At 28.6% G+C, this 115,343-nt stretch carries 101 protein-coding genes (1 of these 101 running past the window's edge); 48 read left to right on the forward strand and 53 right to left on the reverse strand.

The window, feature by feature from the left end; translation table 11 throughout:
* Positions 1–163: 163 nt before the first annotated feature.
* Together I0K12_RS14410 and I0K12_RS14415 are read left to right on the forward strand one after the other, a co-directional pair.
* Positions 164–3,088 carry an AAA family ATPase gene (locus I0K12_RS14410; RefSeq protein WP_196888835.1) on the forward strand — a complete coding sequence of 975 codons (2,925 nt, stop codon included), beginning with the start codon at positions 164–166 and terminating at the stop codon, positions 3,086–3,088.
* Positions 3,089–3,092: 4 nt separating this feature from the next.
* Positions 3,093–3,878: a hypothetical protein gene (locus tag I0K12_RS14415; protein ID WP_231372774.1), complete on the forward strand. Its 786-nt coding sequence runs from the start codon at positions 3,093–3,095 to the stop codon at positions 3,876–3,878.
* Positions 3,879–3,940: 62 nt separating this feature from the next.
* Here the strand turns inward: I0K12_RS14415 and I0K12_RS14420 are convergent, their stop codons facing one another.
* Genes I0K12_RS14420 through I0K12_RS14435 form a run of 4 tightly spaced genes read right to left on the reverse strand, consistent with a single transcriptional unit; the run spans position 3,941 to position 10,001 of the window.
* Positions 3,941–5,266, reverse strand: coding sequence for a TolC family protein (locus I0K12_RS14420; RefSeq protein ID WP_196888837.1), 1,326 nt, complete (start codon positions 5,264–5,266; stop codon positions 3,941–3,943).
* On the reverse strand, positions 5,250–8,435 hold the full coding sequence (locus tag I0K12_RS14425) for an efflux RND transporter permease subunit (protein ID WP_196888838.1): 3,186 nt from the start codon (positions 8,433–8,435) through the stop codon (positions 5,250–5,252). Before I0K12_RS14425 ends, I0K12_RS14420 begins: the two co-directional genes overlap by 17 nt.
* Before the next feature lie 13 nt (positions 8,436–8,448).
* The gene (locus tag I0K12_RS14430) at positions 8,449–9,558 is read right to left on the reverse strand and encodes an efflux RND transporter periplasmic adaptor subunit (RefSeq protein WP_196888839.1); all 1,110 of its coding nucleotides are present in this window, start codon (positions 9,556–9,558) and stop codon (positions 8,449–8,451) included.
* A complete protein-coding gene (locus I0K12_RS14435; RefSeq protein ID WP_196888840.1) occupies positions 9,555–10,001 on the reverse strand; it encodes a MarR family winged helix-turn-helix transcriptional regulator in 447 nt (148 codons plus the stop codon). Before I0K12_RS14435 ends, I0K12_RS14430 begins: the two co-directional genes overlap by 4 nt.
* A gap of 194 nt (positions 10,002–10,195) precedes the next feature.
* Here I0K12_RS14435 and I0K12_RS14440 point away from each other — a divergent pair, with 194 nt between their 5' ends.
* Both I0K12_RS14440 and I0K12_RS14445 read left to right on the forward strand, forming a co-directional pair.
* Positions 10,196–10,636: a hypothetical protein gene (locus I0K12_RS14440; protein WP_196888841.1), complete on the forward strand. Its 441-nt coding sequence runs from the start codon at positions 10,196–10,198 to the stop codon at positions 10,634–10,636.
* 298 nt (positions 10,637–10,934) lie between these two features.
* Positions 10,935–11,426: a hypothetical protein gene (locus I0K12_RS14445; RefSeq protein ID WP_196888842.1), complete on the forward strand. Its 492-nt coding sequence runs from the start codon at positions 10,935–10,937 to the stop codon at positions 11,424–11,426.
* Between the two features lie 249 nt (positions 11,427–11,675).
* On the opposite strand, the gene I0K12_RS14450 is transcribed toward I0K12_RS14445, so the two are convergent.
* The gene (locus tag I0K12_RS14450; RefSeq protein ID WP_196888843.1) at positions 11,676–12,065 is read right to left on the reverse strand and encodes a hypothetical protein; all 390 of its coding nucleotides are present in this window, start codon (positions 12,063–12,065) and stop codon (positions 11,676–11,678) included.
* 149 nt (positions 12,066–12,214) lie between these two features.
* Here I0K12_RS14450 and I0K12_RS14455 point away from each other — a divergent pair, with 149 nt between their 5' ends.
* Together I0K12_RS14455 and I0K12_RS14460 are read left to right on the forward strand one after the other, a co-directional pair.
* On the forward strand, positions 12,215–12,667 hold the full coding sequence (locus I0K12_RS14455; RefSeq protein WP_196888844.1) for a hypothetical protein: 453 nt from the start codon (positions 12,215–12,217) through the stop codon (positions 12,665–12,667).
* Between the two features lie 3 nt (positions 12,668–12,670).
* Positions 12,671–13,561 carry a sterol desaturase family protein gene (locus I0K12_RS14460; protein ID WP_196888845.1) on the forward strand — a complete coding sequence of 297 codons (891 nt, stop codon included), beginning with the start codon at positions 12,671–12,673 and terminating at the stop codon, positions 13,559–13,561.
* A gap of 289 nt (positions 13,562–13,850) precedes the next feature.
* Here the strand turns inward: I0K12_RS14460 and I0K12_RS14465 are convergent, their stop codons facing one another.
* From I0K12_RS14465 to I0K12_RS14490, 6 genes are all read right to left on the reverse strand, one after another.
* Complete coding sequence (locus I0K12_RS14465; protein ID WP_196888846.1) at positions 13,851–15,500, reverse strand: acetolactate synthase large subunit; 1,650 nt, start codon at positions 15,498–15,500, stop codon at positions 13,851–13,853.
* A gap of 81 nt (positions 15,501–15,581) precedes the next feature.
* Positions 15,582–17,135, reverse strand: coding sequence for a DHA2 family efflux MFS transporter permease subunit (locus I0K12_RS14470; protein ID WP_196888847.1), 1,554 nt, complete (start codon positions 17,133–17,135; stop codon positions 15,582–15,584).
* A gap of 7 nt (positions 17,136–17,142) precedes the next feature.
* The gene (locus I0K12_RS14475) at positions 17,143–18,165 is read right to left on the reverse strand and encodes an HlyD family secretion protein (protein WP_196888848.1); all 1,023 of its coding nucleotides are present in this window, start codon (positions 18,163–18,165) and stop codon (positions 17,143–17,145) included.
* The gene (locus I0K12_RS14480; RefSeq protein WP_196888849.1) at positions 18,158–19,459 is read right to left on the reverse strand and encodes a TolC family protein; all 1,302 of its coding nucleotides are present in this window, start codon (positions 19,457–19,459) and stop codon (positions 18,158–18,160) included. The genes I0K12_RS14475 and I0K12_RS14480 overlap by 8 nt, the downstream gene beginning before the upstream one ends.
* A gap of 152 nt (positions 19,460–19,611) precedes the next feature.
* Positions 19,612–23,409 carry a fibronectin type III domain-containing protein gene (locus I0K12_RS14485; protein WP_196888850.1) on the reverse strand — a complete coding sequence of 1,266 codons (3,798 nt, stop codon included), beginning with the start codon at positions 23,407–23,409 and terminating at the stop codon, positions 19,612–19,614.
* 300 nt (positions 23,410–23,709) lie between these two features.
* Complete coding sequence (locus I0K12_RS14490) at positions 23,710–24,363, reverse strand: DUF2461 domain-containing protein (RefSeq protein WP_196888851.1); 654 nt, start codon at positions 24,361–24,363, stop codon at positions 23,710–23,712.
* A 92-nt stretch (positions 24,364–24,455) separates the two neighbouring features.
* On the opposite strand from I0K12_RS14490, the gene I0K12_RS14495 reads away from it, so the two are divergent.
* The 4 genes from I0K12_RS14495 to I0K12_RS14510 all read left to right on the forward strand — a co-directional run bounded on the left by I0K12_RS14495 (position 24,456) and on the right by I0K12_RS14510 (position 31,380).
* Entirely contained in the window at positions 24,456–25,166 is a 711-nt protein-coding gene (locus I0K12_RS14495) for a YqjF family protein (protein ID WP_196888852.1), read from the forward strand.
* The gene (locus I0K12_RS14500; protein WP_196888853.1) at positions 25,163–27,301 is read left to right on the forward strand and encodes a leucine-rich repeat domain-containing protein; all 2,139 of its coding nucleotides are present in this window, start codon (positions 25,163–25,165) and stop codon (positions 27,299–27,301) included. Before I0K12_RS14495 ends, I0K12_RS14500 begins: the two co-directional genes overlap by 4 nt.
* Positions 27,302–27,308: 7 nt before the next feature.
* Positions 27,309–28,763 carry a leucine-rich repeat domain-containing protein gene (locus I0K12_RS14505; protein WP_196888854.1) on the forward strand — a complete coding sequence of 485 codons (1,455 nt, stop codon included), beginning with the start codon at positions 27,309–27,311 and terminating at the stop codon, positions 28,761–28,763.
* 196 nt (positions 28,764–28,959) lie between these two features.
* Positions 28,960–31,380, forward strand: coding sequence for a leucine-rich repeat domain-containing protein (locus tag I0K12_RS14510; protein ID WP_196888855.1), 2,421 nt, complete (start codon positions 28,960–28,962; stop codon positions 31,378–31,380).
* A 38-nt stretch (positions 31,381–31,418) separates the two neighbouring features.
* On the opposite strand, the gene I0K12_RS14515 is transcribed toward I0K12_RS14510, so the two are convergent.
* The 3 genes from I0K12_RS14515 to I0K12_RS14525 form a co-directional block, all read right to left on the reverse strand.
* The gene (locus tag I0K12_RS14515; protein ID WP_196888856.1) at positions 31,419–31,805 is read right to left on the reverse strand and encodes a hypothetical protein; all 387 of its coding nucleotides are present in this window, start codon (positions 31,803–31,805) and stop codon (positions 31,419–31,421) included.
* 130 nt (positions 31,806–31,935) lie between these two features.
* Positions 31,936–32,676: a DUF4184 family protein gene (locus tag I0K12_RS14520; protein ID WP_196888857.1), complete on the reverse strand. Its 741-nt coding sequence runs from the start codon at positions 32,674–32,676 to the stop codon at positions 31,936–31,938.
* 8 nt (positions 32,677–32,684) lie between these two features.
* The gene (locus I0K12_RS14525) at positions 32,685–33,458 is read right to left on the reverse strand and encodes a hypothetical protein (protein WP_196888858.1); all 774 of its coding nucleotides are present in this window, start codon (positions 33,456–33,458) and stop codon (positions 32,685–32,687) included.
* Between the two features lie 449 nt (positions 33,459–33,907).
* On the opposite strand from I0K12_RS14525, the gene nrdG reads away from it, so the two are divergent.
* The 9 genes from nrdG to I0K12_RS14570 all read left to right on the forward strand — a co-directional run bounded on the left by nrdG (position 33,908) and on the right by I0K12_RS14570 (position 44,258).
* Positions 33,908–34,357, forward strand: coding sequence for an anaerobic ribonucleoside-triphosphate reductase activating protein (gene nrdG / locus I0K12_RS14530; RefSeq protein WP_196888859.1), 450 nt, complete (start codon positions 33,908–33,910; stop codon positions 34,355–34,357).
* A 22-nt stretch (positions 34,358–34,379) separates the two neighbouring features.
* Positions 34,380–36,203: an anaerobic ribonucleoside-triphosphate reductase gene (nrdD, locus tag I0K12_RS14535; RefSeq protein ID WP_317194439.1), complete on the forward strand. Its 1,824-nt coding sequence runs from the start codon at positions 34,380–34,382 to the stop codon at positions 36,201–36,203.
* Between the two features lie 157 nt (positions 36,204–36,360).
* The gene (gene nirK, locus I0K12_RS14540; protein WP_196888861.1) at positions 36,361–37,863 is read left to right on the forward strand and encodes a copper-containing nitrite reductase; all 1,503 of its coding nucleotides are present in this window, start codon (positions 36,361–36,363) and stop codon (positions 37,861–37,863) included.
* Positions 37,864–38,003: 140 nt separating this feature from the next.
* On the forward strand, positions 38,004–38,762 hold the full coding sequence (locus I0K12_RS14545; protein WP_196888862.1) for a formylglycine-generating enzyme family protein: 759 nt from the start codon (positions 38,004–38,006) through the stop codon (positions 38,760–38,762).
* A gap of 28 nt (positions 38,763–38,790) precedes the next feature.
* Positions 38,791–39,408, forward strand: coding sequence for an SCO family protein (locus I0K12_RS14550; protein WP_196888863.1), 618 nt, complete (start codon positions 38,791–38,793; stop codon positions 39,406–39,408).
* Between the two features lie 116 nt (positions 39,409–39,524).
* Positions 39,525–39,962 (forward strand): c-type cytochrome, encoded by a 438-nt coding sequence (locus tag I0K12_RS14555; RefSeq protein WP_196888864.1) that lies wholly within the window; start codon positions 39,525–39,527, stop codon positions 39,960–39,962.
* Positions 39,963–39,969: 7 nt separating this feature from the next.
* Positions 39,970–41,379, forward strand: coding sequence for a cbb3-type cytochrome c oxidase subunit I (locus tag I0K12_RS14560; protein ID WP_196888865.1), 1,410 nt, complete (start codon positions 39,970–39,972; stop codon positions 41,377–41,379).
* Between the two features lie 296 nt (positions 41,380–41,675).
* Positions 41,676–42,476, forward strand: a complete 801-nt coding sequence (locus I0K12_RS14565) for a CbbQ/NirQ/NorQ/GpvN family protein (protein WP_196888866.1) — start codon at positions 41,676–41,678, stop codon at positions 42,474–42,476.
* A gap of 9 nt (positions 42,477–42,485) precedes the next feature.
* Positions 42,486–44,258 carry a nitric oxide reductase activation protein NorD gene (locus tag I0K12_RS14570; protein WP_196888867.1) on the forward strand — a complete coding sequence of 591 codons (1,773 nt, stop codon included), beginning with the start codon at positions 42,486–42,488 and terminating at the stop codon, positions 44,256–44,258.
* Positions 44,259–44,308: 50 nt separating this feature from the next.
* On the opposite strand, the gene I0K12_RS14575 is transcribed toward I0K12_RS14570, so the two are convergent.
* The 8 genes from I0K12_RS14575 to hsdR all read right to left on the reverse strand — a co-directional run bounded on the left by I0K12_RS14575 (position 44,309) and on the right by hsdR (position 55,258).
* Positions 44,309–44,695, reverse strand: coding sequence for a group I truncated hemoglobin (locus I0K12_RS14575; protein WP_196888868.1), 387 nt, complete (start codon positions 44,693–44,695; stop codon positions 44,309–44,311).
* Positions 44,696–44,935: 240 nt separating this feature from the next.
* On the reverse strand, positions 44,936–46,156 hold the full coding sequence (locus tag I0K12_RS14580; protein WP_196888869.1) for a PD-(D/E)XK nuclease family protein: 1,221 nt from the start codon (positions 46,154–46,156) through the stop codon (positions 44,936–44,938).
* A gap of 14 nt (positions 46,157–46,170) precedes the next feature.
* The gene (locus I0K12_RS14585) at positions 46,171–47,013 is read right to left on the reverse strand and encodes a GIY-YIG nuclease family protein (RefSeq protein WP_196888870.1); all 843 of its coding nucleotides are present in this window, start codon (positions 47,011–47,013) and stop codon (positions 46,171–46,173) included.
* Positions 47,014–47,023: 10 nt separating this feature from the next.
* Entirely contained in the window at positions 47,024–47,953 is a 930-nt protein-coding gene (locus I0K12_RS14590) for an HNH endonuclease (RefSeq protein ID WP_196888871.1), read from the reverse strand.
* A complete protein-coding gene (locus I0K12_RS14595; protein WP_196888872.1) occupies positions 47,946–49,973 on the reverse strand; it encodes an AAA family ATPase in 2,028 nt (675 codons plus the stop codon). Before I0K12_RS14595 ends, I0K12_RS14590 begins: the two co-directional genes overlap by 8 nt.
* Before the next feature lie 75 nt (positions 49,974–50,048).
* Entirely contained in the window at positions 50,049–51,380 is a 1,332-nt protein-coding gene (locus I0K12_RS14600; protein WP_196888873.1) for a restriction endonuclease subunit S, read from the reverse strand.
* A complete protein-coding gene (locus I0K12_RS14605; protein ID WP_196888874.1) occupies positions 51,370–52,812 on the reverse strand; it encodes a class I SAM-dependent DNA methyltransferase in 1,443 nt (480 codons plus the stop codon). The genes I0K12_RS14600 and I0K12_RS14605 overlap by 11 nt, the downstream gene beginning before the upstream one ends.
* 1 nt (position 52,813) lies before the next feature.
* On the reverse strand, positions 52,814–55,258 hold the full coding sequence (gene hsdR / locus I0K12_RS14610; protein ID WP_196888875.1) for an EcoAI/FtnUII family type I restriction enzme subunit R: 2,445 nt from the start codon (positions 55,256–55,258) through the stop codon (positions 52,814–52,816).
* Positions 55,259–55,931: 673 nt separating this feature from the next.
* Between hsdR and I0K12_RS14615 the strand changes: the two genes are divergently transcribed.
* The 3 genes from I0K12_RS14615 to I0K12_RS14625 all read left to right on the forward strand — a co-directional run bounded on the left by I0K12_RS14615 (position 55,932) and on the right by I0K12_RS14625 (position 60,619).
* Positions 55,932–56,591, forward strand: coding sequence for a hypothetical protein (locus I0K12_RS14615; RefSeq protein ID WP_196888876.1), 660 nt, complete (start codon positions 55,932–55,934; stop codon positions 56,589–56,591).
* Between the two features lie 198 nt (positions 56,592–56,789).
* Complete coding sequence (locus tag I0K12_RS14620; protein ID WP_196888877.1) at positions 56,790–57,185, forward strand: endonuclease domain-containing protein; 396 nt, start codon at positions 56,790–56,792, stop codon at positions 57,183–57,185.
* A 212-nt stretch (positions 57,186–57,397) separates the two neighbouring features.
* Complete coding sequence (locus tag I0K12_RS14625) at positions 57,398–60,619, forward strand: tetratricopeptide repeat protein (protein ID WP_196888878.1); 3,222 nt, start codon at positions 57,398–57,400, stop codon at positions 60,617–60,619.
* Between the two features lie 64 nt (positions 60,620–60,683).
* Here I0K12_RS14625 and I0K12_RS14630 read toward each other — a convergent pair whose 3' ends face one another.
* A complete protein-coding gene (locus I0K12_RS14630) occupies positions 60,684–60,866 on the reverse strand; it encodes a hypothetical protein (protein ID WP_196888879.1) in 183 nt (60 codons plus the stop codon).
* A gap of 247 nt (positions 60,867–61,113) precedes the next feature.
* Between I0K12_RS14630 and I0K12_RS14635 the strand changes: the two genes are divergently transcribed.
* The gene (locus I0K12_RS14635; protein ID WP_196888880.1) at positions 61,114–62,178 is read left to right on the forward strand and encodes a CBASS cGAMP-activated phospholipase; all 1,065 of its coding nucleotides are present in this window, start codon (positions 61,114–61,116) and stop codon (positions 62,176–62,178) included.
* A gap of 58 nt (positions 62,179–62,236) precedes the next feature.
* On the opposite strand, the gene rocD is transcribed toward I0K12_RS14635, so the two are convergent.
* Positions 62,237–63,481 carry an ornithine--oxo-acid transaminase gene (rocD, locus tag I0K12_RS14640; RefSeq protein WP_196888881.1) on the reverse strand — a complete coding sequence of 415 codons (1,245 nt, stop codon included), beginning with the start codon at positions 63,479–63,481 and terminating at the stop codon, positions 62,237–62,239.
* Between the two features lie 289 nt (positions 63,482–63,770).
* Between rocD and I0K12_RS14645 the strand changes: the two genes are divergently transcribed.
* Complete coding sequence (locus I0K12_RS14645) at positions 63,771–64,361, forward strand: outer membrane beta-barrel protein (protein WP_196888882.1); 591 nt, start codon at positions 63,771–63,773, stop codon at positions 64,359–64,361.
* Between the two features lie 38 nt (positions 64,362–64,399).
* On the opposite strand, the gene I0K12_RS14650 is transcribed toward I0K12_RS14645, so the two are convergent.
* The 6 genes from I0K12_RS14650 to I0K12_RS14675 all read right to left on the reverse strand — a co-directional run bounded on the left by I0K12_RS14650 (position 64,400) and on the right by I0K12_RS14675 (position 69,511).
* On the reverse strand, positions 64,400–65,068 hold the full coding sequence (locus tag I0K12_RS14650) for a hypothetical protein (RefSeq protein ID WP_196888883.1): 669 nt from the start codon (positions 65,066–65,068) through the stop codon (positions 64,400–64,402).
* A gap of 168 nt (positions 65,069–65,236) precedes the next feature.
* Entirely contained in the window at positions 65,237–65,557 is a 321-nt protein-coding gene (locus I0K12_RS14655; protein ID WP_196888884.1) for a hypothetical protein, read from the reverse strand.
* 776 nt (positions 65,558–66,333) lie between these two features.
* Positions 66,334–67,362: an alpha/beta hydrolase gene (locus I0K12_RS14660; RefSeq protein WP_196888885.1), complete on the reverse strand. Its 1,029-nt coding sequence runs from the start codon at positions 67,360–67,362 to the stop codon at positions 66,334–66,336.
* Between the two features lie 93 nt (positions 67,363–67,455).
* Positions 67,456–67,986 carry a nuclear transport factor 2 family protein gene (locus tag I0K12_RS14665; protein WP_196888886.1) on the reverse strand — a complete coding sequence of 177 codons (531 nt, stop codon included), beginning with the start codon at positions 67,984–67,986 and terminating at the stop codon, positions 67,456–67,458.
* A 6-nt stretch (positions 67,987–67,992) separates the two neighbouring features.
* Entirely contained in the window at positions 67,993–68,451 is a 459-nt protein-coding gene (locus I0K12_RS14670; RefSeq protein ID WP_196888887.1) for a nuclear transport factor 2 family protein, read from the reverse strand.
* Between the two features lie 139 nt (positions 68,452–68,590).
* The gene (locus I0K12_RS14675; protein WP_196888888.1) at positions 68,591–69,511 is read right to left on the reverse strand and encodes a helix-turn-helix domain-containing protein; all 921 of its coding nucleotides are present in this window, start codon (positions 69,509–69,511) and stop codon (positions 68,591–68,593) included.
* Positions 69,512–69,753: 242 nt separating this feature from the next.
* Here I0K12_RS14675 and I0K12_RS14680 point away from each other — a divergent pair, with 242 nt between their 5' ends.
* From I0K12_RS14680 to I0K12_RS14695, 4 genes are read left to right on the forward strand one after another with little or no spacing between them, the layout of a single operon-like run.
* Positions 69,754–71,205, forward strand: coding sequence for a lipopolysaccharide biosynthesis protein (locus tag I0K12_RS14680; RefSeq protein WP_196888889.1), 1,452 nt, complete (start codon positions 69,754–69,756; stop codon positions 71,203–71,205).
* Positions 71,202–72,284 carry a DegT/DnrJ/EryC1/StrS family aminotransferase gene (locus tag I0K12_RS14685; RefSeq protein ID WP_196888890.1) on the forward strand — a complete coding sequence of 361 codons (1,083 nt, stop codon included), beginning with the start codon at positions 71,202–71,204 and terminating at the stop codon, positions 72,282–72,284. The genes I0K12_RS14680 and I0K12_RS14685 overlap by 4 nt, the downstream gene beginning before the upstream one ends.
* 3 nt (positions 72,285–72,287) lie before the next feature.
* Complete coding sequence (locus tag I0K12_RS14690) at positions 72,288–72,908, forward strand: NeuD/PglB/VioB family sugar acetyltransferase (protein ID WP_196888891.1); 621 nt, start codon at positions 72,288–72,290, stop codon at positions 72,906–72,908.
* Positions 72,908–73,837, forward strand: a complete 930-nt coding sequence (locus I0K12_RS14695) for a glycosyltransferase family 2 protein (RefSeq protein ID WP_196888892.1) — start codon at positions 72,908–72,910, stop codon at positions 73,835–73,837. Before I0K12_RS14690 ends, I0K12_RS14695 begins: the two co-directional genes overlap by 1 nt.
* 126 nt (positions 73,838–73,963) lie before the next feature.
* On the opposite strand, the gene I0K12_RS14700 is transcribed toward I0K12_RS14695, so the two are convergent.
* The 6 genes from I0K12_RS14700 to I0K12_RS14725 form a co-directional block, all read right to left on the reverse strand.
* Entirely contained in the window at positions 73,964–74,620 is a 657-nt protein-coding gene (locus I0K12_RS14700) for a hypothetical protein (RefSeq protein WP_196888893.1), read from the reverse strand.
* Positions 74,607–75,113 carry a hypothetical protein gene (locus I0K12_RS14705; protein WP_196888894.1) on the reverse strand — a complete coding sequence of 169 codons (507 nt, stop codon included), beginning with the start codon at positions 75,111–75,113 and terminating at the stop codon, positions 74,607–74,609. The genes I0K12_RS14700 and I0K12_RS14705 overlap by 14 nt, the downstream gene beginning before the upstream one ends.
* A 99-nt stretch (positions 75,114–75,212) precedes the next feature.
* Positions 75,213–78,566 (reverse strand): preprotein translocase subunit SecA, encoded by a 3,354-nt coding sequence (gene secA, locus I0K12_RS14710; protein WP_196888895.1) that lies wholly within the window; start codon positions 78,564–78,566, stop codon positions 75,213–75,215.
* A 103-nt stretch (positions 78,567–78,669) separates the two neighbouring features.
* Positions 78,670–78,891 carry a DUF2795 domain-containing protein gene (locus I0K12_RS14715; RefSeq protein ID WP_196888896.1) on the reverse strand — a complete coding sequence of 74 codons (222 nt, stop codon included), beginning with the start codon at positions 78,889–78,891 and terminating at the stop codon, positions 78,670–78,672.
* Between the two features lie 93 nt (positions 78,892–78,984).
* A complete protein-coding gene (locus I0K12_RS14720; protein ID WP_196888897.1) occupies positions 78,985–79,557 on the reverse strand; it encodes a cob(I)yrinic acid a,c-diamide adenosyltransferase in 573 nt (190 codons plus the stop codon).
* 11 nt (positions 79,558–79,568) lie between these two features.
* Complete coding sequence (locus I0K12_RS14725) at positions 79,569–80,336, reverse strand: O-methyltransferase (RefSeq protein ID WP_196888898.1); 768 nt, start codon at positions 80,334–80,336, stop codon at positions 79,569–79,571.
* Positions 80,337–80,422: 86 nt separating this feature from the next.
* Between I0K12_RS14725 and I0K12_RS14730 the strand changes: the two genes are divergently transcribed.
* The 12 genes from I0K12_RS14730 (at position 80,423) to I0K12_RS14785 (ending at position 94,089) form a co-directional block, all read left to right on the forward strand.
* Positions 80,423–81,211, forward strand: a complete 789-nt coding sequence (locus tag I0K12_RS14730; protein ID WP_196888899.1) for a polysaccharide biosynthesis/export family protein — start codon at positions 80,423–80,425, stop codon at positions 81,209–81,211.
* 7 nt (positions 81,212–81,218) lie between these two features.
* Entirely contained in the window at positions 81,219–83,660 is a 2,442-nt protein-coding gene (locus I0K12_RS14735) for a polysaccharide biosynthesis tyrosine autokinase (RefSeq protein WP_196888900.1), read from the forward strand.
* 3 nt (positions 83,661–83,663) lie between these two features.
* Positions 83,664–84,686 (forward strand): Gfo/Idh/MocA family protein, encoded by a 1,023-nt coding sequence (locus I0K12_RS14740; RefSeq protein ID WP_196888901.1) that lies wholly within the window; start codon positions 83,664–83,666, stop codon positions 84,684–84,686.
* Between the two features lie 118 nt (positions 84,687–84,804).
* Positions 84,805–85,401, forward strand: a complete 597-nt coding sequence (locus I0K12_RS14745) for a sugar transferase (protein ID WP_231372775.1) — start codon at positions 84,805–84,807, stop codon at positions 85,399–85,401.
* Between the two features lie 88 nt (positions 85,402–85,489).
* On the forward strand, positions 85,490–85,963 hold the full coding sequence (locus I0K12_RS14750; RefSeq protein WP_196888902.1) for a hypothetical protein: 474 nt from the start codon (positions 85,490–85,492) through the stop codon (positions 85,961–85,963).
* 15 nt (positions 85,964–85,978) lie between these two features.
* The gene (locus I0K12_RS14755) at positions 85,979–86,557 is read left to right on the forward strand and encodes a Crp/Fnr family transcriptional regulator (protein ID WP_196888903.1); all 579 of its coding nucleotides are present in this window, start codon (positions 85,979–85,981) and stop codon (positions 86,555–86,557) included.
* 75 nt (positions 86,558–86,632) lie between these two features.
* Positions 86,633–87,352 carry a hypothetical protein gene (locus I0K12_RS14760; RefSeq protein ID WP_196888904.1) on the forward strand — a complete coding sequence of 240 codons (720 nt, stop codon included), beginning with the start codon at positions 86,633–86,635 and terminating at the stop codon, positions 87,350–87,352.
* 97 nt (positions 87,353–87,449) lie between these two features.
* Positions 87,450–88,394: a tetratricopeptide repeat protein gene (locus tag I0K12_RS14765; protein WP_196888905.1), complete on the forward strand. Its 945-nt coding sequence runs from the start codon at positions 87,450–87,452 to the stop codon at positions 88,392–88,394.
* A gap of 54 nt (positions 88,395–88,448) precedes the next feature.
* Positions 88,449–89,213, forward strand: coding sequence for a hypothetical protein (locus I0K12_RS14770; protein ID WP_196888906.1), 765 nt, complete (start codon positions 88,449–88,451; stop codon positions 89,211–89,213).
* A 383-nt stretch (positions 89,214–89,596) separates the two neighbouring features.
* Positions 89,597–91,663 (forward strand): S9 family peptidase, encoded by a 2,067-nt coding sequence (locus I0K12_RS14775; protein WP_196888907.1) that lies wholly within the window; start codon positions 89,597–89,599, stop codon positions 91,661–91,663.
* Between the two features lie 51 nt (positions 91,664–91,714).
* The gene (locus I0K12_RS14780; protein WP_196888908.1) at positions 91,715–92,752 is read left to right on the forward strand and encodes a PLP-dependent cysteine synthase family protein; all 1,038 of its coding nucleotides are present in this window, start codon (positions 91,715–91,717) and stop codon (positions 92,750–92,752) included.
* Positions 92,753–92,820: 68 nt separating this feature from the next.
* Positions 92,821–94,089 (forward strand): aminotransferase class I/II-fold pyridoxal phosphate-dependent enzyme, encoded by a 1,269-nt coding sequence (locus I0K12_RS14785; protein WP_196888909.1) that lies wholly within the window; start codon positions 92,821–92,823, stop codon positions 94,087–94,089.
* Between the two features lie 142 nt (positions 94,090–94,231).
* Here I0K12_RS14785 and I0K12_RS14790 read toward each other — a convergent pair whose 3' ends face one another.
* The 5 genes from I0K12_RS14790 to I0K12_RS14810 all read right to left on the reverse strand — a co-directional run bounded on the left by I0K12_RS14790 (position 94,232) and on the right by I0K12_RS14810 (position 99,615).
* Entirely contained in the window at positions 94,232–95,707 is a 1,476-nt protein-coding gene (locus tag I0K12_RS14790; protein WP_196888910.1) for a hypothetical protein, read from the reverse strand.
* A 402-nt stretch (positions 95,708–96,109) separates the two neighbouring features.
* A complete protein-coding gene (gene rluF / locus I0K12_RS14795) occupies positions 96,110–96,832 on the reverse strand; it encodes a 23S rRNA pseudouridine(2604) synthase RluF (RefSeq protein ID WP_196888911.1) in 723 nt (240 codons plus the stop codon).
* A 52-nt stretch (positions 96,833–96,884) separates the two neighbouring features.
* The gene (locus I0K12_RS14800; RefSeq protein WP_196888912.1) at positions 96,885–97,481 is read right to left on the reverse strand and encodes a DUF1684 domain-containing protein; all 597 of its coding nucleotides are present in this window, start codon (positions 97,479–97,481) and stop codon (positions 96,885–96,887) included.
* Positions 97,481–98,005: an isopentenyl-diphosphate Delta-isomerase gene (gene idi / locus I0K12_RS14805; protein ID WP_196888913.1), complete on the reverse strand. Its 525-nt coding sequence runs from the start codon at positions 98,003–98,005 to the stop codon at positions 97,481–97,483. Before idi ends, I0K12_RS14800 begins: the two co-directional genes overlap by 1 nt.
* Before the next feature lie 71 nt (positions 98,006–98,076).
* Complete coding sequence (locus I0K12_RS14810; RefSeq protein ID WP_196888914.1) at positions 98,077–99,615, reverse strand: tetratricopeptide repeat protein; 1,539 nt, start codon at positions 99,613–99,615, stop codon at positions 98,077–98,079.
* Positions 99,616–99,881: 266 nt separating this feature from the next.
* Here I0K12_RS14810 and I0K12_RS14815 point away from each other — a divergent pair, with 266 nt between their 5' ends.
* On the forward strand, positions 99,882–100,646 hold the full coding sequence (locus I0K12_RS14815) for a hypothetical protein (RefSeq protein ID WP_196888915.1): 765 nt from the start codon (positions 99,882–99,884) through the stop codon (positions 100,644–100,646).
* 34 nt (positions 100,647–100,680) lie between these two features.
* Here I0K12_RS14815 and I0K12_RS14820 read toward each other — a convergent pair whose 3' ends face one another.
* The 9 genes from I0K12_RS14820 to mtaB form a co-directional block, all read right to left on the reverse strand.
* The gene (locus I0K12_RS14820) at positions 100,681–101,031 is read right to left on the reverse strand and encodes a DUF5713 family protein (protein ID WP_196888916.1); all 351 of its coding nucleotides are present in this window, start codon (positions 101,029–101,031) and stop codon (positions 100,681–100,683) included.
* 113 nt (positions 101,032–101,144) lie between these two features.
* A complete protein-coding gene (locus I0K12_RS14825) occupies positions 101,145–101,540 on the reverse strand; it encodes a hypothetical protein (protein WP_196888917.1) in 396 nt (131 codons plus the stop codon).
* A 161-nt stretch (positions 101,541–101,701) separates the two neighbouring features.
* A complete protein-coding gene (locus I0K12_RS14830) occupies positions 101,702–102,955 on the reverse strand; it encodes a dihydroorotase (protein ID WP_196888918.1) in 1,254 nt (417 codons plus the stop codon).
* The gene (locus I0K12_RS14835) at positions 102,952–104,886 is read right to left on the reverse strand and encodes a vWA domain-containing protein (protein ID WP_196888919.1); all 1,935 of its coding nucleotides are present in this window, start codon (positions 104,884–104,886) and stop codon (positions 102,952–102,954) included. Before I0K12_RS14835 ends, I0K12_RS14830 begins: the two co-directional genes overlap by 4 nt.
* Positions 104,887–104,918: 32 nt before the next feature.
* A complete protein-coding gene (locus tag I0K12_RS14840) occupies positions 104,919–105,668 on the reverse strand; it encodes a 5'-methylthioadenosine/adenosylhomocysteine nucleosidase (RefSeq protein ID WP_196888920.1) in 750 nt (249 codons plus the stop codon).
* Positions 105,669–105,680: 12 nt separating this feature from the next.
* Positions 105,681–106,346 carry an ABC transporter ATP-binding protein gene (locus tag I0K12_RS14845; protein ID WP_196888921.1) on the reverse strand — a complete coding sequence of 222 codons (666 nt, stop codon included), beginning with the start codon at positions 106,344–106,346 and terminating at the stop codon, positions 105,681–105,683.
* Between the two features lie 378 nt (positions 106,347–106,724).
* The gene (locus I0K12_RS14850) at positions 106,725–107,072 is read right to left on the reverse strand and encodes a hypothetical protein (protein ID WP_196888922.1); all 348 of its coding nucleotides are present in this window, start codon (positions 107,070–107,072) and stop codon (positions 106,725–106,727) included.
* Positions 107,073–107,084: 12 nt separating this feature from the next.
* Positions 107,085–107,210: a hypothetical protein gene (locus I0K12_RS22125; RefSeq protein ID WP_255552904.1), complete on the reverse strand. Its 126-nt coding sequence runs from the start codon at positions 107,208–107,210 to the stop codon at positions 107,085–107,087.
* 414 nt (positions 107,211–107,624) lie between these two features.
* Entirely contained in the window at positions 107,625–108,989 is a 1,365-nt protein-coding gene (gene mtaB, locus I0K12_RS14855; RefSeq protein ID WP_196888923.1) for a tRNA (N(6)-L-threonylcarbamoyladenosine(37)-C(2))-methylthiotransferase MtaB, read from the reverse strand.
* A 50-nt stretch (positions 108,990–109,039) separates the two neighbouring features.
* Here mtaB and I0K12_RS14860 point away from each other — a divergent pair, with 50 nt between their 5' ends.
* Genes I0K12_RS14860 through I0K12_RS14870 form a run of 3 tightly spaced genes read left to right on the forward strand, consistent with a single transcriptional unit; the run spans position 109,040 to position 112,231 of the window.
* Entirely contained in the window at positions 109,040–109,546 is a 507-nt protein-coding gene (locus I0K12_RS14860) for a GNAT family N-acetyltransferase (protein ID WP_196888924.1), read from the forward strand.
* 4 nt (positions 109,547–109,550) lie between these two features.
* Positions 109,551–109,997, forward strand: a complete 447-nt coding sequence (locus I0K12_RS14865) for an HAD family hydrolase (RefSeq protein WP_196888925.1) — start codon at positions 109,551–109,553, stop codon at positions 109,995–109,997.
* Positions 109,998–110,023: 26 nt separating this feature from the next.
* On the forward strand, positions 110,024–112,231 hold the full coding sequence (locus I0K12_RS14870) for a tetratricopeptide repeat protein (protein ID WP_196888926.1): 2,208 nt from the start codon (positions 110,024–110,026) through the stop codon (positions 112,229–112,231).
* 61 nt (positions 112,232–112,292) lie between these two features.
* On the opposite strand, the gene I0K12_RS14875 is transcribed toward I0K12_RS14870, so the two are convergent.
* From I0K12_RS14875 to I0K12_RS14885, 3 genes are read right to left on the reverse strand one after another with little or no spacing between them, the layout of a single operon-like run.
* On the reverse strand, positions 112,293–112,931 hold the full coding sequence (locus I0K12_RS14875; RefSeq protein ID WP_196888927.1) for a hypothetical protein: 639 nt from the start codon (positions 112,929–112,931) through the stop codon (positions 112,293–112,295).
* Positions 112,912–113,286, reverse strand: a complete 375-nt coding sequence (locus tag I0K12_RS14880; protein WP_196888928.1) for a DoxX family protein — start codon at positions 113,284–113,286, stop codon at positions 112,912–112,914. Before I0K12_RS14880 ends, I0K12_RS14875 begins: the two co-directional genes overlap by 20 nt.
* Positions 113,286–113,810 carry a YceI family protein gene (locus I0K12_RS14885; protein ID WP_196888929.1) on the reverse strand — a complete coding sequence of 175 codons (525 nt, stop codon included), beginning with the start codon at positions 113,808–113,810 and terminating at the stop codon, positions 113,286–113,288. Before I0K12_RS14885 ends, I0K12_RS14880 begins: the two co-directional genes overlap by 1 nt.
* A 107-nt stretch (positions 113,811–113,917) precedes the next feature.
* Between I0K12_RS14885 and I0K12_RS14890 the strand changes: the two genes are divergently transcribed.
* The 4 genes in view from I0K12_RS14890 to I0K12_RS14905 are tightly spaced (at most 11 nt apart) and all read left to right on the forward strand, a layout consistent with a single transcriptional unit that may run on beyond the window.
* Positions 113,918–114,310 carry a MerR family transcriptional regulator gene (locus tag I0K12_RS14890; protein ID WP_196888930.1) on the forward strand — a complete coding sequence of 131 codons (393 nt, stop codon included), beginning with the start codon at positions 113,918–113,920 and terminating at the stop codon, positions 114,308–114,310.
* Positions 114,279–114,923 carry a hypothetical protein gene (locus I0K12_RS14895; RefSeq protein WP_196888931.1) on the forward strand — a complete coding sequence of 215 codons (645 nt, stop codon included), beginning with the start codon at positions 114,279–114,281 and terminating at the stop codon, positions 114,921–114,923. Before I0K12_RS14890 ends, I0K12_RS14895 begins: the two co-directional genes overlap by 32 nt.
* An 11-nt stretch (positions 114,924–114,934) precedes the next feature.
* Positions 114,935–115,342 carry a hypothetical protein gene (locus I0K12_RS14900; RefSeq protein ID WP_196888932.1) on the forward strand — a complete coding sequence of 136 codons (408 nt, stop codon included), beginning with the start codon at positions 114,935–114,937 and terminating at the stop codon, positions 115,340–115,342.
* Positions 115,342–115,343, forward strand: partial view of a sterol desaturase family protein gene (locus I0K12_RS14905; RefSeq protein ID WP_196888933.1) — a 2-nt sliver only. Its footprint extends 838 nt past the window's final position; only 2 of the gene's 840 nt are visible here; only part of the start codon is in view: it crosses the right edge, with 2 bases visible at positions 115,342–115,343; its stop codon lies off the right edge, out of view. Before I0K12_RS14900 ends, I0K12_RS14905 begins: the two co-directional genes overlap by 1 nt.

Here is a 115,343-nt window from a genome sequence, read left to right on the forward strand (position 1 = left end):
AGAGAAAATTCGAATAAAATACTTTGAAAAAAGAGAGAAAATTATGAAAATTGCTGTCGGAATACATAATTTCAGAGTTACACTCAGAAGTCCCTTACAAAATCAATCGTGATAATGTTTATTTACGTTTAATTAAAAATTGAATACTTCTTTAAAATAAATAATGAGAGATTTTAATACTATCCAAAAAAAACTAGGAAATTTAAATATTGATAATAAAATTTATTTACTTGGTACAACAGGTGCAGGAAAAACTTCTTTAGTACAACATATATTAGGGACTTCAAAAGATTCTTTTCCTTCTACAGGTCAAAATAGAACAACAACAGTTATTACAGAGTATGTAATATGTAAAAAAAGTTCTTCATTCAAAGCAACCATAATTTTTAAAAATACACTTGACATATCAGAATCAATTGAAGATATAGTTAAAGAAGCTCTCATAAATGCATTAAAAAATAAAAATGAAGAAGAAAATGAAGAAGAAATAATACAAGAATTAGAATATGATTTAGAACAATCTTCTGATCAAAAGTTTAATTTAAAATTTCTTCTAGAAAAAGAACTTATCAATAAAATTGCAAAAAAATTATATGATATTGTTATAGACAATCATAATGAAAATATAGAAGAAATTTTTGATGATAAAGGAAATATTACTCACATTATTAATAATATTATAGAGTTTATTTTCAATGAAATAAAAAATACATTCAATAAAAACCATAATTTCAATTTTAATTTATTTGATGATGAAATCTTAAAAATAAATAGTATTGAAGACAAAAGGTCTTTCATTTTAAAAATGAAAAACCTTTTAGGAAATAAATATGGTTCTATTTCACCATTAGTAGAATACTGTCGTATAGAAGGAAATTTATTATCTGATAAAATTAAAGAAGATTTAGGAGATTTTATACTTATAGATGGAGAAGGAATAGGACATTCAATTAAGGAAATAACAAATGAATTATCTACAAGACATTATGATTTTTTTAAATATTGTAACAATATAGTATTAGTAGAAAATTCTACTAACCCATTTAATTCAGGTGGAAAAACTGCAATTGAAAGTATATATCTAAATGGTTATCAAGATAAATTAAAACTTGTATTTTCAAAAACAGATGAATTAAATGTTTCTGATTTGAACTCATATTTTAGAAGTTCAATTAAAAATTTAAAAAATGCCTTAGATGAATCTAATATTAAATTCAAAATTCAAAATCGAGATAGTTTTAAACTTGCTGATCTAAATAAAAAAACAATAAGTGATGATGATTTAAAAAATATTAAAAATCTAATTAAAAAAAGTAGCTTAGAATTAAAAGATGATAAAGAATTAAATTTAAATTATGATTTTAACGATTTTTTAATTGGAATAAATAATGAAGAATTTAATGAGTTATTTCAAAAATTACTTTTAAAAGAGCATTGGGCTGTTATTAAGGCATTCACTAAAAGAATGTATAACAACGAATTAGAATACAGGCATATAAAACCTGTAAGTATAATTCTTAAATATGTAATGATAGATGTCAATAAATTTTTAGAAAAACAAGAATTAAATAATAATATTAATGTTGTTAAACAGAATTTTTCTAATGATTTAATCAAGTATATAAAGAAAACATTTATTTCTGATAATAAAAATTTATGGGAAAAAGCTTACAATTTTAATGGCTATGGGTCTGATTTTGAAAGAAAGAATTTTATTTTAAATAAAATCACACTTGATTTTATTCCTAATAATTCTAAACTTTTAATAAATAAAAATAATTTTAAAGAAGATTTAAAAAAAATGTTATTGAAATATGGAATAAAAGAAAGAAAAAAAGCACAAAAAATACTTATTAATGATATTAACATCTCCCAAATTTACAAAAAAATAGATTTTTCTTGGAAACTTGACGAAAATATCAATATATTAATTGGAAAAAACGGAAGTGGGAAATCAACAATTTTAAAATTAATTGATGGATACATTAATCAAAATGAAAAAATTCTAAATAAATATGATTTTCCAAAAGTAAATTTAAAAATTAAAAAAAATTATGAAAACTTCGATTATGATATTCAAAATATTGGTGAAGATAATTTAGTTAGTTCAGATATTAAATCTATTTTAATAAGTACTTTTGATAATTTTAAAGATGAACCAAGCTTAAATGAAAAATTAAAAAAATTAATTTTAGAATTTGGTAGTTACCAGCGTAATATTAATCTAAAAATTTCTAAAGAAACTGAAGAATTAATATCTATTTCAGACAGCATTAGAGAGAATATAGATAAAGCTAGTACTGAAGATTTGATAAAATATAAAAACACACTTATAAATATTGATAAAATTAAACAACAAATAAAAAAACCTATATTCTTATTAAATGAATTATTAAATAAATACTTTAAAGAGTCTAATAAAAGTGTTGATTTTAATGATAGTAATTCTCCATTAATAATAAACTTAAATTCAAAAGAAATACCAATTGAAAATCTTTCTTCTGGTGAAAAACAACTATTAATTATTTTCCTATCCATTATCATTTTAGACAATGATCCTTGTATTTTATTATTAGATGAACCTGAAATTTCTTTACATGTAGAGTGGCAAACTACATTTTTAAATGATATTTTAAAGATAAACTCCAATCTTCAAATTATATTAGCAACACACAATCCACTTATCGCTCTAAATAGAGATAAAAATCAAATCAGCAAAATTGAATTAAAAGAAAGTAAAATCGAGCCTTATAAAATGCCCTCTAAATATTATGATGTATCAGGTATTCTAATAGACTTTTTTAATTTATCTTCTGTAATTGGAGATGAAATGAAAAGTATGATTAGAAAATATACTGAATATAAATTAATTGAAGAAGATCTAGAGCCTACTCAAATAAAAGAAATGAATGAATTAAAGAAAATTATTGAAAGTAGTAACTCTGGTGAAATAATATATAACAAAAAATATTTTGAATTTTTAAAGTTTATAAAAGCAGAAAAAGATAATATAAAAGAAAATTTCAACAACCTTGATGATATTGATGATGATGAGTTTTTAATTTTTTTAGAAAAATATAAAAAATAATGCTATGATAAACATGAATCAATTACATTCTAAACAAAACTATAAAAATGCCTTAATTAGTTTTAATAATTCAACACATGAAAAGCGTTGGAAAATATTTAAAGATTCTCACATGGAAGTTTCTAAAGGAAGATGTCCAATATGTGAATGTCTTTTAGATGGTCAAAATATTAGACCTACTAATTCTAGTCAACCACATACTTTAATTGCTACTATCGATCATTACAGACCACAAAGTACAAGTATGTATCCAAAATTAAAATATGATCATTTAAATTACCTTCTAATGTGTTCGGATTGTAATAATGTATACAAAGAAAATTTTTTTCCTTTATATTCTAATGGGAATAGAAGAGAACAGAATGTAAGTTCAACTGCTTGTATTAAGCAAGAAAAACCATTAATTGTAAATCCAATTTATGACATACCATTTAATTTATTTAAAATTCAATTTAAAATTGATGAAAATACTAGTAAAAAGGTTTTAGAATTATCTCCTAAGCACCAAAATGGATATCTATATGAAAAAGCAAAAACAACTATAACATTTTTCTCATTAGGCTCTCCAAAAAACACAAAAAACCCTAATGTTGAGAATTTCAGAGTACTACTATTAAATAAACATTATAATGCTTTTAAGAACATTTTATTCAAACTAAATGGTCGTAAATTAGATGATTTAGTCTTGAATGATCAAAAAAGCATTTATTCCATTATCATGGAAAATAATTTGAACAATTTTGGTTTTTTAAAAAGTATACTCCTTGGAGAATATGAAGATTTTACATAAATAAAAAACCCTCCAAAAGAGGGTTTTTCACGTTTTGAAATAAATAATAAATATACGTTACATCATTCAGAAAACACCGAAAGTAGTTTCCCTTCCAATTGTCTTAAAGCAAGTTCTGCATTTTTTGCATCAAAAATCGCTTTGTTTAAATCTACCTCAGCGTTTAAAAGGTTGATTTGCGCTTGACGAAAATCGATATTCGTTATTTGCCCTAAATTATATTGCTCTTTTGATCGCTCAAAATTATGTTGATTCGTTACTACATTCTTGCGTTGCGCTTCCAAAACAAAAAGTGCATTTTGGTAAGTATTCCAAGAATTTTCAATTGTAATATCTAAGTTTTGCTCCAATTGTTGCTTTTGAATCTGTACAATATCTTCGTTTACTTTCGCATTTTGCTTTTGTACTTTCGTACGTCCACCATCAAAAATATTCCAAGTCAATGTAGCACCAAGATTAAAACCATTTGTTTGTTGATCATTAATACCAGAAATCACAAAATTCTCCGATTGATTATATTGATATCTTCCCGAAACATTTAAAGTAGGATAAAATCCAGATGCGCTAATCTTCGTATCATACTCTCGCAATTGAATATTTTTATTCGCTTGCAAAACCGAAACATTTTCTTTCCACGCATTCGATTTAATATTCTCTTTTGACAAGTCAATTGCATGCACCACTTCTGGCTCCACCTCATAAGCTATCGAAGTATTTACTCCCATAATATTATTCAGATTTCGTTTTGCATTTTGCAATTCTGTCTGCGTGTTCAAAAGATTGATTTTATCATTATTAACATCCACTTCCGCATTCAACACATCCAACTTTGTGTTTTGTCCATAATCAAAATTATACTGCGTTCGTTTCAGTCTTTCTTTCGAAATTTCTAAAGATTCTTCCAAGCTTTTCAAATTCTTCGTCAGCCTAGCAACTTTGTAATATTCTGTTGCCAAATTCAAAATCGTTTCCTCGATTAATGAACGAGCTTGTAACTCCGAAAGATTCTTTGTTTCCTTCAGTTTTTTATAATTATATTTTCTACCAAAACCATCAAACAAAGTATATTCCAGCCCGATAGAAGTGTTATATCCCTTCGTAGTCGCACCGTCTACCGTAATTTCTGGCTCTCCTTCTCTTTTGTTAGAAATATTGTTTTTACTATAATTATAACTTGCATTTGCTGTTACTCTTGGTAAATATTCTGAATTTAAAATTCCAGCATTATTTTCTGCAATTTCCACATTGTTTTTCTCAATCTGGATGTCATAATTATTTTCCAAAGCTTTTGCTACAGCATCTTCCAAAGAGATTGTTTCTTGTGCAAAAATGCTTGAAAAAGAAAGCAATCCAAAACCTAATATGATATTCTTAATGTTCGTCTTCATCTTCCTCATTTTTTAGCTCAATAATAGCTTGTTCTACTTCTTCTTTTGTTACTTTTTTTCCTGTTAAAACCATTTTCCAACCAACTTTAATACTGTTTGAAACGGATAATAATAATGGTAATAATAAAAGTGTCAATAAGGTTGCAACTGTGATTCCGTAAGAAATCGAAATTGCCATTGGTTTTAAGAATTGTGCTTGTCTACTTTTCTCTAATAATAAAGGAGCTAAACCTGCAACTGTTGTAAGCGATGTCAAGAAAATTGCTCTAAAACGAGAAACTCCAGCTTTGTAAAGTGCATCGTTGAATTTTACTCCTTCTTTCAGATATCCATTAAATTTTCCTATCAGCACCAGACCATCATTTACCATAATTCCGACTAGGGCGATAATTCCTAACCAAGAAAGAATATTGATAGAGAATCCGTGGAAATAATGTCCAACTACAATTCCAATCATTGAGAAAGGAACCATAAAAATCAATAATAACGGTTGTACATACGAACGGAATGTAAAAGCAATCACGATATAAATCAATGCTAACACCACGATTCCAGCAGATTTTGCCGTAGAAATTGTTTTGTTTGCTTCTCTACTTTGCCCTTCATAAAGCACCGTCACATTTGGATTTTCTGCTAAAAGTTGCGGCATGATTTGCGTACGAATTTCTTGTAGAATTTCCGTTGCCGAATCATCTGGAGATTGTAAATCTGCCGTCACCTGAATTTCACGTTTTCCGTTTAAGTGATTGATCGAAACTTCTCCTCTTTCGATTTCGTAAGTTGCAATTTCACGAAAAGGAACTTTTGTGTTTAGTGGCGTATTAATCCACATATTATCTAAGTTTTGAATCGAAGAACGATTTTCTTTATCATATCGAACCCAAACCTTGATTTCATCTTGTCCTCTCTGGAAACGTTGCGCTTGAAAACCGAAGAATCCATTACGAACTTGACTCATTACATTTTGTAAATCCAATCCAAGAGCGTAAGCATTGTCTTTTAAATCAATCTTAATTTCCTTGATTCCTTCAGGATCATTATCCGAAATATCTTTCAATGAACTATTTTTAAGCAATTCTGCTTTTAGTCCATTTTTTACATTTTCTAATTCTTTATTATTATTACTTAAAAGAGAAATCGCAACTGGGCTTCCTCCAAAGTTTCCTCCAGAACCAAAAGTTAGAGATTCCACTCCAGGAACTCTTCCCGTTGCCTCACGAATTGCATTTGTAATTACAGGCGAAGAAAAATCACGCTCTTCTCCTGGTAAAAGATTCACTTTGATAGAAGCATTCGAAGCTCCAGGCCCAATTCTTTTAATTGTATTTTGAACAACTTGTAAATTTCCAGTTTGCTTTTCTGTAAATTCATCATTTACTTTCCAAACTGCTGCTTCAATCACAGAAATAATAGAATCTGTTGTTTTTTCATTCGTTCCTTGTGGCATTTTTAAGTTAATCGAAACACGATCACTCGCAATCGATGGGAAGAAAGAAGTTCTTACAATTCCTCCTCCAATAGCTCCGATACTTAAAACTAAAAGTGTAATCGGAATAGCGAAACCTAAAAATTTATTGTGTAAGAAAAATTTTAAAACTGGTCCGTAAATAACATCACGAACAAAATCAATGAATTTTTCTCCATAGAAATTTAATTTCTCAAAAAGTAATACTAAAGGATTTTTTCCTTTGTCTTTTTTCTTAGATAAAGCCTTCGAGTGTGCAATGTGCGCAGGAAGAATAATCAGTGCTTCAATCAATGAAACTGCCAAAGTCAAGATTACTACAGAAGAAACTTCACTAAAGAAATCTGCAATTCGACCATCTAAGAAAAAGAAAGTTGAGAATGCTAAAATCGTTGTAAGAATCGCTGAAATAATTGGAGGGATTACTTCAATTGTTCCATCAATTGCCGCACGAACTGGCGATTTTCCTTTTTCGTAATGTTGGTAAATATTTTCTCCAATTACAATCGCATCATCTACCAAAATACCCAGAACGATAATCATTCCGAAAAGCGATAATACATTGATTGTAATTCCTAATTGCGCTGCAAAAATGAACATTCCAAGAAAAGCAACAGGAATTCCGGCTGCAACCCAAAATGCTAAATGCGGATTTAAGAAAATCGATAAAAAGAAAAGAACTAAAATTACTCCTACAATCGCATTTTCTGTCAACAACATCGTTCTTTGTTGTAAAGTAATCGATGCATCATTTGCAATGTCTAAACGAATATTATCATGTGTAGCATTAAACTCTTCAATATATTCTTTGATTTTTGCGGCACTCGACAATAAATCTTCATTATTTGTATTACTTACACCAACTTCAATTGAAGCATTTCCATTGAAATACACACGATCTGGATTCTCTGACCAAGTATCCGAAACCGAAGCAATATCTTTTAAACGAATTGTATTTCCATTTGGCTCTGAACGAACAATTAAATTCAATAAATCTGAACCATAATATTCACGATTACTCGCACGAATTAGATAATCTTCCGAACTAGTTTTAATCTGACCTCCTGTTACTAAAATATTCGTATTTCGAACAGCATTTGCAACATCGTTGAATGTAAGATTATAGGCTCTAAGTTTTGTTTCATCTAAAGCGATTTCAATTTCTTCATCTGGGAAACCTCTCAAATCTACTTGAGAAATTCCTTCCATTCCACGAATATCATTTTCTATTTGTCTTGCGTAATTTTTCAATTGTGCAAGCGAAACATTATTTCCACTAACATTAAAAGTAATGGTCTCTCGAACATTTTCTACTTTTGAAATAATCGGAGGTTCCATTCCTGTAGGAAACGATGGAACTCTATCTACTGCATTCTTTACATCTGAAAGAACGACATCAATATTTTTTCCTCGTTCTGTTTCAATCGTAATTTGCGCACTGTTTTCATTCGAAACAGAAGTCACACGATCAATTCCGATAATTCCTTTCAGATTATCTTCAATTTTCAACACTACTCCCTCTTCCATTTCTTCAGGGGAAGCACCAGGATACGCTACGCTAATGCTGATATTTCGAGACTCTGTCAGTGGGAAGAAAGAAGATTTCATAGAGAAAACTCCCATCAAACCAAAAACAATAAATGCCCACATCAACACATTTACAGCTACTGGATATTTTATAAAATATGCTATAACTTTCTTCATGTTTTTCTAAATATTATTTTGACTTAGGCATCACTTTCATACCTTCAATAGCGTTTGGAATTGGCTTCGATATTACTTTCGAATTATTATCTAAACCTTTTACCACAACAGTTTCTTTGTTATAAAATATTGGTTGAATTTGTTTTAGTTTTAAAACATCACCGTCTAAAATGAATACTTTGTTTTTATCTACAATTAAACTTCTGTCTACCACATAAGCATCCAATTCTTCTTTCCCTTTAAGAGCAGCTTCTAGATACATTCCTTCTCTTAAATCTTTCCCTGAAACTTCGATAAATGCAGTAACTGTCTGCGAGTTTTGATCAATTTTCCCGTTGATTCTTGCTACTTCTCCTGTCCAAGTTTCCGTTTGTTCTAAGTTTTGAAGTTTTACTTTATTTCCAACTTTTAAGAAAGAAGCAAAAGAAGCATTTACAGCAACTTCCATCTCATAAGTTTTTGGATTGATAAATTCACCTAATTTCTGACCAGTACGTACCAAAACTCCTGGATTTACAAGAGATTCTGTTACAATTCCATCAAATGGCGCACGAATTACATATTTAGAAAAACGCTCTTCTAAGTTTTTCACATTATAATAAAGTGCAAAAACGTTTCTTCCAGAAATAAAGAATTTCTCCTTATCTGAAGTTGTTTCTGGTAATTTTGGAATTGTATAATTGATATTTATCGCTTTTAGGTAGTTTTCCCATTTTTGGAAATCATCTGGGAAATCTAAACGGATATCTGGCATAATCGCTGTAAGTGCATTAAAGAATTTACTTCTTTCCGAACGTAAATTTGCTTCATGTTCATCACTATTGATCCTAAGAATCACCTCTCCTTTTTTGAAAGTTGTTCCTGCTTTAAACTCTTTTCCAGAACCTTCAAAAATTCCTTGAACTTCTGAAAATAATTCAATTTTTTGTTTTGCAACAATACTTCCGTTTACTTCTAAAATAATTGGTACTGTGGTATTTTCCACAACTTCAGTAAAAGCAATCGGTAACTGAATTTTTGCTTTAGGTTTCTCTCTTTTATTGGAAGCAATAAGCGATTTTGCAGTAAATACTGCGATTGCTATCAATATTACACCTAAAATTATGGTAACGTACTTTCTCATCTTTTGATCTGATTAAATTCTCTAATGTTGGTTTGTAATTTTTGTAAAGTTTTAATAGTTGTGACAATTTCTTCTTCAGAGATGTTTTTCTGAAGCAAATCAATAACAGTTTCCATAACGGGAAGCGATTTTTGATATACTTCATTTCCTTTTTCTGTCATAAAAACTAAATTTACTCTACGATCTTTGGGGTCTGGTTTTCTTTTTACAAAACCTTTTTTTTCCATCGTTTGAATCAATCTCGTAAGAGAAGTTTTATCTCTCTCCGTGATAAAAGCCAAATCGTGTTGTGGAACTCCTTCAAAATCTGAAAGTTTGATCAACAAAACCCACTGCTCTCTTGTCAATGGAATTTCCTGCGCTTGAAATCTTTCATTGATAAAACAACCAAGTAATTTTCCGGTCTTCCCAACCCATGGAATAATCGTATGTTCAAATATCATTTTCATGAGGTTTTGACGCAAATTTATCGTAATGGTTTAATTAGTTGCATATGCAACCATGTTAAAATTATCTTAAGATTTTTCACTTAAAATTTCATCGGAAAAACCTTGTCGTTCATAGGGAAAAATTAACTATTTATCGAAAAAAAAGAATCTGTATATTTGGTAAAATTTTTATAAAATTGTAAAACTACATGAATGAAGAAATTATAAATTCAAATGAAGAAGAAAAAGAATTAAAAATATATTATTTAAAAAATAATTTCTTGCCACAAATGTTATCAGGAGGCTTTTTACTTTTTTTAAGCCTCATTGCTTTATCCATTCATATTATCGCTGGAATTTTATTTTTGATTATCGGAATGTTTGTTCTTTTTGCATCAGTTTCCTATTATAACAATAATTCTCCTCAGATAATTTTGAATAAAAAGGGGATTCAGATGGCAGATTCTATTTTGATGGAATGGAAAGATGTTTCTGCTGTTTCAATTCAAGAATCTTATGATAGACAAAGAAGTGTTTATTTGGTTTATTTTTATAAAAATGAAAAAGTACAAATAAAAATAAGCAATCTAGAATACTCTCCTGAATTTATCAAATCTAAAGTCGATTGGTTTCGAAATGAAAATTTTTAGTTTTGTTTAAAAATGCGAAAGGGATTGTAGTAAAAAGCTTTTGTTTTCTGGAAAATTAGATTTCTTAAGAAACGGAGGCGACCTTAGAAGCCCACGGATTCTTTAGAAAATCTTTTTTCAGAAAATCAAAACTTGTAACGAAAAGCCCGGTTTTCTGAGTTTTTCAAACGAAGGAAATTCGCCCAAAAGAAATATTTAAGATTCTAAATTAAAGTTATTGACAACAGATACTTAACTTTTTAAAGAAGAAATTCAAATATCAGTTTAAATTGTAATGAAAAATTAAAATAATAAATATATGAACAAAGAAGGATTAAACATGCGAGATACGGTCGCAAATTATGAAAGAAGTCAAAATGGTAGAGGAAATCAGCGGAGAAATAACATGAGTACTCGAAATTTTTATTATGCAAAAGGAGCTTCGATATTTCAAGCTATTTTTGGATTAATTTTCACAGGGTTTTCTTTTATATTTCTAAATTCTCACGGTGCGTTTGCTCTTATTTTTACAGCTGCGGGACTGTTTTTTGTAATTTCAGGAATTAGGAAATCTATTGATAGTAGTCCACAAATATCGATTAGTTCCTCGGGGATCAAATTGAAAAACACCAATTGGATTCCTTGGAATAATATTGTCGAAGTTGATTTTTATACTAGAAGAAATAAGAAAACTCGAACTCATTATATGCAGATCTATACGAATAGTGATAATCATAAAATCAATATTAGTGAACTAGATACTAGTATTCCTGAACTTAAGAAAACAATTCATCTTTTGAGAAGGAAATAAAAAAAATGATTTAAATAGAATTAGAGGGTTTTGTTTGATTTAAAACACACCCCTAGCCCCTCTCGAGAGGCAGGCTGTCAGGTTCTCCATTTTTTAATTGAAAACCTGGCGCACTTTTGTAAAGTGTGCCCATTGTTTCTGGCGTTTGTGTTGACACGAGTTACAAACTCGCGCCAGCGATTATCAAAAATCGATAAATCAAACTAGAACTTGACAGCCTTTCTATTTTAAAATCAAAAGTAATGATATCTAATCTTCGCTTATAAATTCTAGTAATTCGATTGGAGCTCCGTTGTGCTCTATCATTACAACTTTTATTCCTCCAGAAGGCGAACTTTCTGGACTTAGAATTTTAAAATTTCTTTTCTTCAATTCATCTTCAATATTTTCTACTAAAAAAGCCAAATGTGGTATTTTTTGAATCAGAGGATGAATTGGGGAATCTTTTTCAAAACGCATCCACTCTACTCCAAATGGACTCGTAGGAAATCCCGTTATATACATTTTTAGATGCGGAATGTAAGTCTCATTTTCTTTTTGTTCTGTTGTTGGAATTCCGAGATGATGAAATTTCCATCCCCAGATTTCTACTGCAAGTGTGAGTTCTTTTTCATTTCTAAAATAGTCTTTTTTGATCATCCTTTTTTCGTTTTACTTAAAAGTTACAATAGGATTTTTATTTTTTGAGTTAAAAAAAGAGAAAAATTACACTTTTTGACATAGGTCAAAAGAACGAGGTGAAAGCCAGCCTACATTTGCAACATATTAATTTCCTATTAATACAAAACATGATGGCTTTAAAAAATTTAATTCTAAGTATATTAATCGTTGGTTCTATCACTGGAACGGCACATTATTTTTCGAATCAGTCGAAAGTAACAGAAACTGTTGCGAAAATTGTTTCTACTGATAAATTAAAAGGAAGTTGGTCTGCAACTTATGATAATGAAGTGTTTAAAGGAATTATTCATTATCGTTTGAAACAAAAAAATGGAAAACCAGCTTTTTATACTTCTAAAATAATTCAACAAAACGGAGAATCTTTTCCTGATAATTCTTTAACTCTTGAAATATTGAGTTTTGATGGTAAAAAAGGAAATGGAATTTACCAGTTTAAAACAAATGATAAGTTAGAAAAGTTTGAATGTAACTTCACGCTAAAAACCCCTGAAAAGCTTGAACTAAGTTATGAAGTTGATGGTTATAATGTTAATGAAAATTGGACAAAACTAAAAAAGTAATTTATGGAGACTTTGACTCAAATTTTAAATTGGAAAAGCGTTGAAGACTGGTTTTATGTCTTGAATGATCTGAGTATGACTTATATAATTCTTCCGTTTTTTGTGTTAGAATTAATTCGATATACTTTTTTGAAACAAATGAGCTGGGATATTGTGAAAGATTCGATTGCTAATTTTATCACATTTGGTGCATTTGTTTTAATTGAATATGCTCTAGGATTTTTATTTATTACGAAACTCTATTTTTGGGTTTATGAAAATATCAGTTTAACGCATTTACCTACTACATGGATTACAATCATTGCTTGTGTATTATTAGCTGATTTCGCTTATTATTGGGATCATAGAATGATGCATAGAATTGGAATTGGTTGGGTGACACACACCGTTCATCATAGTTCGCCACATTTCAATATGTCTGTAGCATATCGTTTTGGACCATTGGATGCAGTTTTCCCATTATTATTTTCTTTACCAATTGTAATGTTAGGTTTTAATCCAATATTGGTTTTATTCTGTGAAGCATTTGTACAAGTATTTCAAACACTTTTACATACAGAGGCTATCGGAAAATTATTCAAACCTATTGAAGCAGTATTCAACACACCATCGCACCACAGAGTTCACCATGGTTCGAACAGACAATATTGGGATAAAAATTATGCTGGTATTTTAATTATCTGGGATAAAATATTTGGAACTTTTGAACCAGAAGTAGAAAAAGTAGTTTATGGTGTAAGCGAGCCTATAAACTCAAACAATCCGATAACTGTTTTCTTTCACGGATTTACGAGATTTGCAGAAAAACTTAAAAATATAAAAGGAACTACTAACAAGTTAAAAGCTTTTGTTAAACCTCCCGATTGGGAACCTTCCAATAAGTACGAGAAGTGATTTAGAGTATCTATATTGATAGAAATATAGTGTGTAATTGTAATTGTTAAGGTTAGTTTTCTAATCACTTTTCACAAAAAAGCTTTTTCTTAATTGAAAAAGCTTTTTGTTTTATATTATTTTCTTGGTGATATTTTTTAAACATTATAAGGATTAAAATTTTATTAAGGAATTTTGTTTAATTCTAAATACACCTCTCGCCTCTCTCAAAAGGGAAACTTAACAATCTGTAAATATTTACCCTTAATCAAATGTGATAATACCTATTTTAAAACTAAATCATAAACCATTATAAAATACATGTTTTATTTTTTAATAAAATATCTAAATATTCATGGTTTTTAGAATAATCGACTACTAAATCTATTAAATGAACTCCTTTTGATTTTAATGTTTTTTTCAATAAACGTTCAAAACCTTGTACCGTTTCTGGTCGGTGCCCTGTAATATTATCATAACTATTTGCATATTCTACCAAATCTGGATTTGTATAATCCAAATCGTGTGTTTGAAAACCTCTTGCTTCTTGTTTCCATTTAATCATCCCGAAAGCATTATCTCTTAAAACAATAATAACAAGATTAATTTTCAATCTACTTGCTGTTTCCAACTCTTGAGAATTCATCATAAATCCACCATCTCCACAAACACAAATAACACTTCTTTGTGGATACAACATTTTTGTAGCAATTGCAGAAGAAAGCCCTGCTCCCATTGTTGCAAGAGCATTATCTAAAAGTAAAGTATTAGGATAATGACATTTATAATTTCTAGCAAACCAAATCTTGTACATTCCGTTATCTAAACAGACAATTCCATCGCTTGGTAAAACATTTCTTACAATTTGAACAATATGCTGTGGATACATCGGGAATTTTCGATCTTCCATCAAACAAGTTGTATTGTTATCAATCTCAACTTTAATTCTTTGATAATAAGAAAAATCCCAATGTCTTTGGACTTCAATTATTTCTGAAAGTTCTTGAATACTATGAGCTATATCACCTATTACTTCTAATTGTGGAAAATAAACCTCATCTAATTCTGCTGGAAAAAAGTTTATATGAATCACCTTTTGATCTCCTTCTTTTGACATCATAAACGGTGGTTTTTCTATAGTATCATGTCCGATATTTATAATCAAGTCTGCTCTAGACAAAGCACAATGCAAGAAATCATTATCTGAAAGAGCAGCACAGCCTAAATAATATTCACTTCTTTCATCAATAACTCCTTTTCCCATTTGTGTTGTAGCAAAAGGAATTTTTGTACTTAAAATAAAATCTGTTAATGCTTTGGAAGTTCTTTTTCTATTTGCTCCACTACCAATAACGATCATTGGTGATTTCGCTTCTTCAATCATTTGCTTTGCCATTTCAATAACAACAGGAGAAGCATAAGGTCTACGAAGATAATTTTCAGTTAAAACAAAATTACCTTCAATTTCTTCTTGAGCAATATCCTCTGGTAATTCTAAATGCACACAACCTGGACGTTCATCTCTTGCAATTCTAAAAACATTTTTTACTGTCACTGGCAAATTATTTCCGTCTATAATTTGTTTTGTAAACTTCGTCACAGGACGCATAATATCTACAATATCCAATAACTGAAATAATCCTTGATATCGATCTTTGATTGGCTTTTGCCCAGTAATCATCAACATTGGCATTCCTCCTAGTTGTGCATAAGCTGCTGCTGTAATTAAATTTGTAGCTCCAGGACCAAGTGTTGCCAGACAGACTCCTGGCTTTCCAGTTAATCGACCAAAAGTTGCAGCCATAAAACCTGCTGCTTGTTCATGTCTTGTTAAAATTAATTTTATGGAAGAGTCTTTTAAAGCTTCTATAAAATCAATATTTTCCTCTCCTGGAATTCCAAAAATATATTCAATACCTTCATTTTCTAAAAGTTTCACAAAATAAGCTGCTACTGTCATAACTTCAATTTAAAGATCTCTTTAAGTTACGAAATTTCAAACATTTACACCTAAAAAGAATTAAAAATCAAACACTTACAACTATGACTCTTTCTGATATTCGTTTTTGATAGAATATTTTTTCAACATAAAAACAAAAGGAATAATTATCAAAGCTCCGATTCCGATAAAAAGAAAAGCATCCATAAAACTTTGTAATTCTGCATGTAAATACATTTCTTGATGTAAAAGTGCTGTTGCTTTTTGTTTTGCATCCAATTTTGTAAACCCTTGTTGAAAAAAATGATTTGTTTGATTTTCTAGCCAATTTTGTAGTTTATAAGAACTTCTGTCTAAATGCGTAATCAGTTCTCCTTGATGTTTAACACTTCTAGACATTAGATAATTTGTAATCACAGCAATTCCGAAAGAACCTCCAATTTGTCTTGCCATATTACTCAGTCCTGCTGCTTGTACAACATCTTTTCCTTTAAAACCTTGTAATGGAATCAGGGTAAGCGGAACGAAAACTAATCCTAAACCAATTCCTCTTAAAACTAATGGCCATAAAAAACCCGGTGGATTTACATCTCTTCCAATATTATTAAAAATCGAAAATGTAAAAAGAAAGAAAACAAACAAACCAGCTGTCATTAGCATTTTCACGGAAACTTTATTGGTCAAATGTCCTGTTATTGGCATCATTAAACCTGCAATAAAAGCTCCTGGTATTAATAATACTCCTGTTTCAGTGGCCGTATAACCTAAAGCCTTTTCAGCCAAAACTGGATAAACTAAAACAGAACTAAATAGACAAAAACCTAGAAGAAAAGTCATGAAAGTACTGATTCCAACATTTCGAAAACGTAAAATCTTGAGATCTACTACAGGATCTGTGGATTTCAATTGTCTATAAACAAACACTACTAGAGCTAGAAAGGAAATTATGGCTGAATTTCTTATAAATGCAGAATTAAACCAATCATCTTGTTGTCCTTTTTCTAAAACTGTTTGTAAACATCCTAAACCTACTATGAGAAGTAAAAAACTAAACCAATCAATTTTTTTAATTTTCTTTTTACGTTGAAATCCTTTTTGATTTGGTATAAATAAATAAGATAAAATCACAGCTAGAATTCCAATTGGAACATTGATAAAAAATATCCAATTCCAAGATAAATTATCTACTAAATATCCTCCTAGAGTTGGCCCTAAAGTTGGCCCCATTACAATTCCTAAACCGAAAATCCCATTTGCTAAACCAATTTGTTCCTTTGGAAACGTATCTACCAAAGTCGATTGAGAAGTCGTTAATAAAGCTCCACCCGCTAATCCTTGAAAAAAACGAAAGAAAACAAGCTCCCACAAAGAAGTAGAAAAACCACAAAAAAGACTACAAATAGTAAAAATAAAAATCGATGTGAGAAAATAAGGCCTTCGACCAAATTGCTCGGTAAACCAACCTGTAAGAGGAATCATAATTACATTTCCAATCGCATAAGAAGCAATCACCCAAGTAACTTCGGATAAAGTTGCTCCGATTCCTCCCATGATTTCATACAATGCAACATTTACAATCGAAATATCAATCAATTCAATGATTGAGCACATTACAACTGTAACGGTAATAATCCATTTGTTTGCATTTTGCTTCAAATTCTTCTTATTTATCTTCTACGGTAACAGTTACACTCATTCCTGAAGCTGAAAAAACCTTATAAATTTCATCATCTACAAACTCAAATTTCACAGGAATTCTTTGTACAATCTTTACGAAATTCCCCGTTGCATTATCTGTTGGAAGTAAAGCAAATTTTGCCCCAGTAGCATTGGTAAAAGAAACTAGCTTTGCTTTAAATTCTTTATCTGGAAAAGCATCCATTTCTATAATTGCATCCATATTTAACTCTAGATGTTTCACTTGTGTTTCTTTATAATTAGCAACTACCCAAAGATGATTTCCAACCAATTCTGTCAAAATCTGCCCAGGTGCAATCACTTGTCCTTCAACAATTTTTAACTCAGGAGTTTTTCCATTTTCTGGTGCAATAATAAATGTATTCTGATATTGAAAACTTGCATCTTGAAAAACGGCTTCAGCTCTCTCAAAATTTACAACTGAGATTTCGTGGGAAACCACTGCTTCTTCATGATTAATTTCTGCAATTTTCGTCACAGCCTTTTGTTCCATAATTTGTGCTTTTGCAGCTTTATTTTTGGCGTAAATTGCATCATAAGCAGCTTTCGGAATGGCTTTACTTTTATATAAATTTTTCTTTCGTTTAAATTCTTTAAAAACAGCATCATTAAATGCTTTTACTTCCTCTAATTTAGCCAAAGTAGCTTCCAGATGTTTTACAGATTTATCCAGATTATTTTGAGTTAAATTAATCTGTAATTCAGCATTTTTCAAATTTGCTTCAGCCTCCGATAAAACATTTGCATAATGTGTTTGTTCAATAATCATCAGCGTATCGCCTTTTTCTACAAACTCATTATCACCAATATTTAATTCTACTATTTTACCAGAAACTTCTGAAATTATAGGATAAATATGACTTTGGATTTGTGCATTATCTGTAGAAGTTGTGGTCAATGCATGATAAATATATCGTACTGAAAAAAGTATTACTAAAATAACAAATAGTAATATTATGATTTTATATTTTCCGTTTATCTTACTCATAATCTACTAATTGTTGAATTTGTTCTCCAATGATTTTTTTATAAGCGTAAATATTCAGGGTATAATGTAGAAGAAATTGAATCTTTTGAAGTTTTGCATTAGCTAATTGCACTTCAATTCTAAGCAAATCTAAATTTGTAATTTCTCCATTTTCATATTGTAAAAAAGCTTGCTCTACAGCTTTCTCAGATTGTAAAATTTTAATTTCACTCAATTCCATCTTTTTGAAAAACTGTGTAATATTTTCTTTTGTTTTAAAAAGCGCTGTTTGAACCTGTAAATCAACTTCTGCTTGATTAGAAAAAGAAGCATCTATATTATTTTGCGCAATTTTCTTATTTATTTCAATTCTATTTCCAAGAAAAATAGGAATCTGAACCCCAACTCCGACAGTATAATTTAATCGTAATTCTTTATTATCTGGAAGTAAACCGTTTTTATAACCACCTTTTGCTTGTGCTAAAATTGTCGGGTAAGCTTGACGTTTGGCTTTATCCAATTGTTGTTTTGAAATATCAGAATTTATTGTAGATAGTTTTGCTTCTAAATTATTTGCAATTTCAGAATCATTAAAAATAAAAGGTTTTGATAAAAAAGGAGTTTTAAAAAAAGAAACGTTGATATTTTCTTTTTGCGTAAATAATTCTAATTGTTTTTTTAAAACTTGTAATGAATTTTCTAGAGTTTCTGCTTGAATCATTACTTGCGAAAGTTGCGCATCTGTATTTAAAAGATCTAAATTCGTAATCTCCCCTTGCTCATAAAAAAGAGCGTTTATTTTCTTTGTCTTATGTAATAATTCTTGTTGTTCTTGATTTACTTTTCTAGCTTCTTGAACAAAATATAAATTATAATAAAGATTTACTATTTCAAGAGAAATTTGTTGTTTAATCAAACTTTCGTTGTTCGAAGCAAAAGCTTGCTCTAAGTTTGCAATAGCAACATCTGCTTTTGTTCTACCAAAATTATAAAGATCATAATTTACTTCTAGATTAAAATCAAAATTGTTTAAAGGATAGAGTTCTGCACTCAAAGGAACTGTTGGTAATGGAATCGTAATTTCACTTCTTGGTTCAATAAGTCGGTATCCTAGATTTGTTTGAATATTTGGAAGATATTGACTTTTAGCCAAATCAATTTTATTTTCATTTAGGGCAAGAATATTTTTTGCTTTTTCAATGCTTGGATGAGTTTCTAAAGCATTATCTATAAATATCTGAAGCTCGTATTCTTCTTGAGAAAAAACTCCAGAATAAGTCAATAATAATACAACTATGCATAAAAATTTCTTCATCACCTATCTTCATTTATCAAATGCACTCTTACTATAAATTTAACCAAATTCAATTACAATTCATATTTAATTTTATAATAAAGTTAGATAAGTGTAAAATAAAAAAGGCTACCTCCAATGAGATAGCCTTTTATAGATCAAGAATTTATTTCTTATTTCTTCACAATTCTTCTTGTAGTAACTGTAGATTTTGTTGCAATCTTCACTGCATAAGAACCTTGAGAAAGGTTAGATAAATCTAATTTTTGAACATTTGAGTTTAATGCTTTAGTGTAAACTTTTTGTCCTAAAGAGTTGTAAACCTCCACAGAAGTTAAGTTGTCTTTAGCAGAAATAGTTAACATATCTTGAATTGGGTTTGGATACATTTTTAATCCTTCGATGATGTTATCCTCAATTCCTAATTCAGCAGTTGTAAATGAATAAACTTCTGTCCACTCACTCATATTTAATTCACTACAAATGTCTCTTACATAAACATTGTATGTAGATTCTGGAGTTAATTCCATTGCATTGTAAGCAGCTTCAGTAACTACTACTCCTGTTTCTGGCATTTCTTCAGTAGCTAAAACAACGATAATTTCGAAAGAATCAGCTCCTCCAGTAGTCCAAGTAATATCTGCTGTTGTAGCAGTAATATTAGCAGCCATCACATTAGTAGAAACTTCACAAACATCTAAAGTTGTGAAAGTGTAAGCTTCTGTCCAATCACTCTTATTATCAGCACTACATAAATCTCTTACATAAACTTTATACTCTGTATTTAAAGTTAAATCCGTAGCAGCATAAGTAGTTTCAGAAACTACAGTACCTTCAGCTGGCATATCTTCTGAAGAAGGAACTACGATGATTTCCCAAGAATCAGCTTCTCCTGCAGTCCAAGAAATATTTGCAGATGTCATTGTAATATCAGCAGCCATAACGTTTGTTGGTGCAGCACATTCTAAAATAACTTGATCTGTAACAGAAATAGCAATATCTTCTAAATATAGATAAAATTTATTTGCATCTGAATAACAGTTAAATGCTACATAATAAGTTCCTGTCTCTTGTACAGTATAAGAAGCAGTACCTTCTTCGTAAGAAGTATTTGATAAGTCAGTTCCTCCATTATTATCCCAAAGAATTGTAGATTGAGAAGCCATTGTTTTTTCAGTACCAATAGTTACTTTCATTTTTTCTTTAAAGAATGAAGATTCTGTTTTGTAATCAAATTTAACTTGAATTACATCTCCTGCAGTCATATGAATTTCTTGAGTATACGCCCAAGCATTTGCAGCATTATCTCCATGATATCTGTATCTTAAATAATTTGAATCATCAGCAGTATTAGTCTGGATTTCCCAGTCATTTCCTTCACCTTCATTGATGTAATCCCAACAAGAAGCTTCCATATCTTCAAAACTATAAGCATAAGCATTTTCTGTAGTTAAAGTAAACACATCACACTCAGTACTGAAGTAAGTTGGTGTAGACCATAAGCTTTCTCCTAATTCTCCATCACAAACTTCTTTGATATAAACAGCATAAACTGTTGAAGCTTCTAAGTTTGTAGCGTCAAATTCTGCAGTAGTATCTACTGATTCAAATTCTGTAGAATCTTCAGCTGGTGCATCTAAAGATGCTTCTTGAACAATTACTTTCCAAGAAGTAGCTCCCATTGTTACCCAGTTAACTTTTGCAGAAGTTAAAGTAATCTCAGAAATAGTAATTTCTTCTGTTGCTGGACAATTGTATAATGTTGTTTCAGAACTTGAAGCAGTCCATAAACTTAAATATTCACCACAGTTATCTCTTACATAAATGATATACTCTGTGTTTTCTTCTAAATCATTGAAAGTATAAGTAGCTTCTGTTACTTCTGTAAACTCAGCTACATCATCAGCTGGTGCATCTAAACTAGCTTCTTGAATAATAATATGCCAAGCGTCAGCTCCTCCTGTTGTCCAATCAATTTTTAAAGAATTATTTGTAATCTCTGAAATTGTTAATTCTGTTGGTGCAGGACAGTTTAATAAAGTTGTGAAAGACTCAGATGCTTCCCAAGCTCCTTGTTCTTCTCCACAATTATCTCTTACATAAACGATGTATTCAGTATCTTCTTCTAAATCTGTTAAAGTAGTAGTTGCAGCATCAGCAACATCCATAAATCCAGTAGCGTCTGCTGCTGGAGCTTCTAAACTAGCTTCTTGCACTAAAACTTGCCAAGCCTCAGCTCCTCCTGTTGTCCATGCAACATCAGCACTATTATTAGTAACATTTGAAACTACAACATCTGTAGTATATAAACAAGCTGGTGCAATAGCAACATTGATATTATCAACATATAAATTAAATTTATTAGCATCAGAATAACAGTTAAATGCTAAATAATAAGTTCCAGCTTCTGTAGCAGTATAAATAACTCTAGCGTTAGAATACGTTGTATTTGTTAAAGATTCACCACCATTATTATCCCAAATTACAGTAGATTGTGCTTCTACAGTCTTAGCAGAACCAACAGTTACTTTTAGTTTTTCTTCTGAAAAACTACTATACGTTCTATAATCAAAATTTAATTCAATAACATCTCCAGCTTCTAATACTAATCCTTGTGTATAAGCCCATGCATTTGCAGGATAAGATGAATTATAACGGTATCTTAAAGAATTTGCTCCTTCAGAACTGTATGTTGCTGAAGTAAAAACTTCCCAGTTGTTTCCTGTTCCTTCATTTACATATTCCCAACATTTTAATTCATCAGCTTCAAATCCATATTCGTAAGAAGTTGATTCATTAATTGTAAATAATCCACAGTTAGTGATAAAGTTAGTTGAAACCCAAACACTTTCTCCTAAGTCTGCTCCACAATTATCTTTTACATAAACGTTGTATTCAGTTCCTTCAATTAAGTTTTCTGCATTAAATTCTGCAACATCATTTACTTCTGTAAAGTCAGTAGCATCCTCAGTTGGTGCATCTAAAGAAGCTTCTTGAACGATAACTTTCCAAGTCGAAGCTCCTCCAGTTGTCCAAGAAATTTTAGCGGTAGTTTCTGCAATATTAGAAACCTCCAAAGCTGTTGGTGCAGGACAATCTAATAAAGTTGTAAAAGTACTAGATGGGAACCAAATACTTGTTTCAGAACCACAGTTATCTCTCACATATACTCTATAGTCAGTATCTTCTTCTAAATCTGAAAATGTAACTTCTGGAGTTCCAGAAATAACTTCAAATCCTGTAGCATCTGCAGTTGGCATTGCAGCTGAAGATTCTAAAATAAGTGCATGCCATTCTGTAGCTCCTCCTGTTGTCCAGTTTACTTTAGCAGAATCATTATCGATATCTGAAACTAAAAGATCTGTTGGATAAGGACAAGATGGTGTAATTCCTACAAATGTGATGTTTGCGATTAACTCAACTACAGTAGAACCAGTTGCTGGAGGAGTTAATGGGTCTGGGTTTGTAGAATCATTAATATAATAAATTGTTCTATTTGAACCTACTTCTGTAGCATAGAAATCATCTAATGAACCATTATATGAATCTGTATTTTCATCTGTTGCAATGAATAAGTTATCTGTACCATTATAAGTAAATGGTGTGTCTAATGTTACAGTTACAATATTTGTATCTGTATCATGTACAATCTCTCCAGAAAATTTTTGTAAATCGGCAGAAACTGTAATCCAATCTTGATTATCATCAAAAACTTCTTTTGAAGTGTGCCCCATGTAAACAACCCAATCTTTAGAGTTTGTTAAAGTTGTTCCTGGTTTTGTGTAATATTGTAAAGCTGTGATTTCTCCTGAAGTGTTAATTTCTGAAGATAAATAAATACTTTGCACATATGAATATCCAAAGAATGGATTGATAGGCGCTGAAGTTGATGACTCTCCAAATCCGATAGAGACTTGTGCCATCAACACTGTATTTAACAGCAGTGCAATCAAAAATGTAATTTTTTTCATAAATTTAGGATTGATTAAATAATATTTTAGCAAAAATACTTATAATATTACACTTTAACCATTACATAAATTTACTTTTAATAGTACAACACTATTTTAACATATAATTTAAAACTATATTATCAAAAAGACTATTTTATTACAATTATATCTACAAAGTATATTATTTAACTTAAACTATTTTCCATAATATTTATCACTACTTAACATAATATGTTAAAAATTTCACATTTAATTTATTTTTTACGCTAAAAATAGACTCTAAATATAAATTCTTAATAAATACCAAGAAAATCAACCTTACAAGCAATTATTCAAAAACAGATTGTATTTATATTGTATCTTAAAAATCGAAATTATTTGCTCTAAAACATCTTCTTGTTTCCAAAATGTATCCTCTACTTTATGAATCACAGCATAACTTTTATGTCTTAATAATTCAATATCTTTAAAATCTTTTGGAAAACCTCTTGGCGCAGTTTTTAACTTATCTCCATATATCTCCGGAAAAACTTTCAAGAATTCTTCATCATGAATTATAGCTTTAAACTCATCTGGATATTCAAATATTTCTGTTCGAATTGCTTTTAACGCTTTCGGTTGTGGCATGTAAATTCCTCCTCCTATAAATGAATTTCCAGGCTCGATATGTACATAATATCCTGCTTGCTCACTTTTTCTTCCATTTCCTGAAATAAAAGCACCAAAATTTCTTTTATATGGTTCTTTATTATTTGAAAAACGAACATCTCGATTCAAACGAAACATACAATCTTTAGAAGAAATGGCCATAATTGAACCATCGAATTTTCTAATTTTTGAAATCAAAGCATCGAGCAACATTGCATATTCATCTCTCGCTTCCGTATATTGTTTTTTATTTTCTTGAAACCAATCTCGGTTATTATTATCTCTTAAACCTTCTAAAAAATTAAGTATTAATTCTATTTTCATTTTTCTGAATTTATAATTTATTTTCTGTTAAAATAATTAATATTTTTGAGAAAATTACGCATAAATATTATATCACCCTAAAGAATTATATTATGAGCTTTTTAGTTGCAGAATGGAGAAAACTAGCAATATTCAATTATGAAATTGACCCAAAATTATTAGAAAAATATGTGCCTTACGGAACAGAACTCGATTTATGGGAAGGAAAATGTTATGTTAGTCTTATTGGTTTTATGTTTTTAAACACAAAACTTCTTGGTTTAAAAATCCCGTACCACACCGATTTTGAAGAAGTAAATCTTCGTTTTTATGTAAAACGCAAAGAAAATGGCGCTTGGAAACGTGGTGTTGTTTTTATCAAAGAAATTGTTCCGAAACCTGCTTTGACTTTTGTTGCAAACACCGTTTATAAAGAAAATTATGAAACTATGGAAATGCGACACAATTGGCAAGAATCAGAAGAGAATAGAAAAGTTGCTTACCAATGGCGTAAACAAAATGGTTGGAATAGCATTGCCATAATCGCTGAAAAAGAGGCGAAAGAAATTATAGAAGATAGCAAAACGGAATTTATAACCGAACATTATTGGGGCTATGCACACATAAATGAAAAATCTAGTAATGAATATGAAGTAACGCACCCAAAATGGAAAACTTATGATGTTTTGAATTATAAAGTAGATGTTGATTTTGAAGAAATTTATGGAGAAGAATTTTCTTTTTTAAGTCAACAAGAGCCTGCTTCTGTAATGTTGGCAGAAGGTTCTGAAATTACTGTGGAAAATAAAACAAAAATTAAATGAGATTTGCACTAGAAAAAAAAATAACTATTGAAGAATTACGAAAATTAGATGATTTTAATAAAATTAAGTATTTAAATTTTTATAATATTGAATTAACAGAATCTGATATTCTTTTAATTTCAAAATGTAAAAATATTAGAAGACTCTATTTAAATAATGTTGGTTTAACAGAATTTCCAAAATTATTTTTAAACTTAAAATATATAAATATTTTAAGTTTAAATAATAATGAAATTAAAACTTTACCCAATGAATTTGAAAATTTCAAGCATTTAACAGGATTTGATATAAATAATAATAATCTTGAAAATTTTCCTGCTTGTATTCTAAATTTACCGGAATTACAAGGATTTTCATGTTCTTATAATTCTATTAAAAAGATTCCTGAAGAAGTTTTAGATATAAAAAAACTGATTAGTATCACTTGCTTGGGAGAATCTTTAATTTCTGTTCCTGAAATATTATTTAGTTCTGGTAAGTTTAAAGATTTAAAATTTTCTTCCAAATTTATAAATGGCAAAAAGCCAAAGGTTCATAAGATTATTTATTATAAAGAAGAGATACATTCTCATTCCAATCCTGAAGAGATTTTAAAAATAGACTTGTCTTTTACAAGTCTTAATCTTCAAGATTTAGAATATATAGCAAAGTGTACAAATTTGGAATTTTTGAAAATTACAAATACAAGATTTGAAGCAAAATATAATTTCTTAGAAAATTTAAAGAAGCTAAAATATTTAAATGTTATTGGATATTCAGATTCAAATTATTGGAATTCTATTGGTGAATTAAAGGAATTAGAAAATATCACAATAAGGACAAATGCAATTCCTTTTCTAGGTTTTTCGAAATCTACAAATAGGTATAGAAAATCAAAAGAAATAAACGTAATAGATGAAATAAAGGATTTCCCCTATCAAATTCTAAAATTAATAAAACTTAAAAAACTTGTATTAAATGGTCGTGAACTGACTTCTATTCCTAAAGAAATAAACAAATTAGAAAATCTTGAAGTTTTAGTAATTGCAGAAACAAACATTGAAACACTTCCTACTTTAAGTTTACCCAATTTGAAAGAGTTGAAAATGAGTAATAATTTAAAAATAAAGGATTTAGGAGATTCTTTTTCAAATTTGAGAAACTTAGAAAAACTTTCCATTTTTTCTTATAAAAATTCAATTACTCTTGGAGATGTTTCTAAGTTAGTGAACTTAAAACATTTGCGAATAATAGGAACAGACTTAGAAGAATTTCCTAATATTTCTAGAGCAACCAAATTGGAAGTATTAGATTTATCTTCAAATAAATTCAAAGAAGTACCTGAATATTTTGATCAGCTAAATTGTCTAAAAAAAATAACTTTAAATTCTAATCCTATTACAAAAATTCCAAAAGAGATTTTTTCTTCCGAACAATTAGAAGAAGTAGATCTTTATGATAATAAACTAGAAAAGCTTCCTGAATTCACTCCAAATTCTAAAAAACTTAAAGAGCTCGATTTTAGTCGAAATCAACTTCAGGAACTTCCAGATGGTGTTTTTTTATTTGAAAATCTAGAAGAAATTTATCTTGATAATAATAAAATTAAAAAACTTCCAGAGACTATAAGTCAAGCAAAAAAACTAATTGGTTTTCAAGCAGAGCATAATGAAATTAAAATACTTCCTGATTCATTTTTTGAATTAAAAAATCTTGAAGACATAAATATTTCTTACAATAAAATTAAAAAACTTCCAGAGACTATAAGTCAAGCAAAAAAGCTAATTGATTTTCAAGCAGAACATAATGAAATTAAAACACTACCTGATTCATTTTTTGAATTAAAAAGTCTTGAAGAGATAAATGTTTCTTACAATAAAATTGAAAAACTACCCGATATAATTCTTCCAAATAATAATCTTAAAAAATTAGAGCTTTTCAACAACAAATTAAAATCTTTACCTAAATCATTTGTAAACTTATTCGAGTTAGAAGAATTAGATTTAGAAGATAATTTATTAGAAGCTTTTCCTGAAGAAATATTAAAACTAGAAAATTTAAATTCATTAGAAATAAATAATAACAAAATAGAAAATCTACCTGAAAAAATAGGTCCATTTAAAAAAAACACAGAGCATACTTACATTAGAAAATAAATTTAAAATGTCAAAAAAAATTACATCATTTGAAGAATTAAATAAAGTTGAAGATTTTTCTTTGGTAAAAGAAATTGTCTTTAAAGATGAAAAATCGAAAGAGTTTTTGAATATAATTTCAAGATGTGAGAATTTAGAAGTTTTACAAATTTATAATACAAAATTAGAAGTATTTCCTATCGAAATTTTAGAACTTAAAAATCTTAAAGAAATCACATTAGAATCTTGTAAAATAAGTCATTTTCCAAATAAAGTTCCTGTAAATAAGAAACTAGAGGTTTTAAATTTGAGTAAAAATAGATTAAAGAAAATTCCTTTTTCAAATTTTCCGAACTTAAGAAAACTAAATTTTCAAAATAATTTAAGAATCTCTGACATTCCTGACTCTATTTCGGCTTTGTCAAATTTGGAAGTTTTAATTGCGAATGATTGTAAAATTTCTAATGTTTCTACGCAAATAATAAAACTGGAAAACTTGCGACATTTGAATTTGGAAAATAATGAAATTATAGATTTTCCAAATATTCAAAATGCAAAAAAAATTGAAGAAATAAATCTTATTTCAACTGGTTTGAAAGAGCTTCCAGGCTTTATTGGACGTTTAGAAAATTTAAAAATTCTAAAAATTCATAGAAATCATATTTCTACACTTCCAAAAGAATTCTGTTCGTTTAAAAATCTGGAAGAACTTTATCTACAAGACAATAAACTAACTGAACTTCCTGAAGATTTTCAATATTTAGAAAGATTAAAGAAACTTTATCTTTTTGATAATTCACTTGCAGAATTTCCGATTTCAGTGTGTGAGTTAGAGAATTTAGAAGAGCTTTTATTAAATAAAAATTCTTTAAAAAATATACCCGAAGAAATAGGAAATCTAATTAATTTGAAGAAACTTTTTCTTGGGAGAAATGATTTTTTAAAATTACCGAATACTATTGGAGATTTGAAAAGTTTAGAAGTTTTAAAAATTGATAATTCTCGTATTCGAGAAGTTCCTAATTCATTCAGGAATTTAATAAATTTAGAACATTTAGATTTGGGTTATTCAAGATTAGAAACGATTCAAGAAGAAATTTGTCGTTTAAAAAACTTGGAATTTTTAGATTGTAGTCATACTCTTTTACATGAAGTTCCTAGAGAAATTTCAAACTTGAGTAAGTTAAAAAAAATGGATTTATCTAGAACTTATTTCACAGAATTACCTGATGAAATTACAGAAATGAAAAATCTAGAGTCGTTAATTATTCAATATGGGAAAATTGAAAAATTACCTGAAAACATTGATGAAATGACCAATCTGAAAAAGATATATTTTAGTTTCTCTTGTTTAGAATCTTTACCAGAAAGTATTTTGAACATACATGAATTAGAAGCGCTTTCGGTTTCTAAAAACAATATCACAAGTTTTCCTGAAGGAATAAAAGACATGAAAAATTATAAAAATTTTTATTTGTATTAAATACTAAAAAATTGAATCAACTGAAAAAATAAATATCATTAGAAAAATGTCAAAATTTAGAAGTTTTGAACGTATATGGAGATAGTGTTGACCATTTACCGTATCCAATTGAGGAGTTTTTTCCTAAAATAAAAAGTGTTGCGATAGAACCTTGTGAAGAATAATAAAAACTTACATAACTAAATTTTAAAATAATATGTCACTAAAAATTACATCATTTGAAGAATTAAAAGAAAGTTCATTTCTTGAAAATATTAAAGAAATTGATATTTCTAAAGCGAATACTGTTACGGAAGAAGATCTTAATCTTCTTTCTAAATGTAAAAATCTAATAAAACTTAGAATTGAACGTTCCAACTTAAAAATATTTCCAAAAGAAATTTTAGAACTAAAAAAATTGGAAAAAATTGTTATCGGATATTCTAAAATTAAGGAAATTCCGAAAGAAATAACAAATTTAAAAAACCTTCGAGATTTATGGCTTTATAATAATAAAATTGAAGAAGTTCCTGAAAAAATATATGAATTAGAAAACCTTACAAACTTAAGTGTAAGTAATAATTGTTTAAGTGAATTTCCAGAAAGTGTACTAAAACTTCCAAAATTAAATTTTTTGATTTTATGTAATAATAATATTGAAAAAATTCCTGATGAAGTCTTAAATATTGATAGTTTAAAATCCTTTCACTGTAATGGAGAAAGCCTGAAATTTGTTCCTAAAAATATTTATGATCATAAAGAATTAATGCTTGAATTTTCCTATTATTTCAAAAATGGTGTTCGAAATGAAGCACATATTGAAATCTACAAACCTGAAAAATTAAGAGAGTTAAGAGAGTTTGATAAAGTTGGTAAGATTAGTATTTCTTATAAAGATCTAGATAAAGAAGACACTAAAATTATTGCAAAATGTAAAAATCTAGAATATTTAGATGTTCGTTATTCGGGGTTTGAATTAATTCCTGATTTTTTCAAAAACTTACCAAAACTAGAAATCTTAAAATTAAGACGTGCTAATTTTCATAAATATTTAGATGATATTAGATATTTGAAGAATTTAAGAAAATTAGATCTTAGCGAAACGGATATTAAAAAGTTCCCAAAAGCTGTATTTGAATTAAAAAATCTAAAAGAATTAATGTTGATTGGATGTGATTTAAAATCAATTCCAAACAAAATATCCAAATTAGATAATTTAGAAACATTGTATCTTCAAAGTAATGCTTTTGTTGATTTTCCTTTTTTAAATTTTCCGAATCTGAAAAAATTAGATTTGTCATATTGTAGAAGTTTAAGTGAAATTTCTTACACCATTTCAAATTTAAAAAGCCTAGAAATCTTACTTGCCCCAGATTGTGCAATTGAAAACGTTTCTTCTAAAATTTTAGAATTAAAACATCTAAAAGAAATTGATCTTTCTCAAAATAAGCTAAAAACTTTCCCGAATCTTTCTTATGCAAAAAATTTGGAAGATTTAAATCTACAAAATAATGAGATAGACAAAATCCCTGATGAAATTGGTGATTTAACCAAACTAACCCGATTGAACATCAAAGAGAATAAAATTGAAACTATTTCTGGGTTTATAGGAAAACTGGTAAACATGAAACAATTAGAGATTGCTAGAAATGAAATAGAAGTGATTCCTGAAGAAATAGGAAACTTATCACAACTAATATATTTTTATGCGTATGAAAATAACATTAAGCAGCTTCCTGATTCTTTTTGCAAGCTTGTAAATCTAGAATATGTATTATGCAGTAAAAATAACATAGAGGAACTTCCAGAAAATATTGGAAATCTTAAAAAAGCCAAAAGAATAACTTTTTCAAAAAATAAATTGAAAAGTTTACCTGAATCTATTGGTGGTTGGGAAAGTTTAAATCTTTTATACCTTTCAGATAACATATTCACAGAAGTTCCAGAGTCTATAGGAAAATTAGAAAATCTAAATCATGTGGATTTAAATTTCTTTGCTGGTAAAAAACTTCCAGAATCTATTTGTAATATCAAAAGTTTAGTCAAACTGGAACTTGCCAAATCTAAGATTGAAGAATTACCAAAATCCATTTCAAATCTGCAGAATTTAGAAAATCTTTTATTATATGGTACATTTATAGAAAAATTGCCTGATAATATGGGAGGATTAAACAATCTTACAAAGCTTGATATACAACAAAGTAAAATTCAAGAATTACCAGATTCATTAGCAGATTTAGAAAGCTTAGAAGTATTAATTATCAGAGATACACCAATTGAAAAGCTTCCAGAAAATTTCGGAAAAATGAAAAATTTACAGAAACTGTATATGGAAAATTCTAAGATAAAAGCGTTCCCAAATTCTTTTCCAGAATTAGAAAACTTACAACGTCTTTCTTTCCAGAATTCTCAAGTCGAAACACTTCCTGAAAACTTTGGTGATTTAAAAAATCTAGAACTACTTGAAGCTCAAAATTCAGCTTTGAAAGAACTTCCTGATTCTTTTGTAAAACTACCAAAACTAGAAACTTTTTATTTTGAAGATACAAAAATAGAAACCGTTCCAGATGGTTTTGTCAGGATGAAAAGTTTGAGGGAATTTAGTTTCCCAGATGCTGTAGAAGATCAGGTTTGGTAATAAAAATATAAATAAAAAAAAGCCCAAATTTTGGGCTTTTATTCCATTACTTCTCTAATTGGTTTTACGTATGTTCCTTTCGCGTGTAAAGTAGAAAAGTTATCATTCCATTCGATGATTAACTCGGAGTTTGTAATAATAATTCGGTAGTCTGAACCTTTTTCTCTCATGTTGCATTTTAAAGCTTTTGTCATTTTGTTATCTCCGTCTGGAGTATCAAACTGCACAAACCAAAGATCTTCTTTTCCATTTACAGCTTCAAAGTTTGTCATGATCGATTCGTTCTTTTCAAATATTGGTTTCGTAACAACTTTATTAGTAGATTCTACACATTCTTCACTCAAAAAATGTGTCAACCTGAAATTGGCAATATTTGTAGTGCTTTGATTGACAATTTCAAATTTTTTAGTTCCTGAATAATTCATAAATAACTATTTTTTTTCCTACTCTATTTATTATTTGGCTTTTCAGAATTCGCCAATCGAATTAAAAAATCCGACATTTAAAATATAAGAAAAAAACAGCTTAAAGTCAATTCAAAACATTAAATATCAGTTAATTAAATTTTATTTTAAAGTTTTCTTGAAATATAAAAGAGCTTATTAATATTGAAAGAAAAAACATAGAAATAGAAGAAACAATAAAGTTTCCGATATGAAAATTGGGATAGGTAAAGAAGTTTTTAATCAAAACTAGAAGAAAAGAAATCGAAATTACATATTTCCAATAGTGGTAAAAATTTGCCGAACTTTTCACTTCTTTTTTTGGTAAAGATTTTATCCAAAGAAAAATAAAAAATGCTCCAAGAAGCGTACTAGAATGTTGTAAAAACTTAAAAACAGGAATCTCAAAATTCATAACAGTAAAAGTAGATTGGAGTACAGATAATTTCTCTACAAAAAATCCTGTATTATGCGTAAAAGTATCCCAAAATACATGAGAAAAAACTCCTAGAATCAAAGAAAATACAACTACTAAGTAATGTTTTTTGAAATAAGAATTCCAATGAAAATCTTTAAAACCATACAATCTATTTTTAAGAAAAAGAGGCAAATTTTCAAACAGTGAATTTTTAACCAAATTATGAAACAAAAAAGCAATCAGAATACCCAAAGGCAAATCAAAATAAAAAACACCTTCAAGAGTATGACTATGCACAGATTTTGGCTCTAACCTTAAAAAATACTCAAAATCTGGAATCATACTTCCAATAATTAAAGCGGTTAGTGAAAAATATTTCTTCGAGATAAACTGAAATGGTAAAACAATCGCTGGATGTGAAAAAGTAAAAGGCATTTTTTATTTTATTTCACCACAAATATAGCATCAAATCCAAAACCATGATGTAAAAGATCTTCTGTATAAATAGAATTTTCAATCGAATCAAAATCCAAATCTCTTTTTTCTTCTTTTACATAAATCACAACATCACCTTCTTTTTCCGATTTTTTATTCGGATCATTTGTCAGCCAGCCCAATCCTAATTCATGTCCCTTTCCTAAATGTCCTAATACAATTTGTACATCACCAGCTTCAAATACACGAATCGAACTTAATTCATAATGCCCTTCATACGTATTGATTACTTTATCAAAATTTAAAAAATTATCTAAATGGACGCTATATTTTTTCTTTTTATACTTTAGATAAAAATTCTCTTTTTCAAAAGTCTTTTTTAGCAATTCACAATTTCCAGAATAATTACAAAATGAAATATATTTTGGCTGTAATTTTTCCAATCCTTTATAAGTTTTCTTTGTCGAATCTAAAGTATTTTGAAATAATTCTTTCAACTCATCTTCATAGTCATCTTTTAAAAACTCAATACAATCCATTTCTTTAACCAAAATCAACTCCCCTTCTCTATTATATTCTGAAATATAAGTTGTAAGAAACCATTTATATTTTTCTTTATTTATGCGAACTCTAGGGTCTGATCTTTTAATAATAACATCCATTGCAATAATCTTGTCATCTAAAATTCCGATAGGAAAAGTTTTGAGTTGAAGCGCTTCTCTACATGCAAATGAAGAAAAAGTCGTCAAAGTGAATACTAGAAAAAGAATTGTTTTTTTCATATTATTTTATTTTAAATCAGCAAAGTACAGAAATAAAAAAAGCCATCAAAACGATGGCTTTTAAAATTCAAAATATTCTTGTTTATTTAAGTTTTACCGAACTTTAAACTAAAATTTTATTCCATTTTTTCTGAGTAATTTAATAAACTAAGTTCTAGCTAATGATAAAAATCATTCTTATTATTAATTATTTTTAAAAAAATCTCTAATTAGTTTTCACCATTTCTTCTTAACACATTGATTTTATTAAAAAACACTAAAATATTTACTTGATTTATTCTGATTCTATTTAATTAAAATATTTTAAACAAGTCTAATTCGCTTTTTTTATCCTCAATTTCCTGTTGATTACTTTCTTAATTCTTTATAAGGAAATCATCTTTTTTAAATTATTTTTATAAAACAACAAACTCAATAATCAACTTATATTCAAATACTTAAATATTAAAATGAATTACAAAGACATTCAAATTGTATTTCAAGAAGTTCCAGGACAAATCAGTATATGTTTTACTATCACGGGTTGTTCTTTACATTGTAAAGGGTGTCATTCTAAGGATTTATGGAAAAAATCAAATGGATCATACTTATCTAAAGAAAAATATTTAAATGTCTTAAAAAAATACCAAGGATTTGCTACTTGTGTATTATTTATGGGTGGTGAATGGCATAACGATGAATTAATTGATTTTTTAAAAATAGCTAAAAAAATCAATTATAAAACTTGTTTATATACAGGAGAAGAAGAAATTAAAAATTCTTTATTAACTGAATTAACATGGTTAAAAACAGGAGCATGGAATGAAAATTTAGGTGGATTAGATTCTATCAGAACAAACCAAAAATTTATTGAAGTCAAAACACAAAAAAAACTTAATCATCTTTTCTTAAAACTTTGAGCTAAAAAACTTTAAAGAAACAATAAATCTAAACGTAAAAAAGAAAGAAAAAATATACAATTTTAAACTTAATTATATGATACGATTAACACAACAACAGATTGACGATAAAATACAATTTATCGAGAATTACATTACAGCAAATAATGCTGCAGATGGCTCAAAATTGGATGCAAATGCTAATGTATCTTCAAAAAATATAGCTACGATGGAAGCTGAATTAAATAAGGATATAAATATTCAAGTAAATCGGCAATTGCTAAAAAACAAAATTGCTTCCATTTTTAATACAGAATTAGCTGAAGAATATATTCGACAAATTGAAAATCATGAAATTTATGTTCATGATGAAACATCTTTAAAACCTTATTGTGTTTCCATCAGTATGTACCCATTTTTATTGGATGGCCTAACAAAACTTGGAGGTGAAAGTAAAGCTCCAAAACATTTGGAAAGTTATTGTGGTGAGTTTGTTAATCTTGTTTTTGCAATAAGTTCTCAATTTGCTGGAGCCCTTGCTACGGTAGAATTTTTGTTATACTTTGATTATTTTGCTCAAAAAGATTATGGGAAAGATTATTTATCTACTCATAAAAAATTAATTGAAAACCATTTACAACATGTAGTTTATGCTATCAATCAACCAGCAGCAGCCAGAGGTTATCAATCTGTTTTTTGGAATATTTCAATTTATGATGAAAAATATTTTGAAAGTTTATTTGGTCTTTTTGTATTTCCTGATAATTCTAAACCTAATTGGAAAAACTTAAAAGAATTACAAACTTTTTTTATGCATTGGTTCAATGAAGAAAGAGAAAAAGCTGTTTTGACTTTTCCAGTAGTAACAGCTGCAATGCTTGTAAAAGATGGTAAACCAAAAGATCTTGAATTTGCTGATATGTGCGCTAAAGAACTTAGTGAAGGAAATTCCTTTTTTATCTACCAATCTGAAAATGCGGATAGTCTTGCTTCTTGTTGCCGTTTAAGAAATGAATTTAATGATAATACATTTAGTTATTCTCTTGGAGCTGGAGGAGTTTCTACAGGTTCTATTAATGTGATCACACTAAACATAAATAGACTTATTCAACAAGGAAAAAATTTAGAAAAAGAAATCCAAAAAATACAGAAATACCAAGTTGCCTATCGAAAATTAATGGAAGATTATATCAGTGCCGGAATGTTACCTGTTTATGATGCAGGATTTATAAACTTAGATAAACAATTTCTAACAATTGGTATTAATGGTATGGTAGAGGCTGCAGAGTTTTTAGGTATAGAACCTACGAATAATAATATGTATAAAGAATTTGTAAAAAACCAATTGAAAATTATTTTTGATGCCAATAAAGTTGCTAAATCAAATTATGGATATTTATTTAATACCGAATTTGTACCTGCTGAAAATCTTGGGGTAAAAAATGCTTCATGGGATCTTAAAGATGGTTTAGAAGTAAATAGAAATTGCTACAATTCTTATTTTTATGCTGTAGAAGATAACCAAGTGAATACTTTGGATAAAATAATTCTCCATGGAAAAGAAATCATTCAATATCTTGATGGTGGTTCTGCTTTACATCTTAATTTAGAAGAAACTCCAAATAAAGAAAGCTTTTTAAAATTAATTCAAGCAACAGCTAAAGCTGGTTGTAATTATTTTTGTTTTAATATAAAAATTACCATTTGCAATGAATGTAGTCATATTGATAAAAGGACATTACACTATTGTACTTTATGTAATTCAAAAAATATTGATCATGGAACAAGAGTCATTGGTTATCTAAAAAGAGTATCTAATTTCAGTGCTTCTAGACAAAAAGAACATAGTTTAAGGTTTTATCATTAAAAACAATTATTTTGTTACACAATGACAAATATCATAAAATCTAATGAAAAAACTATCTATGTTTACATAATTAAAGATAAAAAGGTCTTTTATTCAATATTAAACTGTTTATTTTTTATTATTTTTAAATTAGACATATAACAACAATCTAACCATCATGATTTTAAACCAAATAACAACAAACTTACTAAAATCAACTTTAATTCTAGGAATCCTTGTCAGTGGACTTTTAGTAAGTTGTGGAGATAATAGTTCTCAAAAAAATAATGTTCTAGCTGAAAATTCAAAAGCAACTGTAGACCCAGCTCTAATTAAAGTTACCTCAGAAATGGAAGCTGAATTGACTGCTCCACCAAAAGTACCTACTCCTATAGGAAACAGAGAAGCAAAAAAATTAATTGTAAACATGGAAATTCTTGAAGAAGTTGGTGAAATGACTGATGGAGTAAAATATGTTTATTGGACTTTTGGAGGAACGGTTCCTGGAAGTTTTATTCGTACAAGAGTTGGTGATGAAGTAGAATTTCATTTAAAAAATCATCCAAACAATAAATTACCACACAATATTGACTTACATGCTGTAACTGGTCCTGGAGGAGGTGCTACTTCTTCATTTGTTGCACCTGGTCATGAAGCACAATTTTCATTCAAAGTTTTAAACCCTGGATTATATGTATACCATTGCGCAACTGCACCTGTAGGAATGCATATTGCAAATGGAATGTATGGTTTAATCTTAGTAGAACCTGAAGGGGGATTACCTAAAGTTGATAAGGAATATTATATCATGCAAGGTGATTTCTATACGAAAGGTAAAAACGGAGAAAGAGGTCAACAACCTTTTGATATGCAAAAAGCAGTAGATGAAAATGCAGATTATGTAGTGTTTAACGGAAAAGTTGGTTCTCTTACTGGAGATAATGCCATTACAGCAAAAGTAGGTGAAACAGTTCGTTTGTTTGTTGGAAATGGTGGGCCTAATTTAGTTTCTTCTTTCCATGTTATTGGAGAAATATTTGACAATGTTCGTGTTGAAGGTGGAGATTTAATTAATAAGAATGTACAAACCACACTAGTACCTGCAGGAGGAGCTGCTATTGTAGAATTTAAAGTTGATGTTCCTGGTACATTTATTTTAGTAGACCATTCTATTTTTAGAGCTTTTAATAAAGGAGCTTTAGGTATGTTAAAAGTTGAAGGAGAAGAAAATAAAACAATTTATTCTGGTAAGGAAGAAGAAGGTATTTACCAACCAGAAGGTGGTGGATTACAAGAGATTCCAACACAAGATGTGCCAAAAGAAACTCTGAAAGCAATTAGCTTAGAAGATCAATTAGAATTTGGTAAAGATACTTATATGCAAACATGTTTTGCTTGTCACCAAGCAGAAGGACAGGGAGTTCCAAATGCCTTCCCTCCTCTTGCAAAATCAGATTATTTAAATGCTGATGTTAACAGAGCAATTGATATTGTTTTAAATGGTAAATCAGGAGAAATTGAGGTAAACGGTAAAAAATATAATAGTGTCATGACAAAGCAAGTGTTATCTGATGAAGAGATCGCAAATGTATTGACATATATTTATAATAATTGGGGGAATGACAAGAAAGTTATTACTCCTGCTATGGTAAAGAAAAGAAGAAATAGTGGTGGACATTAATTGACTTTGACAACGTTCAATTAATATTTTATTTTTAGAAGACATTATCACGACACTGATTTTACACATGACTATCAGTTCTTAATACCTAGGGGGTACTTTTAATCGTGATAATGTTCTTTTATAAAAACTAACTAATTATGAAATCATTTTTTTTAATTTTATTATTAATTTTTCCATTATACCTTTCAAGCCAAACAGAAATGAAAGAAATTAAAGGAGGAACTTTCACTCCATTATATGGGGTTGATTCATTAAAAGTCTCAATTAAACCTTTTAAAATGGATATCTACCCTGTAACAAATGCTGAATATGTAGAATTTGTAAAAAAATATCCTGAATGGAAAAAAAGTAAAATCAAAAGAATTTTTGCAGATAAAAACTATTTGAGACTTTGGAACAATGATACTATTTTCGATCCTAATTCAAAAGCAAATAGCCCTGTAACAAATGTTTCCTGGTTTGCTGCTAAAAAATATTGTGAATGCCAAGGTAAAAGATTACCAACTGTAGATGAATGGGAATTTGCCGCAATGGCGGATAAAACTTCCCCAGATGCAAGAATTAAAAAAACTTACAATCAATTTATTTTAGGATGGTATGAATCTCCTTTTAGTCGTAAAGATACTGTTGGATCAACCTTCAAAAATTATTGGGGAATTTACGATTTACACGGTTTAGTTTGGGAATGGACAATTGATTTTAACTCTGTTCTAATCTCAGGAGAATCAAGAAAAGATGTTGATAAAGATAGTAATCTATTTTGTGGTAGTGCAGCTGTAGGTGCTTCAGATCTAATGAATTATGCTGCTTTTATGAGATATGCATTTAGAGGAAGTATTAAAGCTCGATACGGAATACAAAATCAAGGATTTAGATGTGTGAAGGACATCCAATAAATTGAAGACTACTTAAAACTAAAGAAAAATGAAATTAATCAAATATATATTACTTATATGCTTTACATTAAATCTTATTTCATGTAAAGAAAAAGTAAAAAACAACCACCTTAAAACAGAAGTAGATTCTAAAAAAGATAATTTTACAGATCTTTCAATTTATAATTTACCCTCAAATTGGACAAATCAAGATAATAAAGTAATTCAATTAAAAGAACTTAAAGGTGATGTTTTAGTTATGGTGATGGTTTATACCACATGTAAAGTAGCTTGCCCAAGACTAGTCGCTGATATGCGAACAATCGAATCTAAAATAACCAAAAAAGAAAACCAAAATGTAAAATACATTTTGGTAAGTATTGATCCAAAAACGGATACTCCTGAAAAACTAAAAGAATTTGCTATCGAAAATAAATTAACGGATAATCATTGGATGTTATTAAGAGGAACTGAAAATGATACAAGAGAATTTGCAGGTGTTTTAGCTGTAAATTATAAGAAGATTTCACCAATGGATTTCTCTCACTCAAATATCATCAGTGTTTTCAATCAAGAAGGAGAACTTACTTTCCAAAAAGAAGGTTTAGGAATCAATATTGATGGTACAGTAGATAAAATAAAAGAATTAGTAAATCCCAAAAAATAAACTTTTATTCTTTTTATGATTCACCTCATAAAAATATGTCTTAACAAAATTTTATTTTCGCATCATTATAAAAGATTAAAAGGTCTTTTTTGACTTTATAACCAAAAACAGATATTATGCTCTCAAAAAAACAAGCTCGTACATTTTTTTTAGGAGGAACCTTAGTTACATTTTTAGCATTTATTGCCTTAACTATTTTTTCTTTTAGCAAAAGTCAAGATCAATCAAACTATGAAAAAATAACCGAACAAGTTGTTCGAGGTAAAGATTTATGGGAAAAAAATAATTGCATGGGATGCCACACAATTTTAGGAGAAGGTGGTTATTATGCTCCAGAGTTAACAAAAGTAATTGACCGAAGAGGTGAAGGATATATTAGAGCTGTTCTAACAACTCCGATGCCCTGGAATCCGAATGGAAGAAAAATGGTTGCATACGGATTTTCACAAGAAGAAGCAGATGATATGATTGCATTCTTTGACTGGATTGACGATATCGACTTAAATGGATTCGATACAGTAGTTTCACCATTAGCTAAAAACAAACAACAATAAGAACATTATGAAGTATAAATCACAGAAAGTAGCCTATTGGTTTTTTGCATTTTCAATGCTACTGTTAGTATTACAGATAGTTTATGGATTTATAATGGGATTTGCCAGAATTGGTTTTGATAATTTACACGATTTTATCCCATTTAATACTGCAAGAGCAGTACATACAAACTTATTAGTTGTTTGGTTATTGTCCGGTTTTATGGGAGCTGCATACTATATCATTCCTGAAGAATCTCAAAGAGAACTTGTAAGTGTCAAATTAGCTTATGCACAATTAATCTCATTAGCCGTTGTAGGTGTATCCGCAGTTGTAGGGTATCACTTTAACTGGTGGGAAGGAAGAAAATTTTTAGAAATTCCGAGACAATTAGATTTCTTAGTTGTTATTAATGTTCTATTATTCTTAGGAATTATTTTGATGACCTTATACAAAGGTAAAAGAAGAACAACAACATCTCTAGTTCTATCCATGGGACTATTATTTGCTGCACTTTTATACTTACCTGGAATGCTTCCTTTCGATAGTCAAGTAACAGATTCATTTTTCAGATGGTGGGTAGTTCACTTATGGGTAGAAGGTGTTTGGGAATTAATTATGGGAGGTATTTTATCTTTCTTATTAATAAAACTGACAGGTGTTGATAGAGAAGTTATTGAAAAATGGTTATATGTTATTGTTGGGCTAACTTTCTTATCTGGAGTTTTAGGTACAGGACATCATTATTATTATATTGGTGTAAATAAAATCTGGTTAGTTGTCGGAGGTATCTTCTCTGCTTTAGAACCATTAGCATTTTTAGCAATGGCAATTTTCGCAGTAAATATGTATAGAAAAGGGGAGAAAAAACACCCAAATACAGTTGCTCTTTTTTGGACTATTGGATCTGCAATTGTTTCATTTATTGGAGCTGGTGTATTAGGTTTTGCACATACTTTACCACAAACAAATTTATACACACACGGTACATTGGTAACTGCTAGTCATGGTCACCTTGCCTTTTGGGGAGCTTATGCTATGATTGTTTTTGCAATTATAAGTTATGCGCTTCCAAACTTAACAGGAAGAAAATTATATACAAATAATAGAGGAAAATTAGCGTTTTGGCTTTCAAATATTGGAATGTTAGGTATGACTGCATCTTTTGGTGTAGCAGGTATCGCACAAGTTTATATGGAGCGTAAAATGCATATGGACTTCATGACAGTTCAAAAAGAAATAAGTATTCACTTTGTTATGTTAATTCTTTGTGCAGCATTATTCTTCACAGGGATTGTATTATATATCGTAGATTTCTATAAATACGGAAAACCTACAGATGAAGCTCTAGAAATAGACACTACTTCTATAGCCGAAGAACCCACTGAAAATGTAACATCAAAAGTTACACATAAAGAATTAGAAGAAACGTTTTAGTTAGTAGATAGTTGAAAAACCTGATTATAAAACCCCTATTTAACTGTAATCAGGTTTTTTTTAAAAAACAAATATGTAGCTATTTTGAAAAGCTTATAAAAATTTTAGTTAGTAGATAGTTAGAAAACCTGATTATAAAATCCCAAATTAGCTGTAATCAGGTTTTTTAAAAAACAAGTAAGCTTCCTTAAAGGTTACATAAAAGAATTTTAGTTAGTTTATAGTTGAAAAACCTGATTACAAAATCCCAAATTAGCTGTAATCAGGTTTTTTTAAAAAAAAGTGAATAAAGAATTATGGAAACAATTATAGATACTTCAATAGAAAAAAAAATATTCTATAGTCCATCTGGAAAAGAAATAGAAGTATTTCATCATGCTTTTAATTGTAAAATACCTATCCTACTTAAAGGACCAACTGGTACTGGAAAAACTCGCTTTATTGAGTTTATGGCACAAGAGTTAAATAAAGAATTAATCACTATTTCTTGTCACGAAGAAACTTCTTCTACAGATTTGATTGGTAGATATATTATCAAAGGTGCAGAAACTATTTGGATTGATGGACCACTTACAACAGCAGTTAAAAATGGTTCTATCGTTTACTTAGACGAAATTGCAGAAGCAAGACCTGATGTTTTAGTTGCAATACACGCCTTAACGGATCATCGAAAAGAATTACATATTGATAAATTAGGAAAAACTATCAAAGCTAAAGAAGGATTCATGTTGGTTGCTTCTTTCAACCCTGGTTACCAAAAAGGATTTAAAGAATTAAAACCATCTACTAGACAGCGTTTTATTTCAGTTCCTTTTCAATATCCATCAGCAGAGAAAGAACTAGAAATTTTAATGAATGAAACAAATGTTGCTAAGAAAGATGCGCAAAACTTAGTAAAAATAGCAACTAAAATAAGAAACCTAACAGAATTAGGTCTAACAGAAACCGTTTCTACTAGACTTATTGTTGATGCGGCTTTATTAATTGTTTCAGGTCTTCCGAAAAGATTAGCTGTTCAAGTAGCAGTGATAGAACCTCTTTCTGATGATTTAGAAATTACAGCTGCATTAAAGGATTTATGTGATTTATTAATTTAAGATAATGCTATGTTTGAACCAGATGAGTTTATATTTACTAAAATTGCAATGTTCTTTAAAAATAGAAAGAAAAAATCTATTCAAGAAGATTTATCTTTAGTAAAACTAGAAGAAGTAAAACCGCAATTAACACTTATTTCTAGAGCATTAACAGGAGATGCAATAGAAATTTTTCCTGCAGAAAATGAAGGTGGATATAAAGGAGTAAATTTATTCTTACCAACATATATAGCATTATTTAAGAATGCGGAATTAAACTATTCTTTTTATTTATTTCGCATATTCTACCTCATCACGCAACGTTCTCTAAACCTAAATCTTACAACAGAAAAAGAAACCGAACTTTCTGTTGCAAGACAAAATGCAAGACAAAGTGCCTCTGAAATATTAAAAGAATTATTTCTACAATATCCTACATTAGAAGACTTATACACAAAATTAAATAATGCTTTTCCCAAAGAAAAAATAGAAAAAGAAGAGTTCTTTAAAGAAACTATGTTTTTCGGAAAATGGATGCAAAATGTTTCGGAAGATCCAAATGCAAAAAAGCTTGAAAATATTTCTTTAACTACCAAAAAAGCAATTGAAGAGGAAATAAAAACCATTCTTAAAGCTAAAGCTGTTGAAGAAGTAAAAACAGTTACTATTGATAAAAAATCGCAAGAGGATTTTGTACTTACACATAATTTTGAAAAAGTAGAAACTGCCGAATCTTATGAAAATGGTGCAAGAGATTTTGACGGGGATGATGAATTAGAATCTCACGAAAATGCAGTGGAAGAATTAACTATGAAACATGTCGTTCGAGTAGATGATCCAACTCACTCTATTTATCAAACGGATTTTATTGAAAATACAAGCATTGCAGAAAGTACAACTATAAGTTCTGACTCCAATTTCATATTATATGATGAATGGGATTATAAAAATAGAAAATATAAAAAGGATTTTTGTAAAGTATTCCCAAAAAACAACTTGACAAGAGATATTGGTTTTTATTCAAAAACAATTAAAGAGCATACAGTAATTTTAAATTCTTTACGTAAACAACTTACATCAATACATAATAAATATCAAATACAAAAAAGACAAACGCAAGGAGATGATTTTGATCTAGATGCTATTACAGATGTCTATGCAGATATTCACTCCAATAAAACACCTTCGGAGCAGATTTATATCTCAAAACGAAAACTAGAAAAAGATCTTTCCATCTTGATCTTATTAGATACAAGTCTATCCAGCGATGGTTACGTAGACGGATTGCGAGTTTTGGATATCGAAAAACAAGTGAGCCTCCTTTTCGGAACACTTTTACATGAATTTCAAATAGATTTTTCGATCCAAAGTTTTCATTCCAAAACAAGAAATCATTGTTCCTATCAAAGTCTAAAAGGTTTTGACGAATCTTGGGAAAAAAGAAGGGATTTTGTGAGTGGTGTTCAAGCGGAAGGATATACCAGAATCGGAACGGCTCTTCGTCATTCGGGAACTTTAATCAATACTAGAGGTTCTAAAAACAAATGGATTATCATGCTTTCTGATGGTAAACCTAATGATTATGATAAATATGAAGGGAAATATGGTATTAATGATGTCAAACAAGCTTTACGGGAATTACATCAAAATAATATCCAAACGTATGCTTTAGCTATTGAGTCTCAAGCTAAATATTACCTCCCACAAATGTTTGGCTCTAGTCATTTTGAGATTTTAAAATCACCAAAAGAAATGGTTGTAGCACTATCCACACTTTTCGAAAAAATAAAATATAGAAATTAAAAAAAGCCATCAAAACGATGGCTTTTAAAATTCAAAATATTCTTGTCGGATTATAATCCTAACACATCATCCTTAGTTCCTCCAGCAATTTTCATTACCTCAGCAATCAATTCTGGTGCTACATTTAATTCTTCCATAGTAGCTTTTAAGTGCGTTGCAACAGCAATAAAATGTGATTCATTCAAACCGTTTTTAACCATTGGAGCATGCGCATCTCTCATGTTTTTCCCAGTGTACTGAAGAGGAGCTCCAAAAGCATAAGCTAAAAATGCTGTTTGTTTTCTCTTTTGTGCTACCATATCCGTAGTATCAAAAAATCCGTTGATAGAATCATCTGCTAAAACTTTAGCATAAAAAATATCTACAGCAGCTAAAACTGCATCCATTCCTCCAATTTTCTCAAATAACGACGTTTCTGTTGTTGTAGTAGTATTCATATCTTTTAGTTTTTATGTTTTGTTTGTGTCGCAATATAGTCGGATGCATTACAATTGTAAGACTATTTCGTTAAACTTATTTTCATTTTATGATAATTATCATTTTTTAAACATTTTTATTTCACGCAACCACCTATTATTTAATTATTTATGTAAATTGAGCTAAAATTGCTGTGAAATTGTTTTTTTATCCATAAAATTTAAAATCTACTACAACTAAATTTTATTCTTTACTATTTCTTAGTTCTGAGAAACAAGTTCGTTTTCTACAATTTTTTTTAAACCTATAACTGCTTTTTCTAAAAACCCTTTAGAAACAAATTCTCTTTGAATCCCCTCTCTTAATTGTTTCTCAAACCCTTCATTTATAATATTCTCTAAAGGAAAAGAAATCACATATATCTGATTATAATCTCCTGTATCACTTCCTCCTTCTCCCTTTTTAACTGCTTTTGTAAACACATTTTGTTCTACTAGAAATTCTTTAAGATCAGATCCATATCTCGTATTTGTCTTTTTATACAATTCAAAACAGGCCCAAAAAGTATTATGATACCTGAAATAATCTAAATCTATCCAAAAACGGAATTTTTCTGCAAATTCTACATTCTCCTTCAAAAAAGAATCCTCACTCAACTTCTCTCTATCTACAAAAAAATGTTTTGCCTTAGAAGTATTTTTTGTTGAATAAGGCGGATATCCTATTTCAGTCATAATTTTAAACACAATGTCGGAAACATATTGTAATAACTCTCTATCTATTGCCTTAAACTTTTTTATTTCTTCTTGCTTCTCATGAAACAACACCAATTTTTCATCCATTTTTTTATTCATGTATTTGTTTTGATAATAAGATTGAACATTCGATATATATTCCTTTAAAAACAATAAATGACGATCATCCGAATTCATATAAAACGAAGATAGATTTTGCATCACTTTTTCAACTAATTCTTTATGAAGGATATTTACGAAAGGCTTTCCTTCTGGAATCTTTTCAGAATTCACAGAAAGTACAATTCCTATTTTATTTACAGCAGAAACCGTATCATAATAATCTTGTAAATCATTATACAAATCTGCATAAATCTTATTTTCTATAATTATTCCCCAATTAGTACTTTGAGATTCTTCTTCAGAATCTTCAGAGTCTTCTTTGATTACAATATCAATTCGTTTACTATTCGGAGTAACTACCTCTCTTTCTACAATAAAACTTGTATCAAAATGCTCTCTTTCAAAATTCGTCTTATCTTCTATTTTACTTTCATATACATCCAGTAAACTATTCAAAAACAATCTCTGAAAACCATGCTCTTCCACAGCATCAAAATAAAAAGCCAACATATTGCTATTTACATTCTCCCAAGAAGGATATCCTGCAATCGATAGCATATTTTTTCTAGTTTTAGAAGTCTGTGGCAATGCTTCTAAAAATTCATCTAGCCAGTTTAGATTCATATAATTTCTTTTTCTTAATTTCTTTTGACAGCATCTAAAGTCTGTCCTTCTTTATTTACCCATTTTTTCCAACCATTAGTCGCTCTCCCTATCACTACACCTCCTGCTGTACTTGGTGCATTAAAAATATAATCTTCTTGAAATTCTAAATAGTTTTCTTTTTCCTGTACTATTGCATTTTCAATCAGTTTGGCTCTCAATTTCAAAATATTTTCTTGACAAGAAGGTGTTGTACTTTTAGATAATTGCGAACCTTTAAATACAATAAATCCATCATCTATTAAATCTCCTTCTGCCTGAATCCCTTTAGATTTTAAATAAAACAACTCTTTCGAAGTCAGTTCTTGTTTGTCTATTTTATCATACACAGGGTAATTCAAAGTTGATAATAATATCTTTATCGTATCAAAACTATCTAACAAATCTGCTTCCATAGATTCTGTCACAAAAGGCTTTGTAGGAACAACCAAATTTTCTGTTCGATATCTATTTACTTCCTTTGCTTTTTGTATTGCAGTATGTTCCAAATATTTCACATGTGATTTTGTAAAAGCATTAATTTTCGAAACAATAACCACAGCATGCGTCCAAAATTCTTTTTTTCGATTATGTTGTTTTAATCTTTCTAAGCAATCTTCTGCTTCCCCAATATATACTTGTGGTTTTAAAGTTTCTTCGGATGCTCCAAATAAAAAATAAATCCCTACATTTTTTAATTCTTCTCTTGTAGAAATATATTCTAATTTATTTCTCGGCACCAATACTGCTTTTACTACTCTATTCGTTATCTCAGCAATTTTCACACTTCTTGGCGAACCGTCTGGTAAAAATATTTGTATAGTTTGTGGTCTGTTCATTGATAATTCTTTAACTTAACACTCCTTTGATTCCAATATTATTGGCAATATCTCTTTTGAATTTTATAAATGGATCTGTATTATATTCTTTATCAAAAAGTTCTTTACCAAACAAGTCTCTATAAAAATCTTCTTTAGATCTTCCTGTTAATTTGCTCATTTCTTCTATAAATGAATCTGAATAATTGATTCTTTTCTCTACAATATCTAATCCTTTATTTTCATGAAAATCATATCGTTCTTTTATTCTAAAAATTCTTAAATATTCCTTTATATTAATATTTGTCTTATCGTAATTACTTTGTATTTTTAGATCATTTATGTCTTTAAACTTTTCTACTTCTTGATTATAATAAACTTTAAATTTAAAATCTTTATTAAAGGAATAATTAGTAGAAGTTGCTATTACAGTGTTTAAATTATCGTTAATTGTAAATTCTTTATTATGTTTAAATTTCGAATTACAAGGGCTGCATGATGGTATTAAATTATATAGACAAATCGAAAATATTTTATATTCTCCTTTAGGTAAAATATGATCAAGGGTAAAATGATTTCTTGTTTCATCATTTTCATCTATAAAAGAATAAATATGATCCATATTACAATAAAAGCATGTATTTAAAACAACCTCTTTAGTATCTATTAAAAATTGATTGATTTTCTCACGCTTATTTTTATAATTAATCCATTTATTAAAAATAGTTATTTCAGTTTCATTAAACTTATCTTCATTTTTTTTTCCAATAATCTTAGATAATTCAATAATTTCTTCAAATGTCAAAGTAACAAGTTTTTCAAATGTTAAATCATCATTGTTAATTTTTAAATTATATCTTTTAAATATATCATCTATTTCACTTGTATCTTTTTTGCTACGAATAGCTATAAAAAAATCAGTGTGAAAATCTTTATCTGTAGGATACTCAATCTTAATCATTCTTCAATCTATTAATGTTTTGTTTTATATAATCAATATGATTTTTGATGGTATGTTTCACTAAACCTTCCCCAATATTTTCACAAACAAATTCAAATTCTTTTATTTTTTCTTGAGCTTTTTTAGAGGCTATCTCAAGATCTTCGTCAGAATGGTCTACATCTTTAAATTCATTTTTTATAAAATCATCTACCTTGCCTTCTACCATTATAACTTTATAATAAAAATCAACAATCTCTTTAATCTTTTTTGTAGCAAATGCACCCATCGTAGATTCCATAAAAAAACTATTGGTTAACAATTCATGAATATTTGCTCCAAAAGTATTTTTCATTTCTTTTAAATAAGGTTCACCATCTTCTAAAAATAAAATATTAGACTTTAAAATATCAGAAATAATAAAAGGAGAATGCGTTACAAAAAGAATGTTTATTGCTTTGACTCCTCCATTATCACTTTTCAATGGTAATTTAGAAAGAGAAACTAACAAATCGGATAAAAATTTTCTTTGATATTCGGGGTGTGCATACAATTCGATTTCGTCTAAGATCAAATTCACGTTTTTATAAGAAACGACACCTTCTTTATTAGGTATTACTGAATTCAAATTTCTTAAATGATACAATATAGAATTGATAGAAAAAATCTGTTGTTTTTCTCCTGAACTCAAAGTGTTAAAATGAATTTCTTTTTCTTCACCTTCTTTTTTTGCATTAATATTTTCTAATTCAATATCAATATCGAAAATAGGAGGTGGTACAAAGTTTATTATTTTTGATTCATCTGTTTCTTTTTTTATTATTTCTTTTGACAAGACATCAATAATAATCTCAATATTATCATCTTCACTATAAATCCCTTTTGTTAAATAATTAACTGTTTGATGAAATTTCAAAGCGATATGGCTAGTGTCTTTTTTAAGTAAATTAAGATACTCTTTAAGTTTTTTTTCATCATCTACTAACCCTTTTCCACTAAAATATTTGTTATATATTGAATATTTTTCAGCAATACTAGTGATTTTATATTTTAGATAAGTAATTGCTTTATATCGAATCGACTCTTCTTTGTCTATTTTTAAGACTTCCTTAATAATAGAATCTAATAAATCATTATTGATTTCAAATTTATTACTTCCATCTCCATTCACATATTTAGACTCTAATCTTTCAGAAACAGTCAACTTCAATTTAACTGCTTTTAAAGAAGGAGTCAACATTCGAAATTTATTCTCCTCTTTTTCAGAACTAGGTAAAAGTAAATTAGAAACCATTCTAGACTTTGTCAAATAAGCTTCTGTATTAATATCAATATTCCCCTTTTTTCTATAAGGCATCATCACTAACGGTAATTGATATCCATCATTTTTATGAAACAAAGGCGTTAACCAATCTTTTCCTTTTAGTTCACTAGAATTTAAACCGTAATGAGAATAATTTATTAAAGCTGTATAAAAGAAATCTTGAAAATTGAATTCCTTTGCTTTTTCTTCATTACCTAATTTTACAATTTTTTCATTTTTCCAATTTTTATCTCTCATACCCCATTTCGAAATTAATGTTTTATTATCACGTCCTGATGTATCTATATGTAAACGATAAACAGATTCGGCTGAGATAAAAAACAAATACAAATTAATAGGACTTGTAACTTTTAAATATCCCTCAGTGGTGGTATCATTCATCCAATCAATGTTATTATTCTCTTTTACGAACGTATTAATCGCCATCAACAACAACTCAATCAAACTACTTTTCCCAGAACCATTCTTCCCAACGATAGCAGAAACACTAACATTAATTCCATCAATATTTTTAGAATAAAAATCGGTAGGAACTTTATAATCTGGATTTTTAATTATCCCTCCCTTTTCAGGATCAATAATATAATCATTAGAAAAATAATAGACTAAAGTTTTTTCATTTTCATCTTTTATTTTTAAAGCCTTCAAACCTTCTTTTGAACACCCTTTTAAAGGTTGTAATGCTAATAGTTTAAATTGTTCTTTTTCGTTACTCATTTTTTCAATTCTTTATCTTTTTCAAAAAAAGCCTCTCACCAAAAACAGCAAAAGGCTTTCATTATTATTTACAATTTATTTTGTGGTTTCACTATCAAACGCTTCTTTCAAAACAGCTTGCATCAGCATTTGAGCATTCGCTTCACTGGTTTTAATTTCTTCTTCTAAGGTTTGACAGTGTTGCATTAAAACATCTATCCTTTTTACTATTTCATTCTTTTCTTCAATTGGAGGAATAGGAAAATCAATATCTCTAATAGTTCCCATTGATAAGCTTGGTTGAGCAGTTGCTTTAATATGCTTGAAAATTTCTTTCTGACCTACAAAGGATAAAAGAAAATAGTTTAAATATTTCACATTAACCATCTCTTCACATTTTATAAATGGTTCCATTTTTGCAACATTTGGAGCAAGATGCCATCTATTTTTCTCGTTAAAAGTAGCGACATCTCCAATACCTGCACCAATAAAAGTAACAAGTAAACATTGTTTGGTTAACGAACACCTATCTAATAATAAACTTGTTTTTTTATCTATATAAAGAAGTTTTTTTTTGTCAATATCAATTGGTCTAACATTTTGTGCTCGAATCACAGGTATTTCACCTTCAGTTTGAAGTGATATATGTTTTGTATATTCAAACCCTGCTAGCTTCGTGATAAATAAAATATCATCTGCTTTACACCATTTCCAGTTGTTAGGAATTTTAACATTATCAATTAATGATATAGGGTGTTTAATTGTGTTTCCTTTTTTTAGTTTTTTATCTTTTATCAGTTGAGCTTTTTCTGCTTTAATACGTTTTAGCAACTCACTTGCAGGTTCTGTATCTGGGTTTTGCTTGCGCCAATCTTCTGTTAATTTTCCTTGAATGGCTTCCTGTAGGATGGATTGTTTTAGTTGAGTTAGAAGGTGTTTTTGAGAAGAGATCTCATTATTTAAGGTTTGAATTATTGAATTATTTTTTTCAAGTTCGATAATTTCTAATTGTCTTTCAATACTTGGAATAGTGATTTCTACACTTTTAATTTTTTTAATAGTTAAAGTAACATTTGCTGCACCTTTCATTAAAGGAACTAATAAATGATCTTTAAAATAAGATAAATAGATATGTAAAAATTTTGGATTAATTATACCCTCATCTTTAATAATAATAGCAGATAATATAGTACCAAGTGCAAATTTCCCTTCTTGATAATGAATTCTTTTAATACTTGCATGTCCATGACCAGTTGAAGAAACAAGAGGCACTAATACTGCTTTACAATTGAATTGATATTCATTGTGTGTTAATCTTTTTTCAGCAGTTACAACTAAAGGATATTCTCCTTCAATTGCTTTTTTAATACCTGTTCCTCCCTTAATTACATCACAATAATCTCCTATTTTTATTTTTCTAATTCCCATTTAATAATTGTTTTAATGACTGAACAATTTCTGTTGATTTAGAAAAAGATTTTTCAAGCCTATTAAAAACTTCTTCGCTTGATAATTCAACTTCTTGAACAATTGTATTTGGGTTTTTGATATCTAAATCCCAATCTTTTAAATCTTTCACATTTACCTTCCAAGAAAGATCAGTTTCCTTACGATCTTCCCACCAATTTATAATTGGCTGAAATTCCTTAAACTGTATTGGTTTGGTTTTAGAATACGATTTTTGTCCTTCGGGTAATTTGTGTTCGTAATACCAAATGTCTTCTGTTTTTTTTCCTTTCTCAAAAAATAACAAATTAGTACTTACAGTCGCAGGAAAAAAAGTACTTTGAGGCAAACGGATAATCGTATGCACATTACAATCGGTCAATAATTTTTCACGAATACGTGCTTTTACACCATCTCCTGTAATAGATCCATCAGGCAATACAATAGCGCATCTACCATTAGGTTTTAATAATTGCAACATCAAAATCACAAACAAATCCGCAGATTCTTTACATCTATAGCTAGAAGGGAAGTTGGTTTCTACACCATCTGCAATACTAGCTCCAAATGGAGGGTTGGCAAGAATTACATCTACTTTATCTTTAGCTTTAATCCCATTATATTCTGTTTTTAAACTATCTTGATATACATAGTCAGGAATGTCTATTTCATGTAAAATTAAATTGGTCAATCCCAATACATAAGCTACTGGTTTTAGTTCCCAACCTGTAATACTATTTTGTAGTTTATGTTCATCCGAAACTGTTTTTACATAATGAGAACGTACATGTTCAATAGCTTCTGTTAAAAAACCACCTGTACCCGCAGCAGGATCCAAAACTTTTTCACCTAAAGTAGGATTCGTCATTTTAGTCATTAATTGTGTGACAGCTCTTGGAGTATAATATTCTCCTTTATTCCCTGCATCACGCAATTCTACTAAGATACTTTCATAAATATCCCCAAATACTTGTTTGTCTTTTGAGCTATTAAAATCAATTTCATTCAATTTATTAATCACTTTACGCATCTCGTAACCTGATTTCATAAAGTTGTTCGAACCTTGAAATACTTCTTTAACAATTTCAGCTCTTTTAGGATTTATATTGTTTGTCAAGTTTCTTAAAGTAGCAAAAAGACCTAGGTTACTTTCTGCATTACTATCAATAAACTCTAACAATTCATCACCAGTAATTCCTTCTGAGTCACTAGCCCACGTACGCCATTGAAATTTCTCAGGAATTACAGATTCATAATTATCTTTAGTAAGTTCTAATTCTTGATCTTTATCATCAATTATTTTTAAAAATAGCATCCATCCCAATTGCTCTAATCTTTGAGCATCTCCAGAAATTCCTCTATCCTGTCTCATTATATTTCTTATGCTGCTAATTACAGCTCCTACATTTGCCATTCTATGCTGTTTTGTATAATTCTTGTTCTAATTCTTTTAATGCTTTTAAATATTGTGTTTTTCCTCCAAATGTTTTTACCAATTCTAAAGGAGTTCCTAATTTATTTAGTGGATCTAATTTCAATACTTCTAATGTTTCAATGGTAACCAATCCATCATTAGTATATTTATCTAATAAACTTTTTAAAACTTCTTGAGCTTGTTTCCCGTATTTGATAAAATAATTACGTTTTTTTACGTTTTCAGCTCTTTCTTTTCTTGATAATGGTTTTGCATCAAAAGCTACATGGCAAATTAAATCAAAAGGATCAAATTCTTTACCAACTTTTTCTTTTAATTCATCAAAAAATACACCTTGTTCTTCTAGTTCTTTAATAATTACTTTTTTCTGATCTTCTTTATTCCATCTTAATAAAAAATCATCTAAAGTTCTATATTGTTGATTGACGCTTTTTTTGGTATAATCTCTAAAAGATTCCATAATTAATTTACCATCAACATCCAAATGCTGTATGCTTTCTCCCATAATAGAAACACGTACACCATCTACTCTAATTTTTTCTCTGTACTCTTCAATGATATCTCCACCACCTGTAACTTCTGGATATGGTTTGGGTTCAGGAAATTCAACTTCAGTTCCATCCAACCTATCCATAATTGGCTCTTCAGGTGCAATATCATCAACAACTGTTAAATCGTCATCTCCATCAATATCTTTTATCATTTCAGGATCTCCATCAAATTCAGGATCTGCAAAATGATTTGTAGCGTTTCTAAAATCCATAATGGTAAAATAATTTTTACCATACTCTTCATTAATTCTTGTTCCTCGCCCTATAATTTGTTTAAACTCTGTCTTTGATCCAATATTACTATCTAGAATAATCAGCTTACATGTTTGTGCATCAACTCCTGTTGTCATTAATTTTGATGTAGTTGCTATCACAGGGTATTTTTCACTTGGTGAAATAAAATTATCCAATTCTCTTTTACCTTCTTCATTATCTCCTGTAATTTGCATAATGTATTTATTATTCTCTTGATACAAATCAGGATTTGCATTTACCAATGCAGAACGCATTCCTTCTGCATGTTCTATGTCAATACAAAAAACAATAGATTTCGCATAACGATCATAGCCTTTTAAAAACTCCGTAATTTTCGCAGCGACTACTTTTCTTCGTTCTTCTACAACAATAGATCGATCAAAATCTGTACGATTATAAATTCGATCTTCTACAGGATTTCCTTTTTTATCTAAAAATCCTTTTGGAGGTCTCCAACCTTCCGCATCTATATCTAAAGTTACTTTCACAACCTTATAAGGTGCTAAAAACCCATCGTCAATTCCTTGTTTTAAGGAATAGGTATAAATAGGCTCTCCAAAATATTCAATATTCGAAATTTCAGTTGTTTCTTTTGGAGTCGCTGTTAAACCAACATGAGTTGCAGTATTGAAATAATTTAAGATTTCTCTCCATTTACTATCTTCTTTGGCACTACCTCTATGACACTCATCAACAATAATTAAATCAAAAAAATCAGGACTAAAATCTTTAAAAGCATCTGAAACTTCAGGATCAGAATTACTCAATCCCTGATAAAGCCCTAAAAAGATATCAAAAGCTTTGTCAGCAGTATCAATTCCTCTTTTTTTATTAGAAACTAAAACATCTTTACCATCTTGATTTACTATTTTCTTTTTGATAACAGTCATGGCATCTTTAAAATGCCTGAAATCACCTCGCAAAGTTTGATCAATTAAAGCAGTTCTATCAGCTAAAAAAAGAATTTTTCTTTTAGATTTAGATTTAAATAATCGATGCGCAATTTGAAAAGCAGTATAAGTCTTTCCTGTACCAGTTGCCATCACCAATAGAATCCTTTTTTGATTTTTAGCAACAGCCTCTACAGTTCTATTAATAGCTATTTGTTGATAGTACCTAGGAGTTCTTCCTGAATTATCAGAAAAATAATCTTGAGTAACAACTTGTTCTTGTTCCTCGGTTTCAATTCCTTTATATTTTTTATACTTCTGCCATAATTCTTGTGGACTAGGAAATTCATCTAAGCTGAGTTCTTTTTCAATTTGACCATCAGTTGCAGTTTTATCATGAAAATAAAAACCATCACCATTACTACTAAATACAAATGGAATGTCTAATGTATTCCCATACCCTAAAGCTTGTTGTATACCACTTTTTAAAGTGTGGCTATTTGTTTTTGCTTCAATAACAGCAATAGGTACATTAGGCTTATAAAAGAGGATATAATCTGCAAATTTTCGTTTCCCTCTTCTGGTCATTTTCCCCTTTACATAAATCCTTCCATCTGTAAAATAAATTTCACGACCTATTTGTGTGAGTTCATCCCAACCAGATTTTAATATGCTTGGCGTTATATATTTTGCTTTAATGTCTGCTTCTGATAAATCTTTCTTATTCATGTTTTTTTTAACGAATATTTTATTTCTAAACGCAACTATTAAAAATCATAATTACATAAAAAATAGTTTTATTTATTTTTCAAAACAAAAATAACACAAAACATAAACAAATCCTTACGGGTTTCCGTATTTATCTAGAAAAAAGAAAGCTACTAGAAATATTTTAACAAAGACAATTAGAATATGATAAAAGAAAGTATTTTTTATCTATATTTAATAAACTAAAAACCAATTAATTAACAATAAAAATAAAAAGATTAATGCAATTATTTAGTATACATATATTTTCAATACAAAGACAGTTGTATTTATCACTCAGTCACCTGTTTTCAACACTCAGACAGATGCATTTACCACTCAGTCACTTGTTTTCAACACTCAGACAGTTGCATTTATCACTCAGACACCTGTTTTCAACACTCAGACAGTTGCATTTACCACTCAGACACCTGTTTTCAACACTTAGACAGCTGCATTTATCACTCAGTCACCTGTTTTCAACACTCAGACAGTTGCATTTATCACTCAGACATTTAAAACAAAGCCGGTGCCTGAGGCTCTCGAAGGACGGTGCCTGAGGTTCTCGAAGGACGATGCCTGAGGCTCTCGAAGGTCGGTGCCTGAGCGGAGTCGAAGGCACAACAATCAAGAAAAATTTAAAAATTAATATATTATGAACACAAGAAGAACGCTTACAGAAGCACAAACTCTAGAATTTTACAAAGCAGCACTAGAAAACGCAGAAACACAAACAGAAATTGCAGCAATCTTGGCAGAATACGGATATGACAGTACCGTAATCGAAGAAGGAAAGGCAATCCTAACACAAACAGAAGAAGCTTTTCGTTTCAATAAAAAAGAAGACACCGAAACTTCACAAGCTTACAGGGCCTACACAGAAGCAAAAGAAAGACTAGAAGAAACATTCAGCGCACATCGTAAAAAAGCAAAAGTAGTATTCCGCAAAGAACCAGGAATCCTTAGCGATTTAGAAATTATCGGAATCATCCCGAAAGCCTACACCAACTGGATGGAGAAAGTAAAACTTTTCTACACAACACTAAATGACACTCCTGAAATCGCAACAAAATTAGTTAGACTAAAAATTACAGCAGAAGACATTACAGCTGCCATAGCACTAATTCAAGAAGTAGAAAGTGCTAAAACGCTACACTTAAAAGAAAAAGGAGAATCTCAAGACGCTACCAAACAAAAAAACAAAGCCTTCGAAATAGCAGACGACTGGATGAGCGAATTCTTCGCCGTAGCAAGAATCGGCCTAGAAGACCGCCCTCAACTAATGGAATCTCTAGGAAAAATAGTTTTGAGTTAAAAATATAATTGACCACTTCTAGCTTCTACTTTTTAGGAATATACAAAAGTGATTATAAGCAGTAATAAATAACAACCACCCCTAACCCCTCCTTTTTTAAGGAGGGGAACATATATAAAAACTTCTTTTCTCGAAAAGAAGAAGAAAAACTCCCCTCCTTTTGAAGGAGGGGTTGGGGGTGGTAAAAAAACACCAACTATGATATATCTAAAAATCTTCAACAAAAAAGGATTAATAAAACACCGCAAAGAATTAAGAAACAACGCCACTCCAGCAGAATCTCATCTTTGGAAGTTTTTACAAAAAAGAAAACTAAGCGGTTACAAATTCCGAAGACAACATAGTATTTTCAATTTCATAGTAGATTTTTACTGCCCAGAAAAAAAATTAGCAATCGAATTAGATGGTGCACATCACTACACTCAAGAAGGCATCGAAAAAGATAAAGAAAGAGATAAAACCCTAAAACAACTCAACATAAGAACTATCCGTTTTGAAAATAAAATAGTTTTAAATAATACTGAAGAAGTGCTAGATAAAATATTGGAGGAATTGGAAAATAACCACCTAACCCCACATTTTAAAAAATATTGAAATAATTATTAGCAATAATCATAAACAACCACCCCTAACCCCTCCTTTTTTAAGGAGGGGAAACTAATATATAAAAACTTCTTTTCTTGAAAGGAAGAAAAAAACTCCCCTCCTTTTGAAGGAGGGGTTGGGGGTGGTTCACCCCTGAAAACCGTGAAAAAAAATCAAACAAAATTTCCGTATTTGCAGAAGATTTAAAACAATTATGAAATATGGAAACTCCAAAGCACTTAGTAAATATCTTCAACACAGCATTTCGATTAATAAACAGTAAAAATTTAGAATTAGAAATCATCGACTTCTATCACGAATTTCTGAAACATCCAGAAAAAATAATGGATTATGATTATTTTGCGGTAGCGAATGAAAACATCGAAAATGCTATTGAAATCTTGTCACTTTTCACAAAAGAACAAGAAGAGAATGCTTTGGCGAATTGGCTTTTAGGAGTAGCCTATTTTAGATTGTACAAATTTGATCAATCAATTATTTATTTTCAAAAAGCGCAAAGTCTTGAAGACAAAAATGTGTATTTCGCTTTTTTCAATGCGATGAATTTTACGGAATTAAATGAAATTGAAAAATCGAATCTGATTCTTGAAACTTTAAATCAAAATAAACTATTGAGTCCTCACTTTAAACAAAAAATTGCTATCGAGAGAGGATATAATTATTATCGATTAAAAGATGCTCAAAAATCTGTAGAAATCTTGGAAGCTGCAGTAAATTTGAATCCTGAAAACTCGGAATTATATGAGAATATTGCAGAAGGATATATAAGTTTTAATAAAGAGAAGGCATTATTAAATTATAGCAAAGCAATCCGTTTTGATGAAAACAGAGTGCATTCTATTTACATGAAAGGAGAACTTTTGAAACAATATAATTCTATCGAGGAAGCGCTTTCTTGTTTTGAAAAAGTATATAGTTTGAATCCTGATTATTTAGAAATTTTCTTCCAACTTGGTTTTTGTAATTTGCGACTTGGAAACCATCAAGCTGGGATTAATTATTTTAAACAAGAACTGAAAAAAAATCCTTCTAATTTATTTACACATTACCAAATTGGAATTTGTTATTTAGGTTTAAAAAATTATGATAAAACATTAGAAGTTGGAGATTTCCTTTCAAAAGTAGATGCTAATTTTATTTATGCTTATAAATTAAAATCTAAAGTTTATCAAGAGTTAGAGCAATTTCAGAAAATAATAGAAGAAAATACAAAGATTTTAGATATTGCAGAAAATGATTTGGAAGCGCTTTTAGTTAGAGGAAATGCCTATTTTGATTCTAAAATGTATGAGGAAGCTTCGGACAATTTTAAACATATTTTACAAATCGATATGCGTAGTTATTTTGCAATCGATGCGATGTTTGGAATTGGACAAGTTTTGGAAAAATATAACGATTTCGAAAATGCTTTGGTGACTTACAGTGAAATCACAAGAATTACTCTGAATCATTATAATGCTTTTTATCGAAAAGGATATTGTGAATTTCAACTGAATAAATTAGAAGATGCTCTGAAAACTTTTAATACAGTAATGGAAATTAATCCAAACTTTGGAGCTGTATATTTAGAAAGAGGTTTGGTATATCGTGAACTTGGAAATTTTGAAAAAGCTATGGAAGATTTAGAGATTTATACTACAAATTATCCAGAAAATGTTGAAACTAATTTATTATTAGGGAATTTGTATTATGACAGTAAACAACTTGAAAAAACGGTTTCTTTTTATACGGAAAAAATCAAAGCATATCCTAAAGAGTTAGAATACTATTTTCATAGAGGAACCGCTTATCACCTACTTCAAAAATTTGATTTGGAAACGCAAGATTATGAATTTATTCTTTCTGAAAATGAAAATCATTTTGCTGCGCTGAACAATCTTGCTCTTTTGAAAACCAAAGAAAATGATATCGACGGCGCTTTAGAATTGTATTTGAAATGTTATGAAATTAATGACGACAATGAAGCTACAAATTTTAATCTTGGAGGAATTTATGACACAAAAAAAGATTATCAAAAAGCAATTCATTTTTATTCAAAAGCAATCGAAATAAATCCAAAAGAAGAATTTCTACTTAAAAGAGCAGAAGTTTATAAAAAAGTGGAAGAAAAAGAACTTTTACTAGCAGATTATGATCGACTGATTGATGAATATTTTTCTACGAAGGCAGTGTACGAAAAAATAATTTATTTTATCAATAAAAAGATGAGAAAGGAAGGTTTGGAACTTTTTGATAGAGCAGCAAAAGCAAACAAACTGACAGATGAAATCATCAATCTAAAAATTGTTATTCTTAATAAAACAAAGGATTATCCTGAGATTTTAAAAACATTAGATTTTGGTTTAAATCTATTTCCGAAAAGTAAACTTTTATATTTCAGTAAAGGTTTTATTTTAAACGAAATTCAAAACAAAGACGAAGCTATCGAAGCTTATGAAAACGCAATTTATTTAGGAGACACCAAGGATAGTCCAATTTATTTACTTCGAATATTTTTGGAATTGGAAGATTATCATGCTGCTTTGGAACTTAGCTCAAATATAATCGAAAAAGATAATCTACAGGACGGCTGCGAGGAAATAAATGTGATTCATGCGATTGCAAATTTTAAATTATTCAATATTGATTTGGCTAAAAAGAAGTTTGAGCATATTGCAACAAGTACTCCTATTCATGTAGAACCAGAATTTTATTTAGCTTTTATAAAAGAAATCGAAGAAGATAATTTTAAAAAAGTAGAAAAATTCAAGAAGTTAGAAAAAGCTTTGAAACCAGTTTTTAAATTATCTCAGACAAACAAAAAAGCTGCAAAAGAAGAACTGATGAATATTATGAATAATGATTTAATTTTTCATGATATCTTATTTATTCTTGATGCAGTTTTGGAATATAAAATCTCTGAAAATTATCAAACGGCAGATGATAAAATCACAAAAGCTGTTAAATATTTTTCTCAAAACGACACACTGAAATTTATTCGTGGAGTTGTATATCGAAAATGCAGCATGAAATATTATGAATATTCAAATAATTGGATTTTAGATATGAGGAACCTTCCAAAATCTAGACTTGCAAATGCTTATATTGCTTTAAATTATTTTGATTTAAAAGACTATGATAAAGCAATTGAACATTTTAAAATTGCGGAAGAAATCAGGGAAATTTTCCCGAATGAAAAACTTTGTCTAGCAAAAGCTTATCTAAATAGATCAAATGTTGCCTATGCTATTCCTGTTTTAAATGATTTGATAGAGAATAATGAAAAATCTAGTGTTGCAATTATTGGTGAAGCTTATTACTTAAGAGGAAAACACCGCTTAGAAATGAATCATATAGAAGCTGGTGTAAACGATTTAAAAAATGCAAAAACTTTCAATTTTCAAGTAGAAGAAATTGATGAAATGATTACGAAAATGAACTAATTTTTAATTGAATCCTATAATATCTAAAAAGCCTAATCAAATTTGATTAGGCTTTTACTTTAGATTATTTGTTATCCTCAGAACTCGAAGTTTCTACTTCTTTAATCTCTACCTTTTTAGAATGATCACATCTCTTTTCTTTGTGCTCTTCTTTACATTCTTTTGTACATGATTGCTTTTGCGCCCCACAAGAAGCAAGTGTAAGTGCGAATATAGCCATTACACTGAAAATTTTAAGTTTACCCATTTTTTTATGTTTAAAAATTTCGCAAATATCTACTATTTCTAATTACTGTTTGTAAATAAATTGTAATTTTTTCGAAATTATTTTAATTAACCGACGCAATATTAATACTTTTATAAAAGTATTCTTCATAAAAAAACAAGCAAATATTTAAAAATCAACAGATAAACTTTATTATGTTAATATTTTATTCTTAAATTAGATTTTTAACGAAAAATACTTTTTATAAACAAAAACTTAAAAAAATAAAATGAGAAAAGTCCGTATCCTATCTATTGATGGTGGTGGAATTCGTGGAATTCTTCCTGGAGTAATTCTAACAGAGTTAGAAAAAATAATACAAGAAAAAGCACAAGATAAAACAATTCGTATTGCTGATATGTTTGATTTCTTTGCAGGAACAAGTACTGGAGGGATTTTAACCTTAGCGTACCTAACACCAGATTCTAGTGGAAGACCTAAATTTACAGCAGAGCAAGCTGTTAATTTATACTTTGACAGAGGTGATGAAATTTTCGATGCTTCGATTACACAAAAAATAAAAAGTTTAAACGGAATTTCTGACGAAAAATATGATGCTGCTGAACTAGAAGAAGCTCTTCATGATAACTTTGGAGAAACAAAGTTTAGTCAATTAATAAAACCATGTGTTGTCACTTCTTACGATATCAAAAATGGAAGACCGCATTTCTTTAAACAACATAAAGCACATAATCCTATTTTTGATTTTAAAGTAAAAGATGTTGCAAGAGCTACCTCAGCTGCTCCTACTTATTTTGAAACTGCAAGAGTAAAAAATGACATCAATACTCCTTTTCCTCTTATTGATGGAGGTTTGGTTGCAAACAATCCTGCTTTAGTTTCTTATTCAGAAGCAAGAAGCATTGATTTTCCTTTTGTAAGCAAGCCAAAAGCAGAAGACATGATGATTGTTTCTATTGGAACTGGAAGTTCTAGTAAAACTTATGAATATAAAAAAGCAAAAGACTGGGGAATGGTTGGTTGGATCAAACCAATTATAGATATCATGATGGCAGGAAGTTCGCAAACTGTAGATCATCATTTAAAACAAATCTTTGATACAGTTGAAGGACAAGAATCTTATGATTACCATAGACTAGAGCCAAAAATTGTATTGGCAGAACCAGATATGGATGATGCTTCTATCAAAAATATGAATAAGTTAAAAGAAGATGCTCTAAGTTATATTTCAAATGAAGCTATTTATGCAGAACTTCATGAAATTGCTAGAAAACTTCTAGATTATAGAGAAGAAAACGTAAACGTAGAAACTCCTTTAGCAGAACAAAACTAAAAACAAAAGCCTGATTCCAAAAGAATCAGGCTTTTTTATCTAAATAATTTATAGATTTTTATTTTTTCACAAACTCAGAAAAAGTTTTCTTGATAATTGCGATACAATCCATTAATTGCTCTTCATTCATTACTAATGGTGGAGCAAAACGGATAATGTTTCCGTGAGTTGGCTTAGCTAATAATCCATTCTCTTTTAATTGCATACAAAGATCCCAAGCAGTAGAACTATCTTCTGTATCGTTAACAGCAACTGCATTTAATAATCCTTTTCCTCTTACTAATGTGATAAAGTCATTTCCTTCTGCAAAATCGCTTAATTCTTTTCTGAAGATTTGTCCTAATCTTTCAGCGTTTTCAGCTAATTTTTCATTTTTCACAACTTCTAATGCAGCAATTGCAACTCTAGCAGCAACAGGATTACCTCCGAAAGTAGATCCGTGTTGTCCTGGCTTGATTACATTCATTACATTGTCATTTGCTAATACAGCAGAAACTGGGTAAGCTCCTCCAGATAACGCTTTTCCTAAAACTAAGATATCAGGGTGAACGTCTTCGTGGTTTACAGCTAATAATTGTCCTGTTCTAGCAACTCCAGTTTGCACCTCATCTGCGATGAATAATACATTGTGCTTCTCACAAAGAGCTTTTGCTTTTGCTAAATATCCTTCAGAAGGAACATAAACTCCTGCTTCACCTTGAATTGGCTCCACTAAGAATCCTGCAACATTTGGTGTATTTTCTAAAGCAGCCTCTAAAGCGTCTAAGTTATCATACTCCACTTTTACGAATCCTGAAGTATAAGGTCCAAAGTTCTTACGAGCTACCTCATCATTTGAGAAAGAAATAATTGTAGTAGTTCTTCCGTGGAAGTTGTTTTCACAAACGATAATGTTTGCTTCGTTTTCTTCGATTCCACGTACTTCATAAGCCCATTTTCTACAAAGTTTAATTGCAGTTTCTACAGCTTCAGCTCCAGTGTTCATTGGAAGAACTTTATCAAATCCGAAATACTCTGTTACATATTTCTCGTACTTTCCTAACATATCGTTGTAGAAAGCTCTAGAAGTTAATGTTAAAGTTTGGATTTGGTCAGCCATTGCTCCCACGATATCTGGGTGGCAGTGTCCTTGGTTTACTGCAGAATAAGCAGATAAGAAATCATAATATTTTTTTCCTTCTACATCCCAAACATAAACTCCTTGTCCTTTTGATAATACTACTGGAAGTGGGTGATAATTATGTGCTCCATATTTATCTTCCAATGCGATTGCTTCAGCTGATGAAATTTTTTCTGATACCATCACTAAATTTTTTAAATTATAAAAACTACAATTCCTTCTTAAAATAGGAGAGAAATCATCCTTAAGTGGCCGCAAATTACTAAAATATTTTGAGATTTTTCTTTGTAAGCCTTAAAAGAATTTAAGTTCCACTTTTTGACAATTTTCACACCCAATTCTATTCCGTTTTTATCATTTTTTCAACTAAAAAGATTAAAATTTTATTAAAACTTATAATTCAGCTTTTCATTAAAAAAATAAAACAAGAACTTTAATTGTATTAAAAGTTTTTAACTCTAAAGTAAATATCATGAAAAAATTAATCTTTGCTTTCTTGTTTTTGTTGAGTATTGCAACAATGAATGCGCAGGAAAAAGGAACAAGTCAAATTAATGTAGGTTACGGAATTTTATCTTCAAACTGGATTATTGATTCTTTTTCAGAAATCATCACCTACCCTGCTTCTTTAGGAACAATTACTTATGACAATGAAAATACTTCGGGTACTATTTTTATAAACTATAAATACGCTGTGCAAGATCGCTGGATGATTGGGGCTGCTTTTGCTTATGAAAGTATCAAAAAAGATGTGAATTTTAGCGGTGTAAGAGCTGGAAAACAAAAAAATCAAAGTTACACTGTAGTTATTGAAACGGATTATAGATATATTTCAAGTTCTCTTTTTCAAATGTATTCAGGAGCTGGAATTGGATATACATTTACAAATCAAGATTTCACTGCAAATTCTACAGCAAATACAAGCACAAGCGACAACGGTGGTAATGTCAACTTTCAGTTAACAGCTGTTGGTTTAAGACTAGGAAGTGATTTTGCTTTCTTTGCCGAAGCTGGTTTTGGTTATAAAGGAATTTTAAATGCTGGATTGAGTTATCAGTTTTAAACCATATAAATATTCAAAAATGTAAAATCCAATTAGTTTTAATTGGATTTTTTTATGATAGAATCTTTCTTAAATACTAATGTATCTAAAGTGAACTTATTATTTTCAAAATTTAATTGAAACTCTCCATATTCTTTTATTCTTAAATAACTATTAGAAACATCTTTTTCAAAAATATCAGTATCTAAGGTAGATTCTGTAATCAATTTAAATTTCCCAAAATCTAACTTTATCCCTTTATCATTTTGATGCCAACCTCCATCTCCTCCTGAGATTCCTAAAGTTCTTATTTGAAATAAATCTTCTTTTTTATCCAAAACAACTAAATACATTATTGAACAACAAGTATCATCTTCTTGTAATAAAGTAAAAAAGAAATTTTCTTTATTTTCTTCCCATTGCATACAACTATATTTTGTCCATTCATCAATTGTCAGCTTTAAATCTTTTTCATTATCTATAGGGACATTCATTAAATATTGATTTACTATAGAATTTGGCAAATTCTTATCAGAACTTTTTAAAAACTCCATATTAAAAGAAGATATTCCCTCGTTCGCACAATTTTTAATTACTTTAATAAGTTCATAAGTTTCTTTTTCTAAACTTGCTTTTTCTAATTTATTCTCTTTTTTATTTTCTTGTTGATTTGAAGTTACATCACAACTACAAATCGTGAAAAGAATTAATACAAAAATAAATTTCATAAATATTTTTTTTTAGATTAAACATTATCACGTTTGATTTTGTATAAAGATATACGAGTTATCATTCTTCCTTCTTGAAAGGAGCTAGGAATATGTTTTAGATGAAATAAAATTCCCTTATAAGATTTAAACGTGATAATATACATTAAATCCCTAAATAAAAAACCTTTATCTTTCGATCTTATAAATTAATTCCCTAGTGGAAATATGCTCTAATATACAACCTCTAAATTTTTCTAACGACACATTTTCTTTCTTAATTTCTCTAATCCACTTTTCGATCTCATTTTTTTCATCTTCAAATTCATTTTTATTTTTGTAATAATATTCTAAAGCTCGAATTCTAGAAAGTGGGTTTTTAGAAAATAAAAGTAAAATAACAATATCCTTATTAAATCTTCTTTCAATAGAAGAAAATAAGCGCCAATTACTAAGAGTTTCTGAACCAACCCCATATCTCCCATAAATCATTCCAGATTCAGGAGACATATACAACTTAATTAATTTGTCTACATTAGTAATTTCCCCAAAATATTTTCCGATTGGCTTTCTTAATTCCTCTATATTATATTCCTTTCTTTCAAAGCTATCACCATATTTGGTATTGAAATGTGACTTAAGAAAATTTATCGTTTTTTTATTTGTTAAATTATTATCAACATTAAGAACATAACTAATTGGAACATTATTATGATAAAAGAAAAAACAATTAAATTTGATTTTTTCCCCTTTTATTACTTTTGAATATAATGAATATCCAAATCCTAATCTATCTTTTTTTTCAGTCTCTCCATTTTTAGAAAATACATCATCTAAACCTTTTGGATTTTCTAAATTTTCAACTATTCTTTTTGCGAGCCTAAAATCTTTATTTAAAAAATTGCTATGAACTTTTATCCCTAAAAGACAAAAAATTATTAATAAGTATATTTTTTTTAATTTTTTTCTAACGTATTATCTTGTTTAACAGATGTTTATTAACCACATGTTTCAAACTATAAATCCTTATTTTTTTTAGCTATTTTCTGATTTTTGTAGAATTATTTCTAATATTAAAAGTAAAATATAGAACTTCATCCTATTCATAATATTAAAAAATAAAAAGCTATATGACTTAAGGTCGTCAAATATAGAAATATTTTAAAGAAAAATTATTTGATAAAACAATGGAATAATTAAGTTTAAAACAAAAAATCACGAACAAAGAATAAACTCTATTCGTGATAAATTATCTCTCTTATTTGGGAAATCGAGAAAGGGGGAAATTATAATTTTGCGTCAAACCATTCTGTAGCATTTTTCACAGCTACATTCACTTGTTCGTCCTGATCATAAAAATTAAACTGATCAAACGGAGATTCTAAATCAGTATCTAACCAAACTAATTTTTTATCAGCTGTTTTTATGTTTTCAAAATAATTTTTAGTGTATTGCGGTAAAACACAACCATCCGAATGAATCATCATGATTGGCGTTTCCATATTTTTCGCTGTTGGCATCGGATCAGTTGTCAACCAATCTTCCCAAGACATTACTGCAAATTTATCCGAACTCCAATTAGGAACAGCTCCTCTTTCTTTATTTAAATAATAATCATAAGGACCATACATTGCAGCACTAGGATCTTCCGTAGAAATTGTTGGAATGTAATCTACAACCCCATTTTTTGCATAATTTTCTTTTGCTTTTTGCGCTGCTTGAATTTTCTCATTCACTCCTTCTTCTCCTCCATAAAATAATTTTACAGCTTCCGCATCATGCAACCAAGAAGCAGTTGTCACCACAGCTTTAATTTGATTATCTTCCGCAGCTGCCATCAAAGTGTACATTGCTCCAGCACAAACTCCAAAAGCTCCTACTCTGTTCTCATCAACCTCAGGTTGATTAGCTAAGAAAATTGTCGCATTTTCAACATCTACTTTTTTGATCGCTGGACTTTCATAAAATCTTGGTTCTCCTTCACTTTCTCCAAAATTTCTAAAATCATAAGCCAATGTTATATAACCATTTTCAGCCAATCTCTTCGCATAAAGCCCTGCCATTTGTTCTTTTACAGTGGTCCAACTTCCTGCAACAACAATTGCTGGATATTTTTTAGAACTATCAAAATCTTTAGGAAAATATAAATTTCCAATCAACTTTGCTCCTTCGCTAATAAAACTTACTTTTTTCATCTCTATATTATTTTTATCACTATCTATTTGAATTTCTTTATTTTTTCTTGCCTCGCCAGTATTACATGCTATTAAAATTACGGCAAGTAATAAACTAGCGATATATTTCACTTTTTTCATTGTATTAATTCTCTAGGGTTATTTTTTTATTGGAAATTATTTTGGTTTAAATATATTTTACAGAACTCAAATGATGACTAAGGATAGCCGAAATCATTTTATTTGATCTAATAATCCGAAGCCTTTTGCTGCAACTATTGGATTAAAAATTTCTACATGCTTTAAGATTTTTCCATCTTTATCAAAATGAAACAATGAGTAATAATCGTTCTTATACCAACCTGCATCATTTTTCAAAGCGATTCTTCCTTCATATTTTACAAAAACACGACTTGGATCTTCCATTACATAAATCTCTTCAATCGGAAATTCCATATTCCCAAAATTCTGAAAAGGTCCTTCCCAATAAGTTCTTATTCCTTCATGACCTTCTGTTCCTGTTGGGAAAATTCCAGAATTATAAGGATTTTCCTGAACGCCATTTTCTGCAAACAAATTCACTACTCTATCCAAATTCTTCTCTTCTAAAGCTTTAAAAAAATCTTTTGCATTTTCTTTATTTCGATCTGCTAATTCAGTTTTCATTTTAATTTCTTTTTTAAGATTATCTAATTCTTGCTTCGAACTATCTTCACATGCAAACAAAAACAAACTTGCAATTGCTATAATTCCTATTTTTTTCATCTAAAATTATTTCTGATTTTTAACGATTTCAATTGCTTTTTGAGGAAGCGAAGTATTTCCTTCTTGAAACTTAAAATTGAATTTCATTGAAGAAACTTGCCATTGATTCTGATCATTTTTCTTTAATTCAAAATCATAAGAACCAATTACCACCCAAATATTTCCCTTTTCATCTTCCAAGTAATGACTCGCTGTTCCGTAACAAAAAACTTTGGCAGAATTTTTATTCGTTTTTTCTAAAACATTTCCTATTTGATGATGTGTAAATTGAAATCCTGGTAAAAGTGTTTTCCAAGCAGCAACAATTTCTGAAGGTTTTAAAATTGTAGCTGGGTTTCCATTCATGGAAGAATAATCCAGATTTACTTCTTTGTAAAAAAGAGATTCTACTTCTTCCCAATTTTTCTGATCTGTAGCAACAAATAATTTTATCACCACATCTTTTGGACTGTCTTGTGCATTCATAATCACAGAATTTAAACTTAGTAACAGAATAATTAAATATTTAATTTTCATACGCTTAAACAATTCGTTTATTTAAGTTACAAAGTTCTGAATGAAAATGCGAGAAGAATTTAGGATTTCAAATCAAGAAGTATGAATTTCAAAGATTCTTAGATTTTCTGTATTGAAGAGGTGTTTTTTGGGTATTTTTTTTGAAGAAAGCACTAAAATTATTCGGACTTTCGAAGTACAAAGCATAAGCTATTTCTTTCACCGACCAATCTGTCTGAATCAAATAAGATTTTGAAAGCGTAAGAAGATGATTGTGTAAATATTTCAAAGCAGTTTTTCCTGTCAGATTTTTTACTGTAGCATTCAAATGATTTGGGTGTACGCTCAATTTTTCGGCATAATAACTTGTAGAATGTAGATTAGCAAAAGTCTCCAATTTAGTATTTGGATAAAAACTCGTCTGAATCAAAGTTCGATATCTTGAAAGTAATTTTAAATCCGCAGATTTCATAGCATTTTCAGCTTCTTCAGAAGAGACTTGTTGTTCAAAATATCTTTTAATTAAAGAAAGTAACAAATAAATTTGCGCTTCAATAATCTGAAACTTATCCGAAGATTCACCATGATATTCTTCCCAAATATTCTTGAAAATATCTAAAATCAGCGGAAGATTTTCTTCAGGAATTTCAAAAGGTATAGATTTTTCAATTCTTAAAAAAGGAAACAATTTTAAAATTTGAGACAAAACATTCGATTGTGCGATAAAATCTTGACTAAACAGTAAATAATATCCTTTCCAATTTGGAATAATATCCCAAGAAATCAACTGAAAAGGTGTATTAAAAAAAATTGTAGAACCTTTTGGAAAGTCAGAGAATTGCCCTGAAATTGCTTTCCCTCCTCCTTCATATTTTATGGCAATAGAGTAAAACTCATGATTGAAAGCGGGCATTTTTGGAACTACAGTTTCCATATTTTCTTCAAAACTGCGAATATCGAAATGTGGATGTTTCGGAGCTTCTATGTGAATTCCTTTACAATATTCTGTTATTGTTTTGAAGTGTTTCATATTTATTTATTAGAAATAATATATTTGGGTCGGAAACTTTAATTTAAAATTGCTTTGGTTAAATTCACTTTTAAACACTTTAAATTTCTCATCTCCAACATAGAATCAATTTAAGTTAAAAATACATTTTTCAAAATAGTCTTTATTCTTCTTAAATTAATTAATTTTGCTTGATTTTTTTTTCAAAATTCAAATACGAACGAAGAAAATTATTCGTTTGATAAATTAAAATTACCCCCTAAATGAACGACTTAAAGAAGAAAGCATTAAATGGTGTTAGCTGGAGCTTTCTAGATAACATTGCAAATTCTGGTATTACCTTTTTGGTAGGTTTAGTATTAGCTAATATTCTAAGCCCTGCTGAATTTGGTATGGTGGGGATAATTACCATATTCATAGCCATTTCAAATTCTATAATGGATAGTGGTTTTTCAAATGCTTTAATTCGAAAAAAAGATGCTACAAATACAGATTATAATACTATTTTTATTTTTAATCTGATTTTAGGTACAATATTAAGTTTACTTTTATTCATTTCCGCTCCAACAATTGGATATTTTTTTCATCAAAAAGAAGCTTTAACTCCACTAGTACAAGGAATGAGTATCATTCTAATAATTAATTCTCTTGGAATTGTTCAGAGAACATTATTAGTTAAAAAAGTAGATTTTAAAACACAGACCAAAATTTCTTTAATTGCTTCATGTATCAGTGGAATTATAGGAATTATTATGGCTTTAAAAGGTTATGGTGTTTGGAGTTTAATTGCTCAACAAATTTCTAGACAATCACTTACAACCATTTTCCTTTGGATTTTCAATAAATGGCGACCAGCTTTTGAATTTTCAATAGAAAGTTTTAAAGAACTTTTTGGTTTCGGATCTAAATTATTGATTTCTGGACTAATTGATACAATTTATAAAAATGCTTATGCTGTTGTCATAGGAAAATATTACACAGATGCTCAATTAGGACAATACGATCAAGCTCAAAAGTTCAATACTATTTTTTCAAGTAACCTAACGAACATTATTCAAAGAGTTAGTTACCCTGTTTTGTGTAAAATACAAGATGAGGAAACTCGGTTAAAAACAACTTACCAGAAAGTAATCAAATATACTATGATAATTACTTTCGCATGTATGCTTGGACTTGCTGCTGTAGCAAAACCTTTACTTCTTTTTTTAGTCGGAGAAAAATGGTTAGAAGCTACAGAATATTTACAAATCATCTGTTTTGTTGGAATGATGTATCCACTTCATTCGATCAATCTTAATATTTTACAAGTAAAAGGAAGAACCGATCTTTTTCTTAGACTTGAAATCATAAAAAAAATTATCGCAATAGGACCAATAATTATTGGAATATTCTTTGGAATAAAATTCATGCTTATAGGAGGTGTCTTAACTTCTTTTATTGCATATTTCCTAAACACTTATTATTCTTCAGACTTAATAAACTATGGTATTGGGGAACAAATTAAAGATATAATTCCTAGCTTTGTAGTTTCGCTAATTGTGGCATTTTTTATGTGGAGTATCACAATGTTAAACTATCCAAATTGGGCAACTTTAATCATTCAAATTATTACTGGTGGAACTTTAGCAATTCTAATTTATGAATTATTAAAACTTCCAGAATATCTTGAAATGAAAAATATTGCTCTTTCAATAATTAAAAGAAAAAAAATATGATACCAGTTACAAAACCTTTTCTTCCTCCAAAGGAGGATTATGATATTTTACTTCATGGAATCTGGAAGCGTCAATGGCTTACCAATATGGGACCATTGGCCAGTGATTTGGAGATGAAATTAAAAGAACACTTAAATGTAAAGCATCTTCTTTTTGTAACAAATGGAACTATCGCGCTTCAATTTGCAATTCGAGCTCTAGATTTAAAAGGTAAAATCATCACTACTCCCTTTTCTTACGTTGCTACTACAAGTAGTATTGTATGGGAAAATTGCGAACCTGTTTTTGTAGATATTGATAAAGAAACTTTAAATATTGATGCCACAAAAATTGAAGAAGCTATTACTGAGAATACTTCGGCAATTTTGGCAACTCATGTTTATGGAAATCCTTGTGATGTAGAAATGATTCAAAAGATTGCAGATAAACATAATCTAAAAGTTATTTATGATGCTGCACATGCTTTTGGGGTAGAAATAAATGGCGAATCTATTTTTAATTTTGGAGATATTTCAACTTGTAGTCTACATGCTACAAAATTATTTCATTCAGGTGAAGGTGGATTAGTTATTACTAAAAACCCTGAATTATTGAAAAAAATGGCATATATGCGAAATTTTGGTCATAATGGACCAGAAAATTTTCAAGGTTTAGGGATTAACGGTAAAAATTCAGAATTTCATGCTGCTATGGGTTTAGCTAATTTAAATTACATCCAAGATATTCATGAAAAAAGAAAGCTTTTAACAGAAAGATATGATGAAAAATTAAATAATCTTAAATCTGTTAAACCTCTTTGGCACAATCATGCAAATAAAAATTATGCTTATTATCCAATAGTTTTTGAAACCGAAGAATTACTTTTAAAATGTATTGAAACATTACAAAAAAATGAAATTTTTGGTAGACGTTACTTCTACCCTTCTTTGGCAACAAGTTTGCCATACTTAGATACAAAAGCATTAGATATTACAGACGACATAGCGAAAAGAGTTTATTGTCTTCCACTTTTTTATGATTTAACAATTGAAGAAGTTGATTGGATTTGTAGGTTTTTATTGAGAACTCAAAATAATTAATAAATGGACGTGTATATTTTTGGAATAGGAAATTATTCTGAAGTAATTATAGAACTTGCTCTAGATTGTGGGCATGACATCAAAGGTCTTTATCATTACGATGATTCTAGAACTGGGGAGAGAGTAATGGGATATAAAATTTTAGGAGATTATAATACATTTTATAATTCTGTAAAATCAGGAAATATAATTGTAAGTGTTGGTGATAATCATATTCGTAGAAAAAACTTTGAAGAGTTCGAAAAACGAGGTTATAATCTTATCAATTTAATTCACCCTAACGCATCTATTTCTTCAACTGTTGAAATCGGCAAAGGAGTTTATATTCACAATAATGCCATGATTTGGACGAAAAGCTTTATTTCAGATTATTCTATTATAAGTCCTAAAGCATTAATAAGTCATCATGTTAAAATAGGATTAGCAAACCTAATAAGTGCAGGTTCTACTGTTGGAGCTTATGTAACTTTGAATGAAAATGTTTTAGTTGGAAATGCTGCAATCATTTTACCTAAGAAAATGTTTATAGCAAAAAATACAGTCATTGGAGCTGGAAGCGTTGTTACAAAAACATGTGAAGAAAATTCTATAATGGTAGGAAATCCTGCAAAAAACATAAACTAATGAAACCAAAAGTTAGCGTCTGTTGTATTGTATATAACCACGAAAAATATTTAAAGGATTTTATCAAAGGAATTACCATACAGAAAACAAATTTTCCTATTGAAATAATTATTCATGATGATCTTTCTACAGATAATTCTAGGAATATTCTTTCTGATTTTCAACAACAAAGTAATTTAGAAATAAAATTATTATTCCCTAATTACAACCGATATTCTAGAGGAGAACGTCCTTTTAATTTTGTTTTTAAAGAAGCTCAAGGTAAATATCTAGCAGTTTGTGAAGGAGATGATTATTGGACAGATCCTTTAAAACTTCAAAAGCAAGTTGATTTCCTTGAAGAAAATCCAGAATATGGTATGTCATGTACACAGATTAAACAATTCAACCATCAAAAAGACACTTTTTTAGAAAACATTTGGGGATCGTCAGAAGTTTCTTTTCAAGAGCTTTTAAATCAGAATCAAATTTCTACTCTTACAGCTGTTTTTAAAAAAGAGCTTTGGAAAACTTATGATTCAGAAGTTAATCCTGTTGAAAAAAGATGGAAAATGGGAGATTACCCACAATGGTTATATTTTTCATTGAAAAGTAAAATTCATTTTTTACCAGAAGTAACAGGTGTTTACCGAATTTTAAGTGAATCTGCTAGTCATTCTAAAAACATAAAAAAACAAGAGGTTTTTATAAAATCTTTTTTTGATATAAAAAAATTCTTTTTAGATTTTTCTAAAACTCCTTATAATCAAGAAGATTTAGATGATGAGATTTTATTTCATTTAGCTACAAATGCATTAAAAATGAATAATCGAAAATTAGCAAGTTCTTATTATTCTAAAGTAAGAAACTTTAATAAAACTAATAAAATAAAAAGTATTGTATGTAAATCAAGCTTGCTTACAAAACTTTACCAAAAGGTTTATCCTTAAAAAACAAAAGCTATATCTTTTAATTATAAATTGATATAGCTTTTATTTTACTTACTCAATCTCTTCCTAGAAAATATTGATTCATTGTATTTATAAAATTCTTTTTCTCATTTTCAGAGAAAGACTTCATCCAATAAAGATCAAAGTTCTATCTATTTTTGATTTAGTTTCAAATTTCACATCAATCTTTCGATCAATATTTGCAAAAGCAAGCAAATTTTTATTTAAATCAAAGTATAAAATCAATCTAAAATCTGAAGACACCCAAGGATTTTTTAAATCATAAATAGTATAAACTACATAATTTTCAATTTCATGTTTTTGAAAATCAAAACCTTCAATAAACTCTTGTAAATTTATATTTTGTATTGAATTTTCAAATGCGTTCTCTAAAATCGTTTCTTGATGAATATTTCCTTTATAAGTATATCCTGTAAAAATAACCTCTACCCAATTATTTCTTGAAGTTTCTTGAAAATTCCCATCTAAAGAAAAAGAATTTTTAGTCTCTCCGATTCTTTCATTTTTATGGTTAAATAAAATAGTATTCGAATTTATTTTTCCATTTATAATATTATCTTTTTCAACAAAAGCAGTAAAAGAAATCTGGTACCAATTTTTATTCATTTCATAGACATATACCTCCACATGGTCATCTAAAGAAAATAAAATTTCTCCTTTTATATCCTTTCTAATATTTGCAGGACCATCAATTTTTGCTGCAAAAGTGAAAATTGAACATAATAAAGTAAAAGTGAAAAAGTATTTTTTAATTGTATTCATAAAATATACGTTGGTCATTTTTGCAATTTATTTTATCTATCATTATCAGTTTTGGTTTCTCGAAGATTTTTTCAATTTTCAAAGTATCCTGATTTTCAATCAACTTAGTATTATTTTCAATTAAAGAAATCTTATAATTTTCTCCTCCTATATATTTTAAAAATTTAGGATCATTTTTCAATTCTTCTTCGGAATAAGTCATAACTCCCATAGCTCTATACCACCAATATTCTTTGAGTTTTCCTTCAGAATTTATAAAAAATCTTTGTCTTAAATCAAATTCTAATTTATTGATTTTAAAAGAACAATCTTCTTCACTTATTTCTTCAAAATTTCTTAAAATCCCACTACCAATATCGCAATAAAAAAAGTTTGGACTAACTTCTTCATCCATCGTTATAATTTTAGAAATAACTTCTACTTTTTCATTTTTTGTAGAATTACAAGAAATACTAAATGATATTAACAAGATTATGATTATAACTTTTTTCATAGATTATGATTTTTCACATCCAAAAATAAACATTTTCCATAACAAAAAAAGCGACTGTAAACAAATACAGCCGCTTTTTACTTTTATAGAAAAAATAAATTATTCGTTATCAACAACAACCCAAGTTCCAGCTTCAATTAGCGGAATTGCTTGTTTGTATTTTACCTCTTTGTTTTCTCCAGTTTGCACATTTTTGATAGTTACTTTTTCGTTTCTACCAATTTTCTTCTCAGAACGAACGATTGGTTCTTGTGGTTCTGGCTCTTGCGTTTGGTTTGTTACAGGAGGAGCACTTTGTGCTTGCGTTGGGCTTTGATACTCTTCTTTTGTAACCTCAACTTTCTCTGGAGCTTGTTCTTTAGCTTGAGAAACTTGATCTGGATTTGGAGCTGGTAATTCTCCTTTAAATAAGAATGAAAGAACATCTTTATTTACTTTGTCTAACATTCCACGGAATAATTCGAAAGATTCAAACTTATAAATTAATAAAGGATCTTTTTGCTCATATTGTGCATTTCGAACCGTTTGTTTTAATTCATCCATTTGGCGTAAGTGATCTTTCCAAGCATCATCAATAATTGCTAATGAAATATTCTTTTCAAAATCTTGGATTAATTTCTTACCATTAGATTCGTAAGCTTCTTTTAAATTCGTTACAACATCTAATTTTTTGATTCCATCCGTAAAAGGAACTACAATTCTTTCAAAACGATCTGCTTGTGTTTCGTAAACATGGCTGATTACTGGGAATGCAGTCGCAGCAGCACGTTCCATTTTATCAGTATAATGCTTATAAACAGCTTTATATAATTTATCAATTAAATCTTGGTTGTTTCCTTTCTCAAATTCTTCTTTTGAAATTGGAGAAACCATAGAAGTGATACGGATTAATTCTAACTCGAAAGTTTCGAAGTTATTACTTGCTTTACTGTCGTTTACTAAAGAATCACAAGTATCATAAATCATATTTACGATATCTAATTGTAATCTCTCACCATATAAAGCATGACGTCTTCTCTTATAAACAACCTCACGTTGTGAGTTCATTACATCATCATACTCAATTAAGTTTTTACGAACTCCAAAGTTATTTTCCTCTACTTTTTTCTGCGCTCTTTCAATAGATTTAGAAATCATAGAATGTTGAATTACTTCTCCATCTTTATGCCCCATTCTATCCATCATTTTTGCAATTCTATCCGAACCGAATAAACGCATTAAGTTATCTTCAAGAGAAACATAGAATTGAGAAGAACCAACATCTCCTTGACGTCCAGCACGACCACGAAGCTGTCTATCTACACGACGAGAATCATGTCTTTCAGTTCCGATAATTGCTAAACCTCCGGCAGCTTTCACTTCATCAGATAATTTAATATCCGTTCCACGACCTGCCATATTTGTTGCAATTGTTACTACTCCAGACTTACCAGCTTCTTCTACAATATCCGCCTCTTTTTTGTGTAATTTGGCATTCAGCACGTTGTGAGGAATCTTACGAAGAGTAAGCATTCTAGAAAGTAATTCTGAAATTTCTACAGAAGTTGTACCAACAAGAACTGGTCTATTTTGTTTTACTAATCTATCGATTTCTTCAATTACTGCATTATATTTTTCTCTAGTTGTTTTATAAACTAAATCTTGCTTATCATTACGAGCAATTGGTCTGTTTGTTGGAATCTCAACAACATCTAATTTATAGATTTCCCAAAACTCTCCTGCTTCCGTGATTGCCGTACCTGTCATTCCTGAAAGTTTACGATACATACGGAAATAGTTCTGTAAAGTTACGGTTGCATAGGTTTGTGTTGCAGCCTCAATCTTTACATTTTCTTTTGCTTCTAAAGCTTGGTGTAATCCATCTGAGAAACGACGTCCTTCCATAGCACGACCAGTTTGCTCATCTACAATCATTACCTTATCATTATCGATGATATATTCTTTATTCTTTTCAAATAAAGTATAAGCTTTTAAAAGCTGATTTAAACTATGAATTCTTTCACTTTTCGCACTAAAATTACGATAAAGCTCTTCTTTTTTAGTTACTTTTTCTTCTTCAGAAATATCTAATTTATCAATAGCTCCAACTTCAAGACCTAAATTCGGTAAAATAAAGAAATCTTTATCATTACTCATTCCTGATAAATATTCAACTCCTTTATCTGTTAAGTCAATTGAATTAGATTTTTCATCAATAGTGAAATAAAGCTCTTTATCGATCTTTGGCATTTCACGATTGTTGTCTTGCATATAGAAGTTTTCCGTCTTTTGAAGTAATTGTCTCATTCCTTCAAGACTTAAGAACTTAATTAAAGCTTTGTTCTTTGGTAAACCTCTAAATGTTCTATATAAAAGGAAAGCTCCTTCTTTAGAATCTCCTTCTTTAATTTTCTTTTTAGCTTCAGAGAAAACTCCTGTTAAATATTGCTTTTGTTTATTTACAATATTTTCAATTACAGGTTTTAACTCATTAAACTCATGACGATCTCCCATTGGAGTTGGTCCAGAAATAATCAATGGTGTACGAGCATCATCTACTAATACAGAATCCACCTCATCAATAATCGCATAATTGTGTTCTCTTTGCACTAACTCTTCTGGATTTTTTGTCATATTATCACGTAGATAATCAAATCCAAATTCATTATTTGTTCCATAAACGATATCACAGTTATAAGCATTTCTTCTAGCCTCAGAGTTTGGCTGATGTTTATCAATACAATCAATCGATAATCCGTGGAATTCGAAGATTGGCGCCATCCATGCCGAGTCACGTTTTGCTAGATAATCATTTACTGTTACTACATGAACTCCTCTACCAGTTAAAGCATTTAAGTAAATTGCTAAAGTTGCAACAAGCGTTTTTCCTTCCCCTGTCATCATCTCTGCAATCTTACCTTGGTGAAGAACAGAACCTCCGATAAGCTGAACATCATAGTGAATCATTCCCCAAGTTACTATTGAACCTGCAGCATCCCATGAATTGTTCCAAATAGCTTTATCACCTTCAAGATTTACGTGATCGTTTACAGCAGAAAGTTCTCTATCAAAAGGAGAAGCAGTTACTTCTACTTTTTCAGCATTCGTAAATCTTCTACCAGTTTCTTTTAAAACAGCAAACGCAGCTGGAAGAATTTCTCCTAACACACCTTCAGAAGCCTCATAAGAAGCGTCTTTAAGTTTATCAATTTCGCTATAAATCTCCTCTTTTCTATCGATATCAGCACTTTCGCTTTCTTGCTCAAGTTTTACAATATCCATTTCAAAAGGATTGATAGCTTCTTCTATTTGCTTTTTAAATTCTAGTGTTTTAGCTCTTAGTTCATCATTTGAAATATTTATCAAATTCTTTTCATAAGCCAAAACTTTATCAACGATAGGTTGTAAAGCTTTAAGGTCTTTCGTTTTCTTATCCCCTACAAAAGCTTTTAATATGGTATTAATTAAGCTCATATTTAGTTTTTCTTATTTTATTATATATTTTTTTAAGTTATTTTTTAAATAAAACGACTTAAAATAAAAAAAGTCTCATATAATTTGAGACTCTTTTTTTGTTTTAATATTCTTCCTCATTCCAAAGATAATCATCTTCGGTTGGGTAATCTGGCCAGATTTCTACAATCGATTCGTAAATTTCCCCCTCATCTTCAATACCTTGCAAGTTTTCCGCTACCTCTAGAGGTGCTCCTGTTCGGATTGCATAATCTATCAACTCATCTTTAGTCGCAGGCCATGGTGCATCAGCCAAATACGATGCTAATTCTAAAGTCCAATACATACTTTCAATATATTAAGTTTTAACGCAAAAATATAAATTTTACGCAAAAAGTCAAGTTTTTATATTATTATTTTTTAACTATTTACAAAGAACTTAGTTCTTTTGAGGGATCCAAGGAACCTCCTCTGATTTAGTGTCAATTGTCAATTTTCGTGCCAACACAAAAAGGTAGTCAGAAAGTCGGTTCAAATACTTTAAAACCTCTTCTTTTATGTCTTCTTCTGTAGACAACGCCACGCATAAACGCTCGGCTCTACGGCAAACACACCTAGAAATATGACAATATGACACCGTAGTATGTCCTCCTGGCAAAACAAAATTTGTCATAGGTGGCACAAGTTCATTTAAACGATCAATTTCATTTTCTAAAGCATGTACAGAATCCACATCAATCTTCGGAATATTTAAACGTTCTTTACCATTTTTCAGTTGCTCTTTCTCTGGTGGAGTTGCCAACATCGCTCCAAGTGTAAAAAGTTCGTTTTGAATTTTAATCAGAAAATCAAAATCTAGTTTATCTATTTCTTGGTCTCTTATCAATCCTATATAGGAATTTAATTCATCTAAAGTTCCATAAGCTTCAATTCTTCCATGATATTTTGGTACTCTAGTTCCACCAAATAATGCAGTGGTTCCTTTATCTCCAGTTTTTGTATAAATTTTCATTCGATTAATTTTTAAAATTTGTAAGAAAAAGTATGTTCTTTAATAAAATTCGAATTAAAGAAAACAATTCCCGTGTCAAAAGTATCAATTGTTGCGCTAACTTTTGAATTGTTTTTAATTATTTTCCAAGCATCCGTCATTTCTTTTGACCAATGAATATCATCAAAAATAAAAATAGAATTTTCATTTGCGAATTGTAAGCATGTTTCAAAATATTTCAAGGTTGGTTCTTTTCTATGGTTTCCATCAAAATATATTAAATCAAAAGAAGTATTATTTATTTCTTCAAAAGTTTGATCAAATTCTCCAGTAAGAACTTTTATATCTTGAAATTTATTTTTTTCGAAATATTCTTTTGCAACTTTACTTGTTTCAGGACAGCCTTCTAATGTTGTAATATTCAAATTACGATTTCCAATTTTCATAATTGAAGTTCCGATTCCAAGAGAAGTTCCAAATTCTAAAGCTGATTTTATCTCAAAATTTTGAATGATTTTTATCAAAACTTCACTCTTTCTTTTCGACATTCCAGCATATTTTGCAATTGCAGAAATTTCCCTTTCATTTGATTTAAAAATTCTTGAACCTGCTCCAAAATCTGTAATTGTTATAATTCGCTCATCATTGTTAAATTCTTGTTTTATTTTTTCAATAAAATTCTTTTCTACCTTTAACAATGTAGTTTTTTCTATAATATTACAAATATTTTGAATTTCTTGATTCTGAATTTTCGTTCTGAAAAAAAAGTTTTTCAAAAACTTTAAATACGATTTAATCATTTGATACTTTTTTGCGAAAATATGACAAAAAAACATTCCGATATATATAGAAACTTATATCTTTGCTCTCTTTAGAAAAATAAGATATGAATACCCGAATAACATTACTATTATTATTGATAATAACCTTATTTTCATCATGTGTTTCCAAAAAGCAATTAACATATTTCCAAGGAACACCAGAAGAAATAGAAAATATTCAAAAGGTTTCAAATGAAGATTATAAAATTCAGATTAATGATATTTTACATATTACTCTTAAATCTGATAATGAGGAGTTAACTTCCTTCTTCAACAAACAACAAACACAAGGAAATAATAATAACATAAACGCTGACCAGCTTTATTTTACAGGTTATAGTGTAGATAAACATGGTAATATTCGTATTCCATATTTAGACAATGTAAATGTTTTAGGATATTCAACAGATCAGATTCGAGAAAAAATTCAAGAAGGACTTTCTAAATATTTTAAAGACACAAATACAATCTTCATTGATGTTAAACTAGCAGGTATAAGAGTTACTATTACAGGAGAAGTTGGTTCTCCAGGAACAAAGAATATTTTACAAGATCAAGTTTCGATTGTAGAAGCTATTGCAAATTCTGGAGATATTACAGAATTAGGAGATCGAAGTAAAGTTCAAATAATCCGAAAGACAATTGATAAAGTTGAGAAAATTGAACTGAATTTAACAAATGTTGATGTTTTTACTTCTAAAAATTATTATATAAAACCTAATGATATTATCTATGTTCCACCCTTACCACAAAAATCTTGGGGAACAGGAACAACAGGTTTTCAAACATTCACTACAGTAGTTTCTATTTTATCTTTCTTTAGCACAACGTATTTATTAATTAAAAGTCTTTAATTGAAAAATGGAGCAACCTAAAATACAAATTCAAGATATTGGTTCTGATATTAAAGATTATTTATATAAAATTTTAAGTTATTGGTATTTCTTTCTTATTACAATTCCGATTGCTTTAGGAATTGCTTATTATAAAAATATTTCCACCCAAAAAATTTATAGACTATCTACAACTTTAGCTGTAAAGGAAAAGAAAAACCCTCTTTTTACTGCAGGAACTAATATCGCTTTTAACTGGGGAGGCGTTAGTGACAAAGTAGAATCTACCAAAAAAACTTTACGATCTCGAACACACACAGAGAAAGTTGTAAAAGAATTAGATTTCAATATTAATTATTATAAAGAAGGAAGATTCAGAAATATTGATATTTATGGAAAAACTCCTTTTATCATAAAAATAAACGAAAATTTCCCACAATTAATCAATACTATTTTCATTATTGAATTTATTGATGATCAAACTTATTTATTAAAATTAAATCTAGAAGAAAATTTAAACAAAAGCTTACACGATTATAAAACAGAAGAAAACACGCATTATAATTTTCAGAACCCTGAATTTTCTCAAGAATTTCATATAAATGAGACCGTAAAATTACCTTTTTTAAATTTCGAATTACATTCTCTTAAAACACTTAAAAATATAGCTGGAAATAAATATTTAATTCAGTTTTCAACCCTAGAAGATACTGTAAAAAAATATCAAAATATTGATGTAAACGGGATTGATGGAACTTCTCTTTTAGAGCTTTCTAAAATGGGACCAAATAAGGCTAAACTTGCTGATTTCTTAAACACCACTATCAAAGTATTAGCAAAAGATTTACTTTTAGAGAAAACAAATTATGCTAGAAGTACTAGAGATTTTATTGATGCTCAATTTAAAATTGCAGCAGACTCTCTTCGTACTATTGAAAAAAATATCAGTGATTTTAAAACTTTGAATAATATTTTTGATTTATCCGCTGAAGGAGCTGCTATATTTGAAGAAACAACTACTTTAGACCAGTTTAAAAATGAAATCAAACAAAGAATTACTTATTTAGAAAATCTTAATAATTATTTAAAAAATCATACTAAATACACAGAGCTTCCTGCTCCTGCCATTGTAAATATTGAAGATGCTAGCATTGCTCAAAATGTTGGAGCGTTAACTACTTTAGCAATTGAGAAACAACAAAAATCGGAAAAACTAACAGATAGTCATCCTTCTATTGTAGCTTTGGATGATGCTATTAGTGCTACTAAACTAGTTTTAATTGAAAATATTAATTCATTAAAATCTGTTTTAATCAAAAAACTAGAAAATAGCTCACAACGAACTGCAGAATTCGATCAAAAATTAAAAAAACTACACCCAAAAGAATTAAAGCTTTTAAACTTTCAAAGAAACTATGCTTTAAATGAGCAAAATTATATCTATTTAATGCAAAAAAGATATGAAGCGGGAATCGCCATAGCAGGTTCTGTTTCAGATGTAAGTGTTTTAGATTCTGCAAAAGATACAGGGCAAGTTTCTTCTATTCCACGTACAGGGTTCAATTATGTAGTTGCTATTATGTTAGGAATTGTTCTACCACTTATGGTCATTGTTGCTTTACAAGTTTTAGACACTAAAATTCATACAGTTGAACAAATAGAAAAAATGTCGAAAATACCTGTTCTTGGGGTTATAGGAATAAATCAAACGGAAAACAATTTAGCTCTTTTTAATAAACCTAAATCTGTTGTATCCGAATCTTTTAGAGCTTTACGTTCTAATATTCAATTTCTATTTAGACGAAAAAATACAGATAATAAAAACAAAACGATTCTTGTTACTTCTTCCATTAGTGGAGAGGGAAAAACATTTACTTCCATTAACATGGCGAGTGTTTTTGCGATGAGTAATAAGAAAACTATTTTGGTTGGTTTAGATTTAAGAAAACCTAAGATTTTTGATGATTTTGAAATTTCGAATGATATTGGTGTTGTAAATTACCTTGTTGGTCAAAATAAACTTGAAGATGTTATTCAGAAAACTAAAATTAAAAATTTAGATGTACTTACTTCTGGGCCAATTCCTCCAAACCCTTCAGAACTTTTGATTTCAGATGAAACAAAATTGATGATTGAGACGTTAAAGAAAGAATATGACTATGTGATTTTAGATACGCCTCCTGTAGGACTTGTTGCAGATGCTTTTGAATTATTAAAATATGCAGATGCTACACTTTATATCATTCGTCAGAACTATACACAAAGAGGAATGTTTAAATTGATTGATGATAAATATTCTAAAGGTGAAGTAAAAAATATTAGTTTTATTTTAAATGGCTATCGTCTAAAATCTAAATATGGTTATGGATATGGTTATGGGTACGGATATGGTTACGGCCAAAATTATGGACAAGGATATCATGAAGAACCTGAAAAAAAATCTATCTTTAAACGAATTTTCAAAAAGTAAGAAATGATTATAAATAATAGAAAAATAAAATTTGCCATAATTGGCGCAGGACATATTGGAAAACGTCATGCAGAAATGATTCAGCGTAATTCGCAAGCTGAGTTAGTTGCCTTAATTGATGTAAAAAAAGATGAAGAATTAAATATTACTCATTTTAATGTCCCACTTTTTTCTAGTTTAGATTCATTTTTAGAAAGCGAAACAGAAGTAGATGTAATCAATATTGCAACTCCAAATGGATTTCATGCTGAGCAAGCAATCAAATGTTTGGAAGCTAGAAAACATGTTGTAATTGAAAAACCAATTGCTTTATCAAAGTCGGATGCAGAAGCTGTAATTTTCAAATCTCTACAAGTCTCTAGAAATGTTTTTGCAGTGATGCAAAATCGTTATTCTCCACCTTCTGTTTGGGTTAAAGACATTGTAGAAAACAATACTTTAGGAAAAATATATTCTGTGCACATCAATAGTTTTTGGAACAGAGATGAGCGCTATTATACTCCTGATAGTTGGCATGGTGATAAAAAATTAGATGGTGGAACTTTATTTACGCAGTTTTCGCACTTTATCGATATCATGTATTGGCTTTTTGGTGATATCACTAATATCCAGGCAAACTTTAAAGACTTTAAACATCAAGATTTAACAGATTTTGAAGATGCAGGAATGGTACAATTTGAGTTTGTAAATGGTGGAATGGGAAGTTTTAATTTCTCTACTGCTGTTTGGAATAAAAACATGGAAAGTTCTCTTACAATTATTGCAGAAAAAGGTTCTGTAAAAATTGGAGGACAGTATATGAATGAGGTAGAATTTTGTAATATCGAAAATTATGAAATGCCAAGTTTAGAACCTACAAACCCTGGAAATGATTATGGTGCTTATAAAGGTTCTGCCCAAAACCATCATTTTGTAATTGAGAATGTAATTGATGTACTTCAAGGTAAAAAAGCAATTACAACCAATGCTTTAGAAGGAATGAAAGTTGTAGATATTATAGAGAGAATCTACAAAGCTTCAAAATAAATTCCCCTCTTGAGAGGGGCTAGGGGTGTGTTTTAAGACAGAAACCTCTAGCATAAGATTTTAAATTTGCATCTATTTTATTGAAAAGATGCTCATAATTACTAGAAAGAATAAAATTATGATTTCAAAAAAAGGAAAAATATATAAACGAATTTTCGATTTATGTTTTTCCTTTTTTGGTTTAATCGCCCTCTCTCCTCTCCTATTTTTATTGATTTTTCTTGCAAGTATTTCTTTTAACTCTTTTGGAGTTTTTTCTCAAAAAAGAATTGGTCAATTTGGAAATCCATTTTACATCTTTAAAATAAAAACGATGTATCCTCAGAAAAATAATGAGAATTTCATCACAGTTTCTAATGATAAAAGATCTAATGCATTTGGACATTTTTTAAGAAAATACAAATTAGACGAACTTCCTCAATTAATTAATATACTGATTGGAAATATGAGTTTTGTTGGTCCAAGACCTGACGTTCCTGGATATGCTGATTGTTTAACAGATGAAGATCGAATTATTTTGGAAATGAAACCTGGAATTACTTCTCCTGCAAGTATTTATTTTAGAAACGAAGAAGAAATTCTAGCAACTCAAAAAAATCCTAAAAAATATAATGATGAAATTATTTGGCCTAAAAAAATAATTTTAAACCGAGAATATGTTGAAAATTGGTCTATGCGAAAAGATTTTAAATGTATTTTCGAAACATTATTTTAAATTATCTCTCCTTGATATTTTAACTTAAAAACATAGCTGATTTACTTTTTTTAATTACATTAACCAACTAAATATCAATAAGTAAATTATGAATAAAATTACATCAAGAAAAGGTAAAATTCTATCATTATTTTTGTTTTTACATTTCTTTTGCTTCCATCTTTCTTTTGGACAAATGAAACAAGATGAAGAAAAAATTAAGGAAGTTTTAAAAACGGAAATTCAAGATATTTTTAAATTGTGTCAAAAGAAAAAAGATGCAAAACTTGCTGCATATTTTCTTTATTCTGGAGATGATGAAAATAGAAATCGTAAAGATTATTTGAGAAAAGAAAACAAAACAGATCTTGAATCTGCTAAAAAAAATCGTGAGCATATCTTTAAAAAATATGTTGAAAATTTTAAAAATATAGACTTTCAAAAATTTCTATCTCAAACAAAAAGAGACGGAAGAGTTTTATATGCTTGGAAAATGAAAATTAATTATCCTGATACTAGTAAAGAAGTGCTTTTTGCTTTTTTAAAAATAAAAGATCAGTGGGTAATTGTAGATATTGATTAATTTTAAACAAATTTGATGACTTCAAATCATTTTCTAAAAAACATCTATTCGGAAGAGAATTTTTCAAAAGCTGAACAAGAAGAAATTATTAGTTATTTCAAGAAAACAACTATCGAAAAAGATACTTTTTTATATAAAGAAGGACAATATCTAGATTATTTTTACATTCTTGAAAAAGGGTTTGTACGCTCCTACGCTATTGATTTTAATGGAAAAGAAATTACAACAGAATTTTACTCGAATCATTCTATTGTTATCGATTGGGGTTCTTTTTTCTTAAAGAATCCAACACAAGAATTTTATCAAGCTAGTGTGGAAACTATCTGTTGGAAATTAAATTTTGATGATTTTCAAAAATTATTTCATTCGATAAAAAATTTTAGAGAAAATGGACGAAAAACACTCACTGGAAATTATGTTCAGATGAAAAACAAAAACCTTCTTTTGATAACTGAAAATGCAAAAGAACGCTATCTTCATCTATTAAAAACAAGACCAGAAGTGATCCAAAATGCTTCTTTAAAACATATTGCAACTTATCTTGGTATTACTGATACTTCTTTGAGTCGAATTCGAAAAGAAATATCGTTATAAATTTCGTTCTTGTCATTTGGAAAGAATAATAAGGTAATTGTGACATAATTTTACCAAAACAAAAACAACTAAATTATGTTACAATTACCTATTTTCGTTCAAGTTTTATTCTTTTTATGTATTCTTTACACCTTTTTTATTTTTTATAAAGCAAGTAAATCAAAAGCTGCAATTTATTTTCTATTTGCTTGGGGAGCAATTCAAACAGTTGTTTCTTTAAATGGATTTTATCTAAACACGGAAGTAATTCCTCCTCGATTTTTATTAGTTCTTTTTCCACCACTTCTTTTTCAATTTATCATTTTAATTCATCCTATTTTTAAGAAGTTTCGAAACTCTTTAAACCTAAAAACTTTGACACTGATTCATATTGTTAGAATTCCAGTAGAATTTGTTTTATACTTTTTATTTCTTGAAAAATATGTTCCAGAAATAATGACTTTTAGTGGAAGAAATTTTGATATTTTACCTGGTTTGACAGCTCCTTTTATTTATTATTTTGGTTTTATAAAGAAAAAATTATCTAAAAAATTCATTTTTGGTTGGAATATAATTTCTCTTGGATTTTTAGTTTTCATTATTTCAAACGCAATCCTTTCGGCTCCTTCTCCATTTCAGTTATTTGGATTCAATCAACCAAATATCGCATTGTTATATTTCCCGATTGTTTTACTTCCAAGTGTGATTGTTTCGGTTGTATTATTTTCTCATTTTGTCACTATTAAAAGACTTTATAAAACAATTTATCAAAAAAATAAATCTTTAGACACCAATCCTTTATTTTCGAAAAGTTAAATTATTTACACATTTAAATACAATATTTTTATTTTGGTTAAGTTTTTGATATGAATTAACGAATTAATTTTAAAAATTAACTTAACCAAAATTACTTATGAAACTTAAAAAACTACCCTTTTTATTTTTGATTTCCTCAACAATTCTTTTTGCTCAAGAAACTGAACCTGAATTATCTCAGGAAGATTTAATTAAAGAATTTGGAGAAAAATCTTGTAAATGTATTGATGAGATTATCACGTTTAATAAAAATAAGGAAGAAATTAGAGAAAGTATTCAATATTGTATTGACAAAGATGTTACTGCGTATCAAATGACTTCAAAACTGATGGAAGCTACCAAAACAAAAGGCGATTCTGAAATTTCTATTGGAATGGATAAAGAAAGTGATGAATACAAAAAATATTATTATCAGATTGAAAGTTTTTTGATGGAAAACTGTGATACAGCCAGAGATTTAATTCAAAGTAATGTTGGTGAAGAATCAAAGGAATCTGAAAATCCACAAGCTCTTGAATTTTATTATGAAGGTACAAAACTTTCTAAAGAAGGAAAACTTGAAGAGGCTATTAAATTCTATAAAAAAGCAGTAAAAGAAGATCCAAATTTTGCTTGGGCTTATGATAATATGGGAATTTGTTATAGAAGATTAAATAAATTAGATGAGGCTGAAAAGGCTTATAAAAAATCTATAAAAATCGATCCGACAGGAAAAATGCCTTTGCAAAACTTAGCAGTTGTCTATATTCATAAAAAGAAATTTAAAAAGGCTGTGAAGGCTTATGAAAAACTAAAAAAAGTGGATAGTTCTAACCCTGAAGTGTATTATGGTATTGGCTCTGTTTATTATTCTGGTTTAAATGACAATGAAAATGCTTTAAGAAATATGTGTAAAGCTTATAAACTTTACATTGCAGAAAACTCACCATATAGATCAGATGCAGAGAAAATGATTAATGTGATATACGGAGCGATGAAAATTAATAACAATGAAGCAAAATTCTTTGAAATATTAAAGGAGAATAATATTAATATGGAATAAATCAACAGAAAAGCTCTAATTAATTTTAGAGCTTTTTGTTTTAAATATAAAAGCATGAAAACTTCCCTTATTATATTTCTCTTTTTTATTTCTTTTATAACTTATAGTCAAGAAGTAGAATTGGTTAATTTTAAAAGCTATAATTATGACAATAGAGATCCTAACTTTGAATATTTAGAAAATCGAGTGATTTCTGAAAAAATTGAAAACGACATTTATACTATAAAAGTTGGTGTAATAACAGATTGTTGCGATAAAGAAAATGGTTTTGCATTTTTAAAAAATAACACTTTACTTTTAGAGATTGAAGATAAAATAAGAAGTCGAAAAACTTTAAAAAATCCTTCCAAAAATATTGAAATCGAAATTATTGAATTTGAAGAATGTGAATCTCTTTGTTATTTTGAACTTGAATATTCTGTAAATGGCATTAAAAACAAACCTGAAACTATTAAGTTTCAAAATCGAACTTTAATAAGACAAAAAGAAAAATATAAACTCCAAAAAATTAGATATTCTATTTCAAATAACGATACTATAAATTACTTCGATAAATTTGGTTTTAGACAGGGTTTACATCTAACACGTAATTCAATGAAACAAATAGTTTCAAAAATTGAATATAAAGATAATATAAAGCAGAGTGGTTACTTTAAATATTTTGAGAACAACAAGAAAATAACTGTAATAGTTTATATTGAAAATGGAAAATATTCTAAAAAAGTAAAATATAATAAGAAAAATCAGATCATAGAAAAATGCGAAATTCGAAATGAAGATATTTTTGATGAATTTAATTGTGTTAAAATTAAAAACTGATTTTTTGAATTTATTTTTTTTATAATACCTCTACCTCTGTAAACTTTCCAATAAATATTCCTTATCGTTTCGTTAATTACTTATACGGGTTATATATTTTCACTAGTATTGTTTTCGAATTAAAATCTATAATTCTAAAATAATTTAAGATATTTTTAAGAAAAGTCTATTATTTTATGTTAAATAGCTTTAAAGAAAACACTTATAATAATAATGTAGTATGAAAAAATTTATATATTAGATATGTTTTTTTATGTTGAATAGAGAGCATTCGATTACAAATACATTAAAATTACCTTAAAATTGTAGAAAGAATTCTCCTAAAAATAGCATAGAAAAAAACATTAAAGTACTTTTGCATGTATTTTGGAAATCTTAGAAGAATGAATTATAAAAATATAAAAATACCCTTTGCTGAAAAGAAAATAAAAAAACTTGAAAAGCATGGAGATGTACGAATTGACAACTATTATTGGTTAAACCAAAGAGAAGATAAAGAAGTAATAAGTTATATTGAATCTGAAAATAAATACTATGATTCTGTAATGGACTCTACAAAAAACTTTCAAGAAGAAGTTTTTGAAGAAATGAAAGCCAGAATTAAAGAAGAAGATAGTTCAGTTCCGTATAAAAAAAGAGGGTATTACTATATTAATAAATATATAAAAGGAGCACAATATCCTATTTATACACGAAAAAAGGAAACTTTAGAAGCCGACGAAGAAGTGATTTTAGATGTAAATGACATGGCTAAAGGTTTTGAATATTATAAAGTATCTGGGCTAACTGTTAGCTCAAACAATAAACTTGCTGCTTACGGAATTGATTCTGTGAGTAGAAGAGAATATACGCTTCAATTTAAAAATCTTGAAACAGGAGAGATTTACGCTGATAAGATTGAAAAAACTCAAGGAGATCCAACTTGGGCAAACGATAACAAAACTATTTTTTATACAAAACAAGATCCACAAACCTTACGTAGTGATCGTGTTTTCATGCATGTTTTAGGAACAGATGCTTCTGAAGATAAAGAAGTTTTCTTTGAACAAGACGAAGCTTTTAGTTGTTATGTTTATAAAACAAAATCAGAAAAATATATTGTAATTGGTTCATATAGTACTTTAAGTACAGAATATCGAGTATTAGAAGCAGATAATCCTTCTGGAGAATTCAAAGTAATTCAAGAAAGAATGGACGATCTGGAATACAGTATTGCTCATTATGACTCTCATTTTTATATTTTAACGAATAAAGATAATTCTATAAATTTCAAGATTGTAAAAACTCCTGAAAATGCTACTACCGTTGAAAATTGGGTAGATGTAATTCCTCATGATGAAAATATTTTAATTGAAGATTTTTCAATTTTTAAAGATTATTTGGTTATTGAAGATAGATTTGAAGGTTTGAATCGTGTTAGAATTAAGAGATGGGATGAAACAGAAGATTATTTCCTTCCATTTGGAGAAGAAACTTATGCTGCAGGAGTATATGGAAATTCTGAATTTAACACAGATATCATTCGTTATACTTATAATTCTTTATCTACTCCAAACTCTGTAATTGATTTCAACATGAAGACTCGTGAGAAGAAAATCAAGAAAGAGCAAGAAGTTTTAGATAAAAACTTTGATAAAGACAATTATAAAAGTGAAAGACTTTGGGCAACTGGAGATGATGGTGAAAAAATTGCCATTTCGGTTGTTTATAGAAAAGATACGCCTTTAAATTCTGAAACTCCTCTCCTACTTTACGCTTATGGTTCTTATGGACATACAATCGATCCGAGTTTTAGTACAACTAGATTGAGTTTATTAGACCGTGGATTTGTATTTGCCATTGCTCATATTCGAGGAGGAGAATATTTAGGAAGAAAATGGTATGAGAATGGAAAACTTTTAACGAAGAAAAATACATTTACTGATTTTACATCTTGTGCGAAATTTTTAATTGAAAAAAATTACACTTCGGCAAGACATTTGTATGCTCAGGGAGGTTCTGCAGGAGGAATGTTAATGGGAGTAATCTTAAATACAAATCCTGAACTGTTTAATGGAGTATTAGCAGAAGTACCTTTTGTGGATGTTGTAACGACGATGTTAGACGATACAATTCCATTAACAACTGGAGAATATGATGAATGGGGAAATCCTAATGAGAAGAAATATTATGATTACATGAAATCTTATTCGCCTTATGATAATGTAGTAAATCAAAAATATCCAAATATATTAGTTACCACTGGCTTCCATGACTCTCAGGTTCAATATTTTGAACCAGCTAAATGGGTAGCTAAGTTAAGAGATTTTAAAACAGATAATAATTTATTATTATTTCACACAAACATGGATACTGGACATAGCGGATCCTCAGGAAGATTTGATTCTTTGAAAGAAGTAGCCAGAGATTTTGTGTTTCTGTTAGAATTAGAAAAAAGCAGTAGTAATTAAAAAAAAAATCATAAATTTGCCGCTGATTGATGATTAATTATAATTAATTTCATGAAAAAAAACATAGGTATACACCAAAATATACTTGAGCTTGTTGGAAATACTCCAATGATCAGGTTAAATAAGATCACTAAACAATTCAAAGGAGAGTTTTTAGCAAAATTTGAAGGATTCAATCCTGGTCAATCAACTAAAGATAGAATCGCTCTTCATATTATCGAACAAGCTGAAAAAAAGGGAATCTTAACTCCTGGTAGTACTATCATTGAAACGACTTCTGGTAATACAGGATTTAGTTTGGCAATGGTTAGTATTATCAAAGGATATGAGTGTATTTTGGCAGTAAGTTCTAAATCGTCAAATGATAAGATTGACATGCTAAAAGCAATGGGAGCAAAAGTTTATGTTTGTCCTGCAAATGTAAGTGCTGATGACCCAAGATCTTATTATCAAGTAGCCAAAAGACTTCACACAGAAACAGCTGGTTCTGTTTATATCAATCAATATTTTAATGAATTAAATATTGATGCACATTATAATTCTACTGGACCTGAAATTTGGGAACAAACAGAAGGTAAAATTACACACTTAGTAGCTGCAAGTGGAACAGGAGGAACAATTTCTGGAACTTCAAGATTTTTAAAAGAACAAAATCCAAACATCAAGATTATTGGTGTAGATGCTTTTGGTTCTATCTTAAAGAAATTCCACGAAACTAGAGAATTCGATCCAAATGAAATTTATCCTTACCGAATCGAAGGTTTAGGAAAAAACTTAATCCCAACTGCAACAGATTTTGATGTTATTGACAAGTTTGAAAAAGTAACAGATGAAGCTAGTGCTCATAGAGCAAGAGAACTTGCATTAACTGAAGGGATTTTTGCAGGATATACAAGTGGAGCTGCAATGCAAGCATTAATTCAGAGAGCAGAAGCTGGAGAATTTGATGAAAACAGTAAAGTTGTAGTAATATTCCCAGATCACGGATCTCGTTATATGAGTAAAATATATAGTGACAAATGGATGCAAGAACAAGGTTTCTTTGATACAGAGAAAATTGCAAATCCTGAAGTGGAATTCATAAAATAAAAAGAAGATAATTTTAAAAGAGAAATTTTAAAAGACCTATGCGTTTTTTAAAATCATAAATATAAAGTATGAAAGATTTATTTGACAGAATACTTAATGATAGAGGACCTTTAGGGAATTGGGCTAAACAAGCTGAAGGATACTATATTTTCCCTAAACTAGAAGGGCATATCTCAAACAGAATGCACTTCAACGGTAAGAAAGTTATTACTTGGAGTATTAACGATTACTTAGGTTTAGCAAATCATCCTGAGGTAAAAAAAGCAGATGGAGAAGCTGCTATTGAGCACGGAATGGCGTACCCAATGGGAGCTAGAATGATGTCAGGTCATACAATCTATCACGAGCAATTAGAAAATGAATTAGCAGAGTTTGTAAGCAAAGAAGCTTCTTATTTAGTAAACTTCGGATACCAAGGAATGGTTTCTGCAATTGATGCTTTAGTTTCTAAAAACGACGTTATTGTATATGATGTAGATTCACATGCTTGTATTATTGATGGAGTTCGTTTACACATGGGTAAACGTTTTACATATAAACACAATGATGTTGCAAGTTTAGAAAAAAACTTAGAAAGAGCTACAAAAATCGCTAATGAAACAGGTGGTGGTATTTTAGTAATTTCTGAAGGAGTTTTCGGAATGAGAGGAGAGCAAGGTAAATTAAAAGAAATTGTTGCTCTTAAAGAAAAATACAACTTTAGATTATTAGTGGATGATGCTCATGGATTCGGAACTTTAGGTAAAACTGGAGCTGGAGCTGGAGAAGAGCAAGGAATCCAAGATGATATCGATGTTTACTTTGCTACTTTCGCAAAATCGATGGCTGGAATTGGAGCTTTCTTCGCTGGTGATAAAGAAGTTGTTGAGTATTTAAAATACAACATGCGTTCACAAATGTTCGCAAAATCTTTACCAATGGCAATGGTAAAAGGAGCACTTAAGAGATTAGATATGCTTCGTACAATGCCTGAGTTAAAGAATAAACTTTGGGAAAACGTAGATGCTTTACAATCTGGATTAACTAAGAATGGATTCAACATTGGTAAAACAAATACTTGTGTTACTCCAGTATTCTTAGAAGGAGATATTCCAGAAGCTATGGCAATGGTAAACGATTTAAGAGAGAACTACGGAATCTTCTGTTCTATCGTTGTTTATCCAGTTATTCCAAAAGGAATGATCTTATTAAGATTAATCCCTACTGCTTCTCACACTTTAGAAGATGTTGAAGAAACTATTGTTGCTTTCTCTGCTATCCGTGAGAAATTAGAAAATGGAACTTACAAAAGACTTTCTGAAGCTGTAAGAAAAAAGCAAGAAACTTTAATGCAATAAGAAAGTAAAATATATTTTAAATAAAAAGCTCAAATCGGTTGATTTGAGCTTTTTATTTTATGAAGTAATTTAGAAATCTAATTTTCAATATCTCGAAAAGTCTTACTTATTTGTTATGATAAAAAAGATTACTAGCAATTATTTATCTTTTTTCTAAAATAATATATTTATCATCTTGACTAACATAAGCGATAATATAACTCCCATTAAATTTTAATAAAACAGGTCGTTCTTTATACAATTCATCATCAAGAAAATAATCTGCAATACTTCTTAGCTTAGAAATATAATTTATAACCGGACAAGGTTTTAATGTCGTTCTATCTAAGGAAATATTAATCCTTAATGATTTACCTATTTCTTGCCTAAAAAAACTACTGTGTGATGTTATTAAAGTTCCTTGAAAACCATCAGGAGAACCATAATAAAAAGTATTATAGGTATGAAAAGTTATAGGTCCATTTATTGTTGAAATAGTTTGATTTCCAAAAAAAAATGAAGTACCATAGAACGGCATCTTATTATTAAGTATTCTATTAAACTTTGTTTTATAATAAGTACTCAATTGAAGAGAATAAGTATTCATATGTGAGATTACCTCAAAACCAAATCCTTTATTGACATATTTTTTGAAAAAATTCTCTGCTTTTACATCATTATCTTCTACGTCAAAAACTTTTTTAATAAAATAAGAACCTCCAATATCATTTGACTGTGAAAATTCGTTCACCTTTTCATCTGTTTCTAAATTATAAACAGAAACCACTGATTGTTCTTTATTCAAAATCATTTGAAATAAATATTGGTCTTTTATAAAAGAATTTGAATTTTTCTTGAACTCTACATTATCTAAATTTCCTTTTTTATACTCTTTAAAAGTGTGCTTAAAAGCATCTAAATCTACATTTAAAACATAAGTTCTATGATCATTTTGATCTATAGTCATTATTAATTTAGAATCTTTGACATAGTATTTATTTTTATTAAAAGTAGGCATTAAGGGGTTTTCACTTTCCGTATCAATCTCGTCAAATTTTCTATTATTTTTAATTAAACTCGAAAATAAGCCATCTTCTGTTGCTTCTGTTAATTCCCCTGTAAGATCTACTTGGTATTTTCTAGTAAATTTTGCTTGAGAAAACTCGTAAAAATTTAGAATAGACGATTTTTTATTTACAGACAAAACATATGTTTTCTGATCTACATTTACAATATCAATAAATTCTTCTTTTCTTTTAAAATCGAAAGGTGCTACAAATTCTAAGTAAACTCCTGGTCTGTCATTTGGAATGTGAATTCCTCTTATTTTTCTTTCTTTTTTATCTGTAAAAAACAAATTCACTCCATCTTTATCCATATTTACTTTCACTAAATATTTTATATTAGATTGAGAAATGGTGTATGAAACTTGATTTACAAACCTATAATCATCTTTGAAATTTTGTAGATAAATTTTACGGTTTTGGAAAGTAATAATACTAAAACGATTCTTGTATGATTGTCCGAAAGTTAAGTTCGAATAATTACATTCTGATTTTGCATCGATTTCCATTTTTTGTGAAAATACATTTGTAAATAATAAGATAAAAAGAAAAGGTAAAATACTTTTTTTAAACATTTTTTTATTTTTTCAACAAAAATAAAGGTTTTGAATAGTAAATGTACTTTTAATTATAAAATATTTGAAATAAAAAAGCAGTATTCTGAATATTCAGAATACTGCTTTTTTAAATGTTGTCACATTTGAAAATCATATAAGTGAATTTGGTTTGTTTTAAACACACCCCTAGCCCCTCTCAAGAGGGGAAATTGATAATCTTTAAAGATTAATACATAATAAAACGTGATAATATCTATATATGTTTTGTTTAGTAATTTTCGGCTTAGGGATTGTAGCGGCATCCTTTTTTGCTTCTTCATCAAGTTGCTTTGGCAAAAAAGATATAGCGAAAAGCCCAACCCGATTCCTGAGTTTTTGAAACGAAGGAAAAAAGGGGAAGCTCCAAATTATTTTCTAAACTTAATCGTGTGTTTTTGAAGATTCACTTACCAAACGATTGATTTCTTTTAATTCTTCTTCGGTGATATAACGCCATTTTCCTACCGGAATATCAAGAGAAACGTTCATAATTCGAACTCTTTTCAGTTTCGTTACTTTGTATCCAAGATATTCACTCATTCTACGAATTTGGCGATTTAGACCTTGTGTAAGAATGATTTTGAATTTGTTTTTCGTCAGTTGCTCCACTTCACACTCTCTTGTAACTGTATCAAGAATTGGAACTCCGCTACTCATTTTTTTCACGAATTCTTCTGTGATTGGCTTGTCCACTGTAACAATATATTCTTTTTCGTGATTGTTTCTTGCACGAAGAATTTTGTTTACAATATCTCCATCATTTGTCAGAAAAATCAGACCTTCACTTGGTTTATCTAATCTTCCGATTGGGAAAATTCTTTTTTCGTATCCGATATAATCAATAATATTGTCTTTCTCTACTCTCGAATCTGTTGTACAAACAATTCCGATTGGTTTGTTGAAAGCAATATAAACTGGTTTATCATTTGGTTCTGAAATCAACTTTCCGTCTACATGAACCTCATCTCCTTCTTTCACTTTTGTTCCCAATTCTGGAACTTTTCCGTTGATTTTGATTCTTCCAGCTTCTAAAAGTTTATCTGCTGCTCTTCTCGAACAATATCCTACTTCACTCAGATATTTATTTATTCTTATTTCCTTCATGTTAATTCAAGAAAATGAACTAATATTTTAGTTCTGTTTTTATAAAAATGCTTTATTTCCACTTTTTCACTCCTGCTTCCATTCGCATATTCAGATTGTTTTGATCTGGCGGAATTGGGCATGAATAAAGTGAATTATAAGCGCAATATGGGTTATACGCTTTATTGAAATCCAAAATAATCGTGTCTCCTTCGGGAATTCTTAAATCTAAATATCTTCCTCCATCATAAGATTCCTCTCCATTTGTCAGATCTGTAAAAGGAATAAAAAGATAATCTACATATTCTTTTTTCTCTTTTAATTTCTGATTTTGATAAACCTCAAGACGATATTCTTTTCCGTCAATATCAAAAACTACTTCTGCATATTTTTGATATTCTGGAAGTCTATCCGTGGTAGTTGGCATCTGAAACGTCAATGGATTTGTTTCCACTATAAACTTTGCTTCTACTCTATATTTATCATTTATTGGAAAAAAATCTAACGATTTGAACTTCTTCAGATCACTTTTCTTTAGAGGAGATTCGTTTGGATTTTTATATTCTTCATTTAATTCTTTCTGAAATTTTTCAATTTCTTCTTTGTTTGATTGTGCAAAACCAAAAGAAGTAAAAAGAACAAATGAGATTAAAAATAGATAGTTTTTCATTATTTATTTTCTTCTAGAAACGAATAGAACTTTTCGAAAATGATTTTAAACCATTCTGTATAAATTTCTGGCTTTTCTTCGATATCTTTTTTCACATCTTCTAATGGCATCCATTTAAAAGCTTCTACTTCTTCAGGATTTACATTTGGTTCGTCATTATAATTCCCAACCATTACATGATCAAATTCATGCTCTGTCAATCCGTTTGCGAAAGGCGCTTTATATACAAAAGAACAAACTTCTTTTAGATCTGTAACAAATCCCATTTCTTCTTGTAAACGACGTTTTCCAGCTTCTAAATTAGATTCCCCATCTCTTTGATGGCTACAACAAGTATTTGTCCAAAGTAACGGAGAATGGTATTTTGATGCTGCTCTTTGTTGCAACATTAATTCTCCTTGATCGTTAAAAACAAAAACAGAAAATGCTCTATGAAGTAAAGCTTTTTCGTGTGCTTCTATTTTTTCCATTAAACCAACTTGTTCGTCGTTTTCGTTAACCAATATTACGTATTCCTCTTTCATTCTGTTTCATAAATTTAGAAAAACAAAGGTATACATTTATCTTAAACAAAAAGCAATATTCTATTATGTAATTAGTCCACAATTTCAATATAATAATCTATAATTTCATCGCAATCTTTGCAATCTCCATTCATTAATTTTTCTTTTATTTCAATTAATTTATAATAGGATTCTTCAACGTTTCCTTTAAAAAGCTCGTAAATCGAATTTTGAAATAACATCTTAAATTGATCCGTTTCATTTTTCACATAATTAAACCCTGAACTCAAATAGTACCTAGTCATTAAACCTGTTCCTTTCATGAAATTCAAATGTGCTTTTAATTGATAAATATCTGAAACCTGAACCATTTCGTTTTCAGCTAAATTCAAATATTTTTCAGCTTTTTCAAAGTCATTATGTTCCATATAATACTTACTTAGTATTAAATTATCATCAGGAATATCGACAGCTTTTGAAGCAATATTATCTAGAATTAATTGTTCATATTTTTCATTATTTGAAAAATAATACATGGACCTTAAAAATTCATAAACACTTTTTCTATTATAATTTACATTCTTTTTCTCTTTAGGGAAAACAGCAAAAGCTTTTTCTAAATTTAAAATTGTCTTTTCAGTATCACCTTTTAATAAATAGAGAATTCCTAAAGTTTTATGACCAATAAATAAATTCAACTTTTTAGCATTCATATTTTTTTTTGTCCATTTTATTATGTCATCTATTTCTTTTAGATCTTTTTTTGAAAAATTAATTTTAAGATCTTTCACATCTTTGATTTCGTCGAAATTATTTTCTAAAAGATATAATTTAAACATAAAATAATAAACGCTAGATAATTTTATAATTTTAGTTTTTAAGTCTTCATCTTTTATTTGATTTATATATTTATTGTTTTCTAAATAACTTAGAATATCTTTTTTTAAGAGAATTTCTTTTTCTGAAGTTTCATTACCTTTTCCTATTTCAAACTCTTTAAATAAATATAAATAGTTATGCATAATAGTATAGGTTTCTTTATATTTTGGATTTGTATCTAAATATCTTGTTATATGTAAAAAAGCTTCATCAAGCTTGTTTTGATTCATCAAATAAAATGGATAAAAACTAGCTGATATCTCTTCAGTTGGATTAATTTTTAAAGCTTTTTCAAAATCTTCTCCAAAATTTGGTTGATTCAAATTGTATTTAATAATTGCTCTATAACCATAAAAAGTTGCTGAGTCACCATCAAAAATTTTTATATCCATATTTTTCAAGGCTTCTTTATAATTATTTTCAGCAAGTAAATTTTGATTATTTTGTGTATAGTAATATGCTAAATTGTATAAATGTATTGAATTTAAAGGATCTACTTTTAGAGAATCAATAACATCTTTAAGATATTCTGAATCATATTTTGTAGGACTTTCTATTTCATCTAGAGTATTTTTTAAATCTATTGAGGAAAAATCATAACTCATATTAAAATTAATTTTAAATACTTCTTTTGAAAACCCTAGAAATTCTTTTTTATCTTTTTCTGTCAATTCTCTTTTCAATTTATAAGTCTGAGAATAGCCAGATAATGTTGTTATAATAATTAATAATAAAGTAATTTTTCTCATCATTTATATAATTTTTATTTTCATATTGAAAAATTTTAAAAAATAATTCAGCTAAAACCTTACCAATTTTATAAAAATTTATTTTTTTTAGAATATTTTTTCAAAATCATTTAATTATAACTATTCAATCTTACTTTAAACAAAGTAATTTTAAGTCTAAAATGATCAAAATTTAATTTACCTCTTTATTCTAAATATTTATTAAAACTAAATATAAAAATTAATAATCTATCAAAATCTCCGTAACTTTAAGATAAAACGGACTAACCATGAAACGATTAATACTTCTTATTTTGATTGTTATTGCTGGAGTAGCTATTTATTTAAGTAAAATAAGTGCAAAAGCTCCTGTCTATGATTTGGTGTTAAGAGATGGTGATATTTTACTGGATGGTTCAAAAGCGCTTCAAAAAGTAAATATTGGAATTAATGATGATACTATTGCGGCTATTTCAAAATATAAACTTTACGGTAGACAAATAATTAATGCCAAGAATCATACTATAATTCCTGGTTTTATTCATATTGAAGAAGATAAATATGATCCTTCTATGCATGAAACTTATATTGAAAACGGAATAACATCTGTACTTTACTTAGAACCTGAACCAAAAAAAATATCTCATTACCAACAACAACCTGATTTAAATTTTGGTTTTATAAATCCATCATTGATTAAAGATGCAAATTATGCTGATTTATCTAAAAGAATTAATAATCATAAGTTTTGTAAAAATTCAGATATTATTTATACCACTGAAATGGAAAATAATAATTTCTTAAAAAATGTAAAGAAATTGAATAATCAAAAGAAATTATCTTGGCATGACATCTCTATGAGATGTAGTAAAAACATTGCTGAACTAACCAAAAACAACACACCTTTTATGAAAAAACGTGGAACCCTAAAAATCGGAAATAAAGCAGACATTTTAGTAATTCCGAGCTGTTGTCAAAAGACAAAAAATCCTGTACAACTAGTATTCATTAATGGAGATTTAATTTCAAAAATACATGTTGCCAAAAATCCATAAAAAAAGCTGAATTTAAAATTCAGCTTTTCTATTTTTACCATTCTCTGTTTGCAAATAATATTTCAATATCTACTTCTCTGTAATCATAAATCCTAGAAATATATTCAAAATCTTCAAAAATCGCTTTTTTAGCTACGCTTTCAATTTCACAATCATTTCTAAAAAATTCTTCTTGAAGCATATTTATTTCTTCCGTCAACTCCTCTCCTAGCTTGTAGTATTGTTCTAAACTTTTGTTTTCCATTTCTTCTACCTCCACACAAAAATCTAACATTAAATTTCTAAGCTTATCAACTAGTGGAATTGGGAAGTAGGAATCTTTATACATTTTTCTTAGAAATTCATATTCTAATATTTTTTCTTTTTGTAGGGTTATTATTGTCATATTCTAACATCTTTAGCAATTATTAGTTAACGAATATAATGTTTTAACAATAATTTTCCTAATAAATAGACTCTACAGGCTACTAATTTACATTTACTTAATATTTGATTTTTTTAGTGAGTAAAACGTAAGCTATTTAAAATATTTATACCATTTTGCTTATTTCCATCATAACAGTATAAATCGATTTCATAGGTCATCTTATTTTTTTCATCTACAATTAAAGCAATAAAAACAATAGATCTATCATCATCTTCTTCATATGTTATTATATAATAAGCTTTTTCAAAATTTGTCAAAAAAGCGCCATTTTCAATTTTAGTAAATGTCATATCTTTTGCAATTTGTTTTGTAGCACTAACTATAGACTTCTTAAAATCAACATCTTGATCATCATACGGAACTTTTTCTAAACCAATCGCATAATTTTCACTTTCGTATTCTACAAAATAATCTTCCATTATTTCCACATAATCATATTTTTCAGGAAATTCAAATTTCATTTTCATTAAATAAATATTTAATTTTATTGAAGAATGATTCTGAAGAATTTAAAGATAAAATTCAAAGGATTCATAATGATATTGATTTAGTTAATGTTATTTTGGAAATAAATTAAAAAAAGGAAGCCAATCAGCTTCCTTTTAAAAATATTATAATAATTTCAAAATTAATTCAAACTAACAACATCTGAAATAATACCAAAAACTTTACCTTTTAATTCTTCTCCTAAGAAAATGGCATTTTTAGACATCGAAGAAATATGTTTTTCTTCAAAAGTATACGTTTCTTCAGAAGAGAAAAGTGTCAATTCAGCATTTGCTCCTTCTTGAATTGTAGCAGTTTCTAATCCAAAACGTTTTCTTGGGTTTTCAGAAATACATTTCACAATAGTTTCTGTATCTAAAACTTTATTTAAAGCTCCAAATAAAGATTCCATTCCAATAGTTCCGTCCATTGCATTGCTGAATTCTAATACTTTATTTTCAACATCCAAAGGATTATGATCTGAAGTAATAATATCAATTGTTCCATCTTTTACTCCTTCCAATAAAGCTGCTGTATCTTCATTCGTTCTCAATGGTGGATTCACTTTTGAATTCGCATCAAAATCGAATAATTTAGCATCTGTAAGCAATAAATGATGTGGTGTCACACTACAAGTTACATCCAATCCTTTTTGTTTTGCTTCACGAATCAAAGCAACTGATTTTTTCGTAGAAATCGTCGGAATGTGTAATTTCCCTCCAGTATATTCTAATAAAAATAAATCTCTTGCAACTTGTAATTCCTCAGCCAAAGCAGGAATTCCCTTCATTCCCAATTTTGTACTGTTGATTCCCTCGTTTGCAAATCCTTCTGCTGCAATTGCTTTATTTTTTGGAAAACTTAAAACTAATCCATCAAAATTTTGTGTGTAAAGCAATGCAATTTTCATTAATAGCTCATTTGTAATTGACTTCGCATAATCGTAAAAAGCAATTGCTCCTGCTTGTTGCATATCAAACATTTCTGCAATTTCTTTTCCTTCGCTATGTTTTGTCATACTTCCAATCGGAAATAATTTTGTAGCAAATCCTAAAGCTTTATTTTTCAAATAATGAACTTGCGCTTTATTATCTGTTACAGGATTTGTGTTTGCATTCAAAGCAATCGAAGTAAATCCACTTTTCGCTGCAACTTCCAATCCATTTGCTATCGTTTCTCTTTCTTCAAAACCTGGTTCTCCAAGACTTACACTTGTGTCAAACCAACCTGTTGAAACTAGTAAATTCTCATAATTTACTTCTTCAAAATCTCCTGTGTTTTCAATAGTAGAATCGATTTTTGAAATCTTTCCATCAATCACTAAAATATCTTTTGTTTGCTGATAAAAAGGACTTGTAGCATCAATAATTGTTGCAGATTTGATTAAAACTTTCATGTTTTAAAATATTTTAAAATCAGTATTTCTAAAAGAATAAAGATAAAAGCAGCAACCAAAAGCCATTTGAAAATCCAATTTTCTTGCGCATCCGATTTTAGGCTAATCACTGCATTCTCTATAGAATCATAGAAAACTGCATTTTTTTTGTTATTTATAGTTGTGTTAATGTCGTCATAAGTCAAATCACTTTCTGCATTATCGTAGTTAAATGCAAGTGTATTCAGCTTTTCTTCTCCTTTTAAAACTGGATAAAAACCAGCATTATTAGGATTTTCGCTAAACTGAATTTTTACTTTTGAAGCAAAAGTTTGTTGTTGTGGAATAAATTCTGAGTTATCATTTTTAATTTTCAACAACTCATTTTTTCCAATTTTAGTTTTAATATCTACTTCATTATTTTCTCTAATCGTATAAGCCAAAGACGGAACTTTTAAGCTTTGCATTGCAATATTGTAAAACAATGGAACAATAATCGCTGATTGTGTAAAATTGGAATTTTCCTTGGAAATTGGCGAAGTAAACCAAAAAGTATTTCCTTGGTTTTGTTTCTTTTCTAAAACGAAAGCAGAATTATCTTCATTCGAAAGAATTTTTGATAATCCAACACCATTTATATTATATTGTTTTTTAGAAAAAGGATATTCAAAATTTGAAATTCTTCCTTCAAAAACTCCCTTAAAAATTGGATGTTCAAAGTGAATTTTTGTAAGTTTTAATTCTTGTTCTTTTTCATTTTCTAAAGTTCCTAAATCTAAATTTTCTACTATTTTTTTATTTGTTGTAAAACTTTCACTTGAAGGAATCACAACTAAAGTCCCTCCTTGTTTTTTAAAGTCTTTTAAAGCATTGATTAATGAATTTTGAATTGTGTCTAATTCATTTAAAACAATCATATTTTGATTTAAAATTGTTCCTAAATCAAAAAAGTTTTTTTCTTTATTTTCAAACTGAAATTCTGAAGAAGCAAATAAATCGTTTAAGTATTTTTCTTGTTTTCCAATAGAAAGCAGATTGATTTTTTCTGGAGACTGAATACTGAAATAATATGTATTATCAAAAGGAACATCTTCGTACTGAATTTTCACAATTCCTTCTATTTCTTCTTCTTTTGGAATTGTAAACTCAATAATTTGTTCTTTTTTCTCCGAAAAATCTGTAGCATTTTTTCCTAACAATTTTTCTTTATTATAAAGTGCAACAGAAACCGGATTAGAAACTAACTCAGAACTTTTTACTTTTACGTTTATCTGATAATTTAAAGCTGATTTTTCTGCTAAATAAACACTATCAATAGAAATATTTACATTTTGCACAGGTTTCAATTGCACAAAACTTGTATAAAAAGTAGAATCCACTTCTGCATTTTCAGCATTCATATTTTTCTGAAAATCGGAAATAAGAATTAAATTTTTCTGTGTGTTTGGTTTCTTTTTGAAGATAGAATTCACTTTTAATAAAACGGTTTCTAGATTTCCTTTGTCTGAAGAATAATCAATTTCAAGTAGCGCATCTTTTGGGTTTTCATAAACATCATTATTGGTAATTAGCGTATAATTTCCATCAAATAAATTCTGTTCAGAAAGTGTTTTAATTCCAGATTTTAATAATTCACCATTCGTTCCTTTAGCTTTCATACTTAAGGAATTGTCTAGATAAACAATATTTTGAGACTCTTTTGTTTGCTCCTTATGCGAAAAAAATGGTTGGGCAAATGCCAAAATGATTGCAGTGAACAATAACATTCTGGTACATAAAACCAACCATTTTTTAAGCTTTGAACTCTTTCGAGTTTGAAACTCTAATTGTTTTAAAAGTTGAACATTCGTAAAAGGAACTTTTACAAATCTTTGTAATTGAAATAAATGTACAATTACAGGTATTATTAATAAAAATAGTGCGTATAGAATTTCTGGATGCTTAAACTGCATTGTTTTTTAAGATTTGTCAAAGATAATAAAAACTATAACAAAATTAAGCTAAAATAATTTTCAAAAATTCCTTTAATATATTTTTGCGCTACAGATTGACAAAATTTTGGAAAATCTATAGTTGCAGAATGATTTGCTTCATCAGAAATCACTCTAATAATTGAGAATGGAATGTCGTACTCGTAGCAAACCTGTGCTACTGCTGCTCCTTCCATTTCCACGCATTTTGCTCCTGGAAATTCAACTCTTAATTTTTTAATTTTGTTTAAATCCGACACAAATCGATCTCCACTCACGATATCTCCAACCACAACTTTTGGTTTAGAAATATGGAACTCTTCCGCTTCATTTGCTGAAATATATTGATTAAAATCTGCTATAAACTCTTTTGAAGCATGAAGAAGTCTTTCTGTGTCTTTTGTTTGAAATGAACCTTTTCCTAATAACGGAATTTCATATTTCGGATATAAAGGATAAGCGTTCATATCGTGTTGCATCAAATTTCTTCCTACAACGATATCTCCTATATTTAATTTAGAAGAAATTGCACCAGCCACTCCTGTAAAAATGATTTCATCTACATGATAATCATTGATTAACTGTGTAGTTGTAACGGCCGAAGCAACTTTACCCCAACGAGAAAAAACAAGTACAACATCATTTCCGAAAAGCATTCCAGAATAATAAGTTCGCATTCCTTTTTCCTCACTTCGAGGATTTTCAAGATGATTAAGCAATGCTTGTATTTCCTCTTGCATTGCGCTAATGATTCCAATTTTCATTTTGTATAGATATTATTTAGAAGTTAATTTTCCGTCCTTCATTACTAAAACTCTATCGGCCATATCGGCAAGTTCCTCATTATGAGTAACAATCACAAAAGTGTGACCAAACTCGTCTCTTAATTGAAAAAATAGTTCATGAAGATTCTTGGCAGAAGCACTATCCAAATTTCCACTTGGTTCATCCGCAAAAACTACAGATGGACTATTAATCAGAGCTCGAGCAACGGCAACTCTTTGTTGTTCTCCTCCTGAAAGTGCATTTGGTTTGTGATCCATTCGATGTTCAAGACCTAAAAATTTCAGTAATTTTCTTCCATTTTCTTCGGCATCTTTCTTCGTTCTCTTCTGAATATACGCTGGAATACAAACATTTTCTAATGCTGTAAACTCAGGTAATAACTGATGAAATTGAAAAATAAAACCTATGTGTGTATTTCTAAATTTTGAGATGGATTTATCTTGTTGTTCTAAGACATTTTGATTGTTTATTATTAATTCTTCGTGTTTTTTCTTCGCTGGTTTATCAAGAGTTCCTAAGATTTGCAATAGTGTAGTTTTACCAGAACCCGATGGCCCGACAATAGCAACTACCTCTTTTTCTTTAATATGTAAATCTATTCCTTTAAGCACTTCCAGATCTCCGTAATACTTAAAAATATTCTTTGCTTTTATCATACTCTTAATTTACTTTTTATCTCAAAAAACATATTTCGAAATAAAAAGCTGGGATTAATTTATTTTCTTATGTTTTGTTAATTTAAACTTAAGCATTGATTTTTAAAAATAAAACCAATGATTCAAAAAAATAACAACTCGTTAAACATATCTCACTTAATATAAACTACTTAACTGGTATTAATATTGTGTAAAATTTTAACCTTTTATTTTTTCGCAACGTGAATTTAGTGAAATTAATTTAAACTAGGAAGAGAAAAATTGAATAAAAAATAACTTTTTTTTCACTTATTTTTTATGATAAATGTCAATTTTTTAAGAATTGTACAGGAAAAAAACCTGTACAATCCGCCTTAATATTTACTATTTTGAAAGTAATTAAGCTAAATTCTCTTTATAATCATAAGAAAAAGTAGCCTTACTCAAAATAGTCGTATTATAATTATTCGCTTTATAAACAATAATCGAAATGTTAATTGTAGAATCTTCTTGAAATTCGACTTCTCCCTTTAAGTGAATTGTATCTTGGAGATATGCAGCATGACGAATTTCTAAAGAAGTATTTTTTGCTAAAGTGGAAGTTTCATCCTGGTAAGGCAAGATCATTTTCTTCGCCAATTCTTCAATTTGAAGAAATAAGTAATATGGCTGAAGTTCTTTCTTTTTGTTAACGTATTTTCTTGTTATTCTGAACTGACTTTTTACTGTTTTATCTATATTTTTCATTTTCTTTCGTGTTTATGGTATTAATGGAATTGGTGGACTGGACAAAGCGATTTGGTTTGAAATCATGTAATAATAATATCGTTTCATAAAATTAAATTGCTTCATCATCTTCATTGTTTTTGTGCTAAAATGTTTCATAATATTTGAGTTTTAAGTAAAAAAAAAGTGCTTTTCTGAGAAAAGCACTTCGGTTATATATTTGTTATTTTAAGTTTATCTTATTTTTTGTAAAAAGTGCTCATGAAAAGTGTTTACGCAGAAATACATCATTCGTTTTGAATAATTTTTCTTAGAAATTGTATTATATGTCGTATTTATGTTATTCATGATGTTGCGAATGTAGGAATTTATTTTTTCCTATCATAAGAGCTTGTATAAATTTATATCAAAAAAATTTATATGCTTCTTAAAAGCTCTTTTTTGTTTTTTTTCTCATCCATAGCGATGCTATGTACTCCAAAAAAAACTTCAAAATAGCATTTTAATAAACTATAAAATTAATTCTGATACAATTTTAAACAAGCTCTACAAATAATTTTACAAATTAACTTTTTATAAAGAATCTGCTAAAGTAGACTCATTTGTTTCCGTAACGTTATCTACCCAGTCAAACTTTACAGCTCCATCTTCATAAATCTCTGTAAGTTTTACTTTGTGAAGTGTATTTACCAATTCTGGATTCCAAGGTGTTTTTACTTTTACATAATTCTCTGTAAATCCGTGAATGTATCCTTCTTTGTTTTCACTTTCAAAAAGTACTGTTAGTTCGTTCCCTAATTGGCTTTCATAAAAAGCTCTACGTTTTTTCACAGAAAGTCCACGAAGCATTTTACTTCTTTTCTGACGAACATTTTTAGGAACAACTCCATCCATTTCTACAGCTTCCGTATTTGGTCTTTCAGAATATGTAAATACGTGTAAATAAGAAATGTTTAATTCTGCTAAGAAATTATAAGTTTCTAAGAAAATTTCATCTGTTTCTCCAGGGAAACCAACAATTACATCCACTCCGATACAAGCATCTGGCATCACTTCTTTAATCTTCGTAACACGATCTACATAAAGCTCTCGCATATAACGACGCTTCATTTTCTTTAAAATTGTATTACTTCCAGACTGTAATGGAACGTGGAAATGCGGTACAAAACTATTTGACTTAGAAACAAATTCAATCGTTTCATTTTTCAATAAATTTGGTTCGATAGAAGAAATTCTCAATCTTTCGATTCCTTCTACTTTATCTAAAGCTTGAACTAATTCTAAGAAAGTATGCTCGTGCTTTTTATTTCCGAACTCCCCTTTTCCGTAATCTCCAATATTTACACCCGTAAGAACAATCTCTTTGATGTCTTTTTTAGAAATTTCTGCTGCATTTTTCAATACATTTTCTAAAGCGTCCGATCTAGAAATTCCTCTTGCCAATGGAATTGTACAATACGTACATTTATAATCACAACCATCTTGCACTTTCAAGAAAGCACGAGTTCTATCTCCAAATGAATAGGAACCAACATAGAAATCTGCATCTTCAATATCACAAGCATGCACTTCTCCGCTGAAATCATTTTTCGATAAATCGTTGATATAATCTGTAACTTTAAACTTTTCTGTTGCACCTAAAACAAGATCCACACCATCAATATTCGCCAATTCTTCTGGTTTCAACTGCGCATAACATCCAACAGCAATCAAATATGCATTCTCGTTTTTCTTCAATGCATTTTTTACAATCGTCTTAAAACGCTTATCTGCATTGTCTGTCACAGAGCAAGTATTTATCACATAAATATCTGCTGTTTCTTCGAAATCTACACGTTCATATCCAACATTTTCAAAGCTTCTTGCGATTGTTGAAGTCTCCGAAAAATTCAATTTACATCCTAATGTGTAAAATGCTACTTTTTTTTGTGCGTTCATTTTGGTACTTTTAGAGCGTGCAAATTTACAAATTTTAGACGAAAAACGATATGAATTTAATTTTTGAAACAGAACGCTTGCTGATTCGAAAATTAACCCCGAAAGATTTTGAAAGCTACCACAAGCTTTTCACAGATAATCAGGTAATTAAATATCTTTCTAGTGTTTTTTTTACCAAAAATGAAATCTGTTCAGAATTTAAAGAAATCATAAAAAATGGTTCTCTAGAAAATGGAAAAATCAGAATTTATGGTTTAGAAAGAAAAAAAGATGCAGCGTTTATAGGAAGTTGTTATACTTGGAATCATCCAAATTTGAGTATAGAAATTGGTTATGTTTTCTTTTCAAGCTTTTGGAATAATGGATATGGGAGTGAATATCTAAAAGGAAAAATTGATTTTCTAAAAGCATTAGATTGTAAAAATATTATTGCGAAAATTGACTCAAGAAATATCGCTTCGATTCGAATGGTTGAAAAATTGCAATTTATACCAATAGCTTCAATTCTCAATGAATTTGAAAACTGTTTAGAAATAGAATATCAATTATTGATTTAAAAAAATGAAAATATCTTTTGATTTAGATGACACTTTAATTCCATATAACATAAATGATTTTGAAACGGAAAAAAGAACATTTCTTCAAAAAATTTTAAAAATCGAACCTTTAAGAAAAAACACAAAACAGCTTTTTGAATCTTTAAGAAAAGAAAATCATCAACTTGGAGTGTACACAACTTCTTATCGAAAGAAATGGAAAATTAGATTGCAGTTTCGCTCCTATGGAATTCCTCTTGATTTTATAATTAATGAAAAGGAAAATCAAAAAACTTTAAGTAAAAACAAAATTTCTGCTTCAAAACACCCTCCTAGTTTTAAAATAGATTTTCATATTGATGATGCAAAAGGAATGGAAATAGAAGGAGAAAAATATGGTTTTAAAACCATTATTATTACTAAGAACAATCTGGATTGGATTGAGAAAATTTACACAAATATTAAATTCTAATTTTATTATATTTGACGAAAAAACAAATGCATAAATTAGAAAAAATTCTTATAATTTCATTAATCCTTCTTTATTTAAGTAAAATTATTGATTTCAGTCAGTATTTCTTTTTCTACTTAATCAATTTTTTAGTTTTTATTTTACTCAGCATTTTTGGGTTTAAAATTTACAAATCAAAAGCTTTTGGAAAAAAATCGACATTAATTGCTGTTTATAGTGGAATTGCAATAGGATTTGGAGTTCTTTCTTTTTCTTCTGTAATAAGGAATCTCACTGAATTCGTGGCATTTTCATTAATGATTCCAAATTTTTTACTTTTTGTTTTTTTATCTTACAACTGGAGAAAAAGTCGAAAGAATAATGAAGAAAATTCAGAGAAAATAAATTTCATTAAAAAACTTTGGTATCGATCTTCCTCGTTAATATTATTATTAATCGTCTTGAGTTTAACTCCTCTACATTTAATCAATATTTACATTAATAAAGATGTAGAAGAACTTAAAAATAGAGGTTTAAGAAAAGTTTATATTGACAAGGCTAAAGAATTTTACAGAAAAAATGAATTTGAAAAAGCAATTCATTATGGTGAGTTGGCTATAAAGTCAGATTCTATTGGGTCACCAAATGATACTATACCATGGGGTTATGCACATTCTCTTGTATATAAAGGGTATAAATCTTTAATTCTTAAAGATATTAAAGCAAAAGATCAATCTCATAAATTAAAATATTTTCCAAAAACATATTATCATATCTCAAAATCATATGGTAGTGAGAGTGAAAAAAAATATATCATTCAATCTTTTGAAGCTCAGGTTTTAAAATTAGAAAAACAATATGAAATATCAGATTCTTTATTTATAGATTGTTTGAATTCTTTAGAAAACTCTTATAAAGGTCTTTCTTATACAAGAATATTACATGCTTGGTCTATATCACTGAGTGAAAGAGGTTATAATCAGGATGCTAAAAATTATTTAGCTACTGAAATTGATTTGATTAAAAAAGATACAACTACTTATAATAATCAAGAAAAACCAGAAGAAGAGTTTTACATTAAAGCAAATGATATTTCAGAGGCACAATCAGAAATAGCACGAATTTTTCAATCTGAAGGAAAATTTCTAGAAGCAGATTCTTATTACAAAAAAGCTTTTGAAAATGAATATTTTAATAAATCAAGTTCTTATTTAAATTCTTTATCAAGTTATGGGTATAATTTAAATCATTTAGGAAAATATAAAAAAGCAAAGGAAATATTTAAAACTCTTTGTAAATCTTCTTTTGAAGAAAATAATGGGGAAAACTTTAATTATTTATCTGCTTTACGAGGTTTGAATACTGTAGAATTTTCACTTTCAAATTTTGATATTATTGAAAAAAACTGTAAAAAAGGATTGGAAATAAACGATAAAATTTCAGAAGAAAAAAATGAATATTATTACGATTTTCATAAACAACTTGGTGAAGTTTATATAGCGCAAGCTAAATATGATAAAGCTCTTCAAGAGTTTAGGATTGCTTCTGATAATACAGAATATAGTTCTTTCAAATATGCTGTTCTTTATAAAAATTTATCGGAAACAAATTTAAAGCTGGGAGATTATACTTCCTCTTTAGAATATGCAGAGAAAGCATCTTCTGAGGCTTTTGAACAATTAGGGGAAAAAAATAATCCTTATTACACAAGTTTCGCTCAAAATGAAGCTTATGTAAATTATACGATAGGAAAATTAAAAAAGTCAAAAGAATTATATGAGTTAAGTTATTCAAATGATACACTTTTTCAATTAAAAGAAAATTTAAGTTTTAGTAATACGTTAAACGGTCTTGGTTTGTTGAAATTTGAAAGAAATAAATTAAAACAAGCAGAAACTCTTTTTGAAAATTCTAAACAAATTATTGAAAATAAAATCGGACAAAACAATTTCCATTTTGCAACTATTTTACATAATCAGGCAAGTCTAGAATTCAAAAAAGGAAACAATAACAATGCAAAAGATATGTTTGCAAAATCTACTGAAATCATAAAAAATATACTTTCTGAAAATCATGATTTAATTGCAGACAACTATTTTGGTCTTGGAGAAATTGCCTTTAAAGAGAAAAAATATTCGGAAGCATTAGAATTTTTCGAAAAATCTGATACGATTTACAAATCCATTTTTAAGAACGAAAATATCAAAACTGAAAATACTCAATTAAAAATTGAGCAATGTAAAAAGAAAATTTAATTGATTTTACATTTATAAAATTTCAAAAAGCTATGTTTTTTAAACATAGCTTTTTTCGTTACTACTCTCGAAGATATTTTCCAACTTGAAAAGCTTTTTGCTTTATTAATGAAAAATACTTAAAGACTTTAAAAATCAACTTCAAAGATTTTTTTACTTTATTTCCTGCATTTTCAAAATCAGTTTGTGATTTCCAAACAAAAAATAAAACATTGATATCTTTTGTAATTTCTTTAAATTCTTGATCGATATAATATCCTTGTTGTTTTCTAAAAAAAGATAGAAACTCTTCTTTTTTTGCAGAAAAAATCTTTTTCTTTTTCTCTTTTATAGTTCTTGAAGCAAATTCTACAACTAAGTTTTCTTCTTTTAAATTTACAATAGAAAACGCCTCTCCTTTTTCTGTTTCAAGAATAAAATCTTCTTCAATTTCCAAAAAATCGCTTTCATTCAGATTCAAAGAAATTCTATCTAAATGAATCTTAGATTTTTCATATTCCGACATATTCTTCCATTCCATTATTTCTACAAAAGCATTCACAGCATTCTTCTTAGGAAATGAAAAAAACGATTCAAAAAGTGCGAAATTTAAATCAGGAAGTAATTGTTTTCTTTGTTTTTTCAATTGTTTCCTGAACTCAAAAAAACTCCTTTTATCTTTTATTTTCAAATAAGTAATTCTATAAACTTTCTTCTCCATCTTTTTCTAATTTAAAATTGAAAAAATAACTTAAGAACATTAAAACTAAAACGAAAATTGGTCCAAATGACTCTCCATCATTTGCCATGAAATGAGCTAAAAAAGCAAGAGCTAAATTAAGTGTAAATCCAGCGTAAGCCCAGTTTTTAAGAATCGGACTTTTCTTTTGAAGAATAGAAATAATTCCTAAAACTTTTGAAGTTCCTAAAGGATAAACCAAATAAGAAGGAAACCCTAATCGCTCAAAATTCTGAACTGCATAATTGTGTTGAAAAAAATATAGAAATGCTCCAGCTAAAATGGATAACGAGAATAAAATTGTAAATATCCAATAAAATATTTTTGTCTTTTTCATTAGTTTAAATGTATTTCAATGTTCGTAAATTTCACTTCTTTCCCAACCATAAAACCTCCTTTAGAACCAACTCCAAAATCATATCTTTTTAAAATAAAATCATCCGTATTTTCAAGGGTTTTTCCGTCAAATGAAACTAGAATTTCGATTTGTTTTGTAATATTTTTAATAGTCAAATTTCCTTTCACTAAATAAGAATTCTCTTGTTTTATAATAGAAGTTGAAGTAAAACAAATATTTGGATATTTCTCTACTTCAAAAAAATCTTGATTTTTCAGATGTTTATCTCTTTTCTTATTTTCAGTGTTTATAGAACTAGCATTTAAACAAAAGTCAATTTTAACTAAAGTTCCTATTTCTGTAATGATTTCTCCTGAAATCTCTGAAAAATTTCCTTCTACAGTTTTAAGCCCACCCATATTTGAAATTTCAAATTGCATTTTAGATTTATTAGTATCTATTTGTTGTGAAAAAATAGAATTCTGAATTCCTAAAAAGAATGTTAAGATTAAAAATAGTCTCATAATTTTCTGTTTTTTTAATTTACTTTTGCAAAGATAAACCATGGTCTATAGTCAATAGTCAAATGTTTTTACAAGAAATTTTTAATTAATTTAAATTTTAACATTTTATGAAAGTAGGAGAATTAGCTAAAAAGACAGGAGTAACAAGGGATACGATAAGATTATATGAGAAAATGGGATTGGTAAAAAATGTTTCTCAACCTTATGAATATAACAATTACAAAGAATATGGCGATGAAAATGTAGAGCGAGTGAAACTGGTTTTAAAGATGAAAAAACATGGATTGAAATTGCAAGAGTGTAAAGAGATAATCGATAATATTGAATCAAATGAAGATCCAGATTTTCATCATAAATTTCTAAAACAAAAAATTGAAGAATTGGATCAGAAAATAAAAGAATTAAAAGCTTTGAAAACAACTTTTGAAGGATTTTTAAATTCAGAAAATCAATGTAAAAATGAAGGAGATGAAATCAAAAAAAGAATTGAACCTAAATGATTTAAGAAAACTAAAAAAACAAATTCCAATAAGTATTTCTTTTGCTAAAAAATTATTGGAAAAATATGAAGGAAATATCGAATTGGTCATTCAGAATTTTAAAGAAAATCAAATTGAAATTTTAACTAAAAATTTAAATATTGAAAGTACAATTGCTGAAAAATATTTAAACGAAAATAATTTTGAGATTAACAAAGCAATTAAAAATTATGAAAAAGAACATTTTACTAAAACAGAATTGATTTTAAGAAGAAAAATTTCTAATTCAGATAAAGTTAGTTTGATTTGTTCTGTTGTGGAAATAAAATATGATTTGAAAAGAGATTATTGGTTAAAGAAAGAAAAAATAGAAAAGTTAGACTTAAAGATTCAAAACATTTTATCTGTGAATGAAGCAATTGAATATGAAGAATGGGAAACTTTTTCATCAGCTTTATATTTACTAAAACAACAAATTGAAAGAATCAGAAATATTTTTCATTGTGAAGAATTAGCAAATTTTCTAGAAAATGCAAAAGAATCAACTGATGATAATTTTTTTCAAAATGAAAAAGAAAAATTATATGAAAATATGTTAAATTACGTTTCTAAAAATAAAGAGGATTTTCCTTAAAAATTAAAATTATGAAAAAAACATTACTTAAGATTTTTACATTATCAATATTCTTTAGTTTAATAACATTGTTCATCTTATATCAAGCAAGAATTATAAATATTTCGACGTTTTTAGGAAGTCCAAATGGAGGTAAACAACCACAACAAACATCAGATACTCTAAAATATATTCCTCTGTCAAAAAAGGATAAAAATAATTATTTAAGAAGCTCTAAAGTAATGATGGTTTTTGATGAAGATGATATTAAAACATCTGATAAAAAAGATTCTGCTCAAGAAAATAATACTATAAATTTTCCAAAAGAGTTTTTATCTAGTTCTAAAACAGCGATTATTTTAGATGAAAATCTTAAAAAAGAATTAGATAGTTTGATTTTGAATTCAATTAACATAAAAGATTCTTTAAATAAAAAATAAT

It is taken from the genome of Aureivirga sp. CE67 (genome assembly GCF_015767245.1).
Classification (GTDB): Bacteria; Bacteroidota; Bacteroidia; order Flavobacteriales; family Flavobacteriaceae; genus Aureivirga.

Excerpts from the sequence above, each read along its gene's own strand:
- I0K12_RS14725 (WP_196888898.1), bottom strand. The coding sequence starts at position 80,336 with ATGATTAAATCGTATTTAAAGTTTTTGAAAAACTTTTTTTTCAGAACG.
- I0K12_RS14890 (WP_196888930.1), top strand. The coding sequence starts at position 113,918 with ATGAAAGTAGGAGAATTAGCTAAAAAGACAGGAGTAACAAGGGATACG.
- I0K12_RS14500 (WP_196888853.1), top strand. The coding sequence starts at position 25,163 with ATGAGATTTGCACTAGAAAAAAAAATAACTATTGAAGAATTACGAAAA.
- I0K12_RS14675 (WP_196888888.1), bottom strand. The coding sequence starts at position 69,511 with ATGAAACACTTCAAAACAATAACAGAATATTGTAAAGGAATTCACATA.
- I0K12_RS14900 (WP_196888932.1), top strand. The coding sequence starts at position 114,935 with ATGAAAAAAACATTACTTAAGATTTTTACATTATCAATATTCTTTAGT.
- I0K12_RS14840 (WP_196888920.1), bottom strand. The coding sequence starts at position 105,668 with ATGAAAATTGGAATCATTAGCGCAATGCAAGAGGAAATACAAGCATTG.
- I0K12_RS14655 (WP_196888884.1), bottom strand. The coding sequence starts at position 65,557 with ATGTCTCCTGAATCTGGAATGATTTATGGGAGATATGGGGTTGGTTCA.
- I0K12_RS14715 (WP_196888896.1), bottom strand. The coding sequence starts at position 78,891 with ATGTATTGGACTTTAGAATTAGCATCGTATTTGGCTGATGCACCATGG.
- I0K12_RS14730 (WP_196888899.1), top strand. The coding sequence starts at position 80,423 with ATGAATACCCGAATAACATTACTATTATTATTGATAATAACCTTATTT.
- idi (WP_196888913.1), bottom strand. The coding sequence starts at position 98,005 with ATGAAAGAGGAATACGTAATATTGGTTAACGAAAACGACGAACAAGTT.
- I0K12_RS14690 (WP_196888891.1), top strand. The coding sequence starts at position 72,288 with ATGGACGTGTATATTTTTGGAATAGGAAATTATTCTGAAGTAATTATA.
- I0K12_RS14695 (WP_196888892.1), top strand. The coding sequence starts at position 72,908 with ATGAAACCAAAAGTTAGCGTCTGTTGTATTGTATATAACCACGAAAAA.
- I0K12_RS14545 (WP_196888862.1), top strand. The coding sequence starts at position 38,004 with ATGAAATCATTTTTTTTAATTTTATTATTAATTTTTCCATTATACCTT.
- I0K12_RS14420 (WP_196888837.1), bottom strand. The coding sequence starts at position 5,266 with ATGAAGACGAACATTAAGAATATCATATTAGGTTTTGGATTGCTTTCT.
- I0K12_RS14565 (WP_196888866.1), top strand. The coding sequence starts at position 41,676 with ATGGAAACAATTATAGATACTTCAATAGAAAAAAAAATATTCTATAGT.
- I0K12_RS14870 (WP_196888926.1), top strand. The coding sequence starts at position 110,024 with ATGCATAAATTAGAAAAAATTCTTATAATTTCATTAATCCTTCTTTAT.
- nirK (WP_196888861.1), top strand. The coding sequence starts at position 36,361 with ATGATTTTAAACCAAATAACAACAAACTTACTAAAATCAACTTTAATT.
- I0K12_RS14495 (WP_196888852.1), top strand. The coding sequence starts at position 24,456 with ATGAGCTTTTTAGTTGCAGAATGGAGAAAACTAGCAATATTCAATTAT.
- I0K12_RS14600 (WP_196888873.1), bottom strand. The coding sequence starts at position 51,380 with ATGGGAATTAGAAAAATAAAAATAGGAGATTATTGTGATGTAATTAAG.
- I0K12_RS14885 (WP_196888929.1), bottom strand. The coding sequence starts at position 113,810 with ATGAGACTATTTTTAATCTTAACATTCTTTTTAGGAATTCAGAATTCT.
- I0K12_RS14810 (WP_196888914.1), bottom strand. The coding sequence starts at position 99,615 with ATGATGAGAAAAATTACTTTATTATTAATTATTATAACAACATTATCT.
- I0K12_RS14860 (WP_196888924.1), top strand. The coding sequence starts at position 109,040 with ATGAATTTAATTTTTGAAACAGAACGCTTGCTGATTCGAAAATTAACC.
- I0K12_RS14625 (WP_196888878.1), top strand. The coding sequence starts at position 57,398 with ATGGAAACTCCAAAGCACTTAGTAAATATCTTCAACACAGCATTTCGA.
- I0K12_RS14445 (WP_196888842.1), top strand. The coding sequence starts at position 10,935 with ATGAACAAAGAAGGATTAAACATGCGAGATACGGTCGCAAATTATGAA.
- I0K12_RS14440 (WP_196888841.1), top strand. The coding sequence starts at position 10,196 with ATGAATGAAGAAATTATAAATTCAAATGAAGAAGAAAAAGAATTAAAA.
- hsdR (WP_196888875.1), bottom strand. The coding sequence starts at position 55,258 with ATGAATAAGAAAGATTTATCAGAAGCAGACATTAAAGCAAAATATATA.
- I0K12_RS14735 (WP_196888900.1), top strand. The coding sequence starts at position 81,219 with ATGGAGCAACCTAAAATACAAATTCAAGATATTGGTTCTGATATTAAA.
- I0K12_RS14510 (WP_196888855.1), top strand. The coding sequence starts at position 28,960 with ATGTCACTAAAAATTACATCATTTGAAGAATTAAAAGAAAGTTCATTT.
- I0K12_RS14830 (WP_196888918.1), bottom strand. The coding sequence starts at position 102,955 with ATGAAAGTTTTAATCAAATCTGCAACAATTATTGATGCTACAAGTCCT.
- rluF (WP_196888911.1), bottom strand. The coding sequence starts at position 96,832 with ATGAAGGAAATAAGAATAAATAAATATCTGAGTGAAGTAGGATATTGT.
- I0K12_RS14435 (WP_196888840.1), bottom strand. The coding sequence starts at position 10,001 with ATGATATTTGAACATACGATTATTCCATGGGTTGGGAAGACCGGAAAA.
- I0K12_RS14745 (WP_231372775.1), top strand. The coding sequence starts at position 84,805 with ATGATTTCAAAAAAAGGAAAAATATATAAACGAATTTTCGATTTATGT.
- I0K12_RS14415 (WP_231372774.1), top strand. The coding sequence starts at position 3,093 with ATGATAAACATGAATCAATTACATTCTAAACAAAACTATAAAAATGCC.
- I0K12_RS14460 (WP_196888845.1), top strand. The coding sequence starts at position 12,671 with ATGGAGACTTTGACTCAAATTTTAAATTGGAAAAGCGTTGAAGACTGG.
- I0K12_RS22125 (WP_255552904.1), bottom strand. The coding sequence starts at position 107,210 with ATGAAACATTTTAGCACAAAAACAATGAAGATGATGAAGCAATTTAAT.
- I0K12_RS14865 (WP_196888925.1), top strand. The coding sequence starts at position 109,551 with ATGAAAATATCTTTTGATTTAGATGACACTTTAATTCCATATAACATA.
- I0K12_RS14595 (WP_196888872.1), bottom strand. The coding sequence starts at position 49,973 with ATGAGTAACGAAAAAGAACAATTTAAACTATTAGCATTACAACCTTTA.
- I0K12_RS14825 (WP_196888917.1), bottom strand. The coding sequence starts at position 101,540 with ATGAAAATGAAATTTGAATTTCCTGAAAAATATGATTATGTGGAAATA.
- I0K12_RS14670 (WP_196888887.1), bottom strand. The coding sequence starts at position 68,451 with ATGAATGCACAAGACAGTCCAAAAGATGTGGTGATAAAATTATTTGTT.
- I0K12_RS14580 (WP_196888869.1), bottom strand. The coding sequence starts at position 46,156 with ATGAATCTAAACTGGCTAGATGAATTTTTAGAAGCATTGCCACAGACT.
- I0K12_RS14490 (WP_196888851.1), bottom strand. The coding sequence starts at position 24,363 with ATGAAAATAGAATTAATACTTAATTTTTTAGAAGGTTTAAGAGATAAT.
- I0K12_RS14475 (WP_196888848.1), bottom strand. The coding sequence starts at position 18,165 with ATGAGTAAGATAAACGGAAAATATAAAATCATAATATTACTATTTGTT.
- I0K12_RS14700 (WP_196888893.1), bottom strand. The coding sequence starts at position 74,620 with ATGAATACAATTAAAAAATACTTTTTCACTTTTACTTTATTATGTTCA.
- I0K12_RS14820 (WP_196888916.1), bottom strand. The coding sequence starts at position 101,031 with ATGACAATAATAACCCTACAAAAAGAAAAAATATTAGAATATGAATTT.
- I0K12_RS14570 (WP_196888867.1), top strand. The coding sequence starts at position 42,486 with ATGTTTGAACCAGATGAGTTTATATTTACTAAAATTGCAATGTTCTTT.
- I0K12_RS14845 (WP_196888921.1), bottom strand. The coding sequence starts at position 106,346 with ATGATAAAAGCAAAGAATATTTTTAAGTATTACGGAGATCTGGAAGTG.
- I0K12_RS14555 (WP_196888864.1), top strand. The coding sequence starts at position 39,525 with ATGCTCTCAAAAAAACAAGCTCGTACATTTTTTTTAGGAGGAACCTTA.
- I0K12_RS14875 (WP_196888927.1), bottom strand. The coding sequence starts at position 112,931 with ATGGAGAAGAAAGTTTATAGAATTACTTATTTGAAAATAAAAGATAAA.
- I0K12_RS14645 (WP_196888882.1), top strand. The coding sequence starts at position 63,771 with ATGAAAAAATTAATCTTTGCTTTCTTGTTTTTGTTGAGTATTGCAACA.
- I0K12_RS14620 (WP_196888877.1), top strand. The coding sequence starts at position 56,790 with ATGATATATCTAAAAATCTTCAACAAAAAAGGATTAATAAAACACCGC.
- I0K12_RS14465 (WP_196888846.1), bottom strand. The coding sequence starts at position 15,500 with ATGACAGTAGCAGCTTATTTTGTGAAACTTTTAGAAAATGAAGGTATT.
- I0K12_RS14525 (WP_196888858.1), bottom strand. The coding sequence starts at position 33,458 with ATGAAAAAAACAATTCTTTTTCTAGTATTCACTTTGACGACTTTTTCT.
- I0K12_RS14430 (WP_196888839.1), bottom strand. The coding sequence starts at position 9,558 with ATGAGAAAGTACGTTACCATAATTTTAGGTGTAATATTGATAGCAATC.
- I0K12_RS14485 (WP_196888850.1), bottom strand. The coding sequence starts at position 23,409 with ATGAAAAAAATTACATTTTTGATTGCACTGCTGTTAAATACAGTGTTG.
- I0K12_RS14630 (WP_196888879.1), bottom strand. The coding sequence starts at position 60,866 with ATGGGTAAACTTAAAATTTTCAGTGTAATGGCTATATTCGCACTTACA.
- I0K12_RS14550 (WP_196888863.1), top strand. The coding sequence starts at position 38,791 with ATGAAATTAATCAAATATATATTACTTATATGCTTTACATTAAATCTT.
- I0K12_RS14585 (WP_196888870.1), bottom strand. The coding sequence starts at position 47,013 with ATGAACAGACCACAAACTATACAAATATTTTTACCAGACGGTTCGCCA.
- I0K12_RS14755 (WP_196888903.1), top strand. The coding sequence starts at position 85,979 with ATGACTTCAAATCATTTTCTAAAAAACATCTATTCGGAAGAGAATTTT.
- I0K12_RS14775 (WP_196888907.1), top strand. The coding sequence starts at position 89,597 with ATGAATTATAAAAATATAAAAATACCCTTTGCTGAAAAGAAAATAAAA.
- I0K12_RS14515 (WP_196888856.1), bottom strand. The coding sequence starts at position 31,805 with ATGAATTATTCAGGAACTAAAAAATTTGAAATTGTCAATCAAAGCACT.
- I0K12_RS14760 (WP_196888904.1), top strand. The coding sequence starts at position 86,633 with ATGTTACAATTACCTATTTTCGTTCAAGTTTTATTCTTTTTATGTATT.
- I0K12_RS14425 (WP_196888838.1), bottom strand. The coding sequence starts at position 8,435 with ATGAAGAAAGTTATAGCATATTTTATAAAATATCCAGTAGCTGTAAAT.
- I0K12_RS14835 (WP_196888919.1), bottom strand. The coding sequence starts at position 104,886 with ATGCAGTTTAAGCATCCAGAAATTCTATACGCACTATTTTTATTAATA.
- secA (WP_196888895.1), bottom strand. The coding sequence starts at position 78,566 with ATGAGCTTAATTAATACCATATTAAAAGCTTTTGTAGGGGATAAGAAA.
- I0K12_RS14705 (WP_196888894.1), bottom strand. The coding sequence starts at position 75,113 with ATGAAAAAAGTTATAATCATAATCTTGTTAATATCATTTAGTATTTCT.
- I0K12_RS14635 (WP_196888880.1), top strand. The coding sequence starts at position 61,114 with ATGAGAAAAGTCCGTATCCTATCTATTGATGGTGGTGGAATTCGTGGA.
- I0K12_RS14850 (WP_196888922.1), bottom strand. The coding sequence starts at position 107,072 with ATGAAAAATATAGATAAAACAGTAAAAAGTCAGTTCAGAATAACAAGA.
- I0K12_RS14520 (WP_196888857.1), bottom strand. The coding sequence starts at position 32,676 with ATGCCTTTTACTTTTTCACATCCAGCGATTGTTTTACCATTTCAGTTT.
- I0K12_RS14590 (WP_196888871.1), bottom strand. The coding sequence starts at position 47,953 with ATGATTAAGATTGAGTATCCTACAGATAAAGATTTTCACACTGATTTT.
- I0K12_RS14450 (WP_196888843.1), bottom strand. The coding sequence starts at position 12,065 with ATGATCAAAAAAGACTATTTTAGAAATGAAAAAGAACTCACACTTGCA.
- I0K12_RS14880 (WP_196888928.1), bottom strand. The coding sequence starts at position 113,286 with ATGAAAAAGACAAAAATATTTTATTGGATATTTACAATTTTATTCTCG.
- I0K12_RS14650 (WP_196888883.1), bottom strand. The coding sequence starts at position 65,068 with ATGAAATTTATTTTTGTATTAATTCTTTTCACGATTTGTAGTTGTGAT.
- I0K12_RS14790 (WP_196888910.1), bottom strand. The coding sequence starts at position 95,707 with ATGTTTAAAAAAAGTATTTTACCTTTTCTTTTTATCTTATTATTTACA.
- rocD (WP_196888881.1), bottom strand. The coding sequence starts at position 63,481 with ATGGTATCAGAAAAAATTTCATCAGCTGAAGCAATCGCATTGGAAGAT.
- I0K12_RS14605 (WP_196888874.1), bottom strand. The coding sequence starts at position 52,812 with ATGGCAAATGTAGGAGCTGTAATTAGCAGCATAAGAAATATAATGAGA.
- I0K12_RS14750 (WP_196888902.1), top strand. The coding sequence starts at position 85,490 with ATGAATAAAATTACATCAAGAAAAGGTAAAATTCTATCATTATTTTTG.
- I0K12_RS14785 (WP_196888909.1), top strand. The coding sequence starts at position 92,821 with ATGAAAGATTTATTTGACAGAATACTTAATGATAGAGGACCTTTAGGG.
- I0K12_RS14765 (WP_196888905.1), top strand. The coding sequence starts at position 87,450 with ATGAAACTTAAAAAACTACCCTTTTTATTTTTGATTTCCTCAACAATT.
- I0K12_RS14685 (WP_196888890.1), top strand. The coding sequence starts at position 71,202 with ATGATACCAGTTACAAAACCTTTTCTTCCTCCAAAGGAGGATTATGAT.
- mtaB (WP_196888923.1), bottom strand. The coding sequence starts at position 108,989 with ATGAACGCACAAAAAAAAGTAGCATTTTACACATTAGGATGTAAATTG.
- I0K12_RS14505 (WP_196888854.1), top strand. The coding sequence starts at position 27,309 with ATGTCAAAAAAAATTACATCATTTGAAGAATTAAATAAAGTTGAAGAT.
- I0K12_RS14780 (WP_196888908.1), top strand. The coding sequence starts at position 91,715 with ATGAAAAAAAACATAGGTATACACCAAAATATACTTGAGCTTGTTGGA.
- I0K12_RS14410 (WP_196888835.1), top strand. The coding sequence starts at position 164 with ATGAGAGATTTTAATACTATCCAAAAAAAACTAGGAAATTTAAATATT.
- I0K12_RS14770 (WP_196888906.1), top strand. The coding sequence starts at position 88,449 with ATGAAAACTTCCCTTATTATATTTCTCTTTTTTATTTCTTTTATAACT.
- I0K12_RS14615 (WP_196888876.1), top strand. The coding sequence starts at position 55,932 with ATGAACACAAGAAGAACGCTTACAGAAGCACAAACTCTAGAATTTTAC.
- I0K12_RS14480 (WP_196888849.1), bottom strand. The coding sequence starts at position 19,459 with ATGAAGAAATTTTTATGCATAGTTGTATTATTATTGACTTATTCTGGA.
- I0K12_RS14665 (WP_196888886.1), bottom strand. The coding sequence starts at position 67,986 with ATGAAAAAAATAGGAATTATAGCAATTGCAAGTTTGTTTTTGTTTGCA.
- I0K12_RS14455 (WP_196888844.1), top strand. The coding sequence starts at position 12,215 with ATGATGGCTTTAAAAAATTTAATTCTAAGTATATTAATCGTTGGTTCT.
- nrdG (WP_196888859.1), top strand. The coding sequence starts at position 33,908 with ATGAATTACAAAGACATTCAAATTGTATTTCAAGAAGTTCCAGGACAA.
- I0K12_RS14740 (WP_196888901.1), top strand. The coding sequence starts at position 83,664 with ATGATTATAAATAATAGAAAAATAAAATTTGCCATAATTGGCGCAGGA.
- I0K12_RS14720 (WP_196888897.1), bottom strand. The coding sequence starts at position 79,557 with ATGAAAATTTATACAAAAACTGGAGATAAAGGAACCACTGCATTATTT.
- I0K12_RS14560 (WP_196888865.1), top strand. The coding sequence starts at position 39,970 with ATGAAGTATAAATCACAGAAAGTAGCCTATTGGTTTTTTGCATTTTCA.
- I0K12_RS14575 (WP_196888868.1), bottom strand. The coding sequence starts at position 44,695 with ATGAATACTACTACAACAACAGAAACGTCGTTATTTGAGAAAATTGGA.
- I0K12_RS14680 (WP_196888889.1), top strand. The coding sequence starts at position 69,754 with ATGAACGACTTAAAGAAGAAAGCATTAAATGGTGTTAGCTGGAGCTTT.
- I0K12_RS14660 (WP_196888885.1), bottom strand. The coding sequence starts at position 67,362 with ATGAAAAAAGTGAAATATATCGCTAGTTTATTACTTGCCGTAATTTTA.
- I0K12_RS14815 (WP_196888915.1), top strand. The coding sequence starts at position 99,882 with ATGAAACGATTAATACTTCTTATTTTGATTGTTATTGCTGGAGTAGCT.
- I0K12_RS14800 (WP_196888912.1), bottom strand. The coding sequence starts at position 97,481 with ATGAAAAACTATCTATTTTTAATCTCATTTGTTCTTTTTACTTCTTTT.
- I0K12_RS14895 (WP_196888931.1), top strand. The coding sequence starts at position 114,279 with ATGAAATCAAAAAAAGAATTGAACCTAAATGATTTAAGAAAACTAAAA.